We start from the raw sequence: 115343 nt of genomic DNA, 5'->3' as shown, positions 1-115343 counted from the left end.
CCTTAGAGATAGGGTCATTTACATAATTAAAATCGGTATAAGTTCCTCGAGAAATAAATGGTTGCCCATAATATTGGATTGTCAGATTAGGATTGATATTATAATTCAAACGAATACTTGCACTCAATGTTTGCTGATCAATTCTGGCAGTGATATATCTGGGCGTTCCATTAAAATCGGTCTCGGTAACATATTGTGTTTTATTAGGATTAATTTCAAACTCTGGATTAAGCGAAAGACTAAAAGCATTAAAAGGCTGATAATTAAAACGCAGTACATAACGCTGAAAAGCAAAATTATTTTGCTGCGCCCAGGAATTTACATGCCCCATCGTAAAACTAAATTTCTTTCTTCGATCAGAACCAAAGAAAAGCACAGCAATATTCTCTTCATTGAATCGAAAACGAGGTCCTCCCCGCAGAATCGTATTTGTAAATATACGTGGCTTATGAATATACTCTATTTCAGTCCACCAGTTATTTATATAGCTTATATTTCCGCTTAATCCATATTGTATACGATTATAATTCCCTTCAAAATCAAAGGTGGTAAATTGATTAAAATTGATATCCCCTCGTCTATACCATTTTGTAGGTTTAAGAAATAAATACCGAACATTAGTAAATTGTCTTATATCGTCTGCCTGTCTCAAGAAACCTATATCATTTAATTCTAATTCTGGTGACCTCCAAAATACCCCGCCTTCATACCGCCAATTTCCACCACCTGTTTTTCCTCCCAAAATTTTCCCACCCGTTCCTGTAAGTGATGTTCTGTCAGGGTCTACTTTTACATGATCCGCATCTACTCGATTAAACAAATGTGTTAGCGATTCCTGTGTCTCTGCAATAGACTCTTTAGAGCCTTCTACATGACTAGTTACTATATTTCCTTCTAAAAAATATTTTCTTTCTTTCCAATTATGCCTAAAATCAAGCCCTCCAGTATAAGCCGATTTTCGTAAAAAATTAAGATTATTCTCACGTATTCCAACTAGTTCTGAAGTCTCATCAGTATCAGGGTTATTATAATCTATATTTATAATATCTCCCAGATTACGATTCGTTGCTGTAAAAATTCCTCCTATAAATGTATTACGTTCATTAAAATCTTTCTGCGCTCTTGCTACAAAATAATTAGTTAGTGGTTCTACAATAGTTTCTCTCTTATTACCAGCTGCATCCTCTATTTTGGCAATCTCTCGGGAGGTAACACTTTCCAGAATCCCTATTGACCATCCATCTTTAGTTTTTCCACTAAATTTTGCTGCTCCCAAAATTGTTGTATTCACCGGAACATCCAAAAATTCATCATTTACAGACGAAGAATTTACACCATCACGCCCCTCAAGAAAAGGGTTTGAACCAGCAGAACCCTGAGGATTTCTACCAATTCTACGAGAATAAAAAACATTATCCTGACCATTGGCAAAACGATAATCAAAAATATTTTTATTTTCTACAAAAAAAGGGCGTTGTTCTCTAAAAAAAATCTGAAACCCATCCAAAGCGATTGCCGCTGGATCTGCTTCTACCTGACCAAAATCAGGATTCACAGTAAGATCCATGGTAAGATCGTTTGTAATTCCAATTTTGGCATCCAACCCGCCATTGAGTTTAAATTCATCCCCATCTCTGAAAGGGTTATCTTCTTCTTCAGGGAACGTATCATACTGTGTAACCACAAAAGGTTGAATTTCTAATTGTTTTTGCGGTTCTATATCAATTAATCCATGTAATTCACCAAATTCGCTTACCCATCCCGGAGCATCCTGCGGAATTCTTTGCCAAACTGACCTTTCTTCTGCACGAAAAAATCTACGATTCACCTGCAAACCCCATATTTGTTCTTTACTCTTACCAAATTTTAACTGACTTAATGGTATTTTTACCTCAGCAGTCCATCCTTCATCATCAATATTAGTAGCGGTGTACCAGATTGGGTTCCAGCTACCATCCCAATTGTTTCCATTATTCGAAATAAATTCATCTCCTTTTACACCTGATGCTGTAATTGTAAAAGAAAAGCCAGTTCTTTTATCATGATAACTATCCAAATTGATCTCTACCCAATCACCAGCAAAACCATCTCTGCGAGAAAGGCGTTTTTCTATTTTATCAGGTTCTGTATCATAACATCTGTATGCTATGTATAAATATTTCTGATCATATAGTATCTTAAATTTTGTTTGTTGGCTGGGAGCTGTATTCTCATCCGGTTGATTTTCTATAAAGTCTCCAGCCCAATCCACCAGATCCCAACTCTGCTCATTAATCAATCCATCAATAGCAGGTGCTTCTGCTCCATTTAATGGTTTGGTTGTGTAAATTCTTTTTGTTACTACAGAAAGAGAATCCTGCGCATTGAGAAAAAATGAGAAAATAAAAAATACCAGAAACTGGAATAATTGCTTCATGATGATTGGATTAATGATTGATGTTTTAAATAGATGACATAATGTATGAAGTTTTGTCACAGTTTTATTTCTTATTTAATAAAAGATTAACAAGAACCTCCTACTTTCAGCAGAAGTACATATTCTTCATTCTGTACACTTCTACCTCTAACCGATCCTATGTATGGAGTATTTCTAATTAATATCAAAAACTAATAATCATTAAAAACAATCGGTTTTCTATAATTTAACGCACCTATAAAAACCTATTCATTTAAAAAAACATTCTAATAATTGATCTATCTGAAAACCAATGGCTCATACTTACAAAATAATATCAAATACGAGTTTGCTATATGAATATATAATTGTACATTTGCACCCCTATTTTATATAGGAAAGGAATGTTTAATTAGTAAAAATTAGTTAGTGTGGACACATTAAGTTACAAAACAGTATCTGCCAATAAAGGAACCGTTTCTAAGGAATGGTTACACGTAGATGCTGAAGGACAGACTTTAGGACGTCTATCTTCTGTAGTAGCAATATTACTTAGAGGAAAGCATAAGCCTAGCTTTACCCCACACGTTGATTGCGGTGATAATGTAATTATTACAAATGCCGAAAAAATCAACTTGACAGGAAAAAAGTGGACTGATAAATCGTATATCCGTCACACAGGTTATCCTGGAGGGCAAAGAAGTCTTACTGCTCAGGAGTTATTTGACAAAAACCCAGAGCGTTTAATTGAAAAAGCGGTAAAAGGAATGTTACCTAAAAACAAATTAGGAGCAGTTTTATTCCGTAATTTAAAGGTGTATGCCGGAGCAGAACACAATCAGGAAGCTCAGCAACCTAAAACTATTAACTTAAAAGAATTTAAGTAATGGAAGTTATTCACAAAATTGGTCGTAGAAAAACGGCTGTAGCTAGAGTATACCTTAAAGAAGGTTCTGGAAAAGTTACGATCAACAAAAAAGATCTTAGCGATTACTTTACAACTGCTACTTTACAGTACAAAGTGAACCAACCTCTTACCTTAACAAGTAATGAAGAAAAGTTCGATCTTACTGTAAATGTTTACGGTGGTGGAATCACAGGACAAGCTGAAGCTATTCGTTTAGCAATATCCAGAGCGATATGCGAGTTAGATGAAGAAAACAGAGCTATCCTGAAACCAGAAGGTTTACTTACCAGAGATGCCAGAATGGTTGAGCGTAAAAAATTCGGACAGAAGAAAGCACGTAAGAAATTCCAGTTCTCTAAACGTTAATTTATTAAACAGTATTTGTTGTTATCCCCTAAAAATAAAATTATAGGGAGTTAGTTTAGCATCTAAATGCTCAAGGCCATACCACAAGAAGGTAGCCACTTGATCATTGCTAATTCAACAGAACGTAAACTATTACAAAAATGGCAAACAATATCGAAGTAAAAGATTTACTTGATGCAGGTGTACATTTTGGTCACCTAACAAGAAGATGGGATCCTAATATGGCTCCATACATCTATATGGAGCGTAACGGTATCCATATCATAAACTTATATAAAACAGCTGCAAAAATTAACGAAGCTGGTGAAGCTTTGAAGAAAATAGCAGCTTCTGGTAGAAAAATTCTTTTTGTTGCTACCAAAAAACAAGCTAAAGAAATCGTTGCTGAAAAAGCAGCAAAAGCAAATCAACCATACATTACTGAAAGATGGCCGGGTGGTATGCTTACCAACTTTGTTACTATTCGTAAGGCAGTAAAGAAAATGGCTGCTATTGATAGAATGAAGAAAGATGGTACTTTTAATACACTGTCTAAGAAAGAACGTTTACAAGTAGATCGTTTGAGAGCAAAATTAGAAAAGAATTTAGGTTCTATTTCTGATATGACTCGTTTACCAGGCGCATTATTTGTCGTAGATATTACTCGTGAGCATATTGCAGTAAAAGAAGCTCAGAAATTAAACATTCCAATTTTTGCAATGGTAGATACAAACTCTGACCCACGTCAGGTACAGTATGTTATCCCTGCAAATGATGATGCTTCAAAATCTATTGATAAAGTAATGACCTATGTAAGTGATGCTATTATTGAAGGGCTCAATGAGCGAAAAACTTCAAAAGAAGCTCCTAAAACTGCTGCAAAGGATTCTGTAGAGGAAAAACCTGCAACAACAGAAGCTCCTGCTCCTGCAACAACAGAAGCTCCTGCTCCTGCAACAACAGAAGTTGCTGCTCCTGTAGTAGCAGAAGAAGCACCGGCTGTAACAGAAGCTGCAAAAAAAGAAGAAGAGTAAACAATTCATTGATTGCTTTCAATCAGTATAAAATTGTAATATTTATTAAAGATTAAGTTCTAGAAACTTAACTTTTAGATAAAATAAATGAGTCGTTTAGTTCTTTACTTTCGTAGTAACAAAAACTAAGCGACTTATTTTTTACACAAACACATTAAATATTTTAAAGATATGGCAAAAATTACAGCCGCAGAGGTAAGTAAATTACGTAAAGCTACAGGTGCCGGAATGATGGATTGTAAAAAAGCACTTGTTGAAGCTGATGGAGATTTTGACAATGCTATAAAAATCCTTAGAGAAAAAGGACAAAAGATTGCTGATAAGAGAGCCGATAGAGAATCCTCTGAAGGTGCAGTGATTGCAAAAGTTAATGATGCTAAAAATAAAGGTGTAATCGTTTCTCTTAATTGCGAAACAGATTTCGTAGGAAAAAATGATTCTTTTGTTTCTTTAGCCAAAGAATTAGCAGAATTAGCGCTTAATTCCGCGACTAAAGAAGAATTATTAGCTGCTGATTTTAATGGAATGAGTGTTCAGGACAAACTAATCGAGCAAACAGGTGTTATTGGAGAAAAAATAGAAATTGGAGATTTTAAGGTATTAGAAGCTCCTTTTGTAGGATCTTACATCCACGGTAACAAAATTGGAGCCTTGACTGGATTGTCTGCAAAAATTGACGGAGCAGAAGATTTAGCAAAAGATATTTCTATGCAAGTAGCATCAATGGGTGCAACTACATTATCTTTTAAAGATTTTGATCCTGCCTACGTTGCTTCTGAGACTCAAGCCAGAATTGCAGCAATAGAAAAAGAAAATGAAGAGCTTGGCAGATTAGGGAAAACATTAAAAAATATTCCTCAATTCATCTCAAGATCTCAATTAACAGACCAAATACTTGCTAAAGCCGAAGCAACACTCAAAGAAGAACTGAAAGCAGAAGGTAAACCAGAACAAATCTGGGATAGAATTCTTCCTGGTAAGTTAGAGCGATTTATTTCTGACAATACCACCTTGGATCAAGAACAGTGCCTTCTTGACCAAAGCTTCATTAAAGATGAGAAAAAAACTGTTGCTGATTATGTAAAAACATTAGGTGATGTTTCTGTTGTAAGTTTCGAAAGAGTTTCTTTATAACATTCAAAACTTCACTACGTCTTTAGTATTGATTTTGAGTGACAGCTACAACATGCAAAAAATATTTTTTAAGCATTGCTGTTAAAAAAAATATCCAAACCAGGAAATTTTGTAAGCAAAAACATATCACTAAAGATGAATTGTTACTATAAAATCAAAAACCGCTTCAATTGAAGCGGTTTTTTTCATCATTTTTCAAAATATCTTTTTATAGTATTCGATTCGTTCTCTTAAACATTTTGGACCCCTCCAAAATGCTACCCCAAAAAAAGACTGACTCCCCAATCAGTCTAAAACGTAAATCACACTCACGTGCTTATGTACAAACTTTAAGAACGTTTCGACTCTATTTCAAAAATATTTATCATCCCTACTACTTTTGTTTTCCTTTAACAAATTTATACTATTAACACATATCAACCAATAGCAAGACCGGGGGAAAAGAACCCTTTTTTATGTAAGAGAACTCTTGTGTAAAAAATGTACGTATAAACCGTAGCGCATTAAAGATGTTTTATTCTACTATAGTGTACTTTTTTCATTAAAAACCAACTATGGACTAACTTATAATATTTAATAAATTAAAAAAAACCGCTTTAATTAAAGCGGTTTTTTTTTAATCATTTTTCAAAATATCTTTTTGTAGTTATCGATTCGTTTCCTTAAACATTTCGGACCCCTCCAAAATGCTACCCCAAAAAAGACTGATTCCCCAATCAGCCAAAACGTAAATTACACTCACGTGCTTTATACACAAACTTTAAAAACGTATCGACTCTATTTCAAAAATATTTATCATCCTTACTACTTTTGTTTTCCTTCAACAAAATTACGGTATTATCTCAAATCTACCAATAGCAGAGCAGGGGGAAAAGAACCCTTTTTTATGTAAGAGAACTCCTGTCTGTATCATGTATAGTCAGTCCTTTAATACACCTTATACCATTTACCATTTGAATTTACTGGAATAAGATAGCAGTATAAAGAGTACTCCAAAAAGATCGTGATAAAGGATATCTGATTGAAGGCATTCTGCCCTCAGCTCAAAAAAAAAGATTCTGATCATTATAGTAAATTATGATATCAAATCAACTGTTTTTTCATGTTGATTTCGACAACAAAATGATATTAGCATATCAGAATTTTGCCTATATGTAGGGGAATTATCACCCACACCTCTACTCTCTTTGCCTATTTTTTGTGTACTAATTAGCTTTACTTTAAAAAAATCTCCTAAAAAAAGTAACATAAATTCAATAAGAGTCCACTTTAAAATATTACGCAAAAAAACAAAAATTTGATTATCAGGTAATTAAAAAAAAAGCTATCTAATTTCATCCACTTCTTTACCAATCATCGTGAATATCTTATAGCCTATGTTATAATTTTACTGTCACTAAAATTTTTAACACACAAACAAACTTAAACGTAAACTAAATAATTATGAAAAAAGCATCATCCCTAGTGCTTCTTCTGGATCCATTCTACATTTCCAGTGCACAAAACCCGAATACAAATTTTGATATTCAACAATTTTGTAAATCCATTACTCACCATTAGGTAAGCACAGATACATAATCAAAAAAATCAAGCATCTTCTGATTGCAATACCAAAAATGATATGTATGCTCTAAGGCATTGAGGTATCTCTCTGGAAAAGGTATTTATAAAAAAAAGACCCCAGATGGCATAGCAAATGGAAGATAGATCAAAAAAACGACTCAGTCTTTATTAAAGAAGATTTTTCAAGTGAGACATTGATCATAATAGTTCACTTTGTTACAGATCACAAAAAAGTGCCAGTTATTCCTTTGTTTACTCTTATAAAAAAGAAATACGTTGATCCCCATTTTTTTGTTGCTAGTCGCCTTAACTAAAAAACAATTTTAACCAACTTAAATTACATATACATGAAACACAAACGCATGAATTTTTACAAAAAACTGAAATTATTATTCTTTATTGGATTATTAAGTACACAATCGCAAATTTCAGCCCAGAATGTACTCCAGAGAGTTAATTCAAAAATAAAAACGTTAGAAAACTTAGTAAAAAAAGCAGAAAATAGAAATCTCGAAATAACAAAAGAAAAATCAACACTAAATACGGCTACCCTTTTCTTAAAATATGCTAAATAGGACGAAAAGAATGTTTCTCTTAATAAAAGATATTTTGATGAATTAAATGTTTTTAGCGCTAATTCTCAACAATTGGCAAATGATCTGCCAAATTTTGAACGAAGAGAAGTAGAAAAAATTCTAGACAAGGCTATTGCAACTATTAATGAAGTAATTTCTGAAAAAATAAAACGAAAAAAATATCCCAATATTAATTGGTCACAATTAAATTTTAATGGACCACAATTATTAAATTCCGGAACTCCATTTTTTATAAATGATTATAATTTTAAGCCAACAGATGATAAACAGTTGACAAATTTTTATGGAAATATGAATGGCGTATATATATCACCAAATCATATCGATGAAAACGGAAAACTTGCAGCTCATGTCAAAAATAATATAGCTTCCAGATCACAGAATACAATTGGAGATGTTTTTTTAGAACATAAAAGCGTTCCTAATTGGGCAGTACAACGGTATTCAAAAAATAAAGGCACTCGCAATTTTAAAACTGGAAAAAGGTCTTTTGTAGGGTTTGATATTGATAACCCTGGTGCCAAAGAATTATATGGGAATTTATTAGATGAAGTAATACCATTATTAAAGGGGAAATCATTTTCTAAAATGGGAATATCTTTATGTAACGAACCTAGTTTTTTTACACAAACCGATACCTGGAATACTGGAGCAGTATCAGATTTTACAAAAACAAAATTTGCTGATTGGCTAATCAAAAAACATGGGTCAATCGCTAATGTGAATAGCCTTTGGAAAAATGTAAACGTGAGAAATTTTAATGATTTGAAGATAGATATCCCAATAAACAAAAATCTTCAAGGTACACCTGTCTGGTATGATTGGGTTACTTTTAATCAAAAAAGAGTAACAGACTGGTTTACGTTTTTACATAACAGAATAAAGTCAAAAGATCGCAATTTTAAAACTCATATTAAGAATATGCCTTGGTTATGGGTAAAAGAAAAAAAAGGCCACGGAATAGATCTAGAAGCGTTAACAATGTTGACAGATGTCATTGGAAACGATGCAGAAGCTTATAATTCTTATTTTCACGGGAGAAAGCAACGCTGGGAAAAAGACTATGCTTTTGAATGGTTTGATATGAGTATGAGCTATGATTTTATGAAATCAATAGCACCAAACAAACCCATTTTTAATACTGAAGTACATTACCTATCCACAGTGCAATCCAGAGATTTGAAACTAAAACCTGAATATGCAAGAGCTGTTTTTTGGTTAGCACATATGCAAGGAACAACGGCAGGAAATACCTGGGTATGGGGTCGTAACAGTGATGGCTCTATACATAATTATTTCAGGTTCCAAAATGCACCAAAAGATTACCCAGGCACTGTAACACAACAACCCCAGATTCTGGATGCCGTTACAACAACAATGATTGATCTTAATTCACATGCAAACCACATTGTAGCGCTTCAGAAGTTAGAAAAACCAGTACGCATTTTTTATTCTAAAACTTCTGCCATAAACAAAAAAAATCATATGGAGCACATCCATGATGTATATGAGGAATTGTTTTTTGAAGGGCATCCAATTGGTTTTGCAACAGAGAAAATTTTAAAAAATCAAAAAGCTTCTTCCTGGAAAGCTATTGTAATCTACAATACAAAATATGCAACTGTTACTGAATTGAATGAATTGCAGAAATATTTGGATAACTGAGGAACAGTGATTATGGATAGCCAAAGCTTAACGCATAATGAGTATAATAAAACACATTCTAAAAAATTAAAGCAAGGTAAAGGAAGATTAATTTTTTCTAATTCATTATCTGGTATAAAAAATCAGGTCAAGAACGTATTAGAACAAAAAGGAGTGACTCCGGCAGTAAAAATTACAGAAACCAAAGAATCTGGCACTACAAAGAAAACTTGTTTTGCAAAATCTTACAGGTCTTCTAATGGAACTAAAGTAATTTCTATTGTCAATATAGGGAATACATCATCTCGAATAAGGATAAATGAATCCAATAATACTATGAGAATTATAAACCTCATTAATAATAAGGAACTTCAAAATTCCTTTGAGATGAAACCAGAAGATGTATTATTACTGAGTATTGAGAAAAAATCAACTGAAAAGCAACTTATTGCTAATGGTACATACAGAATTAATCCAAATATGTTTAAAGATAGTAAAGCTCTCGTATCAAGACCTATAGAAAACCACCAGGTAGTTTTCTTAGATATTGGTGAATATGACGATCAAAAATGGGAGTTTTTTCATTTAGGAAATAATGAGTATAGAATTCAAAATAAATCAACTAAAAGGTTTCTAGAAGTTCCTTTTAGTACGTGTGAAAACAATACCAGAGTATCTACCTGGACAAGTGTTGATCAAGATCATCACCGATGGAAAATAACAAAACAAAGAGGAATTTATTTTCTACGTCCGCTACATTGTCTAACACAAGCTTTGGATATATTTAATACTGATAAATCAGCACAAAATGTATATACATACCTGTATGATGAAGATAATAATAATCAGCAATGGCATATTGTAAAAGTCGATACTCGCAATAATAAAAAACAACTTATCACTAATGGGGTATATCGGATTAAACCAAATAAGTTCAAGGACAGTAAGGCTCTGGTATCAAGACCTGTAGAAAATCACCAGACAGTTTTCCTTAATATAGGTAATTATGATGACCAAAAATGGGAGTTTTTTCATTTAGGAAATAATGAATATAGAATTCAAAATAAATCGACTAAAAGATTCTTAGAAGTTCCTTTTGCTGCTTGCAAAAACGATACCAGAGTATCTACCTGGACAAGTGCTGATCAAGACCATCATCGCTGGAAAATAACAAAACAAAGAGGGGTTTATTTTCTACGCCCGCTACATTGTCTAACGCAGGCTTTAGATATATTCAATAGAGATCAATCAAAACAAAATGTATCTATATACCAGTACAATGAAGGTAATAACAATCAACAATGGCATATCGAAAAAGTCGATTCAAATCGTGAAAAAGATAATTTTCTACAATTAGTAATTTCCCCTAATCCAGCAGAAGATATTCTTAACATTCAATTAGCAACCAATACAAAAAATGCAGTACTCACTATTTATTCTTTGATAGGAAAAAAATTACTATCAAAAAAGATTGATAGCAGTTCTTATAGCGTACTAATTGATGATTTTGTTTCCGGAGCATATATTGCTGAAATAACCAGTGACAGCAGGAAAGTTTCAGAAGTTTTTATTAAAAAATAGTTTTTTTCAAACCAGATATCCCATTTTTAGAATACATACACCTGAGTACATAATAAGTTTTGGGAGACGGCAAATTTCTTTTTTCGGGATATCTGGTTTTAATACCTTAATGAACACAAACATTCTTGATTACTATATGATTTATAGAAAGATACACCTCTATTCTATAAATATAAATATGTGATAATACCAGTTGTTGTTTGAATTTACTCGAAAAGAAAAGTACGATTTTTTTATCTCGGTGAATAAGAAAAACCAATCATAGCAGTGCTACGGTTTATTTTTATGCTGAAGCTGAGGTCAAAAAAGAACATGGTATTCCAGTAAATTCTGAAGGCAAATGGTATACTCATGATCACTACCTTTTTTATCATTCGCAGTCTCTCACGCAACAAAAAACAATATCTCTTAAAAAATAACCTTAAAATTAAGCAACAATGAAAAAAAAATATCACTTACGTTTTATTTTACTCTTCTTTATTTTCATAACCAAAATCAATAGTATGCAAGCACAGCCAACTTTTGATACAGGTCAGGATCCAAAACCAAATGGCAAGGAATGGGTGAGAGTTGAAAATTTGTCTGATGAGTTTAACGGAAACTCAATTAATGATACTAAATGGCAAACAGAACCTGTAGAAAATGGCTGGGTCTGGATTGGCAGACCTCCCGGACTTTTTGAAAAGGAAAGTGTATCAGTATCAGGAGGCAACCTAAGAGTGCAAGTAAAGAAGTTTGAAACTCCCAAAATTAGAAACGGTACTACTTTTTTATACGGAGGAGGTATTGTTCGATCTATAGCTTCTGGCGGACTAGGTTTGTACTATGAAGCCAGAATGAAAGCTAACGCTACCGAAATGTCATCTACCTTTTGGTTAATGACTAAAAATAATAACTGTAATCAAAAGAACGAAATCGACATACAGGAATGTGTGGGAAATACAACACCAGAAACATTCAACTTCGCCCGTAACTGGGATCAAATATTTCATTCAAACGCCATCAGTCGAACAACATCTTGTTTCCCTAACCCAGTACAAAAACAAGGAAGTGTGCTTACAAACACAAAAAATCATTCACGCTATTTTGTATATGGTTGCTGGTGGAAATCTCCATCAGAACTTCGTTTCTATTTAGATGGAAAATTTGTATATAAAATAACCCCTGGCAGAAACTTTAATGCGCAGGCTTTTATCCATATGGCTATGGAAACCTATGACTGGAATCCTGTGCCGGCAAATGGAGGTAAAGTTGCATCAGGATCATTATCAGAAAGGATTACTTCATATGATTGGGTCAGAACCTGGAAACTAAAAGACGCCACGCCTTCTGGTGGTGGATCTAATTCTTTTGTTATTATCAAAAAAAGAAATGGTAATGTAGCTATTGATGGTAATACTGGCGGAGCTGATGGTCGCGATCTTAAAATATGGGCTTTGTCAAATTCTAATTTTAATAGACAATGGGAAGAAATTGATCGAGGTAATGGCTTCTTTTCTTATAAAAAAAGAGGGACAAATTACTGCATAGATGGTGGTAATGGCGGTACAGCTAATCAAAAAGTAAAACTCAGACTTAGCGGTATAAATAATCAAAATCAGCATTGGAAAAAAATTGATCTGGGAAATGGGTATTTCCGTTTACAAAAACGTAATTCACCAGGTTTTTCTCTTCATGCCTGGGGAAATCAAAATGGTAATCTATTAAGACTAAAAGCAAATAATGACAATGATCAAAATATGCAATGGAAATTTAACAGCCCGCAACAAATAGCAAACGGGGAGTATTTTATTACATCTACAACTTCTGATCAGCGTTTATTATCTCGCCAAAATGAACAATATAGTGCTATTATGTACTCGCCACTTAATTTTAATGATCAAAAATGGGTTTTTAACCATTTGGGTGAAAATGTATACACAATTAAAAATTTAGAAAATAACAGATACCTGGAAGTACCTTATGCAAAATGCAGTAATGGAGAGAATGTAGCGACATGGACTGACGCTTCTGCAAATCACCAGAAGTGGAAAGTAGTACCTGATGGAAATGGAATATATAGCCTAAAACCAATGCATTGCCAACAAGTAGCATTAGACAGAGAAGATGGAGCTGTAAATGCTAATGTTCAGGTTTGGGAATATAGTATGTCAAATATGAACCAAAAATGGAGAATACTACCGGCAGCAAATAGTAGATCATTTGATCAAATCAAAGATGGAAATTCTATTGAAATATTCCCTAATCCTGCGAATGATTTTATAACAGTTACTGGAGTAGAAAAAGGAGATAATATTAAAATTTACGACATTTTAGGAAAAGTTGTTCATCAGACTCTTGTAAAAAATGAGAATGAATCCCTGTCAACATCTTCTTTAAAGCCTGGTCTATACATTGTATCATACGATTTACGGATGAGAATTTCGTAAAAATAATGGCAAGGATTTTTCGCTAGATTGATGAATCAAATTAAAGAATAGCCATAGCTATTGTTTCATTTTATGAAGAAAATATAGTAGAAAAAGAATGTCATTAGATGCGAAATTTTTATTCGTAAATCGTATCAGTTCTTGGAAAATCAAAACAGCAATTAATAAAACGATAAGCATCATGATCATAATGTAATTTCATCTGAGAATTGAATTAAAAAGGGCATTGTTCATTTCAAAAAACAATGCCCTTTTTAATTCAATATGTGATAGTATACCTATTCTTTGATACCCATGAGATTTTGATTTTTAATGCATAAAATAAAATATCAAAATAATCGAGGGCAACAAATTAGAGGTTTGGATTTATATCTTTTTCAGGCCCTGGAATAAACCAGTTACTTTGTCCCTGATAATTAAGTCCGGCATCAGACAATTTATCTAATTGTCCCCATCGTTTTAGATCAAACCACCTGTGTCCTTCAAAGATAAGCTCAATCCGCCTGTCATTTCGTATCTGTGCTAATAATGCCTCCTGATCACCAACATTGACATCAGTCATCGCTAGCCCCGCTCTTGTTCGTATCAATTCCAGTGCTTGAGCAGCTTCTGCAAGTTTATTCTGCTCTGCCAATGCTTCTGCCTTATTCAAAATTACTTCTGCATATCGTATCACGGGGATATTAATTGCTGTGCCTTCATTAAAGAAAGCACCTCCTCGTTGCCAGTTGTTAGTGTCATAAGGGAGCCATTTTCTTGTTTGATAAGCTCCAGGAGTTTGCAGGTCTAATCGAAAATCCGTGTGAATCGTCAAATCCGGAAATATACTCATCCTATCTTCTTCTACATAAAAAATAGAATCTACACCAGAAATAAGCATAGAAGCCGCTCTCCTAATATCGTCATTTTCAAAATCATTTATAATATCATAGCTATCTGTTTTTCTGGGAAAAACATAACGCCCCCAGGGAACTCTTGGAAAAATATGCATTAGCAATGATGATTCAGAACCTTCATCAGAGAAAAAATTACCAAAACCTGGTACAAATTGAGCTTCAAAAATAGACTCTGAACTATTCTCCATGCGGCCATCAAACATTTTTATATAATCCTCTGTAGATACCAAACTATACCCCAAACCATCGACCTGATCAGCTGCATCCTCTGCTCCAGAAAAATCACCTGTCCATAGACGTATTCTTGATAACAACCCATACGCAGCACCCTTTGTCGCCCTTCCTACTTCTTCTGCCGGCCAGGAAACTGGTAATAAATCAGATGCCCTGCTAAGGTCATTATCTATCTGTGCCCAAACCTCTTCTGCCGTAGATTTATTAATAGAATTAATTTCTTCTGCAGTAAGCAACGAGGTGACTAGCGGAATATCTCCAAAACCAGCAACTAAATTATAATAGTATAATGCCCTTAGAAATAATGCCTGTCCTTCGAGTTCCTCACGTTTACCTTCTTTGAAATCAACTACATTATCTAAATTTTCTAATACGTAGTTAGCTCTATAAATCCCTTTGTAAGCACCATTCCAGCGTTGTGCAAAATAAAAATTGGTTTCATCCCAATTGTAATTATGAAGCCTTACTATATCCGGACCATACCTACCATCACCAAAACCATTTTCTACATTATCGGTAGGGACATCTCCTAAAATCAAAAAACTGAATTTATACATTCCTACATGTGTTAGCACATCATAAATTGCTGTTGTAGCTTCTTCTGCTTCTCCTTCAAACTGTAAAAAGTTGTCAGAATTTGGTCCATTTTGATTTACCTTATCTAGAATATCTTCATCACAGGAAATAAAACAAAATATCAGAACCGGTATTATATATTTAAAATTTTTCATGTTTCTTTTTTTTAAAATTTCATATTTACGCCCATAGAAAATACTCTTGCAATCGGATAGACAAAGTAATCAATCCCTGCAGCCAGATTACTACCTCTGGCATTACCGACTTCTGGATCTACTCCTGAGTAGTCGGTAAAAGTAAAAGGGTTTTGAACACCTCCAAAGACTCTCATCTGAGACATTCCTATTTTCTTTATGGTATTTTGGGGTATGGAGTATCCTAATTCAATAATCTTAATCCTGGTAAATGACCCATCTTCAACAAAATAACTTGAATTACGGATATTATTATTAGGATCATTAGCAATAGCCCTTGGAAACTGAGAATTAGGATTCTCTGGAGACCACGGAATGAAATTAAGCTTATTTTCACTTCGATTGTTGTCTATTAGATTTAACTTAGTAAGATTAAAAATCTTATTCCCCGAAACACCATTCCCTTGTAAGGAAAAATCAAAATTCCTGTAATTTAGATTTATATTAAATCCATAAGTAAACTCTGGTATCGGGCTTCCTATAAACGTACGATCATCATTATTGATTACTCCATCCGGCACACCATCAGGACCCGATATATCTACAAATCGTATATCTCCCGGTGCAGTGCCTTCATTCTGTGTGGCATGAGCATCTACTTCTGCCTGATTTTGAAAAATTCCATCAGCTACAAAACCAAAAAATTCTCCGAGACTTCTGTTATTTTCTGTACGGGTCAGGTTATTCCCTCCAAAATTAAAGGCGTTAATAGGAGCTGGCACATCAGTAATCTTATTATTTATAGTAGTAACATTAGCCCCTACGGAGTATGTAAGTTCGCCAATCTTTCCTGTATAGTTGATACTAAATTCAAAGCCTTTATTGGTGAGGGCTCCTATGTTTTGACTAAGGCTTCCCTGATTACTCCCAGAAGAAACCCCGGTAACAGCAGAAATAGGAACTCTTATTAACATTTTGTCCTGAGTTTTATCATAATATTCTGCAACTACATTCAAACGATTATCCAGAAAATCTGCATCTATTCCAATACTGTATTGCGTGACTACTTCCCATTGGATATTGGGGTTAGGTATACCTGTGACTGCTGATCCTGTTGTGATTACCCCTTCCTGATTCCCAAACGGGTAATTAAAATCCTGGTTAACTGTTGCAGAAAAAGCATAGTTCCCGATACCGTCGTCATATCCTACCTGCCCCCAACCACCTCTGATTTTTAAAGAAGAAAGCATGCCATCTGTAGAAATAAAATCTTCTTCAGAAATTCTCCATCCTAAAGAAATAGATGGGAACGTACCCCATTTATTTTCACTACCAAACCTGGATGAGCCGTCTCTTCTTATGATTGCAGTCATCAAGTATTTATCTCTAAAACTGTAATTCAGTTTCCCAAAATAGGAAAGCAAGCTATTTTCATCAATTCTATTATTGACCCTCAAATTATCTGCTTGTTCATTGATAACTACGTTTCCTTCTCTTGGATAATCCCCGGTTACCTGTAAGCTTTCTGACTTGCGATCCTGCACGCTTTGCCCTAATAGCAATCCTACTGAATGATTATTTTTATTAAAATTATAGCTTACTATATTCTCTAACAATACGGTAGTACCTGTAAATTGTCTTTTTAGAATTGATTGCTCTGTTGACCCTGCAGCGCCCAAATCAAAAATGCGTCCAAAATTTTCTGACACTGTATTTTCAAAGGTATAGTAACCGGTAGTTTTAAATTGTAATCCGGATATGATATCATATTTAAGCGATACATTTCCCAAAAGATTATGCTGAATCGGAGGAAAACGAGGGCCTTCTGCTCTAAACAATGGATTAACCTGGGGTTTATAAAACCCATTTGCCGGAGTAGGTGCGTAATTTCCATTTTCATCAAATACAGGAATCGTTGGATAAAAAAGAGTAGCAAATGATAATGCAGTATTATTTAACCTGACTCTACCCAATGAATTTTGTTTTGATCTTGTAACAGCAACACTCGCTCCAGTTGTCAGTTTTTTGCTGACTTTCTGATCAGCATTGAGTCGTGCAGTTATTCTTTTAAAACTTGTGCCAATTACAATCCCTTCTTGCTCAAATTGCCCTAATGACAAGAAATAATTCCCGTTCTCTCCGCCACCAGAAAAGGAGGCTTGTAAATCTGTAACTGGAGCGACTCTTGTAATTGTTTCAATCCAATCAGTGCCTTTACCAAAAGAAGCTGGATTATCAAAGCCCGGTGGTATCGCAAATCCTGCATTCTGGCTTGAGGTATTGGTAAACTCTACAAATGTCTGTGCATCCATCAGGTCTAGCTTTTTTGCAACAGCTTGTAGTCCCGTTTTTACATTAACAGATACAATCCCTTTTTGACCAAAACGCCCTCTTTTTGTTGTTATCAAAATAACTCCATTAGCGGCTCTCGTTCCATAAATTGCTGCAGATGCTGCGTCTTTAAGCACAGAAATAGATTCTATATCCTGAGGATTAATCAGGCTTAGCGGGCTACTATTTTCATTAGAGCCTACCGATATCGGAAACCCGTCTACTACATATAAGGGCTCACTATTATTCACACCACCGGCACCTCTAATACGAACGGACACTCCGCCACCAGGTGTTGCATTATTATTGGTTACCGAGATACCTGCTGCTAATCCCTGTAAGGTATTATCCAGAGAGGCAGAGGTGTTTCTGTTTAATGCTTCTGTATTTACAGTCGCAACCGCACCCGTGAGCTGAGATCTTCTTTCGGCACCATATCCTACTACAATTACCTCATCCAGAGCCTGTAAATCTGGTTCGAGGTTTACATCAATGATCGATTGCCCATTGACATTAACTTCTTTGTTGGCATATCCTACATAGGAAAATAGGAGTACATCATTAGAATCGACAGTATTAATACTATAATTTCCATCAAAATCTGCTGTGGTTCCAGTATTCTTATTTTTTATAACTACACTGGCTCCCAGTAATGGAGTTCCTTTGTCATCTGTGATTTTGCCTTTGACACTTATACTCTGAGCCTGAACATATGTTGTTTTACAAAAAAAAAGAAGGCAAATTAGCTTAAATAGAGATTCAATCCTTTTAGGAATACGTTTTTTCATTTTTTATTTAGGTTTTAATGTTGATAAAGTAATATTAAGATGAGGTTTGCATGTGATTGAGTAATACCATTTAAATAATTTATGGAGAGGAATACACTATTAAAACAGTTATGGCAATAAAAAGCCTAAAAAAAACTTTGTTTGAATTAACATCATTAACAAAATGTATCCATTATACATTCACTTAAATCAGATTGTATTTTTGAAATCAATTGATTTTATGAGAAGAAATTTTACTAAAAATACTAAATATGTATCAGGACGAATTTATTTAGCTTTTCACAAAAAAGGGTAAATAAAAAAATCATAAATTAAATTAATTCTAAAGAATTGAGACCAATCACTGCTAATGAGATTGCTTATGTTTTAATTCTCCAAAAAAAATTAACTTTCTCTTCGGATACTAACACTATATGATAAAATCCAGATGTTCTTAAACCAAATTGCTCTAAAGCTCGTACTACAATATTGAATAGCATACTGGGAAGAATGCTGTAAGGGGTTAAATTTTTCAAAATATTATATTTAAGTTGACTATGTAAAACTAAGGAAATTAAATTTATTTTAACTTTTTTATTTAAGCATTGATAATAAAAAAGTGCTCAAAATAAATAATTCATAAGAAAGTGTATGTGTTCCCAAAGGATGGTCTACAAAAATCACGTCAAGACGTGTGCGTTTTTGATATGTATAATTTCTAGCTCTGATTTTTTCTTAGAAAATTACTATCGTTAAGGTTGTTTATCTATTTTGATATAAAATCATTTATTCAAACTCGCTTTTTAGTATCGTTTCTTATATCGAACTCATCCAGTATTCATCAATTAGAACAATTATACGATTTGTGATTAAAAAATTCGTATAAATTCATTGAATTATTTTTTCTTTATGCAAGGCAAAAAAATCAAGCATAGCTATAGCTACGGTTTATTTTTTAAACGAAGTAGAAAGGAAAAAGAAACGATGAATATGCGAAATTTTTAGTTATAAATCGTATTACTTTGAATTTGATACCTTATACCCATACCCCTGCCCCTTGGCAGACTACTTCTAAGCTGTCCAGAAGTACTTCCAATCGTTCTTTTTTGGTTTGCTCACCCTTTTTTGATGGTTCTTACCCGCTCTTGAAATACCCTTACCCCATAGCCTGATGGCTTACTACCTTAGAGTTTGGGTTCTTGAGCCAAGAAGGACAACCTCTGACTACTTAGATACTGTCTAGAGATACTCTGGTAAGACCTGGAGTATATAGATAAAGGGGGTAAGGGTATCCTAATTAACTACACTCAGAATTTTACTGATAAAACCGCACCTCCCTAAAAAAACGTATTAGATAAATCCCCTCTCTGAAGAAATAAACAACCAAAATTTCTATAATATCGTTTCTAATTGAAGAATAACACCATTTCCCATTTGAATTTACTGGCATAATCAATAGTAGAATGGTTTTTAAAAGTGATCCATAGTATTGAGTAGTAGTTTTCGCTTAAAAACTGCTACTCAAGATGAGTTCTCTGTTTTTAAATTTCAAAATAGACAGTGTTATTTTTTAGATTATAACTTTGATAATTTCCCCACAATCAGCTTGTTTTTCGAAACTACTTTAGAGTATGTTTAAAAACCCTTCTGCCTGCTGGTCATTACTTTGACAACCTTGACTTTACTTCAAATAAGCAACATATCTCGATATGTCGTCGATTTGAAGTGTCGTCAGAACACCAAACTACTGACAATCAGTTTGCATTGTTTTTAAACATGCTCTTAATGATATAGGTCCCACTGCTCAACTCACTTGCAGAAATTGTTTTTTGTCTCTGGTCACTATCATTGAATGCAATAGACTTCACCTTCGTTCCCTGTAAGGTATAAATCTCTACAGTAGTAGTAGTATTCCCAAAAGTATTTTGAGGAAACTCTATTGTAAACTGATCTCTGGTAGGGTTTGGATAAAGACGTACTCCTTCATCTCCAAAATCAACGGTCTCTACTCCTAATAGATCCATATCATCAATAATCGCGTCAACTCCTGCGGTCCATCTCACGCCTCCTCTTTCGTAAGCTCCTATATCGGGAGATCCTCCTACAAATTCTTTATCAAAATCAGTAATTACAATGGCTTGATCTACCAATCCACCACTAGAAATTGGCATAAAATTTTGATTGCTTGCATCTTCAAATGGTGATACTGCTGCTATCACATTGTTTTTTAGATCATAGGCCGAACCTCTTAGCCAATCAGGTTTGTTAGAATAATTGTTCCATATTCTATTATTTTTCTGTTCTCTACCGTTGATCCAGCTTGCCATTGCATTTCCTGCGTTCCAGATTGTATTATGATATATATTATTATTCCAGATAGCCCAGTTTAACTGAATTCCAGACCAGCTTACATTCCAGACCACATTGTGATGTACAAGATGTCCCTTGCTATCATTATCTAAATAAATACCTGCTGCTTTGGTTCCGGCATATGACGGCGGACTAGAATCATGAAACCAGTTGTGGTGAATTTCGGTATTTTTATCTGCCTCATTCCCTACGGTATAAAACACTCCGGAGTCACTATTAGTATTTTGTGAGAATGATACATCATTGTAAGCAACTTCACAATTATTACCAATTACAAACATTCCATCTCTTCCTGCTTGTGAAATTGTATTTTTTAATATTTTCACATTATCTGCGGTTACTCTAACCGGAGTCGCATGAATTCCGGCAGTATCAAAATATCGAATCGTATTTCCTTCAATCACTGTATTCTGACCATTATTAGCCCATCCATAAACATAAACACCATTTAAAGAACCATATTCTATCGTATTGTTTTTTATTTGTGTATTACGCCCCAGAACCTCTACGGATGCATCACTTATTTGGGCACTCGCATTATCCAATCCATCCAATCGCTCTCTTCCATGAGTCACTTTATTATTTATGAATATATTATTAGCTCCTTTCAAGAAAGCATTCCCCCCAAAAATTTCGAAACCTTCAATTCTTACGTATTGACCTTCTACTAACACACAACGTTTTCTTACGGCAATCTCTACAGCGCCATCCTGAGGTTTATTCCCATCAGGAGTCTGGAAATAAAGTGTTCCTTCATTTTCATCATAATACCATTCTTTAGCTTGATCCAATGCTTCCAATTTCCCCATCAAATACATCCTGCCATGACTACCATTTCTAAATATTGTTGGATTATGGGGATTAAATGGCCATCTATTAATATCTATCTGCGTGTAATTTATTCTATTCGCCGAAGAACCTGTAATGCTGCGAGTCCAACTGGTTCCTGAGTGCCCTCCCAAATACCAAACATATCCGTCTGTCCAATCAATTCCAGGAATTCCATCAGCATCAATATGAGAATCAGAGCCTCCGTTAATAACTTTTGCATCGATCGTAAAACGATTTCCATCGGTATCATTTGGCCAGCGCGCCCAATCCATAATTTCATCATTATAATATACCTGATTAAAAATTACGCCCAATGGCATGGATACCTGAGCTTTATATATACTACCACTATGAGGCTCCCAATTCTGTACCGTGGTGGTTGCTTTAATGATTACTCTTTCTCCCTCAGCAGGTCTAAAGGTTAAAAAATCTGAAGCTGTTCCACTCTTGTTTACAGATAGTACCTGCTCATAAACACCTTCTCGAACAATACATACATCTCCTGCTACCATAACCGATATCGCTTTATTAAAGGTCGCAAATGGACTATTAATAGAGCCATTATTAGTATCATTCCCATTGTTTGCGACATAAACTTCTTTTGCAAAAAGAGTACTTTTTACTGTGATAACAAACAATAATAAGAGATATGAGCATATATACTTTTTCATGACGATAAGGGTTACAATTTTTATACAGTAAATTTTAATATTATTTTAGATTCCAGCCATGTATTAAAAAATAGAAACGCACGACTGGTTTCTTCATACTAATAAACTAATTCTAAACAAATATCATCAAAACGCTACCGAATACTCTTGATCAATATTTCATAATCTACCACATATGATTTATAACATTTCTGATTTAAAATCCCACCTTCAAACTTGTTCTTTTTATTTTGATTATTTTTAGAACAGCACTGATATCAGTACTATCCTTCATAGAAAGGACATCAAATATTCAGAAAGATTTAGCTTTAAAAATTAAAGTATTTTCTAAATTAAGAATATCATTATATTTGCATCACAGTTCAAACAAATGATGAAATATAACAGAATATTACTTAAATTATCCGGAGAAGCCCTTATGGGTGATCGTCAATATGGGATTGACCCTAAAAGATTAGCAGAATATGCTGATGAAATCAAAAAAATAACCAATAAAGGTGTTCAGGTTGCTATTGTTATTGGTGGAGGTAATATTTTTAGAGGTGTTTCTGGCGCAAGTAAAGGAATGGACAGAGTACAAGGAGATCATATGGGAATGCTGGCCACTGTAATTAATGGATTGGCATTACAGAGCGCTCTTGAAGATGCTGAAATCCCAACCAGATTACAATCTGCCATAAAAATAAATGAAGTAGCAGAACCCTTTATCAGAAGACGTGCGCTGCGACATCTAGAAAAAGGAAGAGTCGTTATATTTGGTGGTGGTACAGGGAATCCGTACTTTACTACAGACTCTGCAGCTGTTCTTAGAGCCATAGAAATTAATGCAGATGTAATCCTAAAAGGAACACGTGTTGATGGAATCTATACTGCAGATCCGGAAAAGGATTCTCAGGCAACCAAATTTGATTTTATAACATTTGATGATGTATTAAGTAAAGGACTTAAGGTAATGGATACTACTGCTTTTACATTAAGTCAGGAAAATGAATTGCCAATAATAGTTTTTGATATGAATAAAGAAGGAAATCTGCTCAAAGTAGTTTCTGGAGAATCCATAGGAACAAAAGTAAACTTATAATAAAATAATAGTGGCTCATTTTTTGATTAGCTAAAAAGAAAAGAATTAATACGATGAACGAAGAAATAGATTTTATTCTGGATTCAACTAAGGAATCTATGCAAGGAGCAATAGCACATTTAGAGAAACAACTACTGGTTATTAGGGCTGGAAAAGCTTCTCCATCAATGCTTGGGGGTGTAATGGTAGAATATTACGGAAGCCCAACTCCTCTAAATCAAGTAGGAAATGTGAATACTCCTGATGCCAGAACAATCACTATCCAACCTTTTGAAAAGTCATTGATTCCAGAAATAGAAAAAGGTATTATGACAGCTAATCTGGGGTTTAATCCCATGAATAATGGGGAAAGTGTAATTATTAGTGTACCTCCATTAACAGAAGAACGCCGCCGTGATCTGGTAAAACAGGCAAAGGCAGAAGCAGAAGACTCTAAAGTAGGTGTACGTAATGATCGCAAAAACGCCAATAATGAGATCAAGAAGCTAGAGAAAGAAGGACTATCTGAAGATTTGGCAAAAAATACTGAAGCGGATATCCAACAATTAACAGATAACTTCATTAAGAAAATAGATGATATGCTAGCTGTTAAGGAAAAAGAAATTATGACCGTTTAACTCAAATAATCTATTCTAGATTTGATACAAAAAAGTGTTTTCTACTGGGAAAACACTTTTTTGTATCTTCGTCTTTTTTTGAATCAATTCTGATAATGCAAAACAAGCTCTTCTGTTTATTATTTTTTACTCAATATGTTTTAATATCCCAAATTAGCATTACCGGAAAAGTTATTGATGCAAGTTCTAATGATCCACTTCCTTTTGCAACAGTAAAAACTGATGATAATTCTTATGCATTAACTGCTACTACAGGTGATTTTGTAATACGTTGTGAAAACTATCCGATCAATCTTACAGTAAGCTATATAGGATATATAACTAAAAAATTCTCTATAAAGTCTGAGGATGTCATCAAAGTAGAAATAAGACTCACGCCCAAACGTGAAGATCTGGCAGCAGTACAACTTGAGGTGGATGGCGGTATCGCTTCTAAAATTATCAAAAAATCTATCCGTAGAAAAAAGCAAAACAATCCTGATAAAGCATTTAAAAATTATAGCTACAAAAGTTATAATAAATTTAAGATCACAGAGGATAATCAAACCAGATTTGAGTCTCCTGATACTACTAAGGCTGATATTGAACGTATTTTTAATGATGCGCATTCTTTTCTGTCAGAAAAGATAAGCACACACGAATTCATCAAAGGTCGTGATGAAAAAGAAACCGTACTCGCCACAAGAATGACAGGTTTTAATAAACCCGTATATAATGTTCTGGGTATCAAAGTACAGTCTAATTCTTTGTATGAAGAAAACTATACTATTTTTAATAATAACTATGCAGGTCCTTTGTCTAATGCTGCGCTACGCAATTATTATTACAAGGTATTAGATACTACTCAAGGAAAACGACCAGCATATGTCATATTGTTTCAATCCAGAAAATCCAAAAAAGTTGCCGGTCTGGAGGGTGTTTTATATATAGACACTCAGTCATTTGCTATACAAAAAGCAGTAGCAGAACTAAGAGGAGAAATTAATGTAATGCTTACTCATGAGTTTAAGCATTTTTCTGAAAAAGACATCTGGCTCCCTCTTCATCAAGAAGTTACGATAAGACCCGGTATAGGAAAACAGAAAGTTACTCTTTTTGGAGGACAGATATCTGTGGGACGACTGGGGAATGATAAAAAAAGTTTTACTGGCAATAATGATTTTTTAGTCTCTAAAACTGATTTTTTTGATTTTAGCATAGAGAAACAATCTAATATCAAAATGCAACAGGCGGCAATAGAAGTAGCCCCCAATGCTACTAATAGAGATGAAGAATACTGGGATCAATACCGCACCAGTGCAATTACAGAAAAAGATCTAAAATCATTTCCGGTTGTTGATAGTATCGTAAATGCTCAAAATATTGAACGAAGAATTGATGTTATCCAAAGTTTTAATATTGGATATTATCCCGTTAGTTTTTTTGATTTTGATCTTACTTACCCCGTAAAATATAACAATTTTGAAGGACTTCGTCTGGGATTAGGAGGAATAACAAACGAAAAACTCTCAAAACGTTTCCGTATGGAAGGGTATCTTGTTTATGGATTTAAAGATGCTAAATTTAAGTTCGGGATAGGAGGTGGTGTTCTATTAAACCAAAAATCCGGATCTTGGTTAAACGTTAATTATACAGATGATCTTAAAGAAGTAGGAAGTTTCTTTTATCTTACAGATAGGCGCGTCTATTCACTATTCGAACCAAGGCTTGTAAACATAGATTTCTATTACAAACACAGAACCTGGAGCAGTAGTTTACAACACAGGATCCTTCCTAAATTATTATCAGAAACTCAATTCTCGGTTAGTAATATTGACCAAACTGGTGGCTATTCCTATATAGACAATGGCACTTCATTTTCGCAATATAAAACCGCAGAAGCTACGGTCGCCTTGAGGTGGAGTCCATTTAGCAAATTCTTAAGAACGCCTGATGGTTTTAGAGAAATACAAGATGGATACCCAAAAATTACTGCTCAGTATACACAAGGGTTTAAAGGTCTATTTGACAGTAATTTTAATTATAGTAAAATTGGCATTAAAGCGGAATATATCTTAAACAGGCTAAACCAATCCAGTACAAGCTTTTTATTAGAGGGCGATATTGCCAGTGGAGAGATCCCATTAACTCATTTGTACCACGCATATCCTAATGCTCCCACAAAAGAGACAATTCTTCAACGGTTTTCTGTTGCCGGACGCAGAAGTTTTGAAACCATGTTTTTTAGTGAGTTTTTTAGTGACAGGCTCGCTACATTGCAGATAAGACACAAATTAACCCCTTTTAGAATATCAAACTGGTTTAAACCAGAAATGGTATTAATTAGCAGGTACGCTATCGGAGACGTAAGTAATGTAGACAAACATCAAGGCGTTCAATTTAATTCCCTACAACAAGGTTATCAGGAATCAGGGTTTGAGATCAATAAACTATTTGCAGGTTTCGGGTTGAGTTTTGCTTATAGATACGGAGCATACCATCTGCCAAAATTTGAAGATAATATTGCCTTTAAATTCACTTTTTACCTCAAGCTGTAAGTTACCACAAGTTTATAATTTTCTTTTAAAAATTTTACAAATCATAAAACCTCAAATCCTTACATTTGCAGCAGGAAAAAAACGGGATGGCAAAACTATTTACTTTTGGATTTTGGAATACATTAGCAGGTATAATACTGCGTAACAGAGCTGCGATCGTGATACTCATCATTGGAATTACCGTTTTTCTCGGTTTTCAATGGAAACATATGCGATTCTCATTCTCTGAAGCTAATCTTCTGCCGGATGACCACGAAGTAAATATTAAATATCAGGAATTTTTAGAAAAATTTGGTGATGAAGGGAATCTAATCGTTATGGCTGTTCAGGACAGCTCATTGTTTACGCCCAAAAAGCTAAAAGCCTGGAATGATTTTAATGACTCTTTTAAGAAATATACAGAAATTGACCTCGTCATTTCTATAAGCGATCTCAAAACTCTAAAGAAAAAAGATAATCCAGCTAGTTTTGAACTTATTTCTTTTATAAATGATACTATTTACACAGAAGAAAATGTGTCAAAATATGAATATGAGCTGTTCAATAAACTTCCTTTTTATGAAGGACTTATTTTTAGTAATAAATCCAGGACGATACAGAGTGCTATCTATCTCAACAAAGAGATTGTCAATACCATTGTAAGAAAAAAGTTTATCGAAAACGTATTAAACCCCAGAGTTATTGAGTTTGAAAAGAAATACGGAATGGACATCAAGGTTTCTGGTATGCCGTATATCAGAACGATGAATTCTCAGAATATCATGGATGAAATTCAGATATTCATTTTGGCAGCATTACTTGTTACCTCACTCATTTTCTTTTTCTTCTTCAGGTCTTTTAGAGCCACTTTTATATCGATGACCGCCGTTATTATTGGTGTTATGTGGGCGTTTGGTTTATTAGGACTCCTCAAATATGAAATAACAGTACTAACTGCAATTATACCACCACTGGTCATTGTTATTGGGATTCCCAACTGTATTTTCCTTATTAATAAATATCAGCAAGAGATTAAAAAACATGGGAACAAGGCAAAATCATTGCAACGAGTAATTACCAAAGTCGGCAACGCTACATTAATGACTAATGTAACTACTGCTGCAGGATTTGCCACTTTTGCACTCACAGAGAGCAAGCTATTAAAAGAATTTGGTATTGTAGCTGCGCTAAATATTGTTGCATTATTCATATTATGCTTATTGGTGATTACTGTAATCTACAGTTATATGCCTCAACCCAAAGAAAGACACCTAAAACATTTGGGTAAAAGATGGATAGAAAAACTGGTTGACTGGATGGAGCGTATGGTTAAAACCAGGAGAATTACTATTTATTTTTCTTCTATTATCATATTAATAGCAAGTATCATTGGCATTTATACCATTAAAGTTTCTGGAAGTTTATTAGAAGACATGCCAAAATCGGCTGGATTTTTTCAGGATATTGAATTTTTTGAAGATGAATTTGATGGTATTATGCCTTTAGAAATATTGATAGATACCAAAAGAAAACAAGGTGTATTAAAACTCCCTACCTTGCGCAGAATGGAGCAACTGGGAGTGCTATTAGAAGAGATGCCAGAGTTATCAAAGCCTATTTCTATTGTTAACTTAGTAAAATATGCCAAACAGGCTTATTATAATGGAAATCCTAAATATTATCAATTACCAACAAGTCAGGAGCGGAACTTCATCTTGCCATATGCCAAAAGTTTTGAATCAGAAGCAAATACCTTGAATAGTTATATAGATCCTACGGGACAATATGCACGGATTACTACTTTTATGAAAGACGTAGGCACCGAAGAAATGGAACGAATTGAAGCGATGCTGGCTCCTAAACTAGAAAAAATATTCCCAAAAGACAGGTATGAAGTAACATTTACAGGAAAAGCGTTGATTTTTCAGAAAGGAACCAATTATCTTGTATGGAATCTTATATTCTCACTGGGCTTGGCAATCATACTTATTGCCTTATTTATGGCCTGGATGTTTCGATCGTTTAAAATGATTATTATATCTTTAATCCCTAACCTTCTACCATTATTAATGACTGCTGGTCTTATGGGATTTCTAGGAGTTCCAATTAAGCCATCTACGATATTGGTATTTAGTATTGCGTTTGGTATTTCTGTAGATGATACTATTCACTTTTTAGCAAAATATCGACAGGAATTAAAATCTAATCATTGGCGTATTAAAAAATCAGTTTTTGCTGCCTTAAAAGAAACCGGGGTAAGTATGTTTTATACGTCTACTGTTTTATTTTTTGGGTTCTCGGTATTTATGATTTCCAGTTTTGGAGGTACCAAAGCATTAGGAGGCTTAGTTTCTGCTACGCTTTTATTTGCTATGTTAGCGAATCTGTTATTACTCCCATCATTATTACTTTCTCTGGAAAGGAGTATTGCTAATAAGGATACCTTAAAAGAGCCTGCATTAAAAATTATTGCAAGTGACGAAGAGTTGCCTAAATAAGCATTACAAATATCAGCAGGGTGTTTCTTCGCCAAATGAAAGCAATAAACCTCATAGACGCTATTGAAAACAATGCTTTTTAATGAATTGAGCTAACCAGTACTCTTCTCTGGCAATACTGTTATATCATGCTATTTCTATCATAAAATTACTTCCCAAAAAATAAAAAGATAGAATAGAGCATAACAGTACTTTTATAGCGAATTGAAAAAAGTTAACTAGTATCTGGTCAGAAAGAAGTATTGTGATTCAGGAATTCTGGATATTATACGATTTATAACTAAAAATTTCGCATATTCATCGTTTCTTTTTCCTTTCTACTTCGTTTAAAAAATAAACCGTAGCTATAGCTATGCTTGATTTTTTTGCCTTGCATAAAGAAAAAATAATTCAATGAATTTATACGAATTTTTTAATCACAAATCGTATTACAGGAGAATTACAAATAACCAAAACTTAATATCGGAGCAGACTCTCAATCAAAATCGTCTTCTTTTGTTATTATTATTTAATTCTGAAAGAAACGATCTTTTTCTAGGTTGTCCTTCTGGTCTAGCAGCAGAAGCTCTTGATTGTGTATTAGAACTTGCAGTAACTTCTTTTTTACCTAATTCTTTATAGTACACTTCTATTGCTGCTGTTTTTTCCAAAAAATAATTCTCTGCTGTCGATTTTATTTCTTGGTCGGGTGTCCTCAATAGCTTATCTCTTAGTTCTAATTCCTGAGCAGACATATTTAGTAATTTATCGGCACCTTCTTCATCATACTTTTCTGAAGCAATATATCTATATTTAGGTAAATGTTCAATTTTAGCTCTATGATTCCTTACAAGTTTTTCTCTTTCTGAAACAATCCCCAAACTTGCAAAATAAGGTTCTGTAATTCCAATATATTTTTTAGGATCTAATTCGTAAAATTTTCCCTGCTTTATTGGCATATTGTCACCATCTGTTTTGCAGATCAATTTTGTAAATTCTCTTTCGGCTGTCTCAGTAACCATATTAAAAGCAAATTGTGTATTCACTGTTTTTGAAGGCAATCTGGGGCGACCGCCCAAAATAGGTATTTTATTTCCAGCTAAATGCTCACTATTATCTAAAAAAACACTATTTAACAACCCTTGTACCTGTTCTATCTTTTCTGTATCCTTAAGAAATTTTTGATTATTATCATTTTTGATAATAGCATTTTCTATGGCTTCTCTCTCTATTAGGTTTTTTAATGCATCGGGAATTTCACCATCAACACTTTTTTGCATGCCAATTAATGCTTGTGTTAAATAGTCTATTACTGGCGTATCACAATCTCCAAAAGCTATTGCCATCTGCTGGAAATGGGTTTGTTTTGTATCCAAGGAAGTTTCTGCAGACAATACATCATCCAGTATATGTTTTGCCGCTGTATGGTATAAAGGATTCTCCGGTAATCTATCAATAAACTCATCGATAAGTTCTACAGTAGAAATCTCATTTTCTGATCCTGGAGTTTTTATTAATGTATTTTCCATACCATCAATTTTTTTTCCTATTGCATGTGATTGCTCTCCGTAAAGTGTTTCTAAATTATTGTTAAATTTAGTATAATCAATTTCCCCTGTAAAAGCAACTTGTGATGATATTTCTGGGAAACCTCTCAATGGATTCTCACTTGCATCTAAATGATAAAGTGAAGTTAGACCCTCTATTTCGCGAGGTAATCTTTGTATATTATTGTGTGTAAGATTTAGTTCTTCTAGTGCTATCAGGTTTCCTATCTCATTAGGTAATCTGCGTAAATCATTGTACGAAACATCCAAAACATTAAGTCCGGTTAGATTTCCTATTTCTGGAGGCAAACTTGAAAGAGCATTTGCACCTAATTTTAACTCATAAAGATTTTCTAAATTTGTAATTTGTAAAGGAAATGATATTAATAAATTACTGTCAAGATCCAATCTCATAAGATTTTCTAAGTGTTCTATTTCATTTGGTAATTCTGTTATTTTATTATCCTCAAGCACTAAACCGTAAAGATTTGTTAACTGGCTTATTTCAGGTGGTAGGGTTTTTAAACTGTTGTTAGTAAGATTTAAATCTTTAATTTTTAATGATGCTAGTTCTGGAATTAGTTCTTTTAAATCTTCTGAAGTTAAATCTAATCCTGATAAGTCTATACCTTCATCAATCTCTTCTAAAAAATCAGTACTTTCTAATTCTTTATCTTTAGATTCTTTTTCATTTCTATATTCTTTTATCCTTTCTTTTGCCAATTCTAAACTTTCCATTGTAGTATCCATAATTGTTAGTGATCTTAGTTGAATTATGCGTTTATATTTATATTGGAAATTAATCTTATGCTGTTATCGAATCCTCTGGTAATTTTCTGAGAATCTTATCACCTCAGTTTTTTTGATTTCTTTAGGATATTATTCTTTTTTCCATCAAAAGATGAAAATAACTTTTTAGGTTGTTATGCACAAGAATCGATTTCTTTTCGTTTTTACCTAAAATTGCTTTCAGAATTCTTTCAGACAATTTTTAATTTTGCTTTACTATATCGTTATATTTCCTTCAAAAATTATCATTGTTTGGCATGAAAAATGTTTTAACAATGATTTTCAGTAAGTTATATATAGAATACAGATCATTCATAATAGAATTTTAATTTACATATTCTTGGTTATCATTCATTTTTAATAGGGATCATATTTTGTAATTGAGTTAAAAATATTCTAGATCACAAATAGCATATAATTTTTAAGAGTTTTTGGTTTACTATAAAAACAGTTTTAAAAGAAAATACCCTATCGACTTATAGCTAGGCTGGTGATAATATCCCTTACTTTAGAATAATTGATCTTATCACGAATTTAATGGTAGTTAATTAAATTCGTGATATACTAATTCCTATGCCCCTTTATACGATTTATAACTAAAAATTTCGCATATTCATCGTTTCTTTTTCCTTTCTACTTCGTTTAAAAAATAAACCGTAGCTATAGCTATGCTTGATTTTTTTGCCTTGCATAAAGAAAAAATAATTCAATGAATTTATACGAATTTTTTAATCACAAATCGTATAATTCATAATTTTATAATTTATTGTTAATACTATGAAGTGGTTTAAACTTTTATGATTCTGACGAAAAATAGTATTTTTTTAATCAATTGAAGTGTTTCTTGCACTTCATAACAGCGCTAAGATGTAAGAAAAAGACGAAAATTGAGTAAAAAAGAGTATTTTTATATGGAATTGAGAAAAGTTTAAACCACTATTATAAAGACAATTATTCATCAGTAAAACCCTAAATACTTATGAATAATAACAGTATTACCTCATTTATAGTAATCAAAAGCGTTTAATTAATGGCTACAAACCAGTTGATTTTTTAGTTCACAAACCAAATAAAGATAATAACTAAACTACAGCAGTCCTAATCTAAACAATATTTACAAAGATGCAACTATTAGCCTCGATGCTAAACGACCGATATTGAAACTAAAGATAGTTTATAAAAAAAGAAGCCTCGTTAGAAAAAACTAACGAGACTTCTTGTAAGATAGATTACCCCAAAACCTATCGAACTAAACTTAACGTAAACACAATCGTCATAATTGCATATGCAAGATACATTCCCTTTTTGTATTATGAAACCCTTTCATGGGGGGAAAAATCCCCTTTCTGCAAAAAAGACCAAACTTTAACATTTTTTTAATAATCTTACAAGATCCAAAATACAAGTTAATTAATTTTATATCAATAAGTTACAAAATTTTTCGTGTAAGAAAATTTTATAAAGGTATTTCAAAAAAAAATCAAAAAAAATCAAAAAATACCGTTAAAACACACAATTTTATGGTTTTTACATAGAATAATTGTTTAAAAAACTGTCTGATTTTTAAAAATTCTTCCTGATTTCTACTTTTTTCTAATAAAAGTGATTTAAATAATTGTGTCTTCAATTATTATTTAGAATTATAACTATCGCATCAATAAGATTAAAAAAATTATCTTTGCTGTCTTAAAATTTTTCCTCTTTCTGATATTTTACATTATCCTACGGATTTAGAAACGTAAAATCAGAAATATTGGTAAATCGTATCAAAAATTGATTACAAGATGAAGCACACAAAAGTAATAGATGTACTAGAAAGCGATAAGCTATTACAACCCGTAATTATCAGGGGTTGGGTACGTTCTTTTCGCAATGATCGTTTTATAGCCATAAACGATGGATCTACTATAAAAAACATTCAATGTGTTATTGAAGATAATACCATCAATATAGACCTTATTAATAAAATTAATGTAGGTGCCGCCATTTCTGTCACTGGAACTTTAGAAGAAAGTGAAGGAAAAGGACAACGTGTAGAAATCAAAGTTTCTAATATTGTGATAGATGGTATTGCTGATCCTGAAGAGTTAAAATTAACAATCCTCTCTCCAAAACGTCATAGCCTGGAAAAACTTCGTGAACAAGCACACTTAAGAGTACGTACCAATACATTTGGAGCCATTATGCGTATGCGCTCTAAGTTATCTTTTGCAATTCATGAATATTTTCAGAAGAATGACTTTTATTATGTACACACTCCTGTAGTAACAGGAAGTGATGCAGAAGGAGCCGGAGAAGCTTTTAAGGTAACAAATCTAGATCTAAACAATATTCCCAAAAATGCTGATGGAGAAGTTGATTACAGTAAAGATTTTTTTGGTAGAGAAACAAATCTTACGGTTTCCGGGCAGTTAGAAGCAGAGACCTATGCTATGGGATTAGGACAGGTATATACATTTGGCCCCACATTCAGGGCAGAAAATTCTAATACCTCGCGCCACCTTGCAGAATTCTGGATGGTAGAGCCCGAAGTAGCGTTCTGCGATCTGGATGGAAATATGGATCTCGCAGAAGATTTCATAAAATATATAATTCAATTTGTATTAGACAACTGTCAGGATGACCTGGAGTTTCTAGAAAAACGCCTGGTAGAAGAAGACAAGAAGAAACCTATGGCAGAAAGGGCTGAGATGTTACTTAGAGATAAACTAAAATTTGTATTAGAAAACAATTTTAAACGCGTAAGTTACACTGAAGCTATTGAGATCTTAAAAAACTCTAAACCCAATAAGAAAAAGAAGTTTACATACCCTATTGAAGAATGGGGAGCTGATTTACAGAGTGAACATGAGCGTTTTTTGGTAGAGAAACATTTTAAATGCCCAGTAATCTTATTTGATTATCCAGCAAAAATTAAAGCTTTCTATATGCGTCTTAATGAAGATGGTAATACCGTGAGAGCCATGGATATCCTCTTTCCTGGTATTGGAGAAATCGTTGGAGGTTCTCAACGAGAAGAACGCTTGGATGTTTTAAAAGAAAAAATGGCTGCTCTGGACATCCCGGAAGAAGATCTGTGGTGGTATCTGGACACACGCCGTTTTGGTACGTGTGTACATAGTGGTTTTGGACTAGGTTTCGAGAGATTAGTATTATTTGTTACTGGTATGGGTAACATACGCGATGTGATCCCTTATCCTAGAACTCCATTGAATGCAGAATTCTAAAAACTATCAGTTTATGCTTTGACTAAGATAGCCTATATTGATAATAGATTTTTACACTCAAAGTACTTGTTTTGGATATAAAATTCTTATTAGAATTTTACTCAAACTGACACATTTGCAATTCATCGAACTCAGTTTTTTATAGTTTTACGCTAGAAAAAGAAAGCAATACTACCTAAAAATCGATATATCTTTAAAAATTAAGGATATCATGAGGTAACATTTTGTTACATTCTGACACTTACTTATACTGGTTCAATAGTTAACCTTTGTGTATTATATTCTAAATAAAATATAATACACAAAGGTTAACTATTTTAAACAACCTCGTGTCAAACGTTGAGAATTATGCAATTCTTAGATGAAAACACCACAAATCGAAGCAAATTATTTTTATGTTGAAATGTGAAACAAAAAGAAATGATTATGGCAGGTGTAATTTCATTTGAGCATGGCATAACTCTATAATCTAATTTTCCCTTGGAAAAGTATACCCAGAAGTATGGTATATTTTATTATAGAGAATTCAAATGATAATTAGTGTTACCAAAATCAAGTTATATGAAAAAATACTTATTTCTTATTCTATGTATTCTTACTGTTTTTAATATCCTGGGACAAAAGAGTAAAATTTCTATTGCTAATACTCCAGATTGGGTGTCAAGTATAGAAAATCTAAATTCAGACAATAATCAAAACAATGATAGTTCAGGTTATTACTATCATTTGATTGACCAACAAATCAACCTGGATAAGCAACACTATTATTATCATTATACAGTAGAATTAATTAATAATGAAGGGATTCAGCAGATTCCTGATATTAATATTGATTTTGATCCTACTTATCAGCAATTGATTTTTCACAAAATAAATATTGTCAGGGCCGGTAAACCCATTATAAAACTATCCATGGATCAAATAAAAACTGTGCAAAGAGAAGCCAATATGGAAAGATTTTTATATGATGGCATGCTAACAGCTTTTATCAACTTATCTGATGTAAGGATTGGAGATATCGTAGATTATTCATACACCTTAGTAGGATCCAATCCGGTATATGAGAACAAATATCACAGCAAATTATATTTTCAATATCCAATTCCAGTTGGGGTTTTATACAATAGATTAGTAGTCTCAGAGAATAGAAAGTTACATTTTAAATATTTTAATAATGCACCTCTTGCTATTGAGAAAAACTACAATGGCTTATCCGAATACAGCTGGAAAAATAAAAATATCTCCCCTATAGTATATGATATTGGTACTCCATCATGGTATAATCCTTCTCCAGCTGTTTCTATTTCTGAATATAGTTCCTGGAATGAGGTGGTTGATCAATACCAGAAACACTATCAACTAAATACATCGGACACTAAAACACTTCATAAAAACGCAACTAGACTATTTTCTAAAATCCCGAAGGATTCACTAGTGAATAAAATAAGAAAATTTGTTCAGGATGACATCAGATATCTGGGGTTTGAAGGAGGTTTGAATTCTCATAAACCAAATAATCCAATTGACGTACTAAATCAAAGGTATGGTGATTGCAAAGCTAAATCATTTTTGTTGAGTGAACTTTATAAAGTTTTTAAAATAGAAGCGCACCCAATACTTGTTAGCTCATATAATGGAAAAAATATCGAAGATGAGTTACCATCGCCGAATCTATTCAATCATTGTATTGTACAAGTAAAATTTAATGAAGGAACCTATTATATTGATCCTACAATTAGTAATCAAGGAGGTTCACTCGAAAATCTTTATGTTCCTGATTATCAAAAAGGACTTGTTCTTAACAACGAGGAAGTTGAATTATCTGATATCAATAGCACATCCGAGAATGTGATACGTATTATTGAAGAATTTGATATTAAAACAATTGGTGAAGGTGGCGATCTTACTATTACAACCAAATACTCTGGTTATTATGCTGATGATCAACGTGTAAACTTTGCAAAAAAAGACTTTCACAAAATTCAAAAAGAGTATCTAAATTTTTATAGCACTATTTACCCAAGCATAAAAGAATCTTCAAAAATAGAAATCACTGATCATCGAGAAAATCGAAACGAAATCATTATAAAGGAAAGTTATTCTATTGATTCATTATGGTCAAAATCTACTGTAGATGATCAAATACTGACTTGTGAATTCTATCCTCTTAATATAGAAACATATGTCAATCTCAACAAATCTCCTAAACGGACTATGCCATATCTGGTACAATATCCTGTGGATATTGAACATCAAATCGTTGTAAACCTTCCCGAAGAATGGTATGCAAAACAACAAAATACTATTATCAAAGACGATTCATTCGTATATGCCTATGACATAAATTACTATAGCAAAAAGATAAAATTAACGCACAGCTATAAAACTTTAAAGAACTATCTAGAAGCTGATGAGGTTTCTTCATTTATTTCAAAACATGATCAGATTTTAAATGGTTTACCATATGTATTAACCTATAATAAAAATTTACTTTCCGAAAATTCAGGTGTAAGCTGGATATTAATACTAATTTCGTTATTTATTATAAGCGTCAGCGTATATTTTGCAATTAAAATATATAAAAACTACGATGTAAAAATTAAACAAACTACCAATAGTATCTACTCAAAAATTGGAGGTTGGTTAATTCTGATTGCAATTGGATTATCCTTTACCCCATTGCGGATTTTTTATGACCTCATTAAAAATTTTAAAGAATTCTATGGGACTAATACCTGGAATTATATCACCCAGAAGCATAATTCTTTTAGTGAATTGTTCAGCTCGATGCTAATAATCTTTGAGCTCATCTACAATTTAGTTTTTATCGTCTTCTCAATATTACTAATCATATTATTTTTTAAGAGAAGAAGCATAACTCCAAGAATGATGATCATATTTTATAGTGCATCTTTTATTGTAATCACTGCTGATTCGATAATAGCTTTTGGTCTAAATGAGTTTCTGTACTCAGAAGCCGAAAGAGTACAGACATTTAAAGAAATAGCAAAATCATTTATCAAAATGATAATATGGATTCCTTATTTCCTGGTTTCTAAAAGAGTAAAATCTACTTTTGTCGAAGTTTATAATAAAAAGAAAACTACTAATTAAGGTGCTTTTTTAATAATATTTCAGAGATTAAATTACTGATAGCATTATTATTATTGGTCTTCTCTAATTTCTTTTTTACCGTTTGTATTTTTTCCTGATGCGGTATTTTGGCTGTTTTGGCAAGTAATTTCAATGTTTCTTCAAAAAAATCATTTAGAATAGGCATTACAAATTTACTTTGGGTATTTTTTTTAGTTAAAAAAATAAACTTTTTAGCATATGCCAGAAATATTTGGGGATATTTAGAAAATGTCAGTATTGCTTCACTAAAACTTCTATACACATCTTCCCTGAGAAGATAGCTCCTGAATTTAAGTTTCTTATTATCAATATGTTTAAGAGTATATAATAGTACGCTTTCCTTTATAAAAATACTGTAATCATTCGCAGAATAATAATACACCTCCATACCAATATTTGTATTTACTACTAATACTTCATTGCCAATATTTTCTTTGAGAAAAGCCTGAAAAGTTTCTACAGTCGAAGAAGACATTAACAAACGTCTTTTTATATCTGTAGATTTAATATTTACAGATTTGATATCCTTTTCTATGTGGTCACTGGCATTCACTCGGTAAAATTCAATAATTCAGAAAAATCAAGACCTTGATTTTTAGCATGCATCTCTGCTGTATATCCACGATTATCTTTTATGGAAACATCTGCTCCATTTTGTATTAATAACCTCAAAATTTCTTTTTGTCCAAAAGTTGCCGCAAAAATCAATGCTGTTGCCTCGTTATAGTTTTTAATATTCACATCAGCTCCTGATTTTATAAGCAGTTCGGCAATAGCATAATACCCTTTAAAACAGACTCCCATCAGTGCAGTGTTCCCCGAAGTATCCTGAGCATTAATATCTGGTTTATATGTAAGAAGTAACTCGGTAATCGGAGTAGAACCATAATACGTAGCAAGTAACAAAGGGGTTGATCCTCTTTGATCTTTTGTATTAATAAGGTTTGCATCAGCATCCATAAATTGTTTTACCATATCAAGGTTTTCTGACCTTATAGCATTAAAAATCGTATCCATATATTGACTTCAAGATTAAATAAATGTTTATAGAAAAGATGTTTTTCGAAGATATCAAAAAACTCTTCAATATATCGAAATTATAAGAAATGAATAATTTTCACTATCAATTATGTCTAAAAAACAGGTGATTTTTTAGCAAATCACCTGTTTTACTATGTTAGCATATCAAGATTATATTATGAAAGATCGAATCGATCAAGGTTCATAACTTTCTCCCAAGCCTTTACAAAATGAGCTACAAATCTTTCTTGAGAATCTTTACTGCCATACACTTCGGCAAGTGCACGCAATTCAGAATTAGACCCAAAAATAAGATCCACACGAGTACCTACCCATTTGGATTCTCCAGTACTACGATCACGACCTACAAAAACAGTATCATCATTAGAGGTGGCTTCCCAGGTGGTTCTCATATCAAGTAAGTTTACAAAAAAGTCATTCGTAAGAAATTCTGGACGCTCTGTAAAAACACCGTATTGAGATCCATCATAATTTGTATTAAGTACACGTAAACCACCTATCAATACTGTCATTTCTGGTACTGTTAATGTCAATAAATTTGCGCGATCTATTAACATTTCCTCTGCAGAAACTTTATATTCACCTCTCTGATAATTACGAAAACCGTCTGCCATAGGTGCTAAGGCATTAAAAGAGGCTACGTCTGTTTGTTCTTGCGAAGCATCCATACGCCCTGGAGTAAAAGGAACCGATATAGGATGTCCAGCATTTCTAGCAGCTTCTTCAATCGCTGTAGATCCTCCGAGAACGATCAAATCTGCGATGGAAACTATTCTACCTTTGGTGCCAAATTCTTTTTGAATTCCTTCTAAAACATCTAATACATTGGCTAGTTGAGTTGGGTTATTCACTTCCCAATCCTTTTGTGGAGCGAGTCTGATACGCCCTCCATTAGCGCCACCTCTTTTATCAGAACCGCGAAAAGTTGATGCAGAACCCCAAGCTGTACTTACTAATTGAGAAATTGTAAGCCCGGAAGCGAGAATCATCTTTTTTAATGAAGCTATATCTTCATCATTTACTAATTCATGTGTAACTGCTGGAATCGGATCCTGCCATATCATTTCTTCATCCGGAACTTCTGACCCGAGATAACGTGCTATGGGTCCCATATCTCTATGCGTCAACTTAAACCAGGCACGAGCAAATACTTCTTCAAACTCAGCAGGATTTTTACGAAAACGTTTCGAAATTTCAAGATATACAGGATCTTTTTTAAGTGCCATATCGCCAGTTGTCATCATAAGACCTTCTTTCTTTGACGGATCTCCTACGCTTGGCACTGTATCCGCTTTTGATGCAGCTGTAGGTGTCCATTGATGGGCTCCTGCGGGACTTTTTGTCAATTCCCAATCATAGTCCAATAATACTCTGAAAAAATCATGATCCCATTTTGTTGGATTTGGTGTCCACGCGCCTTCTATACCACTGGTAATCGTATCACCTCCGTGACCACTACCATAGGTGTTTTTCCAGCCTAAACCTTGCTCTTCGATACTTGCTCCTGCAGGTTCTGCTCCGACAAATTTTTCTGGATCAGCAGCTCCATGAGCTTTACCAAAAGTATGCCCTCCTGCAATTAACGCCACTGTTTCTTCATCATTCATCGCCATTCGACCAAAAGTCTCACGTATATCCTTAGCAGAACCTACTGGATCCGGATTTCCATTAGGACCTTCTGGGTTCACATAAATCAATCCCATGTGCGCAGCGCCCAAAGTGCTTTCCAGTTCTCCATCTGAGTAGCGTTCTTTGTTTCCTAACCATTCTGTTTCAGAACCCCAATAAATATCCTGTTCTGGCTCCCATATATCTTCGCGGCCTCCTGCAAAACCATATGTTTCAAAACCCATAGATTCCAATGCACAGTTTCCTGCAAGAATCAAAAGATCCGCCCAGGAGATTTTTCTTCCATATTTCTGTTTGATTGGCCATAATAACAACCGTGCCTTATCCAGATTCCCATTATCAGGCCAGCTATTTAAAGGAGCAAAACGCTGATTCCCGGCACCAGCTCCACCACGACCATCCTGTATCCTATATGTACCTGCACTATGCCACGCCATACGGATAAAAAGCCCACCGTAATGACCATAATCTGCTGGCCACCAATCCTGAGAATCTGTCATTAGAGTATGAAGATCTTTCTTTACAGCTGCCAAATCCAGACTTTTGAATTCTTCAGCGTAGTTAAAGTCATCCCCCATTGGATTAGATAACTCAGAATTTTGACGCAGGATACTTAACTTCAATTGATTGGGCCACCAATCACGATTAGAGGTGCCACCTCCAGCACTTTGCTGTAAGGAGCCATTCAGAAAAGGGCACATATCTGCAGCCATAGCATTATTAGCAGAACCGTGAGATGATTTATTATTTTCCATATTAAAAGTTTAAAAAAAGAGTTTATAAATTTTGGATGTTCAAAAATACAATAAATTTTTACTATTGATTTAAAATATTCAATACATAAAATCTATACTGATATTTAACAGCTTTATACGTAGCTATATATACACAAAATCAGCTCAATTTCTAATACTTACTTTACACAAGGATCTGGTACCATTTCCAATTCTGAATTAAATACAAAAAAGCCATCATATTACTTCATTCATTTTTCATAATATGAGAAACAGTATCGATCTTCTTTTTTACACTAATTTTATATATTTTCTCAATAATAACAGCTAGACTATGTTTAGTGCGGGAATTAAAAGTAGTGAACTTTCGATTATACACTTAGCCTAATTTTTTTATTTTACTCGATAATCGAGGTTTAAATGCTACGAGGCTTGCCACGAAATCAACATGTTTTTTTAATAAATGCCTCGTGGGCTTGCCACGAGGTAGTTTACTTTTATCTTTTTCTTCGTAAAATCCAAATTTTAGATTTCGCAACCTTGCATGCAAATAAATACAGATCTTTCCATTAAGCTAAAAGCCCTATGCTTTCTTATACGTTGTTATAAATAGTGCCTGGTCGGAAATACAGCAAAATCAAATTTGTATCTTTTTGCGCAATTTTAATTTATTTTTAATTGTTTGATGTTATGGCATATACTTCAAAAAATAAATCAAAATTTCATTAAAAATCTTTCAAATTATGAAAATCGTCTATTTTCGACCAGGCTAAGTAGTACTATTCATTTCCTAATCCTGTTTTACGCAGTTCGTCCCGTTTAATAAAATAGAATAACATATCTGTTGATGGTGCTTTTTTTAATCCTAATTGATGTCCGATTGTAATTATTTGTCCTCGATGAAAAGTACTATGATTCATACAATGTTGAATTAATTCAAACTGATGAAAGTTTCCGTTTAATTCTTTCGTTTTCACCAATCTGAATTCGTTCCATGATTTTTGACCTTTCAAATAGTTTACAAAGGCCTCTGATTGTTCAATCATTCCTTTGAAAATTTCTTCAATAGAATTCCCCCATAATCTTTCAAACGATTGTTCTTTTAAAACACAATAATAAAACATTTGACCATCCAAAATATGACTTACTGTATTCAATATATTAGGAAAACTTGATTTACATTCTTTAGTCAACAATTCTTCGTCATTATCCTTGAGCCAATTTATTAATCGTTTGTTAGCCCATAGATTATAATTAACTAACTCTTCTATTTCATCAATTTCTTTCATCAATGTTGAGTTTGGTGCGGTATTACTCAAAATGTTTAAAATATATATCGCAGCAGGGCAAAATATTACCAAATCATCGATATTTCTGCACAAATTTCATAAAATTCTCTTCATAAAACCAGGTGTCTTACCAAATATACAAAGACCTTTCGGTTAATCACCTAGCCGCTATGATTATATATATGATGCTGAACTGTTTTAATTTATTAGTAACCCATTTTTGCAATTCAGATGCATCCATTTTTAATTAAGTTAACAAAAAGGGTTAGTAGAGTTTTTCTATATAGAGAATCTCAACTAACATTTGAGTATAGATCATTACCTTCTTATACGATTTGTGATTAAAAAATTCGTATAAATTCATTGAATTATTTTTTCTTTATGCAAGGCAAAAAAATCAAGCATAGCTATAGCTACGGTTTATTTTTTAAACGAAGTAGAAAGGGAAAAGAAACGATGAATATGCCAAATTTTTAGTTATAAATCGTATTAGTTTATTGATACATCTATACTCAAAAAAAGTAACTACTCTTCTTTAAGTTTTTATCTAATGCACACTGGTATGTGAATACTATATTCTAAAAATATATTTATACATCTGTGTTCTATAAAATCTCAAACACCTCAACAACAAAGCTATACAATAACGAACATAAATGATTAACAAACAATATTTTATAAAAAAAATAATTGCGCCACTAACATTTCCAGAGATCGTTCACCATATAATAATTGTGCAATCCTTTCGTTTTTTTTATAACTATTTAAAAATTAACACAAACCTCTAAACTTAAAATTAATTATGAGAACAACACAACGTTTTTCATCTCTGAAAAACAAAAATCGTCTATCCAAAATATTCTTCCTGACTCTTGTCTTTTTTTGCACACAATCCATTATTTCTCAATCTATTGTTCAAAAAAACGGGAGATTAAGAGTCTCCGGAAACAAAGTAGTCAATAAAAATAATCAACCCATAAGCCTCGCAGGGAATAGTATCTTTTGGAGTAATTTTGGTGAAGGAGCTAAATTTTATAATGCAGCAACCGTTGATCATTTGGCAAAAGATTGGAATTCTAGTATCGTCCGTGCATCTATGGGTGTCGAAGATCCTGGAGGCTATATTACTAATCCTACACGCGAAAAAAATAAAGTAAAAGCTTTAGTAGAAGCTGCAATAGCAAATGACATATACGTCATCATTGATTGGCATTCTCACAATGCTGAGCAATATGAGCAACAGGCAATTACATTTTTTACAGAAATGGCTGCACTGTACGGAGATAATGATCACGTAATCTATGAAGTATATAATGAACCGATAAGACAATCGTGGCAAACGATAAAATCATACTCTGAAGCGGTTATAAATGCTATTAGAGCAGAAGATCCGGACAATCTAATTATTGTAGGGTCATCGCAATGGTCGCAAAAAGTTGTAGAAGCATCTAATAATCCAATACAAAAAAGCAATATCGCATATACACTACACTTTTATGCAGGTACGCATAAACAATTTTTAAGAGACGAAGCTAAGAGAGCCATGAATAATGGTATTGCTTTATTTGTTACAGAATGGGGAGCCGTAAATGCCAATGGTGATGGAGGAGCCGACCGACAAGAAACCCAGAAATGGCTTGATTTTATGAAAGAAAACAACATTAGTCACGCCAATTGGTCTGTAAGTGATAAAGCAGAAGGCGCTTCTGTTGTAGCCAGTCGAACAGGAGTTTCTGGCCTTACTAATAATAATCTGACGGCGACAGGTAGCTATATCAAAGACATTATCAAAAACTGGGAAGGTAATATCACCAATCCTCCTGTACCAACTTGTACTGGTAATGGGTTTTCTATTAATACAACCATCCAGGCAGAAGATTTCTGTGCTCAGAAAGGAATTAGAACCGAAACCACTACTGATAGTAATGGAGGCCTCAATGTAGGATATATAGACAATGGAGATTATCTGAGATACCGGGTAAATATTCCTGCTGATGGTAGTTATACAATAAAATATAGGATCGCCAGTATAGTTGATTCTGGAGAATTACAATGTAAAGATGGAAATTCTGTGCTAAAAACATCGTCAATCCCGCTGACAAATGGTTGGCAAAACTGGAATACCATAACTACAGAGATTCGTCTAACAGCTGGGCAAAAAACTATAGAATTATACGCAAAATCAGGAAAATTTAATATCAATTGGTTTGAAATCTCTACAGATTCTAATCCTGACCCTAATCCTAATCCACCAACGAGCAATAATTGTAAATATGGAACTCCTATAGCTGCTGCGCTATCATCTATTCAAAATAGTTCATATACCAACACACATGTACTAGGTTCTGGTGGGCCAGATCTGAGTAATGTTACAAATTTTACCATAAATTGGGATCTCAATAATAACGGTTTATATCAATTCTCCATAAACACAAATAACGGAATCCCTAATTGGTGGAATGACCTTAAAAGTAATACTTCTCAAAACTTTACATCTGTAAATCCTGATATACAACTTAGCAATACCGGTTTTGCCAATCTTGATGGTGATTATTGGGTAACAAAAGACGGTGCTAATTTTGTGATGGTTTCCAAAAATAAAAATTTTACGATTTACTTTAGTAATTCCAATACCTCTCCTAATTGTTCTTCTAGCACTAGAGAATCTATAGAAACAGATAACAGTATAACAGTAAGAGTATTCCCTGTACCTGCTCAAAAAACACTCACTGTCGATGGGCTGAAGGAGAAAGCAACTGCGCAAATAATTGATATTTCAGGAAAAATAATTGTTAGAACACCTATAAATACAGAAAATAATACCATCGATATTTCTACATTGGATACTGGCAATTACTTTGTAAAAATTATGGGTAAGACGAGATCAGAATCTTTTCAGTTTATAAAAAATAACGGATAATCTTCTGGTAGTATCATACTAAATATTTGAACTCATCTTAAGTAGTGGTTTTCAACCGAAAAGTTTGGCTTTTGTAGGTCAAAGCTGTACTCAAGATGAGTTCTTTATTCACACTGCCCGAAATAGCAATTTATACAATTATTACGAGCAGTATTCTTTTATACCGGATTGATTATAAAAATAGGTTAAAAATCAAGAAGTTACTTTTTTATTTTACCAAGCCATAAAAATACTGATAGACTAATTTTTACAATGAAGCAAAAGAGAAAATGAACGAGTATATCAACCCAATCGCTCTTTCATTTTTAGAAGTTCCTGTTCTATCATCTGCAACTTACCTTCTACTCCGTCTGCAAATTCAGGGATACGTCTACAAAATACATATCTAACTCTCCACATTTCTTTAATTTCAGTAATTAAATATTCTGCATCCTCAATATTTTTATGATCTGCTCGTAATACAATTATATCTTTAGTAATATAAAGTCTTCTGAAGATTAACTTCCCATCGGCTAAAACAAAGACTAATGTGCCATTGTTCAATTTTTTAATCACCTCTGCTGGTACCTTCTCTCCTATCACAATATCCTTTGGATAAAACCCATGATCATGATTTGTCATTTCCAGATTAGAGACAGTATATCCTCTAAATTCTTTTGCCGGGTTCACTGGTAATTGAATACCTGGTAGTTCTTTAATAAAAGTATCCTTATCATATAAAGAAATATATTCACTAGCAGTATTCTCTGTTATACAAGGAATCAAAGCAAATTTTTCTCTCTTTACATCCTGAGCATAAGTGGTAAGATCTCCTTTAAATTTCAAAAGCTCATTTACGGTAAGTTCACTGGTTAATAAAGCATCAATCTGAATGCTAAAATAATTAGCTATTTTGATTATTGTATCTATTTTTGGTTCACTTCTACCTTCCTCATAAGCACCTAAAGTCCCTCTTTTAAGTTCAAAAAGCTCTGCAAACGCCTGCTGGCTTAAACTTTTAACACTTCTTATTTTTTTAATATTCTTTCCAAAAAATGACATTTTTGCTAATTTTATTTGCAATTATAAAAATTTATTGTACATTTACACTAACAATATTAGCTAATATACTAAAAAAATGCTAATCATAGTAGATACACTTTATAAAGTGTATTTAGTTTTGGGCAAAACTACTATATCTACTAAAATTTTTAGCAAATACTAATTCATTAATCTAAAAAACAACATACTCATGATAGTCATCATACTTTATCTTGCCAATTTAGCTATACATATAGTCGAAAAGTTATCCTACTTTTTGTAATATTGATATAGTATCAAGAACTAGAAATAAATTACTAACAATCAATTAAAAAAACCATCACATGCAAGATCACTTCCAATTGGTAAAAGATTATTTACTACAACTTAATTTCAATATTATTCACGAAAATAAAGGAGATGGTATTATCATGATCAGTAAAGAAAATGAAGGGATTAAAAACCTCATCATCGGAGTAGCATTACCAATTTTAATTATAGAGCAGCACATATTCAATATCAAAAACAAAAGTGAAATCGTGTATCGTAGTTTGCTTAAGAAAAACAGGGATATCGTTCACGGAGCATTTGTACTGGATGAAACTGGAGAAAAAGTAATCTTTAGAGATACCCTCCAATTAGAAAATTTAGACCTGAACGAGCTGGAAGGAACATTGAACTCTTTGGGGCTACTATTGAGTGAATACTCGCAACAAATTATAAATTTTTCAAAATATTAAACTATGAATTTTTTTAAAAGATTATTTAAAATAGGAGAAGCAGAAGCACATTCTGCTATAGATAAGATGGAAGATCCTATAAAAATGACAGAGCAAGGAATTCGAGATATGAAAATTGATCTCGCAAAAGGCCTAGAAGCACTGGCACAAGTAAAGGCAATGGCTATCAGGTCTAAAAATGATACTGAAGAATTTGCTGCAAAAGCAGAAGATTATCAGCAGAAAGCAATGTTGATTCTTAAAAAAGCGCAAGGTGGTGGTCTTGATGCTACAGAAGCAGATAGATTAGCAAAAGAAGCTTTGGTCAAAAAAGAAGAAGCATTACAGAATGTAACCCGTAGCAAAGGCGAGACAGAAAAATTTGACACCTCTGTATCTCAGTTAGAAAAAAACATACAGGAGATTAAACAAAATATTAGTAAATGGGAAAATGAGCTTAAAACACTAAAAGCAAGAGTAAAAGTGTCTACTGCTACAAAAAATGTAAACAAGCAAATGGCAGAAATAGACAGTTCCAGTACGGTATCTATGCTAGAACGTATGAAGGATAAAGTAAACCAGGAAGAAGCATTGGCAGAAGCCTATGGAGATATTGCAAACACCTCTAAATCTATAGATGATGAATTAGATAAAGCTGTGGATGCCAAAGAAACAAATGCAGAAGACGATTTAGCTAAACTAAAAGAACAATTAGGACTGACAGACAAAAAGGAGTAAACTACCTCGGGGCATACTCTAGAAGCATGTATCAAAAAAAATCGATTTTGAGGCAAGCCTCTGAGCATTTAAATCACGGTTATCGAGTACATTAAAAACTAAACACCCTTGGTATATTCAGTCAAGTATGAATATTAAAAACGAGTAATCATGATCATTTTAACAACAGATACCATCCCTAATAAAGAGAGCTCTCAGGTTTTAGGAATTGCCAGATGAAGTACCGTACGCGCTAGAAATATCGGTAGAGATATCTTTGCAGGATTAAAAAATATTGTCGGAGGAGAAATTGAGGAGTATACCAGGCTACTTAATTCTTCTGGTGTATTTGATATTGAGAAGAATCAAAATCAAAAAAACAGAAGATTTTGAAAAAAGAGATCATTAACTACTAATAATTAAACAACTAATACATTGAAGGAATTATTTGACATAGCATTCTCGCAGGTAAATATGGTATTAACCATACTGATGATCTTACTAATTTTGTATTGGTTGTTCACAATGATCTCAGGAATTGATTTTGATCTCGATTTGGATGTAGATATTGATATAGAAGTCGATGCAGATGTGGATCTGGATATAGACGCAGATAGTAATATTGAAGGCGGAAATCTCGATTTTGAGGATATCGCAAATACCGAAGTCAATAAAGAAGATATCATTGGGAAAAGAAGAAAACCCCTAAAATGGTGGCAAATCCTATTAATTTATTTCAATTTTGTTGGATTACCCTTTATGTTCACGTTTACCTGTTGGATATTTATCTGGTGGTTATGCACAACCATAACAACTAACCTGACGCACAGTTATGACAGCAATTTTGGATTCATTTTCTTTCTTGGTGCAATCATTCCTTCATTATTCATAACCAAAGTTTTTACAACTCCTTTTAAAAGTTTTTTTAAAAACCTGAATAAAGATGGAGATGCACCCATTGATTTATTAGGTAGAAAAGGAATTATACTGTCAACAGTTTCTAAAGACAAAATGGGTTCAGCAGAAGTAGTTGTAGACGGAAACCCAATGTCAATCTATGTAAAATCATTAAATGGAGAGCAAATAAATTATCATCAGAAGATTTTAGTTATTAAACAATCAGATGATAAAAACTTCTATTATGTACAATCATATAACGATTAAAATAATGAAGCAGAATCAAAAATAACAACTAATAAACACTACACTATTATGACAGGCATTTTACCTTTTATTGGCATCGGAATAGGCTTGATTCTATTCTTAATCATTGTATACTTTGCGATCATCGCAATGTTCTACAAAAAAATACCCCAGGGACAAGCACTTGTGCGAACCGGATTCAAAGGCACACAAGTAGCAACAGATAAAGGACTATATGTTGTTCCTGTATTTCACAGAGTAGAAATCATGGACATCTCTGTTAAGAAGATTCAAATCGAACGTTTAGGTGGTGACGGGCTGGTTTGTAAGGATAATATGAGAGCTGATATTAAGGTAGCCTTTTTTGTAAGAGTAAATAGTGATGTAGATTCTATTAAAAAAGTTGCACAGACTATTGGTTGTGAACGAGCTTCAGAAGTATCAACATTAGAAGAATTATTTGAAGCCAAATTCTCAGAAGCTCTAAAAACAGTAGGAAAGAAATTTCAATTTACCGAGTTGTATGAAGCACGACGTGAATTCAGAGATGAAATCGTAAATATTATAGGTACAGACCTTAATGGATATACTCTGGAAGATTGCGCGATTGACTACTTAGAACAAACACCGGTTTCTTTCTTAAAAATGGACAATATATTAGATGCAGAAGGTATCAAAAAAATTACTGAATTAACTGCTGCGCAAAATATGAAAGCTAACCTTATCAAACGTGATGAGGAAAAAGTAATCCGTAAACAAGATGTAGAAGCGCGTGAAGCAATTCTTGAGTTAGACAAGCAATTAGCCGAAAAAGAAGAACAACAGAAACGTGAGATTTCTAATATCAAAGCACGTGAAGAAGCAGAGATTCTAAAGGTATCCGAAGAAGAAAGACTGAAATCTGAAACAGCTCGTATCTCTACAGAAGAAAAAGTAAAAGTTGCTGAAGAAAATATGCAACGTCAGATCATTGTTGCAGAGAAAAATAAGCAACGTACCGATGCTGTAGAAACGGAAAGAGTAGAAAAAGACAGAATGTTAGAAGCTACAGAACGTGAACGTATCGTTACACTAGCTCAGATAGAAAAAGAAAAAGTAGTAGAAGTAGAGAAGAAAAACATACAGGATGTAATTCGTGATCGTGTTACCTTAGAAAAAGGTGTGGTAGAAGAGCAAGAAAACATGAAAGATATTGAAGCTTTTAAAACTGCAGATCGTGAGAAACAAGTAAAAATCACCATTGCAGAGGCAAATGCAGAAGAGGCATTAATCGCAACCATAAAAGCTGCAGAAGCTCAAAAAGAAGCTGCTAAACAAAAAGCAGAAGAGATTAATATCGAAGCATTAGCGCATAAAGAAGCTAGCGAAAAAGAAGCCGCTGCAAGAAAAACATTAGCAGAAGCAAAAGCAAAAGAAGAAGCTACCATTGGTATGTCTGAGGCTCAGGTAATGCACGCAAAAGCAGAGGCACACGAACGTCAGGGAATTGTAGAAGCATCGATTATTGAGAAAAAAGCCAAAGCCGAAGCCGCTGGTATTTCTGCTAAAGCGGAAGCCTTAAAAGAAGAAGGATTAGCAGAGGCTGAAGTGATCAAAGAAAAAGCATTAGCTGATGCAGCTGGAATCGAAGAGAAAGCAGAAGCAATGAAAAAACTTGATGGTGTTGGTAAAGAACACGAAGAATTTAAACTACGATTAGATAAAGAATTACAAGTAGACTTAGCGCATATCAACATCCAAAAAGAAATTGCAGATGCACAAGCTGAAGTAATTGGAGAAGCACTGAAAGCTGCTAATATTGATATTGTAGGTGGAGAAACTATGTTCTTTGATCAAATAGTTGGTCAAATTACTAAAGCCAAAGGTATTGATCGACTTGTAAAGCATTCAGATAATATCCAGGATGTAAAAGATGCAATCTTAGGTAGTGATGATGTAAAAGGAAATCTTTTGGAAAAAGTAAAAGAGTTTGCTGCCAAATACGGGATTTCTTCAGAAGATATTAAGAACCTTACTATTGCTAATATTTTGATGGATTTAAAGCAAAAGTCTACCGATGATGAAGAAAATAATTTGTTTAGCAACCTCTTTAATCTGGCAAAGGGATTAGGATTATCTGATAAGAAACTGAAATAACATTCAAAAAAGAGTTCTCCTCCTTATCAAGGAGGAGAATGAATTCCGAAAAGCGGAAGAAAGAGGAGGTTAGAAATCCACAAAACTTTATGAATACAATCATAAAAATATTTTTAGACCCATAAAAGTCAATCCCAGAAAGTCTTGAACTCTCTTTGGGGTAGCGAGCGATTGACCAGATGGGATTTGTTTAACTTTTAAATACGGTTTACTATGGGATTTGGAGGAGCTCAGGGAATGATAATTTCCTTGAAAAATAATAACAGGAGAAATAAACGAGAAACTTTTGATGGATGAACCAGTTCTGATAAAGAAAGTAATAGAATAAAAATAGAACCTGTTTCTGAAGAAATTCTAAAAGAAATTAGAAATAAGATTCAGAAGCAAAATCGAATAACTACTATCAAAATTATAGCAGTTATCACAATTGGCATCATAACAACAACTTGCTTGTTATTCTAAAAATCATCGAAATATAAATTATAAACTTGAAAAACGTATGGGTGCAATTTCAGGAATGAACATTTCGATGAAGAATAATAATCGAAGAGTCAAGAGAGAAGCTTTTAGTCATATCACAGGAGAATCTGATGCAGAGAGCAAAGGAATTATAGTGGAACCAGTTTCAGAAGAAATTCTAAAAGAAATTAGGCTGAAAATAGATCGGCAACAAAAGGCTACAAAAAAAAGAAACATCATTATTGTAATTATCAGCTTGTTACTATTAACCTTTATTTTATGGAGAATAATACTACATTTTCAGAATAATCCAGAAATTAGTTTTAGTTCCTATAGGTAGCTAAAAAAGAAAAGAATTATGAATAAAAAAATTTAGGATTAATAGCAACACATTAATCCTCTCCTCAAAGATGAGAGGAATTTTTAACAACTCTAACTAAAACCTAGGGTATCAACTATGGAAGAAACCAATACAAACAACATACAACTAGACGGAGGAACTTATGAGATTATCCAGAATCGTTTGCAAAAGCAAAAAGGAGAACTTCTAGATCGTCTGGCACAATTAAATGAAGCTAGAAAAGAAGTATTTGGCAGTGTAGAAACCAAACTCATTGCTAATAACCGAATCAATACAGTAAACAACTGTATTGCCAGAGATATTATTACTATTGGTCAATATTGTCTTTTTGGGTATAATGTCCATTTTGGATTGCGCACAGCGATTACACTAGATGATGTATTCAGTATCTATACATATACAGATAATCACTTTGTTAGCAAAAAACTAGACCTTATCCAGGATACCGTATTTATAGATGATTTTACCAACCTCTATAAATATTATCGCAATACTATCTTTTCTAAGTTTGCCATCGTTGGCAACTATCTGCATATGGTATTTCAGCTCAGCGAAAGTGTTACTGACATCAAAACTTTTAAATGGTTAATAAATGAAGGCACACTTACCTATGTAGACAATCGTAGTGAACACGAATTTAAATTCCCTAAACAATATGAGTTTGAGTGGACAGAAGTAACTCGTGATATGCATCGGTATGGAGCACATCCCCATATTTCGATATTAGATAAAGTATTTGTAGAAACTATAGGAGGAGATCTTACTATAAAAATAGAAGATAATACTGACGATGGAAAAGGAATTTATGATGAGGCAGTAACACACGTAGATCAAACATTAGACGATGGGCAATATCGTTATGCCAATCTAGGAAACCTCATTGCGCTCGAGATCAAACCTTTTCAGGAAGCTCCACGCTATTTTGTATATAATCATAAAGTGCAGGAAGTCAAAAAAATTGAATGCATTAAGGATGCTTGTGTACTTTTACCTGATGATCAGGGAATCATGTATCCCAATGGATATTACTTGCAGTCCGGAGAAGTTAAATTATTTACCAATGAGGTGAATGATGTCAAGTTTCAGGAAAAAATAAGCTCCCCAAATGGAGAAGACTTTTTGTATGTTTTTTATGAAAGTAAAAAAGGCTTATACACCTTAATGTCCTACAATGTTATTGAGCAGGAAGTCAAAACACCTATCATCTGCAATGGATTTACTATTCTGGAAAATGGTGAACTATGCTATTTTAGAACCGAAGATGAACAAACAAAACACCATGTCATCCAGATCTGGCAAACACCATTTCTAAAAGGTAACGAAATTCCATCCGAACATACAGATACATTATTGTATAAAATTGGAAATAAGGATATCGTAAAAGCTATGGCAGAATGCCATGCATTAATCACGCTACTTAACAAAGAGGATAATTATGATGGTCTATATGATGATCTTACTGCCTCCTCTAATGATATTATAGATAGTTATTATTGGATAAGAGAAGAAGACACCTGTCGATTAGATATCCCATTAGGCGAAATTAACAATGCCGCCAATGCAGCAATTGATGAATTCGAGAAAGTAGTTCAACTGCGTAAAACTGCTACCAATGTTACCAAGGAAACAAAAGTGACAGCAGAAACCATCTTCAATAAGATAAAAAGCAGTTCTTTTAAATCTATAGACGACTTTGTACAGGTTTTATCACAATTAAGAACATTACGGGGAGAAGTTATTGGACTCAATGATATTAGATATATCGACCTACAATTCATTACCAATCTTGAAACTGAAATTGCCGAACAAACTGATAAAATTTCGCAACGATGTGTTCAATTTCTGCTAGATGAAAAAGCGCTCCTGCCCTATCATGCCAGAGTAGCAGAAAAACAGATCGTATTAGATACTATAAAAAAGGTTATTGAGGCAAAAAAACTGGAAGATGACGTCAATCAGATCGCCAAAGACCTGGAAATGCTAATTGATATTATTTCTAATCTACAGATCGAAGATACTTCACATTCTACCAGAATCATAGATAATATATCTTTGATTTTTGCAACTATCAATCAACTCAAAGCAGGGATTAAGAATAAAATAAAGTCCCTGGGCAGTAAAGAATCCAGTGCAGAATTTGCTGCCCAACTAAAACTGGTGGATCAGAGTATTATCAATTATCTTGATATCGCCAATACCCCAGAAAAAACGGATGAATTATTAAATAAAGTATCCGTCCAGTTAGAAGATCTCGAAGGTCGTTTCGCAGATTTTTCGGCATTTATTACTCAGATCATAGAAAAGCGGGAAGAAGTATATAACGCTTTTGAAGCTAGAAAAAACAGCCTGATCGAAGCTAGAAACAAAAAAGCAGTTGCCTTAGAAAATGCCGCAAATCGCATATTAAAAGGGGTAACAAAAAAAGCATTGAGTTTTGGTTCTGTCGCTGATATCAATGGATATTTTGCAGCTGATCTTATGATCAATAAACTTCGGGATATCATCTCCGGATTACTAGAGCTTGATGATGCCGGCAAAGCAGAAACTATAGAAACAGCTCTAAAAGTCGCCAAAGAGGATGCTACACGAAAACTAAAAGACAAACAAGATCTATATGAAGATGGCGAAAATATTATCAAATTAGGGAAACATAAATTTGGTGTCAACAAACAACCATTAGATCTCACTATACTTTATAAAGACAAAACATTACAATACCATCTGACAGGAACCGATTTTTACCAGGAAATCAATAATGAAATTTTACTGGAATCAAAAAAATACTGGGATCAGGAGCTGGTTTCAGAAAATCAGGAAGTATATCGATCCTCCTATTTAGCTTATAAAATTTTTAGGAGTTTTCATACGAATCCTTTTCAGGTACAATCATCCAACACATCTGATAAAAAAGAATTTGACAAACATAACCTGACGTTAATGTCTGAAGAAGAACTACTGGATCTTGTAAAATCCGAAAGCAGCAAGAATTATGCAGAAGGATATATCAAAGGAGTTCACGATGTAGATGCTTCCAAAATTCTACAAGTCTTGGTAAGCAAAGATCACAATCTGGGATTATTAAAGTATAGCCCAATATCCCGATCCTATGCACAATACTTTTGGCATAGTTTAGATACAGAAAAGAAAACATACTGGAATGGTATTATAAAAGCTTCGGGAGCGGTTTTAGAAATTTTCTCTGATAGTACCGAGCATCAAACCATACTTTCTGATTTAGAGAAAGAAATCTATACTTCTGAAATTATAATTGCATTATCAGAACAATATAAAATTCGACAAACCACGTCAGAGAATAAGAATTCTGATATTGTACTAAATCTATCTAAACAAATAGCTATCTATCTTTTTGAAGAGCTTCAAAGTGATGATATATTTTGTATTAGTCAAAACGCCCACGAGCTATATGATGCGTTTTTATCAACATTAGACAAGAAAAAAGTGTTGATTAAGTTTAAGAAATCTGTATCATTATCCAACAATAGAACCCAGAAAGATGTAATTAATCTTGCTCTTCAATGGGTAACTGCTTTCCTCAAGTCACACGATCCGGAAAAGATTGAATATGCTCACGAAATTGTCTGTATCCTATTGTATAAAAAAGAAGCTGTATCAGAAATAATTCATATAGACCCTTTTCAAAATATTAAGGGCTTAAAAGGAAGTCATCAAAATATACAAGAAGGCAATTTTGAGTTTAACTATCATCTTTTCATCAAAAAACTATCTGAATTTGCAACCATAGAAGTTCCTGCTTTTGAGCGGTATCGGGAAGCAAAACACACAGTGACCGAAGCATTAAAAGAAGACCTAAAACTAGAAGAATTTAGACCCAGAGTATTATCTTCTTTTGTACGTAATAAATTAATTGATCAGGTCTACCTGCCTCTTTTTGGTGATAACCTGGCAAAACAATTAGGAAGCGTAGGCGATACTAAGCGTACTGATAGAATGGGTATGCTATTATTAATATCTCCTCCCGGATATGGTAAAACAACGTTGATGGAATATATGGCGAATCGCCTGGGGCTGGTATTTATGAAAATTAATGGTCCAGCCATAGGTCATGAGGTAACTTCTGTAGACCCAATGGCAGCTCACAACTCGGCCGCCAGAGAAGAACTCAAAAAATTAAACCTCGCCTTTGAGATGGGTAATAATGTAATGCTATACCTGGATGACATACAACATTGCAATCCGGAATTTCTACAAAAATTCATTTCATTAGCCGATGGAACCCGTAAAATTGAAGGAGTCTATAACGGAAACCCTAAAACTTATGATCTGCGGAGCAAGAAATTCTGTGTGATTATGGCCGGAAATCCATATACAGAAAGTGGAGACAAATTTCAGATTCCAGACATGCTGGCTAATAGAGCAGATATCTACAACCTGGGAGATATAATTGGTGATACAGCAGATCTATTTAAGCTAAGTCTGATCGAAAATGCATTGACTTCCAACCCTATACTACATCAGTTAAGCAGCAAGTATTTTGAAGATATCTATGGCCTGATTGCAATGGTAGAAACCGGTGTTCAGGAAGGTATAGAATTAAAAGGAAATCATACGAAACAAGAGATTCAGGAATATCTGGCTGTATTAGAGAAAGTAGTGACCATAAGAAATACAATCATGCATGTAAATGCTACTTATATAAAATCTGCCGCCATGGAAGATGCTAACAGAACTGAACCTTCGTTCAAGCTACAAGGGTCTTATCGCGATATGAGTAAATTAGTGGCAAAGGTGGTTCCGATTATGAACGCTACAGAATTACAAACTTTGCTCCTATCGCATTACGAAAATGAATCTCAAACCCTAACCAGTGCAGCAGAAGCAAATCTTCTGAAATATAAAGAACTTACAAATAGTATAACAAAAGAAGAAATCACCCGATGGGAAACTATCAAGGACACTTTTATAAAAAATAATAAGCTAAAAGGTTTTGGAGATCAAAACGAAATGGCACAGGTACTGGCTCAGATGATGCAGTTTAGTGAACATTTATCAGGAATTCAGGAGGTATTAAAAAAAGGGTTAGAGAGATAAATCAGTTTCCTTGAATAGTAGCGAAATTATTAATACCATTTGTTGTCTGAATTCATTGTAATCCTTTTGGTAGTATCAGTGATGAAAGTTTATTGAAAATTATTCATTCTACATATTGTATTGAAGATGAATACAATGCTCTCATCTTGAGTAGTGGTTGTCAACCGAAAAGTTTGGCTTCTGAACTATAATGAAGTAGTTTAAACTTTCTTGATTCTGGTTTTAAAATACTCTAATAAAAATCAACTATTTTTCGTTTCTATAAAAATAAAATTATGACATAGCCTACGCCCTTCTTTTTATGCTGAAGCACCAATGAAAAAGAGCAAATCTGAATGGGAAATTTTAATTCAGAAATGGTACTACGATTCAATTCTTTGAAAAATGGGAGAAGCAGAAATGATACATCTTTAAGATATTACACCAATTAATTACTAATTCATAAATTAGAGGCATTTCAATCAAAGAACAAATAATCTAATGCCAAACAAACCAAGAATTAAATTAATCGATGCTCTTAGAGGACTTGCAATTTCTGGTATACTTTTATTGCATCATATAGAACATTTTGACTTTTATGTAAAACCAGACTATACAATCAAATGGCTTGTAAAAGCAGATCAATGGATATGGAACACCTTGTTTGACCTAGTCTCCGGAAAAGCTTTTGCTTTATTCTCTCTTTTATTTGGAATAAGTTTTTGGATCATACATGAGAATCATAAGGAGAGAAATCAAGAATATTTTTACAGGCATTTTTGGCGAATGATTATACTCATGCTGATTGGCGGGATACACTTGATCTTTTTTAGAGGAGATATTTTGATTATGTATGCTCTTTTAGGCTTTCCTCTTATATTTTCTAAATATTTAGGAAATAAAAGTTTGATCACCATTGCTGTAATCCTTTTAGTAAACCCGCTGTATGTGTACAATTTGATCACTTATGTCATGAATTGGGATGTATACGACTTTAGAGTAGCATATCCCGAAATAAAAATTGAAGACGTATTAAAGGCAGGAACATTCAAAGAGGTTTTGAAAATGAATTTCATGTCAGGATATCTCATAACCCTAATTTGGTCCTGGAATGTAGGTAGGTTTTTTACAATTCTTGGATTATTCTATCTGGGAGTATTGTTTAGAAAAACTAAGTTTTTAACTGAGGGAAGCATAAAAGTCTGGTATAAAATAGTAGTCATTAGTATTTTATTCGTATCCTTTTTTAGCTTTCTTAATTTCGTCTGGATACCACAAATTACAGATAGTAACACCTTACAACTTATGAAATCCATGATAGATACGTATGCCAAACTTTCACTTATGTTTTTATTTCTGTCTGTTATTGTAATCTTATGGAGACATAACTCTGGAGAAGTATGGATTACCCAATTTATAAATTTTGGTAGAATGGGATTGACAAATTATGTTTTGATGTCAATAATAGGAAGTGTATTGTATTACAACTGGGGGTTCGGTTTATATGCATCCTGTGGTTCTTTGTTTTCGCTCATTATCGGTCTGGCATGTCTTTGGGGTCAAATGCTTTTTTCCTCCTGGTGGTTGCATAAATACGATCAGGGTCCTCTAGAAAAAGTCTGGAGAAAACTCACCTGGAGAAAAGTAAAATAATAAATAGCAAAATATATAGAGCCAGTCAAAAACTACCCGATTTGGGCAGGTACAATCTTCTGGAATTTTAGTTAATTTGTGTGTTCTACGATTTGTGATTAAAAAATTCGTATAAATTCATTGAATTATTTTTTCTTTATGCAAGGCAAAAAAATCAAGCATAGCTATAGCTACGGTTTATTTTTTAAACGAAGTAGAAAGGAAAAAGAAACGATGAATATGCGAAATTTTTAGTTATAAATCGTATTCCTTAGATCTGATATAAAGGAAGCAGCAATTGTTATTAAAGTTTAGACTCTCTAAAAACAATATAGAGTATTCTTTACATTAACAATTACAAATCAAATAGATAAAAAAGACATAACTCCCGAGTGTCTATAAAACTGATCGGGTTTCATAAATTTTATAAATTCTCAATTATGTTAAAAAACGTTTCAAAAATTAACGGAATTGTACTTTTAGGTAAGTCAGTTCAAAAATCCATAACTGGTAGTTTTAGTGATGACTATGGACAATGCCACACACCTAATTCCTTTTTTTGCGGCATTCCCGGTCATATCTGTTGTCACGGAAACTGTGTTTTACCAAATAGTCCAGTCTGTAATAATCCTTTTTAGTATTACCCTCCGAGGATGGCATAAAAGAATGTAGTGAATAGCTCGTGTCTGGTAGGAAATACAGCTAAATCAAATTTATATCTTTTTGCGGAATTTTGATTTTAGAATCAGTTAATGCTTGAATTTACTGTGAAAGAAAAGTAAGATTTTTTTATCGGTGAATAAGAAAAAACAATCAGAGCAGCGCTATGGTTTATTTTTATTCTGAAAACTGAGGTGAAAAAAGAACATTTTATTCCAATAAATTCAAATGACAAATGGTATAATACGATTTGTGATTAAAAAATTCGTATAAATTCATTGAATTATTTTTTCTTTATGCAAGGCAAAAAAATCAAGCATAGCTATAGCTACGGTTTATTTTTTAAACGAAGTAGAAAGGAAAAAGAAACGATGAATATGCGAAATTTTTAGTTATAAATCGTATAAATAGTTACCAAACTATTTTAAAGAACAATAAAAAAGGGATTGAAATAAGATATCTCATTTCAATCCCTTTTTAAAAAATTAACCTTAACCCCTTAAGGCTATAGTCCAGGATATGTATATCAAAATCCTTTGACTATTCTTTTATAAATTTTAAGGCATGTTTGTTTGTATCATCATTGATAACGATAAAATATACTCCTGCAGGAATTAGCGATATATCTATTGCTTTGTTCTCAGATTGGAGAATATTTACAGAAGAAATTACTTTTCTTCCCACGGTATCATAGATAGTAGCTTTTCCTTTTGCAATTCCTTGCACGACTATAGTATTTTGTGCCGGGTTTGGATAAAGTTTAACTTTTTTGTTGGCTTCTACATCATCTACTGACAAAGTACCACAATCTACAAGTACTTCATCAGGTCCTTCTCCACTTGGTTTTGTGTATGTTTTTGAAAGTACAAATTTATCCATTTCAAAACCATCTTCTCTCAATGAGAAAGAAATAGTATGCACACCAGCAGAAGGAACATCCAAATATATTTTTTGTGCCTCACCACAATGATTTGCATCAGTTCTTTGCTTACTTTCCCAGGTCCACTGATTCTTACCAGTACACCACTGTAATCGTTTTCCGGACTCAGGCCAGGTACCATCAATTCCTACGTGAACACCATTATCCTCTGTTCCTGTAGAATAGGCTCTTACCCACACAAAGTATTTTCCTGCTGAGCTAAATTTTACTTTATAATCAACAATAGTCAACTGACCGGGAACATTAGAAAAGTTTTCTCCAGCCACCAGTTGATCACTATGTGTAACTCTTGTATCTGGTAAGATTTCGAGATATCCACCGCCACTTGCAGCGGTATGATGACTAGGATCCGGATCTGGAGTAGGTGTTGTGGTTCCAGAACCATCTAATACATACCATTTTCTCTTATCAGATTTGGACTGGCTCGCAAAATGTTCTGCTTCTACAGCAACAACACCATTTTCTTCGAGTGCAACACAATCACCATCACCATCTCCTCCTGTTCCATCAACACAAGCAAACTCTAATCCTGTCCAGCGTCCTCTTGAGTATGCTGTGATATCATCTTCTGGAATAGTCCCATTCGTATGAGAATTAAACTCTACTTGTATGGTTGCGCCATTAGCAACAGCGATGTCTTCAAAAACTACTTCTGCCGGTGCATAATCTGTGGTGGTTGTAGGGTTTTGAAAAGTTCCGACAGTAGTTCCGTCTACAACAACTCTATATGTACTCTCTCCATCAAGCTCTGTCAATGTTGTAAGCTTTATATTATAGATCCCTGTTTCTCCGGAAAAACTTCCCTGAGCCGCAGCAAACATATCTTTGTATTGACCTGCATTAATAGCCAAAGCATTTCGAACATCATCTACGTAGGCAGGAGAAAAACCTGCTATTGTAATATTTGGAAAATCCGTAACAGCAGTCATAGTAACAGCATCGCAGTCTCCAGAACCTCCTCCATCATTGCACTCTAGCTCCAGCAATAACGTAGGCGCATTCGAACCTTCTTTTGATGAAAAAGACACATCATTTCCTCCTGTTTGTTTAACAATCAAAGAAATGGTTTCTCCTGCGGTTACTCCAGATAAATTCCATGTATACGATTGTCCCACACTGTAGGTAGTATTTAAAGAACCAATCATTGCTCCTTCTCCAGGTTTATTCGCATCAGAAAGACTGGCCTCTGTCCAGTTATCCGAATTTCCTTTGAACACTTCAATAAGTCCACTCCCACCATCAGAACTTACGGTCATTTGTAGTTTTACTCCTGTAATTACTTCTGTTGTTGAGGGCACATCAAATTGTAAGTAGGATATTCTGTTACCACTTTCTACTCTTAATTCTGCAGAATTAAATAATGTTGTTCCCTGTAAATAGGCATCATGACTTGCTGTTACATTTTCTACATTGTCACAATCTGTTCCGTCAGACTCACCTTTAATCAATGCTACCCAATCATTCGTATCTGGTGCTGATATCGAATTGGTTACAGCTGTTGCTGCACTTAAGCCACCACCGGACCTTGGATTATACCACTGTACTTCCCAGGTTCCAGAAGGCAAGTCAATATTTGTAGATCCTCCGTTTGGTAAATACACAGCATATACTTCCCCAGCTTTTGCAAAAACATAATCATTATTATTAGAAGTAATTCCATCAGAGCTTACCATTTCTGTCATATACGGTTGTAAATATGTATTAAAGAAATTGAGAGCATACCCACCTTCTTTATACTTATTACCTCGTTTTCTGTGATCATTACCATTAATATCTCCGTCATCATCCGTGTAGCCACTATAGTACTCTACTCCTGTTCCACCAGCCATTAATGTAGCCCATAAAACATCTTCTCTTACTCTTTTATCAGAAACTCTAATACCTTCGCCTGCACTACCTTGTTCGTCATTAGCAACTACCCACTTTTTCCCTGCATTTCTTGACTTTTCGAGCCATCTTCTTACATCATTGTGTACTTTACTTTTATTTGTTTGTATAGATGCTCCCGTAAGTTCTGAATTAGATCCTAGTAATGGATTATATCGCTGATCTTGTTGGTCTGGATACGTATGTATTACTATATTGTGATCATAAGGATCTTGTTCTTTTATGTAAGTAGCAGTACTTTTTACAACATTATCAGCAAGTGTTGTTTCTTCTGTAAGATTCCAATTAAGTGCTAAATGATGTCCAAAACGAGCAATTAGTTCTCTATAATATAATTTCCTTTGTCTCCCAAAATCATTTCCATCCATCAAATTATCATTTTCTGTCTCCATGGTTTTAAAATGTAAATAAATACCTTTTTTATCAGCATATTCCATTACTTTCTCCCATTGCGCCATTTTAGAAACATCAAAACGATCTTTATTCACTTTATTCCATTGCTGATTACGAGCAGTATTACTGTACTCTTGCAGAGAAACTTTTAAGGTATGTGGAAAAACTGCTCCACCATCACCACTAGAGTTCCAGGTTAAGAAAGACATTACGTTTGCCCCTTCTCCAGAGAGATAATTTAACATTCCTAAGATCTCGGTTCCTTTTCCATTACCCCAAGTATAAGAGCTTGCATCTGCAGCAACATAATCTTGTTGATGTGGTTGCCACGTTTTACTCCCTATTTTGTTTAAATTATTGTTATAACTAGGTGTCGCATCAAAATCCACATAATTCAATGCATTTTCTGGAGAGTCAGCTCCTGCTTTTACAAACCAGGGACCGTTAGGGTTTTCCGGACTGGTTCCTATGTGTCGTAAGTAATGTTCTCCAACATATTTTAATCTACCGAGATCTTTACTTCTGAAATCTCTTCCTGACTTATCAGACTCTACAACATCAAAAGATCCTGTAACTCCATCCATAAATCCTGCACTAGCTCCACCTCCGTTAATAGCCACATCGGATCCTGTAACGAATTCGGCAGTCCAGTTCCAAGTTCCTGTTTGGCTAGGGCTAAAATGTACTTGCCAAAGATTACCAGAATCACAACTGCTATCTGCCGCATCATCGCAGGCAGCATAAAAACCTGGAACCACATAGGTTAGATTTCCATTTGTAAATGTAACATCCAATCGATAATCAGAAAATGGATTTGTACTTGCTGTTTCTGAAGTAGTAGGCCCCTCAAATGATAAAGTAACCTTATGCCATCGTTTTAGCTCCCCTTCTGGAGTCTGAGCCAAGGCTGTGCAGCCTATTAGCAAGGAAATTAGTAAAAATTTTAGTCTAGTAAAAAAGATCATTGTGTAGTTATTTTTAGATTATTTAGTGATTTCTAATTATGTATTCTTCAAAATTCAAATAGTAGAAATTTTATGACTTCTAAAAAACATAAATCCTCAAAAAAATAGTTCTAGTTAGTTACGTTAAAAGCATCTTCATGGAAACGAAAAATACTACAGCATAGTACCTGTTTCGATTATTTAAATAGTAAGCGTAGAGATCAAGATAGTATTCGTAACTTTACGAGGAGTATTCGATCTCACAATCACTACTTTATTGCCTTTTTTTAAGTAAGCTATACGTTCTCATAATGTATCCAACAGTAGTTTTTTGGAGTTTATACACCCACAAACATACAAAGATACAAGGGAAATTGTACTTATTTTTTATATGATTATTTTAGCTATTGGTATCCACAAGAATAACAACAGTTTGTCCATTTTTTGTTGTCATTATTAGGATCAGTTGTTGTTTGAATTTACTCGATAATCGAGATTTAAATGCTCAGAGGTAGTTTACGTAAAAGAAAAGTACGGTTTTTTATCTTGGTGAATAAGAAAAATCAATCATAGCAGCGCCATGGCATATTCTTGTGCTGAAGCTGAAGTGAAAAAAGGACATGGAATTTCCAGTACATTCAAATAGCAACTAGTAAAAGCATAGAAATCATCTTTATTTTTAATCGTTGTGTATATAATTTCGTTGAGCACAAGTTGAGAAAAACCATAAATATTTTAGAGAATAAAAAGAACCGAATTCATTACCAGTATCTAATATCTGAGAAGGAAAGCTACCTAAACAACATGTCTCTAAAGTGTCTGGTCAGAAATATACCCTGATGTATTCAGGAATTCAATTTGTTTTTATTATTTTTACATAAGCACTTATATAAACACTTATGCAAGATACTTTGCAACAATTAGAAGAACTCGGATTAGGATCACGACTTAATCGATTAAGCGAATACCTAATGAAAGAAACGCAACTGGTATATGATGCCCTACATATAGATTTTGACCCGTATCTTTTTCCCATTTTCAAAATCGTTGCAGATCAGAAAACAACTACTAATTCTGAGATACAGCAACAATTGCAGTATACACAACCTGCAATTACACAAGCACTAAAAAAACTATTCAACAAAGCATTGATCCATTACAAAGTTGATCCTATCGATAAACGAAAAAAGATCGTAAGTCTGACACCAAAAGGTCATAAGACTCACCAGCAAATGATCCCGCTCTGGCAGGTTATTGATACACAAATCAAATGGCTTACCGAGGGTAGTGCCACTAATCTGATCCATCATATCACACATTTAGAAAATCAATTAAGAAAAAAATCATTGAGCACACGCGTTTTGGAAAACCTCGAATAATACCTCAAAAATCTTAGAACCGACCTAATTCTCTCTATAATCTCCTATCACCAAACGTATATACATACTATCAAAAAAAACTGCAATGGACATCATACAAAACATAGAAATCATACCTTTTGATCAAAAATACGCTCAAGATTTTGCAAATCTCAATATCGAATGGTTAGAAAAATATTTTGTTGTAGAACCTCATGATGTGGATCTATTGAAACGATGTAAAGAAACCATTATCAATAAAGGAGGGTACATTTTCTTTGCCAGATCGGGAGCAGAAATTGCTGGAACTTTTTCTCTTATAAAAATTGAAGAAGGAATCTATGAATTAGGAAAAATGGCAGTCTCTCCAAAATTTCAAGGGCAATGCATCGGACAACAGCTGATGACTTTTTGCTTGCAATTTTCCAGAGATCAGAACTGGTCTAAGCTCATTCTTTATTCTAATAGAATTCTGGAAAATGCTATTCATATTTATAAAAAATATGGTTTTATAGAAATTGAACTAGAGAAAAATGCGCCTTACCTAAGAAGTAATATAAAAATGGAATATATTTTATAAGTTAAACTTTCGATTTTCACAATTACACACGACACCCACAACAACAAGAATATAGAAATCGGATTTTAAAGAAAAGAAGACGGCACTATATCTACGCAAACACTTTCAGGGAATTTTTATCATTTATTTAACACTATTACATAATCTCATCAGGAGTATAGTGAGTATTCAAAGAAAGAACGTCAATTTTTAGCTTGATGAAAACCTTAGGTGTTCAAACTTTCATCTAAACTTTAGGAATTCTAAAGATGAAATGTTGATTCTGCCAAAAAAATAATACACTTAGATTTTCTAAAATTATAGGATCTACAGAAATTAAAGTCCTACACTCAAAAAAGAAGAATAATCTCACAAGTAAAGAAATATAATATATCGTATTTTTACATTTTTAGAGCGATTCTTACTTTATAAATAAAGTAAGAATTTCTTATAATATCCGACTTTTGGTACTCTTAAAACCTAAAACGAGTACTATAGTATCGGAAAGAACTAACCCATAACTGATAAAACACTCGTCATGAAAAGACCTGCACACCTTATTAAGAATTTTGCCATCCTTTCCATTAGCACCTCATTATTTTATTCTTGTCAAAAAGATGCTGATATAGAACTAGTAGAAGAAGCTTCTTATCAAAAAAAAATAGAGATGTATGAAAAAAAGATAGAAGATTTAGAGCAGCAATTAGGCAAAACAAATCTTCAGAAATCCAATAGAAGAGGAAGGCCCAGAAACATCATCTCGTTTGGTCAGGCAAAAAAATTATTTAAGAATTATGATCCTATTGCAGACTTAATTAGTCAGAGTGTAGGCACCGATCAAAATGGGGAATCATTTATGACCACCAGATCCTTATTTTATGATATCAATGATTTAAAAGAGTATTTATCCTATATAGAAGAATTATCAAAAGAAGCAGGAGTTGCTACTTCCGGGATTCGATTTTATTTTGGAAGGTATACCGAAGATCATGTCTCTTCTACCGGGAGTAATCGGAATGCCAGACGCCAAACCTTTTTTATAGCCCCTACCACAGAAGAAAAGATCGATGATCATATCGTACATATTGGATATACCATCCAAAAAAATGGAAAAGTAAAGTTTTTGGACAAGGTAAACGGATTCCCACATAGAAGAAACCAGAGAAGTAAAGCATATCAGGACAGTGGTTTTGATTTTGCCAAATCAGGAAATGAAGATGATCCTTTTAGCCTTATTGCTAATAACTTAGGCGCTTCTCCACCAGATTATAATGACTAAAATAGAAATACTAATATTACTAAGAAAAATAGCCTATGGAACTGAGTTTTTAGCTGCAGCGACTGGGCTATTTTTTGTATATAAAAATCAAATTAACGGTTTATTAAAATGGTTTCCAGCTTTCCTTACCTATGTTTTTTTAAATGATATAATAGGACTAAATACAAAACACTTATTCTCTAATTCTAATAATCTAATACTATATAATATATCTACGATAGTTACCTTTGTATTTCTATTTTCTATTTATTATCAATATTCAAAAGAAAAAAAAAATAAGCGTCTCATCGCTATTTTCTTAATTTCTTATATAATTTCTCTTTTTATTTATGGCTTTATAGAAAATTATCTTATTCAGTTACAAAGCATTCCTTTTCTATTAGGGTCATCTCTGCTAATGATTTCGATTATCTTATATTATGCAGAATTGTTAAAAGAAGAATTACTTAAAAACAGATCTAAAGACCTTCTAATCTGGATAGGCGCAGGAATACTTATTTATTACATAGGAATAATACCTTTTCGCCTAGTAAGAGATTATTATGCAAAACTTGATGATTACTCTATACTATTCATTCTAAATGGTATTTTCACCATATTAATGAATATTTGTTTTATTGTTGGTTTTATTATAGTCAATAAAAAATCAATAAAAAAAAAGACTCCCAGATAAAACACCACCGTTAATACCCCTTTTTAGCAAAGGGGTATTATCCCCTATGCTTCTCTTAATCAACCTTTTACCAAAAATGAAAAATAACATAACTCCTTGTTTTTCAGAGGTTTTGTTGTATTTTAACCGTATACAGCATAAAACTGTTTTTTTTAAAGTGCGTGAAGAATTATTTTTAATACCAGTTATCATACTAATTGATAATTCACATACGTAATCATCCTAATAAACCTTTATCAAAAATGAAAAAACAAACAACTATTATCGGTTACATTATAGTCATTGGGTTGACTATACTATTTACACATCTATTCAAGAATTGTTCTGACAAAGATGATGATATCGTTTCAGAAATTCCTTTGTATCCACCAGACGGAGATCCGGAAGAAGTTATAGAACTCTGCAAAGCGCAAAGGTTATTTAAGAATTATGAAAGACGTGCAGACTCCATAGAAGCTTATGAAACAGGAATAAATGAAGCTTTTAGAGCTTCCAGAACCATCACCTTTGAATACCAGGAATTGGTCAATTATTTTAATTTTATCGAACAAATCACAGAGAAAGCAGGGCAAAGAATATCAGGCATACGATTTTTTCTGGGCAAATACCCTTATGACCACCCAAAATATCCCGGCCAGCAAATGCTATTTTTTAATCCTACTATAAAAAATGCTACCAATAATAAAGAAATAATCTATGCGATACGAGAATCCGATGATCAGGCAGAAATTGTTTTGATCAATAACCTCGAAGAATTTGAACTTGATTGTGACGTCGAAGGCAAAACATCAGCCCATAGCAAAGCCGGATTACTGTCATTCTCCAGCTCAATAGTAGATGATGACCTAATTTCTTTACAGGGCCAGGGAGGACAAATAAGCCCGCCAGACAATGATTAATATATAAAACTAATCTGTAAATTTAAAAAGAAATGAATTATGACTACTTTGTTGTATTTTTTAGGGAGTTCTCGACTTTATTCATCGAACTTATTTCTGCAATAATTGGTTCAATTTTTTTTCATAAATACAAGCATACGATATTAAAATACTTTTTAATCTATTTATGGTTTATTGTGTTTATTGAATATTCTGCTTTTATTTCAAGAGAATATTTTGGAGTTAAATACAATGCATGGTTATTCAATTTCTTTTATGTAGTTCATTTCTTATATTTATTTTACACATATTCTCTAGTATTAAATAATAAAAAAAGAAAAAAAATTATAAGCTATTTTGCCATAGGATATAGTATTGTTTTTATTATTAATGGTTTTTTTGAAAATTATATCACAAGATCCCAGACGATACCGTTTATACTAGGTTCTGGTTTTTTGATCATATCTATCATTTTCTACTTTACAGAAGTTTTAAAAAGTGAAAAAGTACTATCAGTAAAAAAGAATTTACTATTTTGGATCAGTGTAGGCTTATTATTATGTTACGCAGGATTTATTCCTTTTAGGATTACCATGAATTATTATGCGGACATGCAAAACATTAATCATTTATATTTAATATTATACGCCTTGATCATCATCTCAAATACTTGTTTTATTATTGGTTTTATATGGAGCGACAGGAAGCAATTGTACTGATTACAAGCTGCATTTTAATAATGCTGATTATAATCATGGTTTTTCTTTTTTCAATTTTTCAAAAAAGAAAAAACAGTTTATTATTAAAACAAAAAGAAGCTGAGAAAAAGTTTGAGCGTGCTATTGCAGAGACACAAATAGAAATCAGAGAAGAAACCCTGCGTAATATCAGCTGGGAGCTGCACGATAATATAGGGCAGCTCCTTACCTTGGCAAAAATACAGATTGAGATAGCTCAGGGAGATCCGGAACAACTCCCAGAGGTTACAGATACAATTACAAAAAGCCTTACTGAGCTCAGGGCACTCTCTAAGCTTATCAATCCAGATGTAATCAAAAGCCTCAACCTAACAGAAGCTATTGGTTTGGAGATCGAACGTTTTAACAGACTGCAATTTATAGAAGCCTCCCTAAGTAGTAATACAGAAATACGCGAACTGGATGACAAAGCAGAAGTTATCATTTTCAGAATATTACAGGAGTTTTTTAGTAATACAGTAAAACATTCTAAAGCTTCTAAGCTACATGTTGATGTCTGTTATGATATCAATAAACTTGTAATCAATGCCAAGGATGATGGTGTTGGCTTTGATATGAAAGACCAATCATTACGCAAAGGCATCGGATTAGGTAATATGCAAAATAGGGCAAAATTAATTGGAGCCAACATTGATATACATTCTAAGGAAAGAGACGGAACTTCTATCACAGTTTCTTATTATTATAAAAACCAAAATGTATTGAATGAAAAAGAAGATATCTGATTTAGCATCGTTATCATAACAAAATAACGTTTCTTTGTCACACCTACAGACATTATATACAGAAACGTAATTGTCCTCAAATTCTTAAAACCAGCACATATAGAACGTTTATACAGGTCTAAAGCCTGTGTATAACCAGTAAACTACCTCGAGGCACGCCAACGAGGCATGTATTGAAAAAAAACATTTCGATTTCGAGGCAAGCCTCGGAGTATTTTAAATCTCGATTATCGAGTAACATATTTTTTTTTGGTAATGTAGTTAACCATGAATACTAAATAACTACTAATAATATTATAATCATATAGTATCATTTTTTAGAAACTAAGAGCGAATGCATTAGAATACATTGTTTTAACTATTTTTGAAATCCGTAACTTATACGAATTAAACAAAACAAACGGCTAAAAAAAGATACTATTCATACAAATATATACTCATGAAATATTCAGTAGTCATCGTAGAGGATCACATTTTACTATCTCAGGCTTTGGCAGGATTGGTAAATGGATTTTCTAAATTTAAGATATTATATCTCTGTAAAAACGGGAGAGAGTTATTAACCCGGTTTAAAGATCCTAAAAACATTCCGGATGTTGTATTGATGGATATTAATATGCCGATTATGAACGGTATCGAAACTACTATTGCATTAAAAGAAGAATATCCAGAGGTAAATGTCCTGGCACTTTCTGTAGAAGAAGATGAAAAAACCATCTTAAAAATGCTGAGAGCCGGAGCTAAGGGATACCTGCTAAAAGATACTGAAAAAAGTATTCTCGAGAATGCTCTGGTCGAAGTACAGGAAACAGGATTCTATCACACAAAGGATGTTACAAATTTACTGCTAAGCTCATTAAACCCTAAAAAAGAAAATAAGATCGTCTTAAAAGAACGGGAAATGGAATTCATAAAACACGCCTGTACCGAAAAAACATATAAAGAAATCGCGAGTGATATGTGCCTCAGTCCTAAAACTATAGAAGGCTATCGAGATGCTATCTTCGAAAAGTTAAACCTAAAAAACAGAACCGGATTAGTAATCTATGCAATAAAAAATAAAATATTTGTCCCCTAATTTTTTAATATCGATACATTATTATGTTTTAAAATGGCTATCTTTTCAGCATAAAATTAATTTTGGCGCGTTTATTGATAAATTGCAAAAAATAGTTTTGTTTGTTACAAACAACATTATCATTTTTTTATAATAAACTAACCCTCTATTACCCACTTAAATACATGCTATTTTGTTTATTTTTGTGACATAGAAGAACATTGATATCTTTATGCTAAAGCAACAATTAAATTTCAAACTTTCACAAAAACTTTCTCCTCAGCAGATTCAGCTGATGAAGTTGATCCAGCTTCCTACGCAGGCCTTTGAACAGCGTTTGAAACAGGAAATGGAAGAAAATCCGGCATTAGATACTGGTAAAGATACGGTGGATGAATATGAAGACACTTTTAGTAATGAAAATACCCCAGAAGATGATTATGGTACAGAAAAAATTGAAACCGATATCAACGTAGATGAATATCTAAGTGATGATGAAATTCCTAGTTATCGTTTAAGTTCTAATAATTATAGTGCTGACGACGATGATAAAAGTGTTCCTTATGCTTCTGGCACTTCGTTTCACCAACATCTTGTAAATCAATTAAATACCTATCGGTTTGATACTGAAGAGCGGGAAATTGCAGAATTCCTTGTCGGAAGTATTGATGAGAGTGGCTATATCAGAAGATCGTTATCTGATATTATCGATGATCTTGCCTTTACCCAAAATATATATACCTCTGAGGAAAAAGTTGAAAACATCTTTAAGATTGTCCACCAATTAGATCCGGCAGGAGTTGGCGCCAGAGACCTTCAGGAATGTTTACTGATTCAATTAGACAGAAAAGAGACTACTATCCCAATAAAATTAGCTACTTTATTGTTAAGAAAATCGTTTGATCATTTTAGTAAAAAACATTATGACAAACTATTAGTTAAATATGACATTACCGAAGAGGATCTAAAAGATGCCATTGAGGAAATAGAACATCTCAATCCGAAACCTGGGGGCGCGTATGCCGGAAATAATAGAATCGTAGAACATGTAGTTCCTGATTTTACTATAAAAATTATAGATAGTGAACTAGAACTTACACTAAACGGTCGTAATGCTCCAGAATTACACGTTTCCAGAGAATATAATAATATGCTGCAAGGATACAAAGCCAGCAAAGACAAATCAAGATCTCAAAAAGATGCTGTCATGTTTATAAAACAAAAACTAGATGCAGCAAAATGGTTTATCGAAGCAGTAAAACAAAGACAACAAACTCTTTTTGTAACAATGAGTGCAATAATGCATTATCAAAAAAGTTATTTCTTAAGTGGTGATGAACGCAACTTAAAACCCATGATCCTAAAAGATATTGCGGATGAGATAGGAATGGATGTTAGCACCGTATCCAGAGTTGCCAATAGTAAATATGTAGACACTCCTTACGGAACAAAATTAATCAAAGAATTCTTCTCAGAATCTATGACTAATGATCAGGGAGAAGAGGTTTCTACACGAGAAATTAAAAAAATACTGGAAATTACGATAGGTGAAGAGGATAAGAAAAAACCGCTTACTGATGACAGGTTGGCAAAAATATTAAAAGAAAAAGGATATCCTATCGCCAGAAGAACGGTAGCTAAATACAGAGAACAATTAGACATTCCTGTAGCGAGGTTACGAAAAAAAATCTAATGAATTTTTTGCTAAAAAGCATTTCATATATTTTTCATCCCCTGTTGATGCCTATTGCGGGTTCTGTAATTTATTTTATTACAGCCCCCAGGTTCATCCCACAAGAAATTATCAAGACAAAAATATTTGGACTTACGGTCGTTACTATATTGATCCCTATTGTAATTTATTTTTTCCTTAAAACACTCGGGGTCATTACTTCTATCCATTTAGAAGATGTCAAACAACGTAAAATCCCATTATTATTACAATCTTTATTATTACTTCTTACCATAAAGATGATTATTGATGTATATAATTATCCAGAGTTATATTTCTTCTTTCTCGGAATATTATTTTCATCACTGAGCGCAATCTTTATGGTACTTTTTAGCACAAAAGTGAGTCTTCATATGATGGGTTCCGGAGCAATCACCATGTTTACGATTGCCTTAAGTATTCATTTTGGTATAAATCTTACACTGCTTATTTCTGGAATGATGATTGTCAATGGTCTTGTAGCTACCTCACGATTACACTACAAAGCCCATAGCAATTTAGAACTTATCTTAGGGTTTTTTATTGGTGTTGTACCACAATTGATCCTTGTTAATTTTTGGCTATAAAATATAAAACATCAATCCTATTTTGGCAACATTAAGACCTACAGTCTCATCATCTATCAAGGCATCACTATTAAACAAAGGATTTAAGCTATAGTAAAAATGGAAATTAAATGTATTCCAACCAAATGTAAAAGTAGCCCCTACCCTCCACCTGTTTAATTCATCAATTTCAGTTTGCCTAACCCGATTTCCTGGCTGTTCAAAATTAGAATTAAAATAATATAAGTATCCTACTCTTAAACCCGTATAGATTCTCCAAAACTTATGCGTATCCGGTACAGAAGTACGCCACCTAAACTCTAATGGCGACTCAACCAAATGTGTTGTAAATCTGTTTTTATCAAATACAACTCCGTTTAAATCATCAAATATACTCTGCTCTGTAGTTTCTTCTTCTCCTATAAAAAGATCCTGACCATAAGTATTGATAGAATATCCTAATCCCAAACCGACAGCAAGATTACGCCTTTTATTTATAGGCATATCTCTGGTATATCCCAAATGAAAACCCCCAGAAAACCCAGATTGATTCACTTCTTGGGGGGTGTTCCATAATAAATTAAATGTAAAACCAACATAGAATTGATCTTCTCGATAACGATAATCTAATTCTTTACTAACCTCTTGATTTACAGGAATACTATCTTGCCCATACCCCAAACTAGCATACATACATATCCCGAAAAATAAAAAAAACTGTTTCACACTTCTAATAATTTACGCCTCATCTAAGTTAAAAGGCACTACAATTTTTGACTTAACGCTACCCATTCAAATTTGCTCTTTTTGTTTATATTTCAAAATAAAAAGAAGTTGCAGCATAAAGTATGCGCTAATTTTCTCTTTATCTAAATAATTACTACTTTTTACATTAGTATTTTTAAAACAGAATTGTATACGAGGACACTAAAATAAATTTATTTATTCAGAAAACGATACTACTTATCCTTTTTGACCAAAAAACCGTCAAAATCTAAAATCCCCTCCATAAAAACGGGGCGTATTGATGTAAACTCAACATCTTTATTGAAAATTATTAACCGCTTTTCCTTCTTTTGTAGTATAATTAATCTTCAATGCTTTTACTGCTCTCAACTCCTTTTTAATATCTCTGACAAGCCCCATGTTAGTATTTTTATCTACTTTTAAAGCTGTAGTCAAAAAAGGTTGCAAATCATCCCTTTTAGATTTCATCTCTTCTAAAACGAACGCTTTGATATCCGATATATCAGCAAATTTATCATTCAATTGAATTTTTGCTTCTGAACCCATATTTATATATCTTGAGCTTGGCTTACCTGCATAGATATACATAGTTAAATTTTTCTTATCTAATTTTTCAACCTGATCTGCATATGGTAATTTATTTTCTACGCGTAATCTATGGGCTCTCATCACCGTAGCTACCATAAAGAAAAATAATAGCATAAAGACGATATCTGGCAATGATGCTGTAGAAATTACGGGTAATACTTCATTTTGTTTCTTTTTAAATTTTGACATAATTAAGCTGTTTATTTTATATAATACCATTTATATATTGAACTCATCTTGAGTACTGCTCTGACCTACAAAATTTACATGTTGCGCGCTAATTTTGTTGGTTTTTTTAACCTTAGCTATAGCTATGCTGAAAAAAACCTACTTCATTATAGTACAAAAGCCAAACTTTTTGGTTGAAAACCACTACTCATGATGAGTTCATTGAATGTACCGCAGTAAACTACCTCGGGGCAAGCCTCAAAACATTTAAATTTCGATTATCACATAAATTCAGACAACAAATGGTATCGCGTTGAATAATTGATTATAATGTTTGCATTTCAGAATCTGCCGGTGTTGCTTCAGAGAGCTTCTCCGGATACATGGATTGAAGCGTACTAATTTGTTCTTTGAGTACTTTCTTATCTCCAGAATACCCAGGATCTTTCATATCAGATCGCATTTGCGGATAGGATTTTTTATAGAGTCTAAGCCCTTCTCTATTCCTTAATTCTGCATATGCACTTAGTATTTCATTCTGAACAGCTATATACGCTTCATATTTTGTTTCTCGACTATTAACAAGGGATATCACCGCACTATCAGGATGATCCGAAGACGCAGGGTCTCCAAGTCCTTTGCAGTAGCTACAAAGCTGTTCCTTGCTTCCACCGTTATCCAAAAATGCAACAGCAGCCTCTTTTAAATCCATAAGCTGCATAGGTTTCTTCTCTACAAACAAGGCTCCTGCCTGATTCAATTCTACTCTAAATAGATTTTTTTCTTTGATCACAACTTCAGCTTTATGATCCTCAGGAGGAGGTGGAAGTCGTCTGCTGATACCATAATCAGTCTCAATCGTAGTGCTTACCAAAAAAAAGATAAGTAATAAGAATGCAATATCCGCCATGGATCCTGCATTCACTTCTGGTGCTACTCTTCTAGCCATAATAATTCAATATTTAGTTAATAATTACTTACAAAACAGCATGCTGAAAACCTGAAAATGATATTATTATGAACAAGAAGAATGAAAGTATTATAACCAAATAGAATATCAAACTATTCGATACAACACCAAGAAATAAAAGTAATCAGAAAAAAAGTCCTTCTGAATAACAATGGCCTTATAACATATCAATATCACATTTTTTGGAAGGTTAGATATTGATGATTACCTGCTAATTATACGATTTGTGATTAAAAAATTCGTATAAATTCATTGAATTATTTTTTCTTTATGCAAGGCAAAAAAATCAAGCATAGCTATAGCTACGGTTTATTTTTTAAACGAAGTAGAAAGGAAAAAGAAACGATGAATATGCGAAATTTTTAGTTATAAATCGTATTATACATACAATGTATCAGCACATCAGATTACAGTTATGAAGAAAGCAGCAATTGTTATGCCACAACATTAGTTATAACAACTCTTAGATGAAATCACTGTAAACTAAATTAAATTATTTTTTAATTCAGACGGGAAAGAAAATTTATAGATGCAATGCTATCGATGCTTTATTTCGCAGCGTGAAACAAAAGGAAATGATTTTAACGGGTAATTTCATTTGAGAAATGATATATATACCATTCTAAATGGAAATCACTTATTAAAATCAAAAAAACCCTGCAAAAATGCAGGGTTTACTATAGGTATTTAAAAATTTTATAACTTTTCTTTACTGAATATTACCGGTGGCTTCACCTTGTCTTGTAGTATAATTAATTTTCAGCGCTTGAACTTCTCTTAATTCTTTTTTAATATCTCCTACAAGTCCCATATTAGTATCACCATCAACCTTTAAGGCTGTAATAAGAAAAGGCACCTCTTCTTCTCTCTTAGCTGCTCTTTCTGCCAAGACAAAAGGTTTAATATCACTTACTTCAGCAAATTTATCATTTAGCTGAATTCTGGCTTGAGTACCGGCACTAGAAGCATATCTAGAACTAGGCTTTCCTGCATAAATATACATTACCAGATTTTTCTTATCTAACTTCTCTGTTTGATCAGCGACTGGCAACCTATTTTCAATCTTTAAATTATTCTCTCTCATTACGGTAGCTACCATAAAGAAAAATAATAACATAAAAACAATATCAGGTAAAGACGCTGTAGAAATAGCCGGCAATTCACCACTTTTTTTCTTTTTAAACTTAGACATAATTACGTTTTTATGTTATACTTATTTCTTTGGTTCTGCTTCAGAAAGCTTTTCAGGATACATAAGTTGTATCTTTTTTATCTGATCTTTAAGTTTTGTCTTACTCCCAGAATAATTCACATCTTTAACATCTGCTTCCATCTGAGTAAAAGATTTTCCATAAAGATTTTCTGCTTCTCTGTTACGTAATTCTGTATACGCTGCAACTAATTCATTCTGCACAGCAATGTACATAGAATAGCTAGTTTCACGATTATTACGTAGAGAAATTACCGCTTTATCAGGATTATCAGAAGAACTTGAACTTCGTTCTCCCTTACAATATTTACAGCCATCATCACCGCTTCCTCCACCATTATCAAGAAATGCAACTGCGGCAGCTCGTAAATCTTTTAACTCCATGGGAGCTTCTTCTACCAATAAGTCATTATTTTTATTTAATTCTACAACAAAAATATTTTTTTGCTTAAGAATTGGTGGCTCTACCGTTTCATCTAATGGTGGTGGTAACTTACGACTTATACCTCTATCTGTATCAATGGTTGTAGTAACCAGAAAGAATATAAGAAGTAAGAATGCAATATCTGCCATCGATCCTGCATTTACCTCTGGTGCTGATCTTCTTGCCATATTATTTACCTATTACTTTTTTAACTCCGGATGCTAACATAAGGCCTACTGCTGCTGCTGCCAAAACATAGAAGGCATACAAACCTGTGCCTACCCATTTTGAACCGCTAGCAGAAAGTATTTCTCCATCCTTCATTTCGGTTTCTGCACCGTCTGCCAGTGCAAAACCTATTCCTATTACTACTAAAAAAGCTACAATACCAATACCAGCTTTCTTAAGACCGGCAGGATTTTTAGCTAAGGCAGAAAACACTGCAAATAAAGTAGCTATTATGATTATGACTAATATTAAAAGCGTAAGCGTATACATCGGACTTACTAATGCTGTAGCCTCAGCGAATGCTGATCCTGCTTCATCCTTAACTAAATCTTTTGCCTCTGTAATACCATAGCTATCCATAAGAGTATCAAAATTATTACTCATCAAGAATAACATGATAGCTCCAATAGCTCCTACTGCCAGTATAACATATGATAAAATTTTTGAAATTTTCATTTGACTAATTTTTTATTTGAATCACTTCCGCAATTCCTATATTAAATAATAATCTGAATCAAAAAACACGTACTTGCCGTATTTTTTATAAACGAAACCTTTTATTATTTTTTGTTTTTGTAAGCTACCAACATATCGATCAACGTAATCGATGCATCTTCCATATCATTTACTATACTATCAATTTTTGCAATAATATAGTTATAAAAAACCTGAAGGATAATAGCTACAATAAGTCCGAATACTGTAGTAAGAAGTGCTACTTTAATACCACCTGCTACTAATGAAGGCTGCATATCTCCTGCTGCTTCAATCTTATCAAATGCATCAATCATCCCGATTACGGTACCCATAAATCCAAGCATTGGAGCAAGAGCAATAAACAATGATACCCAAGATACATTCTTCTCTAATTGTCCCATCTGTACACCACCATAAGCTACAACAGCTTTCTCAGCAGCATCAATACTCTCATCAGCTCTATCAAGGCCCTGATAATAGATAGAAGCTACAGGACCTTTTGTATTTCTACAAACTTCTTTTGCTGCTTCAACGCCTCCACTATTAAGAGCATCTTCTACATTTTGTTGTAATTTTTTACTATTGGTAGTTGACAGGTTCAAAAAGATAATTCTTTCAATTGCTATCGCAAGACCTAAAATCAAACATAAAAGTACGATTCCCATAAAGCTAGGACCTCCTTCTATAAAACGTTTTTTAAGGTTTTGGTGAAAGGATTCTTCCACTGCTGCAGGCTCTGCATCCTGAATAGTTGTTGTTATTGGAGCAATTAATAATTGCACGTTTGCTGTTAACTGGGCTGGAGCAGTGGCTGCTTGTATATTTCCAAAAGCCATTACTGTTGCGATTGCCAGAATAGAAAATAGTCTTTTCATTGCGCTGATTCTTAATTTTAATTAGTTAAAGGGTTAAAGATAAAAAAATATTATAAAATCAATTAATTTTTTAATAATAATGCAGAGAGGAAGGGATTCGAACCCTCGATACGCTTTTGGCGTATACACACTTTCCAGGCGTGCGCCTTCGACCACTCGGCCACCTCTCTATTAAATATTATACCAAAAAAATGGTTGAGCAAATAACAAAAAAAATGTTAACTACTAAAATTTGAGGCGTTAATTTTATGACATTTCACCTCTCAACGATGTTTCATAAATGGTTTTGAGGACTTTAAGCGGCATTTTTTCTCCAAGCAAATACATCAATTTGGCTGCTGCTGCCTCTGTTGTAATGTCATTACCTGATATAACACCTGCTTTTTTAAGTGCCAAACTAGTAGCATACTTTCCCATAGCAACACTTCCTCCTACACATTGAGTAACATTTACTACCGGAATTCCTTTCTTAATAAGTGCTGAAATCATCTCTAAAAACCATTTTTTTGTTGTTGTATTTCCTGATCCATATGTCTCAATAATTATACCTTTAATGCTTTTTAGTAAAAAAATTCCTCTTAAAATCTCTTCGTTAATCCCGGGAAACATTTTAATGATGATAATATTAGTATCAAAATGTGTGTGGTATATCATTTTTTTTCGGCGATTTGCGGTTCTCAAAACAGCAGTATTTACTTTGAGATGTACTCCAGACTCAACCAAAAAAGGATAATTGAGTGACTGAAACGCTTTAAAATGTTCTGCATTGATCTTTGTCGTTCTATTTGCACGAAGTAATTTATATTCAAAATACAATCCTACTTCTGTAATTACCGGTTTACCTTTTTTTTGTAATGCCGCTATCTGGATAGCAGTTATCAAATTTTCTTTTGCATCTGTTCTCAAATCCCCAATAGGCAATTGTGACCCCGTAAAAATGATTGGTTTGGTTAGATTCTCAAACATAAAACTTAAGGCAGAAGATGTATACGACATCGTATCACTACCGTGCAAAACAACAAAACCGTCATACAGATCATAATTCTCATGGATGATATCTCCTAAATCTTTCCACCTGTTGATATCCATATCAGAGGAATCAATAGGCTCATCAAAACTTATGGTCTTAATCTGACAATCCAGTTGTTTGAGTTCAGGGATTTTGAGCAATAATTCATTAAAATCAAAAGCGATAAGCGCTCCCGTTTCAAAATTTTTAATCATACCGATCGTACCACCGGTATAGATAAGTAATATATTAGGAGATGTATTCATTTAAAATCAAGTTCTCTTGAATAGCAAATGAACAAAAATTAAATCAAAATAGTTTTATCTATACTCCAAATATCGTCTTAGAGTTTTCTGTAGTGATTCTGGCAATTTCTTCTATAGGCACTTCATATATATCGGATAGTTTCTCAGCTACCTTGATAAGGTATGAGCTTTCGTTTCTTTTTCCTCTAAACGGAGTAGGTGCCAGATACGGCGCGTCTGTTTCTAATACAATATGATCTAATGAAAATTCTCGTAAAAAAGTATCTATCTTTCCATTTTTAAAAGTAACAACACCTCCAATCCCTAATTTCATATTATAATCAATCGCTTTTTGAGCATCTCCTTTAGTTCCAGTAAAACAATGAAATATCCCAAACAAATCATCTCCTTTTTCTGACTCTAGCACTTCAAAAACTTCATTGAATGCATCTCTACAATGAATTACTATTGGCAATTGATATTTCTTTGCTAGTCTAATTTGATATCTAAAAGCTTCTTGCTGTTCTTTTAAAAAAGTTTTATCCCAATATAAATCAACCCCTATCTCTCCTACCGCATAGAATTTCTGATCAGAATTACCTCCCAAACGTTTTTCTAATTCTTCTTCTACATGCTGTAGCTCCTTTTTATAATTCTCTTTAACATGAGTAGGATGTAACCCCATCATCAGAAAAACATTCTCAGGATATTTTTTCTCTATCACATACATCGATTCTGTATGTGTAGAATCAATAGCTGGCACAAAAAAACGTTCTACTCCAGATGACATTGCTCTTTGCATCATTGTATCCTGATCTTCTGCAAAAGATTCACTATATATATGGGTATGTGTATCGGTAAGTATCATGCGGCAAAAATAACTAAATTTTACTCACATAATTTATATCAAAAAAAATAATTTTTTATAAAAAAATCTTAGTAATACTTCTAATTTACACTAATAATCCTTTTTAAAGGGATAATGGTAGATTGTTTCAAAATCACAGACTTTTCTGTAATCCCCCAAACGGTTGTCTCTACTTTTTTAGGTCCTTTATCATCTGCAAAAATAATTTTAACTTTAGCATGTTCTAAATTACCTAGACTCATCGCTCTTTTTAAATCTAAACATCTGGTATGTTTTTCTTTTTTATTCATTAAAACTTCCTGGTGAGGAAAATGTAAAAATTTTATTTGCTCTTTTTCTATAACTTGTATTTGATCATTCATCTTCATAACACATCTCTTTTTAAAATTATTCAAAAACTTAGTAGGAATTACTTGCAATACATTACACAATACAGCATTTTTAGCACAAATAACACAACTAATTAACATATTATAATCAAATTTATTATCAAATACATTATAGTTTTTTAAGCAATTTTTGGGCTTGTGTGTAATCTTCAGCTTCTTTTGGCACCGTCTTCAATAACTCAATACATTGATCTTTATTATCTTGTTTCAATTGATTCAGCGCTTCAAACCAAATTGCTCGATATTTATAAGCAGAACTTCCCTTTTGCAGTGTTGCAAAAATCTGGGATGCTTCTTTACTTTTATTCTGTTCTATAAGTGTAATACCATAGTAAAAAAGATATACTGAATTTGTCTCGTCATTTTTCAATAACTCTGACAGGTATTTCCCTGCCTTATCATAGTTTTTTGAATTAAAAGCCTCTTCTGCATTATTTATAATTTCATTTTCAACTCCTCTTTCTATGATTGATAATTCTGGTATAGAAACAAAATCATTATACGTTGGCTTACTCTTAGTAAAAATATATACTCCCAAAATAATTGCAATACTTGCAGCAACAGCATAGCCCCAAGATGGAATTTTAATAATTTTTGCCTTTTTTTCACCTGATTTTTGTGTAAAAAACGCATTTCCAATTTCTTTTAGATTATTTTCTAAATCAGATTGTTCTTGCATTAAATTAAGATTAGAACCCAAATATGAACTCCATTCTTTGTATATTCTAAATTCATCAGCAATAGCCTTATCATTATTTATTATTAATAATAATCTGCCCTCTTCTTTAGCCGAAAGTTCTCCATTTATTTTTCGTTCAAAAAGCTCGTATTTTTCTTCTGGGGTCATAACAAATTTTTTATTCGATTATACTTTGGTGAACTTTGTATCATCTTTGTCAGTTGACCAATACATAAAGATTTCTTCTTACGTACATATCCATAGGATTGCCCTAATTTTGAGGCTACTGCTTCCATAGATTTTATCGTAAAAATTGCTTTTAACAATTCTTTACATGTCTTCCCTAACTGCTCAAACACTTCAGTAAAAAGCTCGTTTCTAGCCTCAAAAATCAAAGTCTCATCAGCATGTTGAATGCTCTCATCATTAATAGATACAACTTCTTCATTAATTGTTACCTCTTTTAAAGAGGCTTTTTTTAGTTCATTCAGCCATTTGCGTTTACACAATAAAAAAAAATATGCATCAAATGGACAAGTAAGCAATAATCCTTTTTCTTTTACCAGCTTATATATGGCTATTAATGTTTCTTGTATAATGTCCTGAGCTCTGGATTCATCACCGTTATTCTTCTTTATATAGCCCACGACTTTAGGAGCAAATTTTTCATATATTTCTTTAAGAACTATTGTATCATTATTCAAGAGCGCCTCAATATATTTCTGATCAGCATGCGTTTTGGATTTTCCCATAAATAATTGGTCTGGACAACTAAATTAAAAAAGTTTTAAGAAAAAAGGTAACAAAAAACTAGTGTTGTTGATATAAAGATGTAAACAACAAAATTTAGAAAGTCTATAACGGACACTTAAAATTGAATACTATGAGAACAAATAGCAAAACACTTACATTACTGAATAGTAGTAAGAATGTAAAACAGAACAGGATAAGCTTTTTACTTTTAGGGTTAACTATTTTTTTCCTAACAAGTTGTAGTAAAAATGATGATAACGATATTATTGTTAAGCAAATCCTAGATGGATTAGAATTTGAAGCTGAGATTATCGAAAACCGTGAAGAAGCGTTACAGATTTTTATGCTAAATGCAGGAGGCACTGGAGAAATGTATGGCGCAGAAGGAACCATACTTACCTTTTCTCCAGATAGCTTTAAAGATCAAAATGGCAACACTGTTACTGGTCTTGTTACCATTGAATTAATTGAAATTTACAACAAGTCAAAAATGGTACTGACTAAAATGCCTACCAACGGGAAACGTCCTAATGGAGATGTAGAAACACTAGTGTCTGCTGGAGAATTTTTTATAAATGCTACTCAAAACGGTCAACAATTAGAACTTGCTAATGGTTTTCAAATTTTTGTTCCTGTAGATGAATTTGATGAAGATATGGTAATTTTTAATGGTCAAAACAATGATTGTGATGGAGATGAAATGCAATGTGATATTGTATGGGAAGAAGACGAACAAGGAGTCTTAGAACAAAGAGAAAGAGAAGGCCCTAACGGACAGATTCTTACTGGATATGGAGGTTTTCTTAGTAATTTTGGATGGACAAATTTAGATCGTTGGTATAATTATAATGCCCCTAAAACAATTGTATATGTAGATGTCCCAGAAGGTTTTGACAATACTAATAGTAATGTATACATCTCTTATGATGGAGAACCTACAGCATTAGCATTATTAGACATTTACAATCCAGAAACTGGTTTATTCTCTGAACATTATGGCTTAATACCAATTGGATTAGAAGTACATTTTATTTTTGTATCCGTACAAGATGGTCAATACGTATATGCTATTCAAGGTGTAACCATAGGTGAAGATCACTTAGAAGTAATTGGTACTACAACTACTGGAACAGAGGCTGAATTGATTGCATTAATTAATGATCTTCCGTAAATAAATCTCACACTGGAATATGCTAATTAAGTAATGGGGGGTACAGCAGATTTCAGCATAAATTCCGGAGGTGAAACTTCCGGAATTTTTATTTAATCAAAGTTCACCTCGGATTATACATGAAAAAATCCAGGTTCAACCATTTTAGCTAAAAAAAAATTCTTAAAAAAAATCACAAATAGAGGTAACAAAAAGACAATGCTATTGATATGATAGTATAAACTAAAAAACACATAAATCATGACTACAAACAATGTAACCGTTACAATACCAAATAAAAGTAGGGATGTAATCCAAAAAACAAATATCTTTTTATTTTTAATCTTACCTATACTCGTATTCATAAGTTGTGAGAATACAGATGATATTGATCAGCTACAAACGAACGCTCCAGTTTTTAACATGGATCTTTTTGAACAAAATATTATATCATCTGTAAATGCAGGCAATGACACCCCTATTGGGTGGGCATATACCATAAATGTTAATGGAAATTTATCCAGATCTAATGCATACGGACAAGCTAGAACGGCAATTGATGGTGCAGTTAACTTTACACTAAACAAAGAAATAAATGTAGCAAGTATCACCAAATTTTATACTGCCATTGCTGCTATACAATTACTGGAAGCTAATAGTCTTACTATAGAAGACAAAATTGAAGATTGGCTACCAGCATCATGGACAAAAGGACCTGGAATATCCGATCTTAGCTTTAAAGACCTATTAAAACACGAGTCTGGACTACAAAGCACTAACAATAATTTTGACACCACATTAGGATATCGAGGATTAAGAGATTGTATCGAAACAGGAGTAATTAATTCACAAAGTCGTAACTATCTTAATGTAAACTTTGCATTATTTAGAATTCTTATTCCATCTTTATGGAGTGCTGTAGACAATACAAATATCATTGATCTGGAGAACGATGCAAATACGCAATTCATGTATTTGTTATATATGCAGGAAAATATTTTTGATAGTTTGGCATTACCTCTGGTTGGCTGTGTTCCAGAAGACCAAAGCAATGCTACGCTTTATTATAACAAAAATGATATCAACACAAACACTAACGGATCATTCTATACTAGTTGGAATAACAAATCTGGTGGTGGAGGTTATTTTATGTCGGTCATCGAAATGGCAAAAGTAAATGCCTTTTTTGAGCATAGCGAAATTTTAGTCACAGAAGATCAAAGAAATCTTATGAAAGAACATCGTTTAGGAATGGATATTGCCGACCCTAATGACGAGATCCATGGAAATTATTATGGAAAAGGTGGATCTATAGGTTCTAGTAACGACTCCGCCGTTTCTCAAGGAGTACGCAATCAGATAGTTATGTTTCCCGTAAATGGCATTGATTGTGTAATTGTAATGAATAGCCAGGATGTTACTTTAAACAATACTACAAGCCTACGCCAAATGATTTATAATGCCTATAATGATGCATGGGAATAACCTCGTCTATTTATTGATCACAAATCATCTATACATAAAAGAAGAGATTCCGGAAGCATTTACCTTCCGGAATTCTATGAACTTTTACTTATCTTTAGTAACTACTAACAACGAATCATGAAGAGGTTCTTTACTTTATTTACGAGTATTATATTGTTTCAATTAGTATGTTTCGGACAAATACTCACTAATGACACCACCCCAAGAATAGCACCTATATCATATGAAATCCAAGGCAATCAAGTAATCTATAAAGCAGAAATGCCTCCTCTCAATCAAATTGCCGGAGCTCCCAAAGCTTTTTATACCTATTATTGGGAATTTGGAGATGGCAATTACAGTTTTAAAGAAAAACCGCAACACAACTACAAAAAGAATGGAACATTTGACACAAAACTTTGGGCTACAAACAACTATGACAATGGAAAACCACCTGCAAGTAGGCCAAAATCTGTAACTATTAGCAATGTAAATGATGAAACCTCTATAGAAGACAATTCTCTTTTTACAGAAGGTACAGATTTGCTTCTAAAAAGAAACCGAGAACCTATTCCTGATCAAGAAATGGTATTTATCACTAGTTATAAGAATAATCATAATTATGTTTCTAACGGAAAGCTATATCTATTTTATAATGATCTGCAATTTAAAAATGACAACTTCATTATTGAAGATACGCGATTACATCATGGTGAACGCATTGTTACGCTAACTGCTATTTCTCAAGTATTACCAAAGAACGATGATCATACCTTATTAGCATCTAACAATACCTCATTTTTACAGTACAAAAAGCTTTTTGTACAAGACACCACAAAACGAAAAAACTTTCCATTAACACTGGAAAAATCTAAAGCACTATACCGAAGCTATCAGATCATTGAGTTTGAAAACATGCAACCAGGTGAGGAACGCAATATATTCAGGACACTAAAAACGACTCCCGAAATGATTAAAGACACCAGTGCTATTGTTACCTTAAGAAGTGTTTATGTTCCTGATACTAATTTTGATGATCATACAGTAAAAGACACTGAAATGGAAATTGTAACTTCTCATGATCCTAATAAAATGTCTTCTAATGGCTGGTTAATGAATTATCGTTTGGTCAGATTCAAACGATTAAAATTCAAAGTTCGTTTTCAAAATAATGGAGAAGGCCCAGCCAATACGATTAAGTTAGAAGTAGATACTCCAGAAATGTTTGATAAATCTACATTGAGAATCGATACCATGTATCCAGAATGTCCAATCTGTCCAAAGGAAAGAGAAATAAATTATAGTTGTCTGGATACGATACTACAAAAGGATAAAATCATCTTTCAGTTTCATAAAATTTATCTTCCCGGAAGTGAGCAAAAAAATGTTTCGGCAATAGATTCTACTAAAGGTTTTGTAAAATATTCTATGAAATTCGGTGAAAAATTTCATAAAAAAAAGACCCAAAGCAAGACTGCTATTTATTTTGACAAAAATGAACCTATTATTACCAATTATGCTACTACTCGATTTTTACCAGGGATTTCTATTGGCGCAAAAGCAGGGTATATTACAGTTCCAGAATTAGAAAATCAAAAAGAATACTTTGTTGGAGCAACCTTATCACCTTTTAAATCGTACCGAGGATACTATCAGGCAGAATTATTATTTTCTGCTGCTTCTTTTGATGAACTCATAAATTCTGAAACCAGAACTATTAATCCAACCGGAACAAATGACGTTATACGATTTTCAGAAACAAACCAGTTTAACAATATTTCTATAATTGCCGTACCCGCCTCATACCGGCATAATTTTAATAACTATTTTGCCATGGGGCTAGGAGTTCAACTTAGAATAGACCTAAGCAGTACAAATGATCAGGAGATCATTGGTGAGGGTTTCTTAATCGATCAAAATGGTGTAGAAAGACGAAATCCAGACTTAGACTCTTTTGTTTCTCGAGAAATAGATGATAGTTTTACAAACCTGCAAACTGGAATTTTTATTGGCACGAACATTGGCGTAGTTAGAATTGGACCAAGTCTAGGTTTTAGATATGTTTATAATTTTAATCGTCCAAATTCTCAAATTCAATTCTATGGGATTTGGAAATTTTAAAATAGTATTTTTAGTTTTCTTTTATATATATCAAGGAAACCCATCACTTTGTGCGCAGCAAAAAAGAAAAGCTTCAAAATTTCTATATGATCAATTAGATTATTTTTTAAAAGATCCAACCAAAGAAAAATTACATCGACTAGGAAAATTAATAGCTTCTGAAGAAAATCGACTTCTAACCAAAGAAGAAATTTTAGCTTGGGGTATTGTTAACACCAATATGGGGTATTATCACAATCAATTTGGTAACATTCCTACTGCAATCATGTATTATGAAAAAGCTTGGAAAGTATTTAATAAAAATACGTTCAAGGAGTATGACATTATTGAAAACTGTCTCCAACCTCTTGGTAATCTATACATTAAAATAGGTGATCTCCAGAAGGCAGAAAACACCATCACCAGTTACCTATATCTTTCAGAGCAATCACAAAACACTTCCAAAGTCATTTCTGCTATCACCAATCTATCCATTACGTATCACAATCAAAGTAAGTATCAAAAAGCAATTGAGATCCTTAAAAAAGGAGAATCCATTGCATTGAAAAACGTCAATATACTAACTAATCTAGCAACAAATTATTTAGATACCGGAGAAATCAAAAAAGCAAAAGATTATGCGCTACAGGTGATCTCAATAGATACTACCCAAGTAAATGCGTATCAAATTTTAGCAGCAATAGCACTAGAAAACAATGATATCCAACAAGGGGAAAACTATATTCTGAAAGCTAAATCTCAATTACTTAAAAACCCAGACGCATCAGCAAGAGATCTTGCAAAATTACAATTAGCCTACATTGACATTCTACTTTCTAAATCAACATACACAGAAGCATTGGGTAACATAAAAGAAATTTACACTTCTCTTCTTCCTAGATACTCATCCAAAAGAGGTTTTCCTGAAAAAGAAGCTCTTATTGCAGATAAAATATTACTTAAAACCCTGGATGTTCAAGCATATATTTATCAACAGTTAGGCAAGCCAATTTTAGCTATAGATATCTATGAAATCGCTTTTGAGGTCAACTCAAAATTAAACATAGCATACCCTTTACAGAATACTAAGATTATTCAACACAGTCAAAACAGAGATCGTACTGAAGCTTATATAGATCTTTTGTATTCGATGTATAAGACCACAAAAAAGAAAAAGTATATCATAAAAGCTTTTATAGCCTCAGAAAATTCAAAAGCTCCTTTTGTCAACGAAGCCTTGGTCTCAAAACAGCTGCTATCACAATATAAAAATGATTCATTAGTAATAAAAACAAATCAATTTCATAATGAACTAGCTATATATGATACTTATATCCTAAAAGAAAAACAAAAAGGAGATCAAGCCAATATTACACAAATTCAAAAATGGACTTCTTTATATAGCAACAAATCCATTGAACTCAAAGAAACGATTAAAAAACTTAAGCGTATGTATCCCAGTTTTCTTTTGAAACAAGAAAACATCACAATTAAAAAATTACAAAAAAAACTAAAACAAGATGATCTTACATTAATTGAATATTTTTTCGGAAAAGAAACTGTCTATCAATTTCATATCACCTCTGATTCAATAGAAATTAATATGATACATGATATTGAGAATTTTAGAAATGTAATTCTGAATTATATTGGTTATTTTGAGAAAGCATCTATTATCATTAATGATATAACTGGTTTTTCGAAAAGTAGTTTTGACACATTCAATGCTTTAAAAATTCCTACCACTAAGAATCTCCTAATTATTCCAGACGGACTTCTTAATTTTATTCCTTTTGAAACATTGTTGATTAAAAAAAATAGCTCTCTAAATTTCCAAAATATGGCTTTTTTGTTAAAATCGAGTATCGTCAGTTATGAAATTTCTGCAAGTAAATATATAAGATCAAAAAACATTAATAACAATAACTCAAAAGTATTAGGTGTATTTCCTGTTTTTGAAGATTCCACTCTGGAACTCCCTTTTTCTTTAGAAGAAAAGCACTCAATACAGGAAAAATTTAATGGAGTATTCTTAGAAAAAAAAGAAGCAACCTATGCCCATTTTATGAATGAAGTAGAAAAACACCATATTTTGCATCTTTCTACACATGCTGAAGCAGGTAGTTTTTTGAGACCTGCCTCTATAAAATTTAGAGATCAAGATATTCTGGTCAATCAATTATATGGTTTGCAATTAAAAGCAGATTTAATAGTATTAAGTGCCTGTGAAACTGGCATAGGTGCATTAGCAAAAGGAGAAGGGCCATTAAGCATCGCAAGAGGTTTTCAATATGCAGGTGTACAAAACGTATTGTTCTCATTATGGAAAGTAAATGACAAAACTACCTCTCTGCTAATGCAATATTTTTATAAAAACCTTTATTCTTCTAATTCAAAAACATATGGATTACATACTGCTAAATTAGAGTATCTTAATTCCCCCAACATTTCTAATATCCAAAAATCTCCCTATTATTGGGCTGCATTTGTATATTATGGAGCATATACCCCTTCTGTAGAGCCCAAATCAATCTGGAGTATTATTATAGGCAGTTTCTTATTAATTGTACTATTTTTGTTCGTGATCAGACAAAAAAGAAAATGACTACATTACGACAGCTACTCACCAAAAAAAAATACCACCGTATTACACTTACATATACCAAGACCAATCATTTTGAAGTAAAAGCTGCACTTAATGGTATAAAAGGAACCTTTATTGTAGATACCGGGGCTTCTAATTCCTGTGTAGGATTTGATGCTGTAGAAAAATTCTCTCTTTTTGCTCAGGACAGTGATGTTAAAGCAGCAGGAGCAGGAGCAACCGATATGTTCACCCAACTTTCTAAAAAAAACATACTACAATTGGATAAGTGGACCAAAAAAAATATCTCATTAGTATTATTCGACCTTACACACGTAAATACTGCATTGGTTGCACATGAGGCAGAACCTGTAGATGGTATCATAGGAGCAGATATCCTAAAAAAAGGAAAGGCAGTTATTGATTATGAGCGAAAATGCCTTTACCTAAAATAAAACAGCACCTCCTTCAATACACATTTTTTGATTACCAAATAAAATTTCTCAGAAAACAAAAGCAAACTACCTCGGGGGCAAGCCCATCTTTAGATTAGCATTTAAATCTCGATCATCGAGTAAAAACCAGCTATCTACCCTACATCAACACAAGAATTATATTGAAATTCAAACCCTTATACAATTCATTATTCATAAAAAACAATGCTCATAATTATTTATTGTTAAAAAAATTAACTATTTTTAACAAAAAACAACCTTAATAGTGTTAATATTTTAAAAGACACGCCTGTTATATAATTATACTCTATCATTTTATGAATCGAAGAAAATTTTTATTCTCTGGAACTATTGGATTAGGAACTACATCCATATTTCCATCATCAATTATTAGTAATGACAATACTATTTCCATTTTTTCTATTGGAAAAGGGTTCACTAAGATCTCAGGACAAATCCATCATCTTCCTGTAGCATTCTTGTCTAAAAACCTTGCAAAAACACATGTGGAATTAGTAAACCTACTTGACGATAAGGGATATACTTACAATAATTCTGAAGTTGTAAAATTAAGTAACAGTTGCTTTATTATCCCATTAATCAAAAAACCTTTAATAGGTTTTTATTCTAAAGAACTAGCGATGCTCATAAAACACAATGGAATTTATAACTATTATATCCTGAAAGAGCAAACAGCATTAGCATTTAATTCTTTGATTGAGAATTTTATTAAAAGCTCTAAGAGTCAAGGATTACATCTGGATGCACTTACTTTTATTACTCCTAATAGAATCATTAAAGAATCCTATGGAAAAGAAAATACATTCACCTATAAAAATGCAATAGGCAATACTATAACTTTAAAAGGATCTACAAAAAGGCAGATCGCCATAATAAGTTAGTATTCGACTGAAATTCACGTAGTTTTACGTATTGACTTACTCCTATACTCTTCCTAAATTTGATAACTGGGGTATTTGCAAAATCGTTTGATATAGATTAGTCAAACTTCATCTGATAACTTGTCTTATTTTAAAATTACAAATTCATGAGAGTAATACTTATCGGAAGCTTTCCAATTTGCCTTTCTGTATACAATACTGTTTCAAAAGAAAAGCAGCTTGATTCTGTTTGCTTTCAGGAATCTGAAATTACAAAACCACAGGATAATTTTTGGATCACATCCATCAAAAAAGAAGGTTTTGACACCTTTGTTATAAACAAGCGAAATATCAAAAACGAGTTTAAAACATGGTTAATTAACAAACGCCCTGATTTAGTACTCGTATGCGGTTTCTCTATTAAAATCCCAAAGGAAATCTTACACATCCCAACATTTGGTTTTTTAAATATTCATTTCGGAAAATTACCCGAAAACAGAGGAGCTGTTCCTGTATTTTGGTCTATCAAAGAAAGAAAAAAACAAACGGCTATTACCATACATCAAATAGATGAAGATTGGGATACTGGCAAAATATTAATTGAGCAACCTGTTCCTATCATCCCTGGAGAAACCTTAGGTATGTTAAACTCAAAAATGAGTTACCTATTAGGACAGTTAACACAAAAAGCAATAACATTAATACAAGATTCCAGCAACTTAAAACCACAATCCAATAACAATATAACATATCACAACAGACCCGATGAGAAAGCATTGACAATACAATGGGAAACACAAACCTCTGATGAGATTGAGAGTTTGGTCAATGCTTGCAATCCTAAATTTGGAGGAGCAATTACCTACTATCAGGGAGCACCTATAAAAATAGTAGAAGTTTCACCTGTAGACACAAAACCTTTATTAGGTAAGACATCTGGAGAAATTGTACATGCACACCTACAAGAAGGGCTGTTTGTGTGTTGTAAATATGGAAAATTATTAAAGATCAATGTCATTAGTTCTGACGCTGGAGTATTAACAGGAACCAAATATATTCATTTGGGAGTACGGCAAGGACATTGTTTCACAACAAGTTTAACAAGCAATTACAACACTGTTTCTTAAAAAAAAGAAACAAATTACTATTAAATCAATAACAATTATTAATCTTTAATGTTACAACTATGGAAGGAACAATAGGAGAAGTTCGTATGTTTGGCGGTAATTTTGCGCCAAGAACATGGGCATTTTGCGAAGGGCAATTATTGGCGATCTCACAAAACACAGCATTATTTTCAATTTTAGGAACTACTTATGGGGGAGATGGGAGAACCTCGTTTGCACTACCTGACCTAAGAGGGCGTGTGCCAGTAGGACCTGGAACTGGACCAGGTTTATCGACTCGCAAACTTGGACAACGCAGCGGACTCGAAACCAATACACTAACTGTTTTACAAATGCCCTCTCATAATCACCTTGCAACTATCAGTCCTGGTGCAGTTGCCAATGTATCCGTTCCTGTACTGGCAGATGCTGCCGATATTCCAGATCCATCAAATGCTTCTCTGGCAACTTCTGAGGACACAAATGGTTCTGAAGTAAAAACCTATAGCAACCAAACGGCAGATGCTACCTTAAAACCATTTACCGCTCCTGTATCGGGAAATGTCAATATCAACCTCAATGGAGGAAGTCAGCCTATAAATAATATGCAGCCCTGGCTGGGGACATACTATATAATTTGTTTACAAGGTGTTTTCCCATCTAGAAGTTAGAAAATCAGACCAATCATTTAATAATTTATAAAATATACAATTATGGAAGGAACAATGGCAGAAATTCGAATTTTCGGAGGAAATTTTGCACCAAGAAACTGGGCGTTTTGCGAAGGACAATTATTATCAATAAACTCAAATCAAGCTTTATTTTCTTTACTAGGAACAACTTATGGAGGTGATGGAAGAACCTCGTTTGCATTACCAGATCTTAGAGGACGCGTACCTATTGGACCAGGAACCGGCCCCGGTTTATCAACACGTAAACAAGGAGCCCGAAGCGGAACTGAAACAAATACATTAACTACTTTACAAATGCCGGCTCATAATCACATCGCAACTATCAGTCCTGGTACAGTTGCCACTGTATCCATACCTGTATTGGCAGATGCTGCCGATATTCCGGATCCATCAAACGCTTCTCTGGCAACTTCTGAAGATACAAATGGTTCTGAAGTAAAAACCTATAGTAATCAATCTGCAGATGCTACACTAAAACCATTTAACGCTCCTGTATCGGGGAATGTCAATGTCAACCTCAATGGAGGAAGTCAACCCACAAATAATATGCAGCCCTGGCTTGGAACATATTACATAATATGCATGCAAGGAGTTTTTCCTTCCAGAAACTAAATCACTATTATTCTTTTAAGTATCATCAAAGATTTTAATATCTTTATGCAATCTTTGATGATACCTAAAAAAACTCTTAAAATAGTGAGTCTAATTAAAAAATACTTTATGAAACATTTTGACTTTAAATTCTTATTTTTAATAGTATTGCTTTTTATGGGAGCACTACAAATTAATGCAACGGATCTTGTTGTTGGTGACCTGGCAATTACATCTTGTAATACTGATAGTAATGATGAATTTAGTTTTGTACTCCTAACAGATATATCAGGCACTACTACTGTTTATTTCACTGAAAACGGATGGAATGAAAATGGTTCAAACTGGGGCAATACTTCTGAAGGGACTATTATTTGGACATATACTGGGATGGCTACTGCTGGTACCGAAATTCAAATAACGACACCAAAAACTGCACCATCTGCAACAATAGGCACCGCAACTGAAATAGGGACATATAGTCCTTCAAGTACTGGTGATGTAATTATTGCTTATACAGGGACAGGAGTTCCTAATAACGGAACTGAAGTTACCAACTTTATTTGGGCGGTAAATATGGGAAATACGGGCTGGATTCCAGATGCTACCACTACCACTACATCAGGAATCCCTACGGGTTTGGCAGATGGAGTCACCGCAGAAGATTTTGCAACTACCTTTGGAGGAGATGATAATTTTCAATTCGATTGCAATAGTGGTGCTCCGCTAACACCAGTAGCAGCATTACGAACATCGCTTGCTACTGCTAGCAACTTTATTAATGGAGTCAATAGCGAAAATTATCAGGCTCCAGGCTGTAGCTATCTTGGACCTGCTGATACCACTGACCCACAGATACAGTCCATCAACAGACAAACACCAATGACATCTCCTACTAATGCAGATGCACTTATATTTGCAGTAGAATTTACAGAAGAGGTTGTAAATGTAGATGCTGCAGATTTTTCGATTGGTAGTACAACGACCGCCACTATTACCAATGTGGCAGATCTGGGAAGTAACGTATGGGGAGTAACAATTTCTGGAGGAGATCTGGCAGGTTTTAATGGAACAGTTTCACTTGGTATTGTGAATAACCAAAACATCGAAGATACTGCAGGAAATGAATTAACAAATACAACACCAATAGACCCATTTCCTGAAAACTTTTTGGTAGATAACATGGGCCCCGGAGTGACAAGTATTGTTCGCCAAAGCCCAATGACAAGCCCTACTAATGCTGATGTACTGGTATGGGATGTAACCTTTGATGATGATGTTAGCAATGTAACTCCTGCAGATTTTGCTCTAACAGGAACTACAGCAACCATTGCCTCAGTAACGAACCCAACGGGAAATACTTATAGGGTAACTGCTTCTGGTGGAGATCTGGCAGAGTTAGATGCAACAGTAACTTTAAGCTTTAGCGGTTCTCAAGACATTATCGATGATGCTGGAAACTCACTTGCAACAACACCTACAGGTACTAATGATAATACATTTGTAGTTGACAATACAGGTGCTACTGTTATTATTGATTCTTCAGAAAATTCGCCTACAGGAGCAAACCCAATCCCGGTGACTATTACTTTTTCTGAAAACGTAAGTGATTTTGTAATAGGAGATTTAGTAATTGCAAATGGAACACCAGGAAACTTTTCTGGAACAGGAAGTAATTATACCGTAGACATAACACCTTCTTCTGCTGGCCCCATTACTATTACAGTAAATATCAATGCTGATGTTGCTAATGATGCACTAGGAAATGGAAATACAGCAGCTACAGAGTTTAGCATTGATTTTGATAATGTACTGGGCATAGAAGATGAACTATTCGGTAACGGAGTAGACATATATCCTATTCCTTCAAATAATATCATTACTATTTCTGCGAAGCAAAGCTTACGTGTATTTAATGCAGAAATATTTGACATTCAGGGTAAATTACTTATTTCTGAAACGTTGAGTACTAATCGTAATTCGAATACTATTGACATTTCGTCAATACCTTCTGGATTATATTTAATAACGATTCAATCTGACACTGGATCAACCACTACTAAAAGGTTGATCAAACAGTAAATAAAACAATCAATCCAAAATAAAAAGACCGAGGTAACTGCCAGTTATCTCGGTCTTTTATGTATCCATAGCTTTTCATCAATTCTTATACCTTTTCCGATTTAAATTGACACATTAAAATTTACTCTTTTTTGTTTCAAAATAAAGAGAAATCTCAGGATATAATTTTTTTTTGTCTCTATAAAAACTATATCTCTTCCCCTTTGAATTTACTGGGATAAAATCATCTACGAACAAAAAATGAGTATTTCTACCTATTTTGTTCATCTTCTATTCACTGTATCTTTATATACCACGATTATAGATATAATGCCCCCAAATAAAAAAAGAAATACCATGATGAAATTAATTCCTGTAGCTGTACTGGTTATTATATTAATTGCTTTAGTGATGAATATTTATTTATTATTGAAATTTATCTCATAAAAGACCCCTTAACTATAACTTACATCCCTGTTCTTATAGCTTCTACAGGATCTAGTTTTGATGCCATCCAGGCAGGAAAAATACCTGCAATCAGACCTATTAATGTTGACCAAAACATTCCCCAAAACATATTGGATGCAGAGAGTATAAACTCAAAATCGCCTGTCATAGTAGAAGCTCCCTTTGAGATTAACCAAACCAAGACCAAACCTATTAATCCACCAAAAACAGCTAATATCACTGCTTCAAATAAAAACTGTAGTAAGATAAATTTTCTTTTGGCCCCCAATGCCTTTTGAATTCCGATAAGATTTGTTCGCTCTGTTACACTTACAAACATGATATTTGCAATACCAAAACCACCTACCAACAGAGAAAACATACCTATAAATCCTCCAATTTTGGACATTGTACCAGTAATATTATCTATAAAATCAGTAAATCCTTGTAATTGATTTACAAAAAAATTATCAATCTCATCTGGTTTTAATCCTCTATATGTTCTTACCTTCTGGGTGAGTGTTGCTACAAATTCCGGAACATCACTTCCTGATACTGGCTTAATAATGATTGCAGGGAAAGCAAACTTATTATTATCTCCGTATATTTTTCTTACAATATTAACTGGTATCATTGCTGCGGTATCTTTTGAGTTCCCAAAAAGCCCGCTTCCCTCCTTTTTCAAGACTCCAATCACAGTGAATTTCCTTCCGTAGAGGCGTACTTTCTTTCCTATTGGATCAATTTCCCCAAACAAACTATTCGCTATTTCATCCCCAACAACAATCACTGGCGATCCAGCCACTGATTCCTGCTCGTTATAAAACCTTCCTTTGACTACTTGCAATTCTTCAATATCATAATAATCATATGTAACAGGTACTATTTCTACGTTACTAACACTTTGATCTTCATATTTTATAGTTTCCGGAGTTACATTAAGAACAAAACTTGCTGCTTTCATATCAGGCATTGTTCTATTAAGGTACTGATATTCTTCAAAAGTTACGTCTGGAAATTGTTCTCGTTTCCATTGAGGAATTTCTGAAGGTCCAAAAGAAAATCGCATCAAATAAATTGTACTATTATCCAAGGAACTAATACTACCTTTTATTTCTTTTTCTAAAGAATCTACAGCTGCCAGCACTCCAATTATTGAAAAAATACCAATGGTAACTCCCAGCAGGGAAAGAAAAGTTCTTAGCTTATTATTTTTGAGCGCATTAATTGCAAAATTAAAACTCTCTTTCAGTACTCTTAGATAAATTAACATGAGTTGATTTTTGTACAATATAAAGATAGGACGTTTTCTTAATTATTTTGTTACAAAATATCTAAACAATTACAAGTAATGAGTTGTCTAATTGCTAACTAAATCGCTATTTTTGCGTTTTGTTAACTAAAAATTCTCATGAGCAATACAAAAACCGCTAAATCTGCTTTAATTTCTGTGTTTAGTAAAGACGGATTAGCACCTATCGTAAAAAAATTAGATGAACTAGGTATTACCATTTATTCCACCGGAGGTACAGAGAAATTCATTAAAGATCAAGGAGTTACAGTAATCCCTGTAGAAGATGTTACTTCATACCCGTCCATTTTGGGAGGAAGAGTAAAGACATTACATCCCAAAGTATTTGGAGGAATCCTAAATCGTCAAAATAATGATAGTGATGTAGCGGAGTTAACACAATATGAAATTCCACAAATCGATATTGTAATTGTAGATTTATATCCTTTTGAGAAAACTGTGGCTTCTGGAGCCTCAGAACAAGACATCATCGAAAAAATAGATATTGGCGGAATCTCATTAATTAGAGCTGCCGCAAAAAACTTTGCCGATGTTACCTGCGTGGCTTCTGTAGATGATTATTCAGGATTTTTAGATATTATTTCTGATGGAAAAGGCAGTATTTCATTAGCTGATCGTAAACGTTTTGCTGCAAAAGCATTTAATGTTTCTTCACATTATGATAGTGCTATTTTTAATTACTTTAATAATGATCACGCTATTGCATCTCTCAAAATTAGTGAAACCAATGGCAATGCTTTGCGATATGGAGAAAATCCGCATCAAAAAGGGTTTTTCTTTGGGGATTTTGAGGCTATGTTCGATAAGTTACACGGTAAAGAATTATCCTATAATAATCTTCTTGATGTTGATGCTGCAGTAAATCTAATGAATGAATTTAAGGGAGAAGCTCCCACTTTTGCTATTTTAAAACATAACAATGCTTGTGGTTTAGCACAACGTTCGACGATCCATCAGGCATATATTGATGCATTAGCAGGCGATCCTGTTTCGGCATTTGGAGGTGTATTAGTTAGTAATTCTGAGATTGACATTGATACAGCAAAAGAAATCCATACATTATTCTGTGAAGTTGTCATTGCTCCTTCTTATACTGATGAGGCATTAGAAATATTAAAAGGCAAAAAAAACAGAATCATTTTAGTACAAAAAGATATTACTTTACCTGAGACACAAGTTCGTTCTTGTCTTAATGGAGTACTAGTTCAGGATAAGGATCTAAAAACAGATGCTTCTGATGATCTAAAAACTGTTACCAAAGTAACTCCAACAACTGATCAGGTTGCCGATTTATTATTTGCATCTAAAATATGTAAACATACAAAGTCTAATACCATTGTATTCACCAAAGAAAAGCAGTTATTAGCCAGTGGTACCGGGCAAACTTCCAGAGTTGATGCATTAACACATGCTATTGAGAAAGCAGCATCTTTTAATTTTGATCTTAAGGGAGCTGTGATGGCTAGTGATGCATTCTTCCCGTTCCCTGATTGTGTAGAACTAGCAGACAAAGCCGGAATCCAAGCTGTCATACAACCAGGAGGCTCTATAAAGGATCAATTAAGTATAGATTATTGTGATGAAAACGGAATTGCAATGGTAATGACAGGAACTCGTCATTTTAAACATTAATTTTAGTACATTTACTTAATTCTAACCCTTTTTATTGTTTTATATGGGATTTTTTGACTTCTTTACTGAAGAGATTGCAATAGACTTAGGTACTGCAAATACCTTAATTATACATAATGACAAAGTGGTTGTTGACAGCCCATCAATAGTTGCCAGGGATATTATGTCTGGAAAAATAATTGCCGCAGGTAAAGAGGCAGCAATGATGCAGGGAAAGACACACGAAAACATTAAAACTATTCGACCTCTTAAAGATGGCGTAATTGCCGATTTTGATGCTAGTGAAAAAATGATAAGTATGTTTATCAAAGACATTCCGGCATTAAAGAAAAAAGTCTTTACTCCAGCACTGCGTATGGTGATCTGCATTCCCTCAGGGATTACAGAAGTAGAGATGCGTGCGGTTAAAGAAAGTGCAGAACGAGTAAATGGAAAAGAAGTTTATCTTATCCATGAACCTATGGCAGCAGCCATAGGTATCGGGGTAGATATTATGCAACCCAAAGGAAATATGATTGTAGATATTGGCGGAGGTACTACAGAAATTGCAGTGATTGCACTGGGGGGAATCGTTTGTGATAAATCAGTAAAAATTGCCGGAGATGTATTTACCAATGATATCATTTATTATATGCGTACTCAACATAACTTATATGTAGGTGAGCGTACGGCAGAAAAGATAAAAATACAAATAGGTGCTGCTACAGAGGACCTGGAGATACCACCAGAAGAAATGAATGTACAGGGGCGAGATCTTTTAACAGGAAAACCTAAACAAGTTCAGATTTCTTATAGAGAAATTGCCAAAGCCCTAGATAAATCGATCTTGCGAATTGAAGATGCCGTGATGGAAACATTATCACAGACTCCGCCAGAATTGGCAGCAGATATCTATAATACAGGAATATACTTAGCCGGAGGAGGATCTATGTTACGGGGATTAGACAAACGCTTATCTCAGAAAACAGATTTACCTGTTTATATTGCAGAAGATCCCCTAAGAGCTGTAGTAAGAGGAACAGGAATTACCCTAAAAAATATTAATCGATACAAAAGCGTGTTAATTAAATAGTTGTTTTTCAGAAAAAAACATTCGTTTAATATACCTAGAAAATGTTTTTTACGTTATTGTGCTTTTGATTGTTTTTAATTATACCTTGAAGGTTATTAAAACTGTTAGTTTTATTTTAGAAATTAGTATCCCCTATAAATCATGCAGCAGATTATTAATTTTTTAATAAGGAACAAAAACTTCCTGTTATTTCTGTTTCTGCTCTTATTATCATTACTATTTACTATACAATCCCATAGTTATCATAAAAGTAAATTTATTAGTTCTACTAATTTCTTAACTGGTGGTATCTATGGCTGGAGATATTCCATTAGTGATTACTTTGGGCTAAAAGAAAAAAACAGACGACTCATAGAGGAAAATGAAAAACTTCGCAATCAACTCAGCCTTTTTTCTAAAGAAACTACTCCTGTCATTTATATTGATACAATCTCATTTAACAGACCATTCACCTTCATAAAAGGGAATGTTTATAGAAATGATTATAGTAAAGCAGATAATTATATCCTGATTAACAAAGGAGAAAAAGATAGTATCAAACCAGACATGGGCGTAATTACGGATAAAGGCATTATTGGAATCGTAGAAAACACATCTAAAAATTACAGTAGAGTAATTTCTATATTAAATAGTAATTCCAGAATTAATGCCGGTTTAAAAAAATCAAACCAATATGGATCGCTTATGTGGAATGGCAAAGACCCTAATATTGTGCAACTAGAAACGATCCCAAGACAAGCTGTCTTAAAAAAAGGAGACACTATCATTACTAATGGGCGCTCTACTATTTTCCCCAAAGGCATTGGCATAGGAACCATTTTAAATTATGAATTGGATAAAAATCAAAGTTATTATCTCATAGATGTTAAATTATTTAATGATATGACTGATATTGGTTTTGTGTATGCTATCAAAAGTAATGAAGCGATAGAGGTTAAGAAACTAGAAAATTCTAAAATTAATGAATAATAATATTCTACTATATATCGGCAGATTTATTATTCTGGTTTTCGTTCAGGTTTTCATCCTTAATCACGTCAACTTTTTGGGATATCTCAACCCATATATCTATATTATTTTTATATTATTAGCCCCTATCACCATTCATAAAAGCCTCTTTTTGTTTTTGAGTTTTGTTCTAGGATTAACTATTGACATATTCGGGGATTCAGGAGGTATTCATGCAGCCGCTTGTCTTGTCATAGCATACCTCAGACCTATTGTTTTGAGATCAGTTTTTGGCTTAAGTTATGAGTTTCAAACCATGAAATTAAACAATGCAAGATTCGGAGAACGATTAGCTTATGTAATTTTATTAGTTTTCACACATCACATAGTACTTTTCTCACTAGAAATATTTAACTTATCACATATACTATTGATAGGCAAAAAAACGTTATTCACAAGCTTATTTTCTATAGTGGTTGTTATGTTGATTTTAGTGTTGTTTAGAAGAAAAGATTCATGAGAAAATTATTACTTTACCTTATCATAATAAGTACTGGTATTGTGTTTATTGCCAGGCTCTTCTATTTACAAATCTACAATACTTCTTTTACTGCATTATCAGAAGACAATGCTATTAAAGTTCTATATGACTATCCGCAACGAGGCGCAATATATGATAGAAACGGAAAATTATTAGTCACCAACCAACCGTCGTACGATGTAATGGTTATCCCCAGAGAACTAAAACCTTTTGACACTCTGGAATTTTGTTCTATCCTTGGGATTACTAAAGAAAAACTAATAAAACAGCTAAAGAAAGCTAAAGTATATTCTCCCAGAGTTCCATCTGTAGTTGTACCACAATTAACAAAAAATGAATATGCTTTTCTACAGGAGAAGATGCGGAAATTTGATGGTTTTTATATCCAGAAACGTTCTCTCAGGGATTATCAAACTACTAATGGTTCTAATGTGTTGGGATATATTGCTGAAGTTAATGACGCACTCATTGAGAAAGACCCGTATTATTTATCAGGTGATCTTATCGGAATGCAGGGTGTCGAAAAGCAATATGAAAAAGAATTAAGAGGTATTAAAGGGATCAAACGTATCCAGAAAGATAGATTTAACAGAGATATTGGTCCTTATAAAAACAAAAAGTATGATACACTACCTGTAAACGGAAAAGATCTTACCATTACCATTGATGAAGAGTTACAGGCATATGGACAGCAACTTATGGAAAATAAAAGAGGCGGAATTGTTGCCATAGAACCTTCCAGTGGTGAAATTCTCTCTTTGATTACAGCTCCTACATATAAGCCAGAGTTATTAGTAGGCAGAAAAAGATCTCCTAATTATACCAGGTTACATTATGATTCTATTTCCAGACCTTTATTTGATCGAGGTGTCAAAGGTGAATATCCTCCTGGATCTCCATTTAAAGCGATAACAGCTTTAATCGGACTACAAGAGGGTGTTGTAGATACACAAGAGAGTTTCTTTTGTAATCATGGGTTTCGCTACGGAAAAAAAGCAAAACTAGGGTGCCACTCACATGGGAGCCCTTTAAATATGATTCCTGGAATAGCGCAATCCTGTAATGCATATTTTGCAAATGTCTATCTAAGAATTATCAATAAATATGATACGCCACAAAAAGGTATTGATAATTGGAAAAAACATGCTGAAAGTTTTGGACTAGGGAATTATCTTGGCAATGACCTATCTAGCGGTAGCAAAGGATTGATTCCTAATTCAGATTTTTATAATAAACAATATCAATATCCAAAATATAAGTGGTATGCTACCGCTACCATATCTAATGCAATCGGTCAGGGAGCTGTATTAGCCACTCCCATACAATTAGCCAATATGACTGCCGCTATTGCCAATAGAGGGCATTTTTATACCCCACATATTCTAAAAGCGATCGACGGAGAACCAATACATATCGAAACATATACTAAACCCAAATACACTACCATAAATAAAGAGCACTTTACCCCTGTAATTGAGGGGATGCATCAAGTGTACACACAAGGAACTGCTAGATCACTACAGGTAGAAGGAATAGACATCTGTGGCAAAACAGGAACAGCAGAAAACTATACCAAGATCGATGGAAAACGAATGCAATTAACAGATCATTCTGTTTTTATAGCTTTTGCTCCTAAAGAAAATCCGAAAATTGCACTTGCTGTTTTTATAGAAAACGGGCATTGGGGCTCTCGATATGCTGGAAAAATTGCTAGTTTAATGATAGAAAAACACCTTAGAGGAATTATTTCCAGAACTGATCTGGAAGCATGGGTATTGACACACAGTTTAGAAGAAGAGTACGCCAAACCCTATAGCAATAAACCTTTTAAAATCAATCAATAATGGCTAGATCAACTATTGTTGCAATTGATTGGATTTCTGTTATTTTATTTTTGCTACTCGTTGGTTTTGGCTGGGGAAACATTTATTCTGCTTCATATGGTGACGAGGCATTCTCGATTACTGATTTTTCTCAACCCTATATAAAACAATTATATTGGATTGCCCTAAGTATTACTATCATTATCATTACCATGGCAATCGAAACTAAATTTTATGAGCGATTTGCCGGATTGATTTTTATTATCTCTCTTATATCTCTTCTTGGTCTTTTCGTATTTGGTAAAAATGTGAACGGAGCTACTTCCTGGTACGCTTTTGGACCTGTAGGGCTACAACCATCAGAATTTGCCAAAGCTGCTACAGCGCTTGCACTAGCCAAATTCTTAAGTGATATGCAAACTAATATAAAACTAACTAACCATCAATTAAGAGCATTTTTAATCATTGCACTACCAGCGTTAATTATAATACCCCAACCAGATCCTGGAAGTGCTTTAGTATATACAGCATTTTTCTTTCCATTATATAGAGAAGGATTAGCTGCCATGTATTTGATTATCGGAGCAGCAGCCTCAGTATTATTCATACTTACACTACTGTTTACTCCTTTATGGGTGGTTCTCTTTATTGCAATCTTAATAGCTTTAGTTTTACTTAAGAATAGAAAACACAAACCCAGGTATTCCCGATATATTTTAGTATTAATTATTATCACTGGATTTTGTTTCTCGGTCAACTATATTTTTAATAATGTTTTTGAACAAAGACATAGAGATCGTTTTAATATTGTATTAGGAAAAGAAGTTGATACCAAAGGTATTGGCTACAATACCAATCAAAGTGAAATTGCTATTGGTAGTGGTAGCTGGACTGGAAAGGGGTGGAAAGAAGGTACCCAAACCAAAGGGGGCTTCGTGCCTGAACAACATACAGATTATATTTTTAGTACTGTGGGAGAAGAATGGGGATTTATGGGCGCTTCTATTATTATTTTATTATTTGTAGGGTTATTGATACGTCTTCTTTATCTCGCAGAAAGGCAAAAATCTCAATTTAGCAGAGTATATGGATATAGCGTAGTCGGAATTTTATTTATTCATTTTGCCGTCAATGTAGGTATGGTTACCGGATTACTCCCTACCGTAGGTATTCCTCTCCCGTTTTTTAGCTATGGTGGTTCTGGACTATGGGGTTTCACCCTTTTACTTTTTATTTTTATAAAACTCGACTCGAATCGCGTGAATGAATGGTAATCTCAAAATTTCCACTCTTGATCGTTCGAAGACGCCTCTAACCTATCCTCCACAACATCATCTAGCTTAGGAAAAAAGTCAATCCCGGTTAATTTTTCGATACGATCCACAGGAACTACAAAATCACTTAATTTTTTATCAGAATCTTCATGGGGTATCAGAAAACCAATCATTTTTGGTTCTTCAGAGCTCATATCCAATATGATCTTATAAAAATATTCTGGTACAGATACAGCCTCATACCCTATAGTCTTCAGATCAGTTTCCAGAATTCCGCCTGTAATGACATAAACGTTGTTATATATAGTCGCCCAATAACGAGTTTTTTGCTCCAAAAGATTCCAGATACCTGCATTAAACTTATGATTTTGTGGAGAAATATTTGAAGTAAGAAACGTTTCTTCAAATGCTTTATACGTAAATCTTCTATCTGCAGCAGGACATAAATGACCTTTGTCATACCCTGAATTCTTATAATTTCTCCAATCTGCAGACGAGGATCTGATCTTTTTATCTATCTCAAAAAAAGGTCTTTTAAATTCATTTTTAGAAAGATGCTCTTTTTTCAATTCATAAGCAACCCATTCTGGTTGTTCATGTTTTTCTGAATAGGATAATGAATAATGAGAATGAGAAACCACAATTCCGGTAGTCGAACTCGGAAGATAAAAGAAACTAAACACCGATGCCTCCACTCCTGGATCTGAAAAATTCACTTCTTTTTTGTCCAGATAATCTTCAAAATAATAAAAACCTATTGATACTGAAATTATTAATACTGGATAAATATACCTTCTTTTCAAATTTTCTGATTTATAATTGATATAAAACCGTAAAAATATCAAAATAGCGACATATAAGTACTGTATATCATTTCTTTTCATTTTTGAAGCAGGAAACAAAAAAACCGGATTCAGTTTACGGTGATTTCATTTTAAGAATTGAATTACATAATGTTTTCAAAGTAGAATATAGTATTATTAGTTTTACCTAAGTATGCCACAGTTCCGGTCAAACAAATGAAAATCAAGACATTTCATCTAAACATATAGTAATTTACTAAACTTTAACACAAAAAAAATCATTCAATTTGTGGATAGCTAAAAAAACATAAAATATTTAAAATCAACAACATACAATAATAATTAACATAAATAAATATTAAAATTACGGTTATACCGTTCTTATTTTGATCTTAAACATCGTGTCTGATGTCTTCTAAAATATCTAATTTAGAACACTTGTTAGTTATAAAGATATAATACTATTATTTTTTGAGTATTTATTGTATAAAATCTAATGTATGTAAATTTGAGATCCTTTATATCCTAGTGTCTCCTTGACGATACTCTTTTTTAACAAATAAGTACTTTTAAAAAATTTATGAAAAATAAAATTGAGAATATCATAGAAAGTGTTTTAATCCAAAATCGGATCGGAGATTACGATAAAAAGGATTTAGAGTTACAACTTCAGATACATCCCAATTATCCAAGTTTTCAATCTATCACTGATACTTTAGATTATTTTGATATTGATAACATTGCTGTAGAAGTACCTATAGATGCATTGGATCAACTTCCCGAAAGTTTTGTTTCCTTGGTAAAAACAGAAGACTCTGAAGAAATTGTTGCCGTTATCAATAAACGAAACAAAATACAGCTTAAACATACCAGCCTTAAAGACAAAAATTATACTTATTCTGAATTTAAGAAAATATGGATTCCAAAAGTAATTGCTGTAGAACATAGCACAAAAAGCAATTTATTTTCGCAAAAGTCTGTCTTACAAAATATTTTATTAGTAACACTTCTTTTAAGCACTATTGTTCTTGTAGTTGATAAATCATTAGGACTTAGTCAAATTCTATTTTTACTAATGTCGCTATCGGGGATTGTTTTTGGATTCTTTGCTGTGCGTGAGAGTCTTGGGATACAGTCTCAAACCATACATCAATTTTGTACTTCTGTCGGAAACTCGAATTGTGGTGATGTCATCAATAACAATACAGGAAAACTTTTCAAGAATTTTTCACTAGCAGATGCCAGTATCACTTTCTTCAGTGTTATTACCATATTTCAACTTTTTTATGGATTCAATAGTACCTTATTGCTCCCAACACTTCTTGGAATTCCCTTTATACTATATTCTATATATTCTCAGGCATTTGTAATAAAAAAATGGTGTGCTATCTGTATTGCCATAGCTTCTATATCAATAGGACTAGTTTTCATTGCGCTTCTTAATCTTTCTTTTAATTTTAGCCTGACATTGATTTCTGGCTTTATTCTGATCGCTACAACATTCACTTTGGCGTACATGTTTGCAATGCAAAACTTAATAGAAAACAAAGATTATAAAAGTGAAAATATAAAACTAAATCATTTTAAAAGGGATCCTCAAATATTTAATCATTTATTGAGTCTTTCTGAGAGGGTTGAGGATAAAACGAACATTATAAATGAAATTATTCTTGGTAATCCTAATGCTCCTTATAGAATAACAAGTCTTACCAACCCCATGTGTGGGTATTGTAAAACTGCGTTTGAAGCCTATGCCAGAGTTCTAAAAACGATGGATCAGCAATTACAAATCATTATACGATTAAAAGTTTCGTTTGATGACACAGATAATCAGGCTACACAGATTAGTTTACGCCTTTTAGAAATTTATCACGCTGATGGGTCTGATGGATTTATAACAGCATATACTGAATGGTTTAAAAACAGAACGTTCACCATCTGGATAAAAAAATATGGTACTCCAAAAAACAATAAAGATTATATAGAAGTACTTAAAAAACAATCAGACTGGGCAGAAAAGAATAATTTGTTTTATACGCCTGCTTCTATAATGAATACTAGAATATACCCTCAAAAATATAGTTATGATGAATTTTTTCATTTTACTAGTATGATGATTGAAAACAATCAAGAAGAAATCGTTCAAACGCCAGAAATAGATACAAATCCTGTGTAATGGTTTTTTACAATAATCAAACTATTGCCATAGCTGTTAAATATATATATAAAGAAGATTATGTTTAAAAATATAGATAAAATAAATAACGCTCATTTCACTTTCCTTAGCTTGGCTACTTAAAGGCTTTGATATACAGTAACAATCAATCCATAATTTCTGGAATTAATAGCTACAAATGCCTGGTAACATGCTTTGTTTATAATTATTGGATTGTTTTAACTAAAACTTTTCTAAATTAATAACAATACAGAAAAGCTTACTTTTAAAAAGACGTATTATTACTCTTTTTTCTTCACACACTCACTCAGAATATTTCCCCGATTGCTTATACCAATCGGGGAATATTTAAAACTTAATAAAATTATGAACTACACTTTTTACAATTAAAAAAACATTTCTAAAGAAAGGCATACTCACTGGCAATCAAAATTTTAAAACACACTAGTATTATCATTCATACCTAACGTGAATATTAGCAGACAATACTAATATTGCTGTGAAACATGATAATTATTATAAAAAAAACATTTTAAAACTCTTTTCAAAATCTATATTCTTAAAACCAAATGTAAAGGTCATCCTCAATTATAAAAACCAGAAGGTTAGGGTTTTCTTTGAACTCATTTTGACCTTTTATTTTTAACCGAAAATGAGTTGAAATTTGTCCAGATAAGGCACTTTTTTTAGTCTATAGTAGTACTCCAGATGAAAAAAGTAACGAAACATGGACGAATTTCAGCCATTTTTCAGAAAATAGAAATAAGTCAACAGAGTTCATTAAGAGCATACTAATAACAAATAAAGGAGTATATTTTTTTGAATATACTCCTTTTTATTTATCCTTTTACATCTAATGCATCGCGTAATGCATTCCCAATAAGCATAAAAGCCATCACAAGGCTCATAATACCAATCCCTGGTATGACAGCCAGATATGCTTTTCCTAATATAATATAAGAATAATGATCTTTGATCATTGCACCCCAGCTAGCCATTGGTGGCTGTGCTCCTATTCCCAAAAAACTAAGACCACTTTCTATAAGAATAGCTCCGGCAAAATTAGCAGCAGAGATCACAATAACCGGCGCCAAACTATTGGGTAATATATGTCTGGTGATAATTCTAAAATGATTGTAACCCAATGCCCTTGCAGCCGTAATATACTGCATTTCCTTTATACTCAAAACCTGACCCCTCACTACTCTTGCCACTTCTACCCACATTGTCAAACCTACCGCGATAAAAACCTGCCAAAATCCTTTTCCTAAGGCCAATGTAATAGCAATCACTAATAACAGTGTTGGAATCGACCAGGTCACATTAATCAACCACATAATAAACACATCCATTTTGCCTCCAAAATACCCAGCAATCGCACCGATAGAAACCCCCAAAAGTAATGATATCAAAACGGCTACAAAACCGATAGAAAACGAGATACGAATACCTATCAGCATTCTACTCAACAGATCTCTTCCATATTTATCCGTTCCTAAAAAAAAAGTTTGATTCCTTATAAATGTCTGTACAATCTCATCTTTATCAAGTCTTTGAGGAAAATTATCTAATTCTATACTTTTAGAAATCCCTGCAAGTTCTCCTTCTGTATAAGGAGTAACTTTAAGAATATTGTTTTCAAAAGTAAAATCTTCTATTGGAATCTCTGTATTTAAATTTTTTACTCCAAAAAATAGTCTTTCAAACAAAGATTGATCAGTAGACGTACCAGAAGGTATTGTAAGCATCTGTACAGAAAACCCTGGTTTCTTAGAATGTATAGACAAGTGCATCTGGTTTGCATTCTGAGAATTATCAGGTGCTAATATATATGCCAGCATGGCAATCAATCCACAAAAAACAATAAACCAAAAACTCAAAACGCCCCAAAAATTTTTCCTAAATCTTTGGAGCGCTATTGCTGTTAATGAATTTGATTTTGCCATTAAAACATATTAATTTTTAATGGTAAGTGGATTTTTAGATCTACGTATATTGTTGATTTTCATATCTTCCAGAACACTCAATGCTTCTTCAACATAAACATCTTTACTTAAACTTTTATGCCATCTTTTTCTTTTTTCTTCCAGAATTGTGTCTTTCTTCATCAAATCTTTTTCATATGGCAATGACTCAAATGATAAATTGGTTTTATAATCATTTAGCCGTTCAAATCGTTCTGCCTGCTTTTCATTTAATTCAATATTTGCTTTGTACTTATTATAATTTAATGAATATTTATTGACATCTCTTTTTTCTCTCACCCATTTAGCATTTTCTTCGATCAGTTTTAACTGCTCATTTGTTGCCATACGTGCCTTACTCTTATTGATTGTTTGATCAAAATCTATATAACCGTCCCATAATGTATAATCGGCAGCAGCTATCTTATCCCAAGGAAGGGGATTCTCCTGATCTTTTTCTCCTATATCAATATAACTATACCGATCCGGAACTACTACATCACTTTTTACTCCTTCTAGCTGTGTCGAACCTCCGTTAACACGATAAAATTTCTGTGTAGTAAGCTTCAAGGCTCCAAGGTCTCCAAAATCATTACTTCTCATCCATCTGTTAAGATCCATAACGTTTTGTACCGTTCCTTTTCCATATGTTTGCTTGCTACCAATAATAATAGCTCTTTTGTAATCTTGCATGGCAGCTGCCAAAATCTCGGATGCCGAGGCCGAAAGTTCATTCACCAGAATAACTAATGGTCCATCCCACAGCACATTTCTATCTTTATCACTTAAAACCTCTGGAGATTCTCCTTTAGTTCTGACTTGTACTATAGGTCCTTTATCGATAAATAAACCTGCAATATCGACTACGGTCTGTAAAGAGCCTCCTCCATTATCTCTAAGATCAATAACAAGCCCTTCCATGTCTTGTTCTTTAAGACGAATAATCTCTTGTTTTACATCCTTAGCAGCATTACGCTGATTATAATCCTGCATATTAAAATAAAACTTAGGTAAATTAATCACCCCATAAGCTTTATTATTTTTTTTGACCAAGGAAGATTTTGCATAGGTTTCTTCTAATTCTACAACATCTCTAACAATTTCAATATTCTCAATAGTGCCATCAACTTTTTTAACAGTAAGCATTACTTTAGTCCCTTTTGCCCCTTTAATAAGACTTACTGCGTCATCTAATCTCATCCCAACAATATTCACTGGCTCTACTTCATCTTCCTGCTTAACTTTCATAATAAGATCACCTACCTCTACTTCATTTCCTCTCCAGGCAGGACCTCCAGAAATAATCTCAATAATTTTTACATTATCATTCTTTTTTTGCAATCTGGCACCAATACCTTCAAGTTTTCCAGACATTGCAATATCAAAACGGTCTTTATCCTGAGGCGCAAAATAATAGGTATGCGGATCAAACTCTTCTACAATAGAATTTATATATATAGAAAACCAATCTTTTCTTTCCAGGTCATCTGCAAATTCAAAATATTCTTTTAATGACATTTTGGTAATTTCACGAGCCTCTTCTTCAAGAACAACTGCAGTTTTTCTCTTATAATTCTTATTCTTTGTAATAGAATCTATCTGCTCATCTACTTTATCATAATAACTAGATAGTGCATTAAACTTAAGTTGTAATCGCCAGCGATTTTTCATCTCCTCTTTATTACTGGCATACGCTATTTCTTCATAATCCGTATTAATAGATTCATCTTTTTCAAAATTAAAGGGATGCCCCAAAATTTCTTTATAAAGTGATCGGGCATCAGACATTCTATCTTGTAATCTATTATAAGTTAGGTTAAAAAAATCGATCTCCTTATCTCGAATCTGATCATCCAACAACTTTTCGAATTTCTTGAACTCGTCTATATCACTCTTATAAAAATATCTTTTTAAAGGATCTAAGGCATCTATATAATCCGCAAATACTTCTTTAGAAAAATCATCATCCATATCCTTTGCATCATAATGACCTTTACTCAAGACATAACTAATCAGATCTATCAAGATTCGATCTTTGTCCGGATCATCTTCATCAACTTTTGTGGTAAAGCTGCAAGAGGCAGCAGAAACAATTACGGTAAGCATCAATACCAAAAAACTCTTTTTCATACGCTATATTTTTGTTTTCAATGGCCAGATGAAACTTATCAATAAACATTCTCGAACTAACGCTAATTAAAAGAATGTTTTTTTGATTCATTACATACGTTCATTTTTAGTTTAGGGTTTCATGGCAAAATACATTAAAAATCGTGCCAATATAACGTAATAATACTAAATTTTTCTTAAAAGAACTAATAATATGTTCACCTCGTCATTAATAATATTTTTAGAGTAAAAAAAATGTATTTTTACATACGAAAAAACAAAAAAAATGCCTCAAAAAAGACCTCTTATATTAGTCACCAATGATGACGGTATTACAGCTCCTGGAATCAGGACTTTAATAAGTGTTATGAATGAGATTGGAGATGTATATGTTGTTGCTCCTGATAGTCCTCAAAGCGCAATGGGGCATGCAATCACTATTAACAACACATTATACTGTGACGCTATTGTTATTGACAACAATGCCCCTCAAAAAGAATATAGTTGTTCTGGAACACCAGTAGACTGCGTTAAAATGGCAACTCGTACAATTTTGAACCGGAAACCTGATTTATGTGTTAGTGGTATTAATCATGGCTCTAATTCTGCAATTAATGTGATCTATTCGGGAACAATGAGTGCTGCTGTAGAAGCTGGAATTGAAGGAATTCCAGCTATTGGTTTTTCATTATTAGACTATAGTATGAACGCTAATTTTGGGCCTGCTAAAAAATATGTAAGATCCATCGTAGAAAATGTCTTGAAAAATGGATTACCCAAAGGTATAGTGCTTAATGTCAATATTCCTAAAATGGATACTCCAGATATAAAAGGTGTTAAAATTTGTAGACAAGCCAATGCACATTGGGTAGAAGAATTTGACAAGAGAACAAATCCAATGGGTAGAGATTATTACTGGCTTTCAGGAAAATTTATCAATGAAGACAAAGGAGAAGATACTGATGAATGGGCATTGCATAATGGATATGTTTCTGTCGTCCCCACACAATTTGACCTTACAGCTCATCATTTTATACAAGAATTAAACAATTGGTCGTTACATGATTAAAAAAGAGATTGTTATAGGTTTTTTTATAGGCATACTTGCCAATACAATTGGCATTGTTTTATATATTCTATTATTTTCTGATTCAAGTATACCAGCAACATTAAAAGCTGCTAGAGTAAATAATTTTTTGGGAAGTTTGATAGCATTGGGAGCAATTCTCAATCTTATTATTTTCTTTTTGTTTTTAAAACAAAATAAACCGTATAGAGCACGTGGCGTGCTCCTTGCTACGCTAATTGCGGCAGTATGTATAGCAATTAGTAAATTTAATTAATACCGTAGAAAGTATAAAAAGATGAAATATTATCTTATCGCAGGAGAAGCATCTGGAGATTTGCATGGTGCTAACCTTATGAAGTCTATTCTTGAAAAAGATCCAGAGGCAGAATTTAGATTCTGGGGAGGTGATCTGATGCAAACTGTTGGTGGCTCTATCGTGATGCACTATAGAGAGCTTGCTTTTATGGGTTTTATAGAAGTATTGTTAAACTTGTTTACCATTCTAAAAAACATAAAATTCTGTAAACAAGATATTCTCGATTACACTCCTGATGTTATTGTCTTTATTGATTATCCAGGATTTAATCTACGCATTGCAAAATGGGCAAAACAAAACGAATTCAAAACTCATTATTATATTTCTCCACAAATATGGGCCTGGAAAGAAGGAAGAATCAAGAGTATTAAAAAATGCATTGATGCTATGTATGTGATCCTTCCATTCGAAAAAAGTTTCTATGAAGACAAGCATCAATTTCCCGTTCATTTTGTCGGACATCCTCTTATCGATGCAATTGCAAATCATGCACAGGTTATGCCAGAAGAATTTAATAAAATGCACAATCTCGATAACCGACCTATTATTGCTATTCTTCCCGGAAGCAGAAAACAAGAAATCAAAAAAATGCTGGAGATAATGCTCAGTATCGTTGATGATTTTCCTGACTATCAATTTATAATTGCAGGAGCACCGAGTCAGGATCCTGAGTTTTATACGCCTTTTATAAATAAAGAAGGGGTTCATCTGGTTATGAATCAAACGTATAACCTTCTTAGCTTAAGCAATGCCGCTCTGGTAACTTCTGGTACGGCGACCTTAGAAACTGCTTTGTTCAAAATCCCTGAAGTTGTATGCTATAAAGGGAATTGGATTTCATATCAGATCGCTAAGAGAATTATTGATCTTGACTACATTTCTTTGGTAAATTTAATTATGGACAAGCCTGTTGTCACCGAATTAATTCAGGGAGCGCTTACTACCAAAAGACTAAAAGAAGAACTTTCTACCATTATTGATGATTATAAGAGAGCTGTTATGTTTTTAGATTATTATGATCTGGAAAAAAAATTAGGTGGAAAAGGAGCAAGTGACAAAACTGCCAATCTTATTGTAGAGTCTATAAAATAACACATCCCAAAATGAAAAAAACACTATCCTTATTACTCCTCTTCTGTATCTTGCTTTCTTCTTGTGGTAGTACTAAAAAAAGAGGTATTAGTGCTTCAAAAAAAGCAAATACGCACACTAAATCCAGAAAAACAACAAAGGCTGAAAGCAAAAAAATTATAGGTGTTATCAAGTATGCCAAAACATTTGAGGGTACACGCTATAAATACGGAGGTACCACCAAAAAAGGAATGGATTGCTCTGGATTGGTCTACACTTCATTCAAAAAAAATGACATCGTACTCCCTAGAACTTCTAGAGCTATGGCAAGTCAGGGAACTAAAATATCTTTAAAAAATGTAGCTCCGGGAGATTTACTTTTTTTTAAAACAAATAAAAACAAAAATGTAATTAATCACGTAGGGCTCGTGGTAACCACAGGAAATCAGGTACAATTTATACACGCGTCTACATCTAAAGGAGTTACCATATCTAGTCTCAATGAACGGTATTGGAGTAATTGCTTTGTGACCGTCAGAAGGGTTTTGTAATCGGATTCCCTTTTTCGGGTTTAATTATCCCGCAAAGTCTCAGACTTTCTGAGCGGGTCATGACTATTTTTACTGTATCTTGATCTTGCCGCACTACCCCTGCCAATCTTTAATCGCCACTAGCAGATACTGGCTAGCGACATCAGGAGAACATTCTTCAACCTATACAAAATGATCATGGTTGTTTCTACTGTAGTTCAATTCACTTCTGTAGTGCACGAGATTTTAATAAATTTATTGCGGCTTCAACAGCCTCTTTTTGATAACTCTCACTATTAAGCACGATATTTTTCAATTCTTCTTCATACTTTTTTGCCATAATTCAAATATAAGGTTACCTCTAAAATTAATTTATTTTTAATCAAATAGTTATAGTATTTTACTGACTAAACACAGGTGAGATGAATAGTTACAAACGCACAGGAACAACTTCTTTATTTTCAGAAAGTTATCGATT

Annotated in this window: 80 protein-coding genes, 1 tRNA gene and 1 pseudogene (1 of these 82 running past the window's edge); 54 read left to right on the top strand and 28 right to left on the bottom strand. The window is 33.3% G+C overall.

The window, feature by feature from the left end; all coding sequences use genetic code 11:
- Positions 1-2416 carry the 5' portion of a DUF5916 domain-containing protein gene (locus tag F0000_RS03245; RefSeq protein WP_149623269.1) on the bottom strand. The gene continues 320 nt to the left of window position 1, outside the view, so 2416 of the gene's 2736 nt are visible here — the first part of the coding sequence; it begins with the start codon at positions 2414-2416; the stop codon falls past the left edge of the window.
- Positions 2417-2826: 410 nt separating this feature from the next.
- On the opposite strand from F0000_RS03245, the gene rplM reads away from it, so the two are divergent.
- The 8 genes from rplM to F0000_RS03205 all read left to right on the top strand — a co-directional run bounded on the left by rplM (position 2827) and on the right by F0000_RS03205 (position 13628).
- On the top strand, positions 2827-3282 hold the full coding sequence (gene rplM, locus F0000_RS03240; protein ID WP_149623268.1) for a 50S ribosomal protein L13: 456 nt from the start codon (positions 2827-2829) through the stop codon (positions 3280-3282).
- Positions 3282-3668: a 30S ribosomal protein S9 gene (gene rpsI, locus F0000_RS03235; RefSeq protein WP_149623267.1), complete on the top strand. Its 387-nt coding sequence runs from the start codon at positions 3282-3284 to the stop codon at positions 3666-3668. The genes rplM and rpsI overlap by 1 nt, the downstream gene beginning before the upstream one ends.
- Before the next feature lie 140 nt (positions 3669-3808).
- A complete protein-coding gene (gene rpsB, locus F0000_RS03230) occupies positions 3809-4681 on the top strand; it encodes a 30S ribosomal protein S2 (protein ID WP_149623266.1) in 873 nt (290 codons plus the stop codon).
- A gap of 171 nt (positions 4682-4852) precedes the next feature.
- Positions 4853-5815 (top strand): translation elongation factor Ts, encoded by a 963-nt coding sequence (tsf, locus tag F0000_RS03225; protein ID WP_149623265.1) that lies wholly within the window; start codon positions 4853-4855, stop codon positions 5813-5815.
- A gap of 1910 nt (positions 5816-7725) precedes the next feature.
- Positions 7726-7953: a hypothetical protein gene (locus F0000_RS03220; RefSeq protein WP_149623264.1), complete on the top strand. Its 228-nt coding sequence runs from the start codon at positions 7726-7728 to the stop codon at positions 7951-7953.
- Positions 7954-8025: 72 nt separating this feature from the next.
- Positions 8026-9639 (top strand): hypothetical protein, encoded by a 1614-nt coding sequence (locus tag F0000_RS03215; RefSeq protein WP_149623263.1) that lies wholly within the window; start codon positions 8026-8028, stop codon positions 9637-9639.
- 12 nt (positions 9640-9651) lie between these two features.
- Complete coding sequence (locus F0000_RS03210; RefSeq protein WP_149623262.1) at positions 9652-11199, top strand: RICIN domain-containing protein; 1548 nt, start codon at positions 9652-9654, stop codon at positions 11197-11199.
- Between the two features lie 503 nt (positions 11200-11702).
- Positions 11703-13628, top strand: a complete 1926-nt coding sequence (locus F0000_RS03205) for an RICIN domain-containing protein (protein ID WP_149623261.1) — start codon at positions 11703-11705, stop codon at positions 13626-13628.
- A 352-nt stretch (positions 13629-13980) separates the two neighbouring features.
- Here F0000_RS03205 and F0000_RS03200 read toward each other — a convergent pair whose 3' ends face one another.
- The 3 genes from F0000_RS03200 to F0000_RS03190 form a co-directional block, all read right to left on the bottom strand.
- Complete coding sequence (locus tag F0000_RS03200; RefSeq protein ID WP_149623260.1) at positions 13981-15489, bottom strand: RagB/SusD family nutrient uptake outer membrane protein; 1509 nt, start codon at positions 15487-15489, stop codon at positions 13981-13983.
- 11 nt (positions 15490-15500) lie between these two features.
- Positions 15501-18587, bottom strand: a complete 3087-nt coding sequence (locus tag F0000_RS03195; protein ID WP_149623259.1) for a TonB-dependent receptor — start codon at positions 18585-18587, stop codon at positions 15501-15503.
- Positions 18588-20320: 1733 nt separating this feature from the next.
- The gene (locus tag F0000_RS03190; protein WP_149623258.1) at positions 20321-22438 is read right to left on the bottom strand and encodes a T9SS type A sorting domain-containing protein; all 2118 of its coding nucleotides are present in this window, start codon (positions 22436-22438) and stop codon (positions 20321-20323) included.
- Positions 22439-22811: 373 nt separating this feature from the next.
- Here F0000_RS03190 and pyrH point away from each other — a divergent pair, with 373 nt between their 5' ends.
- The 4 genes from pyrH (at position 22812) to F0000_RS03170 (ending at position 29150) form a co-directional block, all read left to right on the top strand.
- Positions 22812-23519, top strand: coding sequence for a UMP kinase (gene pyrH, locus F0000_RS03185; RefSeq protein WP_149623257.1), 708 nt, complete (start codon positions 22812-22814; stop codon positions 23517-23519).
- Positions 23520-23572: 53 nt separating this feature from the next.
- On the top strand, positions 23573-24136 hold the full coding sequence (gene frr / locus F0000_RS03180) for a ribosome recycling factor (protein WP_149623256.1): 564 nt from the start codon (positions 23573-23575) through the stop codon (positions 24134-24136).
- Between the two features lie 95 nt (positions 24137-24231).
- Positions 24232-26673 carry a DUF5686 family protein gene (locus F0000_RS03175; protein WP_149623255.1) on the top strand — a complete coding sequence of 814 codons (2442 nt, stop codon included), beginning with the start codon at positions 24232-24234 and terminating at the stop codon, positions 26671-26673.
- A gap of 86 nt (positions 26674-26759) precedes the next feature.
- Positions 26760-29150: an RND family transporter gene (locus F0000_RS03170; protein WP_149623254.1), complete on the top strand. Its 2391-nt coding sequence runs from the start codon at positions 26760-26762 to the stop codon at positions 29148-29150.
- 479 nt (positions 29151-29629) lie between these two features.
- Here the strand turns inward: F0000_RS03170 and F0000_RS03165 are convergent, their stop codons facing one another.
- Positions 29630-31426 (bottom strand): leucine-rich repeat domain-containing protein, encoded by a 1797-nt coding sequence (locus tag F0000_RS03165; protein ID WP_149623253.1) that lies wholly within the window; start codon positions 31424-31426, stop codon positions 29630-29632.
- A gap of 1823 nt (positions 31427-33249) precedes the next feature.
- Between F0000_RS03165 and asnS the strand changes: the two genes are divergently transcribed.
- Together asnS and F0000_RS03155 are read left to right on the top strand one after the other, a co-directional pair.
- Positions 33250-34692, top strand: coding sequence for an asparagine--tRNA ligase (gene asnS, locus F0000_RS03160; protein ID WP_149623252.1), 1443 nt, complete (start codon positions 33250-33252; stop codon positions 34690-34692).
- A 561-nt stretch (positions 34693-35253) separates the two neighbouring features.
- Complete coding sequence (locus tag F0000_RS03155) at positions 35254-37806, top strand: DUF2569 family protein (protein WP_149623251.1); 2553 nt, start codon at positions 35254-35256, stop codon at positions 37804-37806.
- Here F0000_RS03155 and F0000_RS03150 read toward each other — a convergent pair.
- From F0000_RS03150 to F0000_RS03135, 4 genes are all read right to left on the bottom strand, one after another.
- Positions 37799-38380: a hypothetical protein gene (locus F0000_RS03150; RefSeq protein ID WP_149623250.1), complete on the bottom strand. Its 582-nt coding sequence runs from the start codon at positions 38378-38380 to the stop codon at positions 37799-37801. The genes F0000_RS03155 and F0000_RS03150 overlap by 8 nt on opposite strands.
- Positions 38377-38844, bottom strand: a complete 468-nt coding sequence (locus tag F0000_RS03145; RefSeq protein ID WP_149623249.1) for an ankyrin repeat domain-containing protein — start codon at positions 38842-38844, stop codon at positions 38377-38379. Before F0000_RS03145 ends, F0000_RS03150 begins: the two co-directional genes overlap by 4 nt.
- 179 nt (positions 38845-39023) lie before the next feature.
- Positions 39024-41252 carry a catalase/peroxidase HPI gene (gene katG, locus F0000_RS03140; RefSeq protein WP_149623248.1) on the bottom strand — a complete coding sequence of 743 codons (2229 nt, stop codon included), beginning with the start codon at positions 41250-41252 and terminating at the stop codon, positions 39024-39026.
- Positions 41253-42010: 758 nt separating this feature from the next.
- Complete coding sequence (locus F0000_RS03135) at positions 42011-42520, bottom strand: DinB family protein (protein ID WP_149623247.1); 510 nt, start codon at positions 42518-42520, stop codon at positions 42011-42013.
- 802 nt (positions 42521-43322) lie between these two features.
- On the opposite strand from F0000_RS03135, the gene F0000_RS03130 reads away from it, so the two are divergent.
- Positions 43323-45440, top strand: a complete 2118-nt coding sequence (locus F0000_RS03130) for a cellulase family glycosylhydrolase (protein WP_149623246.1) — start codon at positions 43323-43325, stop codon at positions 45438-45440.
- 282 nt (positions 45441-45722) lie between these two features.
- Here the strand turns inward: F0000_RS03130 and F0000_RS03125 are convergent, their stop codons facing one another.
- Complete coding sequence (locus F0000_RS03125) at positions 45723-46481, bottom strand: helix-turn-helix domain-containing protein (protein WP_149623245.1); 759 nt, start codon at positions 46479-46481, stop codon at positions 45723-45725.
- A gap of 323 nt (positions 46482-46804) precedes the next feature.
- Between F0000_RS03125 and F0000_RS03120 the strand changes: the two genes are divergently transcribed.
- From F0000_RS03120 to F0000_RS03080, 9 genes and pseudogenes are all read left to right on the top strand, one after another.
- Positions 46805-47200 (top strand): YbjN domain-containing protein, encoded by a 396-nt coding sequence (locus F0000_RS03120; RefSeq protein ID WP_149623244.1) that lies wholly within the window; start codon positions 46805-46807, stop codon positions 47198-47200.
- A 3-nt stretch (positions 47201-47203) separates the two neighbouring features.
- On the top strand, positions 47204-47917 hold the full coding sequence (locus F0000_RS03115; RefSeq protein WP_149623243.1) for a PspA/IM30 family protein: 714 nt from the start codon (positions 47204-47206) through the stop codon (positions 47915-47917).
- Between the two features lie 231 nt (positions 47918-48148).
- Positions 48149-48289 (top strand): annotated as a pseudogene (locus F0000_RS28190) (heavy metal-binding domain-containing protein); the annotation flags it as partial.
- Between the two features lie 99 nt (positions 48290-48388).
- Entirely contained in the window at positions 48389-49060 is a 672-nt protein-coding gene (locus tag F0000_RS03105) for a hypothetical protein (protein ID WP_188112013.1), read from the top strand.
- A gap of 48 nt (positions 49061-49108) precedes the next feature.
- Positions 49109-51175 carry a flotillin family protein gene (locus F0000_RS03100; RefSeq protein ID WP_149623241.1) on the top strand — a complete coding sequence of 689 codons (2067 nt, stop codon included), beginning with the start codon at positions 49109-49111 and terminating at the stop codon, positions 51173-51175.
- Between the two features lie 499 nt (positions 51176-51674).
- On the top strand, positions 51675-51974 hold the full coding sequence (locus F0000_RS03095) for a hypothetical protein (RefSeq protein WP_149623240.1): 300 nt from the start codon (positions 51675-51677) through the stop codon (positions 51972-51974).
- 117 nt (positions 51975-52091) lie between these two features.
- Positions 52092-57065 carry a DNA repair ATPase gene (locus F0000_RS03090; protein ID WP_149623239.1) on the top strand — a complete coding sequence of 1658 codons (4974 nt, stop codon included), beginning with the start codon at positions 52092-52094 and terminating at the stop codon, positions 57063-57065.
- Between the two features lie 480 nt (positions 57066-57545).
- Positions 57546-58697, top strand: coding sequence for a DUF418 domain-containing protein (locus F0000_RS03085; protein WP_149623238.1), 1152 nt, complete (start codon positions 57546-57548; stop codon positions 58695-58697).
- A 419-nt stretch (positions 58698-59116) separates the two neighbouring features.
- Positions 59117-59314 carry a hypothetical protein gene (locus tag F0000_RS03080; protein ID WP_149623237.1) on the top strand — a complete coding sequence of 66 codons (198 nt, stop codon included), beginning with the start codon at positions 59117-59119 and terminating at the stop codon, positions 59312-59314.
- 562 nt (positions 59315-59876) lie between these two features.
- On the opposite strand, the gene F0000_RS03075 is transcribed toward F0000_RS03080, so the two are convergent.
- Positions 59877-63521 (bottom strand): DUF5060 domain-containing protein, encoded by a 3645-nt coding sequence (locus F0000_RS03075; protein ID WP_149623236.1) that lies wholly within the window; start codon positions 63519-63521, stop codon positions 59877-59879.
- An 878-nt stretch (positions 63522-64399) separates the two neighbouring features.
- On the opposite strand from F0000_RS03075, the gene F0000_RS03070 reads away from it, so the two are divergent.
- The 9 genes from F0000_RS03070 to F0000_RS03030 all read left to right on the top strand — a co-directional run bounded on the left by F0000_RS03070 (position 64400) and on the right by F0000_RS03030 (position 73085).
- Positions 64400-64879: a MarR family winged helix-turn-helix transcriptional regulator gene (locus F0000_RS03070; RefSeq protein ID WP_149623235.1), complete on the top strand. Its 480-nt coding sequence runs from the start codon at positions 64400-64402 to the stop codon at positions 64877-64879.
- Between the two features lie 85 nt (positions 64880-64964).
- Positions 64965-65438, top strand: coding sequence for a GNAT family N-acetyltransferase (locus tag F0000_RS03065; protein WP_149623234.1), 474 nt, complete (start codon positions 64965-64967; stop codon positions 65436-65438).
- Positions 65439-65955: 517 nt separating this feature from the next.
- On the top strand, positions 65956-66696 hold the full coding sequence (locus F0000_RS03060; RefSeq protein WP_149623233.1) for a hypothetical protein: 741 nt from the start codon (positions 65956-65958) through the stop codon (positions 66694-66696).
- Positions 66689-67369 carry a hypothetical protein gene (locus F0000_RS03055; RefSeq protein WP_149623232.1) on the top strand — a complete coding sequence of 227 codons (681 nt, stop codon included), beginning with the start codon at positions 66689-66691 and terminating at the stop codon, positions 67367-67369. Before F0000_RS03060 ends, F0000_RS03055 begins: the two co-directional genes overlap by 8 nt.
- Before the next feature lie 242 nt (positions 67370-67611).
- Positions 67612-68268: a hypothetical protein gene (locus tag F0000_RS03050; protein ID WP_149623231.1), complete on the top strand. Its 657-nt coding sequence runs from the start codon at positions 67612-67614 to the stop codon at positions 68266-68268.
- Between the two features lie 733 nt (positions 68269-69001).
- Positions 69002-69730 (top strand): sensor histidine kinase, encoded by a 729-nt coding sequence (locus F0000_RS03045; RefSeq protein WP_255452602.1) that lies wholly within the window; start codon positions 69002-69004, stop codon positions 69728-69730.
- Positions 69731-70169: 439 nt separating this feature from the next.
- Positions 70170-70808, top strand: coding sequence for a response regulator transcription factor (locus F0000_RS03040; RefSeq protein WP_149623229.1), 639 nt, complete (start codon positions 70170-70172; stop codon positions 70806-70808).
- Between the two features lie 211 nt (positions 70809-71019).
- Positions 71020-72480 (top strand): RNA polymerase factor sigma-54, encoded by a 1461-nt coding sequence (gene rpoN, locus F0000_RS03035; RefSeq protein WP_149623228.1) that lies wholly within the window; start codon positions 71020-71022, stop codon positions 72478-72480.
- A complete protein-coding gene (locus F0000_RS03030) occupies positions 72480-73085 on the top strand; it encodes a hypothetical protein (protein WP_149623227.1) in 606 nt (201 codons plus the stop codon). Before rpoN ends, F0000_RS03030 begins: the two co-directional genes overlap by 1 nt.
- On the opposite strand, the gene F0000_RS03025 is transcribed toward F0000_RS03030, so the two are convergent.
- The 13 genes from F0000_RS03025 to F0000_RS02965 form a co-directional block, all read right to left on the bottom strand.
- A complete protein-coding gene (locus F0000_RS03025) occupies positions 73080-73790 on the bottom strand; it encodes a porin family protein (protein WP_255452601.1) in 711 nt (236 codons plus the stop codon). The two genes, F0000_RS03030 and F0000_RS03025, sit on opposite strands and share 6 nt — an antisense overlap.
- 318 nt (positions 73791-74108) lie before the next feature.
- Positions 74109-74588, bottom strand: coding sequence for a biopolymer transporter ExbD (locus tag F0000_RS03020; RefSeq protein WP_149623226.1), 480 nt, complete (start codon positions 74586-74588; stop codon positions 74109-74111).
- A gap of 304 nt (positions 74589-74892) precedes the next feature.
- Entirely contained in the window at positions 74893-75516 is a 624-nt protein-coding gene (locus F0000_RS03015) for a biopolymer transporter ExbD (RefSeq protein ID WP_149623225.1), read from the bottom strand.
- Positions 75517-76246: 730 nt separating this feature from the next.
- Positions 76247-76729, bottom strand: coding sequence for a biopolymer transporter ExbD (locus F0000_RS03010; protein ID WP_149623224.1), 483 nt, complete (start codon positions 76727-76729; stop codon positions 76247-76249).
- A gap of 21 nt (positions 76730-76750) precedes the next feature.
- Entirely contained in the window at positions 76751-77359 is a 609-nt protein-coding gene (locus F0000_RS03005) for a biopolymer transporter ExbD (RefSeq protein ID WP_149623223.1), read from the bottom strand.
- Position 77360: 1 nt separating this feature from the next.
- The gene (locus F0000_RS03000) at positions 77361-77855 is read right to left on the bottom strand and encodes a hypothetical protein (protein WP_149623222.1); all 495 of its coding nucleotides are present in this window, start codon (positions 77853-77855) and stop codon (positions 77361-77363) included.
- Positions 77856-77959: 104 nt separating this feature from the next.
- Entirely contained in the window at positions 77960-78751 is a 792-nt protein-coding gene (locus F0000_RS02995) for a MotA/TolQ/ExbB proton channel family protein (protein WP_149623221.1), read from the bottom strand.
- A gap of 82 nt (positions 78752-78833) precedes the next feature.
- A tRNA-Ser gene (locus F0000_RS02990) sits at positions 78834-78921 on the bottom strand.
- Between the two features lie 76 nt (positions 78922-78997).
- Positions 78998-80026 (bottom strand): asparaginase, encoded by a 1029-nt coding sequence (locus tag F0000_RS02985; protein ID WP_149623220.1) that lies wholly within the window; start codon positions 80024-80026, stop codon positions 78998-79000.
- A gap of 58 nt (positions 80027-80084) precedes the next feature.
- Complete coding sequence (locus tag F0000_RS02980; RefSeq protein ID WP_149623219.1) at positions 80085-80873, bottom strand: TatD family hydrolase; 789 nt, start codon at positions 80871-80873, stop codon at positions 80085-80087.
- Between the two features lie 80 nt (positions 80874-80953).
- Positions 80954-81241, bottom strand: a complete 288-nt coding sequence (locus F0000_RS02975) for a hypothetical protein (RefSeq protein WP_255452600.1) — start codon at positions 81239-81241, stop codon at positions 80954-80956.
- A gap of 130 nt (positions 81242-81371) precedes the next feature.
- A complete protein-coding gene (locus tag F0000_RS02970; protein WP_149623218.1) occupies positions 81372-82109 on the bottom strand; it encodes a tol-pal system YbgF family protein in 738 nt (245 codons plus the stop codon).
- Entirely contained in the window at positions 82106-82693 is a 588-nt protein-coding gene (locus F0000_RS02965; protein ID WP_149623217.1) for an RNA polymerase sigma factor, read from the bottom strand. Before F0000_RS02965 ends, F0000_RS02970 begins: the two co-directional genes overlap by 4 nt.
- 131 nt (positions 82694-82824) lie before the next feature.
- Here F0000_RS02965 and F0000_RS02960 point away from each other — a divergent pair, with 131 nt between their 5' ends.
- From F0000_RS02960 to F0000_RS02915, 10 genes are all read left to right on the top strand, one after another.
- A complete protein-coding gene (locus F0000_RS02960) occupies positions 82825-83865 on the top strand; it encodes a hypothetical protein (protein WP_149623216.1) in 1041 nt (346 codons plus the stop codon).
- A 240-nt stretch (positions 83866-84105) separates the two neighbouring features.
- Positions 84106-85329 carry a serine hydrolase gene (locus F0000_RS02955; protein ID WP_149623215.1) on the top strand — a complete coding sequence of 408 codons (1224 nt, stop codon included), beginning with the start codon at positions 84106-84108 and terminating at the stop codon, positions 85327-85329.
- Between the two features lie 117 nt (positions 85330-85446).
- The gene (locus F0000_RS02950) at positions 85447-87429 is read left to right on the top strand and encodes a PKD domain-containing protein (protein WP_149623214.1); all 1983 of its coding nucleotides are present in this window, start codon (positions 85447-85449) and stop codon (positions 87427-87429) included.
- The gene (locus F0000_RS02945; RefSeq protein ID WP_188112008.1) at positions 87410-90013 is read left to right on the top strand and encodes a CHAT domain-containing protein; all 2604 of its coding nucleotides are present in this window, start codon (positions 87410-87412) and stop codon (positions 90011-90013) included. The genes F0000_RS02950 and F0000_RS02945 overlap by 20 nt, the downstream gene beginning before the upstream one ends.
- Positions 90010-90447 carry a retropepsin-like aspartic protease gene (locus F0000_RS02940; RefSeq protein WP_149623212.1) on the top strand — a complete coding sequence of 146 codons (438 nt, stop codon included), beginning with the start codon at positions 90010-90012 and terminating at the stop codon, positions 90445-90447. Before F0000_RS02945 ends, F0000_RS02940 begins: the two co-directional genes overlap by 4 nt.
- 317 nt (positions 90448-90764) lie before the next feature.
- Complete coding sequence (locus F0000_RS02935; protein WP_149623211.1) at positions 90765-91349, top strand: hypothetical protein; 585 nt, start codon at positions 90765-90767, stop codon at positions 91347-91349.
- A gap of 146 nt (positions 91350-91495) precedes the next feature.
- Complete coding sequence (locus F0000_RS02930) at positions 91496-92455, top strand: methionyl-tRNA formyltransferase (protein WP_149623210.1); 960 nt, start codon at positions 91496-91498, stop codon at positions 92453-92455.
- A gap of 59 nt (positions 92456-92514) precedes the next feature.
- Positions 92515-93105, top strand: coding sequence for a phage tail protein (locus tag F0000_RS02925; RefSeq protein WP_149623209.1), 591 nt, complete (start codon positions 92515-92517; stop codon positions 93103-93105).
- Positions 93106-93147: 42 nt separating this feature from the next.
- The gene (locus tag F0000_RS02920; protein ID WP_149623208.1) at positions 93148-93738 is read left to right on the top strand and encodes a phage tail protein; all 591 of its coding nucleotides are present in this window, start codon (positions 93148-93150) and stop codon (positions 93736-93738) included.
- A 108-nt stretch (positions 93739-93846) separates the two neighbouring features.
- Positions 93847-95799 carry a T9SS type A sorting domain-containing protein gene (locus F0000_RS02915; protein WP_188112007.1) on the top strand — a complete coding sequence of 651 codons (1953 nt, stop codon included), beginning with the start codon at positions 93847-93849 and terminating at the stop codon, positions 95797-95799.
- A gap of 445 nt (positions 95800-96244) precedes the next feature.
- Here F0000_RS02915 and F0000_RS02910 read toward each other — a convergent pair whose 3' ends face one another.
- Positions 96245-97498, bottom strand: a complete 1254-nt coding sequence (locus F0000_RS02910) for an ABC transporter permease (protein ID WP_149623206.1) — start codon at positions 97496-97498, stop codon at positions 96245-96247.
- 138 nt (positions 97499-97636) lie between these two features.
- Here F0000_RS02910 and purH point away from each other — a divergent pair, with 138 nt between their 5' ends.
- The 6 genes from purH to rodA all read left to right on the top strand — a co-directional run bounded on the left by purH (position 97637) and on the right by rodA (position 104827).
- Positions 97637-99169 (top strand): bifunctional phosphoribosylaminoimidazolecarboxamide formyltransferase/IMP cyclohydrolase, encoded by a 1533-nt coding sequence (gene purH / locus F0000_RS02905; protein WP_149623205.1) that lies wholly within the window; start codon positions 97637-97639, stop codon positions 99167-99169.
- A 43-nt stretch (positions 99170-99212) separates the two neighbouring features.
- Complete coding sequence (locus tag F0000_RS02900; RefSeq protein WP_149623204.1) at positions 99213-100241, top strand: rod shape-determining protein; 1029 nt, start codon at positions 99213-99215, stop codon at positions 100239-100241.
- Between the two features lie 141 nt (positions 100242-100382).
- Positions 100383-101210, top strand: a complete 828-nt coding sequence (gene mreC / locus F0000_RS02895) for a rod shape-determining protein MreC (protein ID WP_149623203.1) — start codon at positions 100383-100385, stop codon at positions 101208-101210.
- Complete coding sequence (locus F0000_RS02890) at positions 101203-101709, top strand: rod shape-determining protein MreD (protein ID WP_149623202.1); 507 nt, start codon at positions 101203-101205, stop codon at positions 101707-101709. Before mreC ends, F0000_RS02890 begins: the two co-directional genes overlap by 8 nt.
- Positions 101706-103574 carry a penicillin-binding protein 2 gene (gene mrdA / locus F0000_RS02885; RefSeq protein ID WP_149623201.1) on the top strand — a complete coding sequence of 623 codons (1869 nt, stop codon included), beginning with the start codon at positions 101706-101708 and terminating at the stop codon, positions 103572-103574. Before F0000_RS02890 ends, mrdA begins: the two co-directional genes overlap by 4 nt.
- Positions 103574-104827 (top strand): rod shape-determining protein RodA, encoded by a 1254-nt coding sequence (rodA, locus tag F0000_RS02880; protein WP_149623200.1) that lies wholly within the window; start codon positions 103574-103576, stop codon positions 104825-104827. The genes mrdA and rodA overlap by 1 nt, the downstream gene beginning before the upstream one ends.
- Positions 104828-104829: 2 nt before the next feature.
- Here the strand turns inward: rodA and F0000_RS02875 are convergent, their stop codons facing one another.
- Complete coding sequence (locus tag F0000_RS02875; RefSeq protein WP_255452599.1) at positions 104830-105630, bottom strand: DNA/RNA non-specific endonuclease; 801 nt, start codon at positions 105628-105630, stop codon at positions 104830-104832.
- Positions 105631-106210: 580 nt separating this feature from the next.
- On the opposite strand from F0000_RS02875, the gene F0000_RS02870 reads away from it, so the two are divergent.
- Positions 106211-107806, top strand: a complete 1596-nt coding sequence (locus F0000_RS02870) for a vitamin K epoxide reductase family protein (RefSeq protein WP_149623198.1) — start codon at positions 106211-106213, stop codon at positions 107804-107806.
- Positions 107807-108645: 839 nt separating this feature from the next.
- On the opposite strand, the gene F0000_RS02865 is transcribed toward F0000_RS02870, so the two are convergent.
- Both F0000_RS02865 and F0000_RS02860 read right to left on the bottom strand, forming a co-directional pair.
- Entirely contained in the window at positions 108646-109752 is a 1107-nt protein-coding gene (locus tag F0000_RS02865) for an ABC transporter permease (protein ID WP_149623197.1), read from the bottom strand.
- A gap of 9 nt (positions 109753-109761) precedes the next feature.
- Positions 109762-111900, bottom strand: coding sequence for a carboxy terminal-processing peptidase (locus tag F0000_RS02860; protein WP_149623196.1), 2139 nt, complete (start codon positions 111898-111900; stop codon positions 109762-109764).
- Positions 111901-112165: 265 nt separating this feature from the next.
- On the opposite strand from F0000_RS02860, the gene surE reads away from it, so the two are divergent.
- Genes surE through F0000_RS02840 form a run of 4 tightly spaced genes read left to right on the top strand, consistent with a single transcriptional unit; the run spans position 112166 to position 114886 of the window.
- On the top strand, positions 112166-112948 hold the full coding sequence (surE, locus tag F0000_RS02855; RefSeq protein ID WP_149623195.1) for a 5'/3'-nucleotidase SurE: 783 nt from the start codon (positions 112166-112168) through the stop codon (positions 112946-112948).
- Entirely contained in the window at positions 112941-113222 is a 282-nt protein-coding gene (locus tag F0000_RS02850) for a hypothetical protein (RefSeq protein WP_149623194.1), read from the top strand. Before surE ends, F0000_RS02850 begins: the two co-directional genes overlap by 8 nt.
- A 21-nt stretch (positions 113223-113243) precedes the next feature.
- On the top strand, positions 113244-114356 hold the full coding sequence (gene lpxB, locus F0000_RS02845) for a lipid-A-disaccharide synthase (protein WP_149623193.1): 1113 nt from the start codon (positions 113244-113246) through the stop codon (positions 114354-114356).
- Between the two features lie 11 nt (positions 114357-114367).
- Positions 114368-114886, top strand: a complete 519-nt coding sequence (locus F0000_RS02840) for a C40 family peptidase (RefSeq protein WP_149623192.1) — start codon at positions 114368-114370, stop codon at positions 114884-114886.
- Positions 114887-115343: the final 457 nt, after the last annotated feature.

Source organism: Aquimarina sp. RZ0 (assembly GCF_008370685.1).
In the GTDB taxonomy this organism is placed as follows: Bacteria; Bacteroidota; Bacteroidia; order Flavobacteriales; family Flavobacteriaceae; genus Aquimarina.
The sequence above is the reverse complement of the archived record's forward strand: the minus strand, read 5'-3'. Positions and strand labels throughout refer to the sequence as shown.

Excerpts from the sequence above, each read along its gene's own strand:
- F0000_RS03015 (WP_149623225.1), bottom strand. The coding sequence starts at position 75,516 with ATGGCTAGAAGAGTAGCACCAGAAGTGAATGCAGGATCCATGGCGGAT.
- F0000_RS03165 (WP_149623253.1), bottom strand. The coding sequence starts at position 31,426 with ATGGATACTACAATGGAAAGTTTAGAATTGGCAAAAGAAAGGATAAAA.
- F0000_RS03155 (WP_149623251.1), top strand. The coding sequence starts at position 35,254 with ATGAAAAAATACTTATTTCTTATTCTATGTATTCTTACTGTTTTTAAT.
- rpsB (WP_149623266.1), top strand. The coding sequence starts at position 3,809 with ATGGCAAACAATATCGAAGTAAAAGATTTACTTGATGCAGGTGTACAT.
- F0000_RS02965 (WP_149623217.1), bottom strand. The coding sequence starts at position 82,693 with ATGGGAAAATCCAAAACGCATGCTGATCAGAAATATATTGAGGCGCTC.
- F0000_RS02850 (WP_149623194.1), top strand. The coding sequence starts at position 112,941 with ATGATTAAAAAAGAGATTGTTATAGGTTTTTTTATAGGCATACTTGCC.
- F0000_RS03080 (WP_149623237.1), top strand. The coding sequence starts at position 59,117 with ATGTTAAAAAACGTTTCAAAAATTAACGGAATTGTACTTTTAGGTAAG.
- F0000_RS03170 (WP_149623254.1), top strand. The coding sequence starts at position 26,760 with ATGGCAAAACTATTTACTTTTGGATTTTGGAATACATTAGCAGGTATA.
- F0000_RS03000 (WP_149623222.1), bottom strand. The coding sequence starts at position 77,855 with ATGAAAATTTCAAAAATTTTATCATATGTTATACTGGCAGTAGGAGCT.
- F0000_RS03220 (WP_149623264.1), top strand. The coding sequence starts at position 7,726 with ATGAAACACAAACGCATGAATTTTTACAAAAAACTGAAATTATTATTC.
- F0000_RS03135 (WP_149623247.1), bottom strand. The coding sequence starts at position 42,520 with ATGAAAGAAATTGATGAAATAGAAGAGTTAGTTAATTATAATCTATGG.
- F0000_RS02940 (WP_149623212.1), top strand. The coding sequence starts at position 90,010 with ATGACTACATTACGACAGCTACTCACCAAAAAAAAATACCACCGTATT.
- F0000_RS03040 (WP_149623229.1), top strand. The coding sequence starts at position 70,170 with ATGAAATATTCAGTAGTCATCGTAGAGGATCACATTTTACTATCTCAG.
- F0000_RS03060 (WP_149623233.1), top strand. The coding sequence starts at position 65,956 with ATGAAAAGACCTGCACACCTTATTAAGAATTTTGCCATCCTTTCCATT.
- asnS (WP_149623252.1), top strand. The coding sequence starts at position 33,250 with ATGAAGCACACAAAAGTAATAGATGTACTAGAAAGCGATAAGCTATTA.
- F0000_RS02950 (WP_149623214.1), top strand. The coding sequence starts at position 85,447 with ATGAAGAGGTTCTTTACTTTATTTACGAGTATTATATTGTTTCAATTA.
- F0000_RS02970 (WP_149623218.1), bottom strand. The coding sequence starts at position 82,109 with ATGACCCCAGAAGAAAAATACGAGCTTTTTGAACGAAAAATAAATGGA.
- F0000_RS02900 (WP_149623204.1), top strand. The coding sequence starts at position 99,213 with ATGGGATTTTTTGACTTCTTTACTGAAGAGATTGCAATAGACTTAGGT.
- F0000_RS03055 (WP_149623232.1), top strand. The coding sequence starts at position 66,689 with ATGACTAAAATAGAAATACTAATATTACTAAGAAAAATAGCCTATGGA.
- rpoN (WP_149623228.1), top strand. The coding sequence starts at position 71,020 with ATGCTAAAGCAACAATTAAATTTCAAACTTTCACAAAAACTTTCTCCT.
- F0000_RS02975 (WP_255452600.1), bottom strand. The coding sequence starts at position 81,241 with ATGAAGATGAATGATCAAATACAAGTTATAGAAAAAGAGCAAATAAAA.
- lpxB (WP_149623193.1), top strand. The coding sequence starts at position 113,244 with ATGAAATATTATCTTATCGCAGGAGAAGCATCTGGAGATTTGCATGGT.
- F0000_RS03205 (WP_149623261.1), top strand. The coding sequence starts at position 11,703 with ATGCAAGCACAGCCAACTTTTGATACAGGTCAGGATCCAAAACCAAAT.
- F0000_RS03145 (WP_149623249.1), bottom strand. The coding sequence starts at position 38,844 with ATGGATACGATTTTTAATGCTATAAGGTCAGAAAACCTTGATATGGTA.
- F0000_RS03200 (WP_149623260.1), bottom strand. The coding sequence starts at position 15,489 with ATGAAAAATTTTAAATATATAATACCGGTTCTGATATTTTGTTTTATT.
- F0000_RS02860 (WP_149623196.1), bottom strand. The coding sequence starts at position 111,900 with ATGAAAAAGAGTTTTTTGGTATTGATGCTTACCGTAATTGTTTCTGCT.
- F0000_RS02995 (WP_149623221.1), bottom strand. The coding sequence starts at position 78,751 with ATGAAAAGACTATTTTCTATTCTGGCAATCGCAACAGTAATGGCTTTT.
- rpsI (WP_149623267.1), top strand. The coding sequence starts at position 3,282 with ATGGAAGTTATTCACAAAATTGGTCGTAGAAAAACGGCTGTAGCTAGA.
- F0000_RS03100 (WP_149623241.1), top strand. The coding sequence starts at position 49,109 with ATGACAGGCATTTTACCTTTTATTGGCATCGGAATAGGCTTGATTCTA.
- F0000_RS02930 (WP_149623210.1), top strand. The coding sequence starts at position 91,496 with ATGAGAGTAATACTTATCGGAAGCTTTCCAATTTGCCTTTCTGTATAC.
- F0000_RS03085 (WP_149623238.1), top strand. The coding sequence starts at position 57,546 with ATGCCAAACAAACCAAGAATTAAATTAATCGATGCTCTTAGAGGACTT.
- F0000_RS02955 (WP_149623215.1), top strand. The coding sequence starts at position 84,106 with ATGACTACAAACAATGTAACCGTTACAATACCAAATAAAAGTAGGGAT.
- katG (WP_149623248.1), bottom strand. The coding sequence starts at position 41,252 with ATGGAAAATAATAAATCATCTCACGGTTCTGCTAATAATGCTATGGCT.
- F0000_RS02870 (WP_149623198.1), top strand. The coding sequence starts at position 106,211 with ATGAAAAATAAAATTGAGAATATCATAGAAAGTGTTTTAATCCAAAAT.
- F0000_RS03210 (WP_149623262.1), top strand. The coding sequence starts at position 9,652 with ATGGATAGCCAAAGCTTAACGCATAATGAGTATAATAAAACACATTCT.
- F0000_RS02960 (WP_149623216.1), top strand. The coding sequence starts at position 82,825 with ATGAGAACAAATAGCAAAACACTTACATTACTGAATAGTAGTAAGAAT.
- mreC (WP_149623203.1), top strand. The coding sequence starts at position 100,383 with ATGCAGCAGATTATTAATTTTTTAATAAGGAACAAAAACTTCCTGTTA.
- F0000_RS03030 (WP_149623227.1), top strand. The coding sequence starts at position 72,480 with ATGAATTTTTTGCTAAAAAGCATTTCATATATTTTTCATCCCCTGTTG.
- F0000_RS03045 (WP_255452602.1), top strand. The coding sequence starts at position 69,002 with ATGGTTTTTCTTTTTTCAATTTTTCAAAAAAGAAAAAACAGTTTATTA.
- F0000_RS02985 (WP_149623220.1), bottom strand. The coding sequence starts at position 80,026 with ATGAATACATCTCCTAATATATTACTTATCTATACCGGTGGTACGATC.
- F0000_RS02915 (WP_188112007.1), top strand. The coding sequence starts at position 93,847 with ATGAAACATTTTGACTTTAAATTCTTATTTTTAATAGTATTGCTTTTT.
- F0000_RS03070 (WP_149623235.1), top strand. The coding sequence starts at position 64,400 with ATGCAAGATACTTTGCAACAATTAGAAGAACTCGGATTAGGATCACGA.
- surE (WP_149623195.1), top strand. The coding sequence starts at position 112,166 with ATGCCTCAAAAAAGACCTCTTATATTAGTCACCAATGATGACGGTATT.
- F0000_RS02890 (WP_149623202.1), top strand. The coding sequence starts at position 101,203 with ATGAATAATAATATTCTACTATATATCGGCAGATTTATTATTCTGGTT.
- pyrH (WP_149623257.1), top strand. The coding sequence starts at position 22,812 with ATGAAATATAACAGAATATTACTTAAATTATCCGGAGAAGCCCTTATG.
- F0000_RS03075 (WP_149623236.1), bottom strand. The coding sequence starts at position 63,521 with ATGATCTTTTTTACTAGACTAAAATTTTTACTAATTTCCTTGCTAATA.
- mrdA (WP_149623201.1), top strand. The coding sequence starts at position 101,706 with ATGAGAAAATTATTACTTTACCTTATCATAATAAGTACTGGTATTGTG.
- F0000_RS02865 (WP_149623197.1), bottom strand. The coding sequence starts at position 109,752 with ATGGCAAAATCAAATTCATTAACAGCAATAGCGCTCCAAAGATTTAGG.
- F0000_RS02910 (WP_149623206.1), bottom strand. The coding sequence starts at position 97,498 with ATGTTAATTTATCTAAGAGTACTGAAAGAGAGTTTTAATTTTGCAATT.
- F0000_RS03095 (WP_149623240.1), top strand. The coding sequence starts at position 51,675 with ATGGGTGCAATTTCAGGAATGAACATTTCGATGAAGAATAATAATCGA.
- F0000_RS03010 (WP_149623224.1), bottom strand. The coding sequence starts at position 76,729 with ATGTCTAAGTTTAAAAAGAAAAAAAGTGGTGAATTGCCGGCTATTTCT.
- purH (WP_149623205.1), top strand. The coding sequence starts at position 97,637 with ATGAGCAATACAAAAACCGCTAAATCTGCTTTAATTTCTGTGTTTAGT.
- rodA (WP_149623200.1), top strand. The coding sequence starts at position 103,574 with ATGGCTAGATCAACTATTGTTGCAATTGATTGGATTTCTGTTATTTTA.
- F0000_RS03005 (WP_149623223.1), bottom strand. The coding sequence starts at position 77,359 with ATGGCAAGAAGATCAGCACCAGAGGTAAATGCAGGATCGATGGCAGAT.
- tsf (WP_149623265.1), top strand. The coding sequence starts at position 4,853 with ATGGCAAAAATTACAGCCGCAGAGGTAAGTAAATTACGTAAAGCTACA.
- F0000_RS02945 (WP_188112008.1), top strand. The coding sequence starts at position 87,410 with ATGGGATTTGGAAATTTTAAAATAGTATTTTTAGTTTTCTTTTATATA.
- F0000_RS03130 (WP_149623246.1), top strand. The coding sequence starts at position 43,323 with ATGAGAACAACACAACGTTTTTCATCTCTGAAAAACAAAAATCGTCTA.
- F0000_RS02935 (WP_149623211.1), top strand. The coding sequence starts at position 90,765 with ATGAATCGAAGAAAATTTTTATTCTCTGGAACTATTGGATTAGGAACT.
- F0000_RS03065 (WP_149623234.1), top strand. The coding sequence starts at position 64,965 with ATGGACATCATACAAAACATAGAAATCATACCTTTTGATCAAAAATAC.
- F0000_RS03020 (WP_149623226.1), bottom strand. The coding sequence starts at position 74,588 with ATGTCAAAATTTAAAAAGAAACAAAATGAAGTATTACCCGTAATTTCT.
- F0000_RS03175 (WP_149623255.1), top strand. The coding sequence starts at position 24,232 with ATGCAAAACAAGCTCTTCTGTTTATTATTTTTTACTCAATATGTTTTA.
- F0000_RS03125 (WP_149623245.1), bottom strand. The coding sequence starts at position 46,481 with ATGTCATTTTTTGGAAAGAATATTAAAAAAATAAGAAGTGTTAAAAGT.
- F0000_RS03195 (WP_149623259.1), bottom strand. The coding sequence starts at position 18,587 with ATGAAAAAACGTATTCCTAAAAGGATTGAATCTCTATTTAAGCTAATT.
- F0000_RS02920 (WP_149623208.1), top strand. The coding sequence starts at position 93,148 with ATGGAAGGAACAATGGCAGAAATTCGAATTTTCGGAGGAAATTTTGCA.
- F0000_RS03090 (WP_149623239.1), top strand. The coding sequence starts at position 52,092 with ATGGAAGAAACCAATACAAACAACATACAACTAGACGGAGGAACTTAT.
- F0000_RS02840 (WP_149623192.1), top strand. The coding sequence starts at position 114,368 with ATGAAAAAAACACTATCCTTATTACTCCTCTTCTGTATCTTGCTTTCT.
- frr (WP_149623256.1), top strand. The coding sequence starts at position 23,573 with ATGAACGAAGAAATAGATTTTATTCTGGATTCAACTAAGGAATCTATG.
- F0000_RS03050 (WP_149623231.1), top strand. The coding sequence starts at position 67,612 with ATGAAAAAACAAACAACTATTATCGGTTACATTATAGTCATTGGGTTG.
- F0000_RS02980 (WP_149623219.1), bottom strand. The coding sequence starts at position 80,873 with ATGATACTTACCGATACACATACCCATATATATAGTGAATCTTTTGCA.
- F0000_RS02925 (WP_149623209.1), top strand. The coding sequence starts at position 92,515 with ATGGAAGGAACAATAGGAGAAGTTCGTATGTTTGGCGGTAATTTTGCG.
- F0000_RS03115 (WP_149623243.1), top strand. The coding sequence starts at position 47,204 with ATGAATTTTTTTAAAAGATTATTTAAAATAGGAGAAGCAGAAGCACAT.
- F0000_RS03190 (WP_149623258.1), bottom strand. The coding sequence starts at position 22,438 with ATGAAAAAGTATATATGCTCATATCTCTTATTATTGTTTGTTATCACA.
- F0000_RS03120 (WP_149623244.1), top strand. The coding sequence starts at position 46,805 with ATGCAAGATCACTTCCAATTGGTAAAAGATTATTTACTACAACTTAAT.
- F0000_RS03105 (WP_188112013.1), top strand. The coding sequence starts at position 48,389 with ATGATCTTACTAATTTTGTATTGGTTGTTCACAATGATCTCAGGAATT.